102 protein-coding genes (2 of these 102 running past the window's edge) are annotated in these 115343 nt (G+C 73.4%); 41 read left to right on the top strand and 61 right to left on the bottom strand.

Annotated elements, in window-relative coordinates; genetic code table 11:
* Positions 1-55: the 5' portion of an SDR family NAD(P)-dependent oxidoreductase gene (locus tag AC0HI0_RS06300; protein ID WP_480931303.1), read on the bottom strand. Its footprint begins 12731 nt before the window's first position; 55 of the gene's 12786 nt are visible here — the first part of the coding sequence; it begins with the start codon at positions 53-55; its stop codon lies off the left edge, out of view.
* 448 nt (positions 56-503) lie between these two features.
* Here AC0HI0_RS06300 and AC0HI0_RS06295 point away from each other — a divergent pair, with 448 nt between their 5' ends.
* Entirely contained in the window at positions 504-1367 is an 864-nt protein-coding gene (locus AC0HI0_RS06295; protein ID WP_480931302.1) for an NAD(P)-dependent oxidoreductase, read from the top strand.
* Between the two features lie 293 nt (positions 1368-1660).
* Here AC0HI0_RS06295 and AC0HI0_RS06290 read toward each other — a convergent pair whose 3' ends face one another.
* From AC0HI0_RS06290 to AC0HI0_RS06270, 5 genes are all read right to left on the bottom strand, one after another.
* Positions 1661-3424: an acetyl/propionyl/methylcrotonyl-CoA carboxylase subunit alpha gene (locus tag AC0HI0_RS06290; RefSeq protein WP_480931301.1), complete on the bottom strand. Its 1764-nt coding sequence runs from the start codon at positions 3422-3424 to the stop codon at positions 1661-1663.
* An 80-nt stretch (positions 3425-3504) separates the two neighbouring features.
* Entirely contained in the window at positions 3505-3699 is a 195-nt protein-coding gene (locus AC0HI0_RS06285; protein ID WP_480931300.1) for an acyl-CoA carboxylase epsilon subunit, read from the bottom strand.
* Positions 3696-5264, bottom strand: coding sequence for an acyl-CoA carboxylase subunit beta (locus AC0HI0_RS06280; protein ID WP_480931299.1), 1569 nt, complete (start codon positions 5262-5264; stop codon positions 3696-3698). Before AC0HI0_RS06280 ends, AC0HI0_RS06285 begins: the two co-directional genes overlap by 4 nt.
* Positions 5261-7033 carry a fatty acyl-AMP ligase gene (locus AC0HI0_RS06275; RefSeq protein WP_480931298.1) on the bottom strand — a complete coding sequence of 591 codons (1773 nt, stop codon included), beginning with the start codon at positions 7031-7033 and terminating at the stop codon, positions 5261-5263. Before AC0HI0_RS06275 ends, AC0HI0_RS06280 begins: the two co-directional genes overlap by 4 nt.
* Before the next feature lie 204 nt (positions 7034-7237).
* Positions 7238-7648 (bottom strand): YybH family protein, encoded by a 411-nt coding sequence (locus tag AC0HI0_RS06270; protein WP_480931297.1) that lies wholly within the window; start codon positions 7646-7648, stop codon positions 7238-7240.
* Between the two features lie 468 nt (positions 7649-8116).
* On the opposite strand from AC0HI0_RS06270, the gene AC0HI0_RS06265 reads away from it, so the two are divergent.
* Positions 8117-10651 carry an ATP-binding protein gene (locus AC0HI0_RS06265; protein WP_480931296.1) on the top strand — a complete coding sequence of 845 codons (2535 nt, stop codon included), beginning with the start codon at positions 8117-8119 and terminating at the stop codon, positions 10649-10651.
* Here AC0HI0_RS06265 and AC0HI0_RS06260 read toward each other — a convergent pair.
* Both AC0HI0_RS06260 and AC0HI0_RS06255 read right to left on the bottom strand, forming a co-directional pair.
* On the bottom strand, positions 10632-11009 hold the full coding sequence (locus AC0HI0_RS06260; RefSeq protein WP_480931295.1) for a winged helix-turn-helix transcriptional regulator: 378 nt from the start codon (positions 11007-11009) through the stop codon (positions 10632-10634). The genes AC0HI0_RS06265 and AC0HI0_RS06260 overlap by 20 nt on opposite strands.
* A 141-nt stretch (positions 11010-11150) precedes the next feature.
* Positions 11151-12725: an aspartate aminotransferase family protein gene (locus AC0HI0_RS06255; RefSeq protein ID WP_480931294.1), complete on the bottom strand. Its 1575-nt coding sequence runs from the start codon at positions 12723-12725 to the stop codon at positions 11151-11153.
* 109 nt (positions 12726-12834) lie between these two features.
* On the opposite strand from AC0HI0_RS06255, the gene AC0HI0_RS06250 reads away from it, so the two are divergent.
* The gene (locus AC0HI0_RS06250; protein ID WP_480931293.1) at positions 12835-13347 is read left to right on the top strand and encodes a flavin reductase family protein; all 513 of its coding nucleotides are present in this window, start codon (positions 12835-12837) and stop codon (positions 13345-13347) included.
* 130 nt (positions 13348-13477) lie between these two features.
* Here AC0HI0_RS06250 and AC0HI0_RS06245 read toward each other — a convergent pair whose 3' ends face one another.
* Positions 13478-14674, bottom strand: coding sequence for an acyl-CoA dehydrogenase family protein (locus AC0HI0_RS06245; protein ID WP_480931292.1), 1197 nt, complete (start codon positions 14672-14674; stop codon positions 13478-13480).
* Between the two features lie 208 nt (positions 14675-14882).
* On the opposite strand from AC0HI0_RS06245, the gene AC0HI0_RS06240 reads away from it, so the two are divergent.
* Positions 14883-16124 (top strand): cytochrome P450 family protein, encoded by a 1242-nt coding sequence (locus AC0HI0_RS06240; RefSeq protein WP_480931291.1) that lies wholly within the window; start codon positions 14883-14885, stop codon positions 16122-16124.
* 69 nt (positions 16125-16193) lie between these two features.
* Here AC0HI0_RS06240 and AC0HI0_RS06235 read toward each other — a convergent pair whose 3' ends face one another.
* The 6 genes from AC0HI0_RS06235 to AC0HI0_RS06210 all read right to left on the bottom strand — a co-directional run bounded on the left by AC0HI0_RS06235 (position 16194) and on the right by AC0HI0_RS06210 (position 24086).
* A complete protein-coding gene (locus tag AC0HI0_RS06235) occupies positions 16194-17678 on the bottom strand; it encodes an aldehyde dehydrogenase family protein (protein WP_480931290.1) in 1485 nt (494 codons plus the stop codon).
* Positions 17679-17746: 68 nt separating this feature from the next.
* Positions 17747-19102 (bottom strand): flavin monoamine oxidase family protein, encoded by a 1356-nt coding sequence (locus AC0HI0_RS06230; protein WP_480931289.1) that lies wholly within the window; start codon positions 19100-19102, stop codon positions 17747-17749.
* 189 nt (positions 19103-19291) lie between these two features.
* A complete protein-coding gene (locus AC0HI0_RS06225) occupies positions 19292-20476 on the bottom strand; it encodes an acyl-CoA dehydrogenase family protein (protein WP_480931288.1) in 1185 nt (394 codons plus the stop codon).
* Positions 20473-20850 (bottom strand): YybH family protein, encoded by a 378-nt coding sequence (locus AC0HI0_RS06220; protein ID WP_480931287.1) that lies wholly within the window; start codon positions 20848-20850, stop codon positions 20473-20475. The genes AC0HI0_RS06225 and AC0HI0_RS06220 overlap by 4 nt, the downstream gene beginning before the upstream one ends.
* A gap of 171 nt (positions 20851-21021) precedes the next feature.
* Entirely contained in the window at positions 21022-22548 is a 1527-nt protein-coding gene (locus AC0HI0_RS06215) for a long-chain-fatty-acid--CoA ligase (protein WP_480931286.1), read from the bottom strand.
* Positions 22545-24086 carry a class I adenylate-forming enzyme family protein gene (locus AC0HI0_RS06210; RefSeq protein WP_480931285.1) on the bottom strand — a complete coding sequence of 514 codons (1542 nt, stop codon included), beginning with the start codon at positions 24084-24086 and terminating at the stop codon, positions 22545-22547. Before AC0HI0_RS06210 ends, AC0HI0_RS06215 begins: the two co-directional genes overlap by 4 nt.
* A gap of 229 nt (positions 24087-24315) precedes the next feature.
* Here AC0HI0_RS06210 and hemA point away from each other — a divergent pair, with 229 nt between their 5' ends.
* Positions 24316-25551: a 5-aminolevulinate synthase gene (hemA, locus tag AC0HI0_RS06205; RefSeq protein WP_480931284.1), complete on the top strand. Its 1236-nt coding sequence runs from the start codon at positions 24316-24318 to the stop codon at positions 25549-25551.
* Positions 25552-25620: 69 nt separating this feature from the next.
* Here the strand turns inward: hemA and AC0HI0_RS06200 are convergent, their stop codons facing one another.
* Positions 25621-26490 carry an SAM-dependent methyltransferase gene (locus AC0HI0_RS06200; RefSeq protein ID WP_480931283.1) on the bottom strand — a complete coding sequence of 290 codons (870 nt, stop codon included), beginning with the start codon at positions 26488-26490 and terminating at the stop codon, positions 25621-25623.
* Between the two features lie 611 nt (positions 26491-27101).
* Between AC0HI0_RS06200 and AC0HI0_RS06195 the strand changes: the two genes are divergently transcribed.
* Complete coding sequence (locus AC0HI0_RS06195; protein ID WP_480931282.1) at positions 27102-27710, top strand: DUF4232 domain-containing protein; 609 nt, start codon at positions 27102-27104, stop codon at positions 27708-27710.
* Positions 27711-27761: 51 nt separating this feature from the next.
* Here AC0HI0_RS06195 and AC0HI0_RS06190 read toward each other — a convergent pair whose 3' ends face one another.
* Positions 27762-27995, bottom strand: coding sequence for a hypothetical protein (locus tag AC0HI0_RS06190; RefSeq protein WP_480931281.1), 234 nt, complete (start codon positions 27993-27995; stop codon positions 27762-27764).
* A 180-nt stretch (positions 27996-28175) separates the two neighbouring features.
* The gene (locus AC0HI0_RS06185; RefSeq protein ID WP_480931280.1) at positions 28176-28595 is read right to left on the bottom strand and encodes a tetratricopeptide repeat protein; all 420 of its coding nucleotides are present in this window, start codon (positions 28593-28595) and stop codon (positions 28176-28178) included.
* Positions 28596-28641: 46 nt separating this feature from the next.
* Here AC0HI0_RS06185 and AC0HI0_RS06180 point away from each other — a divergent pair, with 46 nt between their 5' ends.
* Both AC0HI0_RS06180 and AC0HI0_RS06175 read left to right on the top strand, forming a co-directional pair.
* Positions 28642-28839: a hypothetical protein gene (locus tag AC0HI0_RS06180; RefSeq protein WP_480931279.1), complete on the top strand. Its 198-nt coding sequence runs from the start codon at positions 28642-28644 to the stop codon at positions 28837-28839.
* Positions 28840-29214: 375 nt separating this feature from the next.
* The gene (locus AC0HI0_RS06175; protein WP_480931278.1) at positions 29215-29481 is read left to right on the top strand and encodes a hypothetical protein; all 267 of its coding nucleotides are present in this window, start codon (positions 29215-29217) and stop codon (positions 29479-29481) included.
* A gap of 101 nt (positions 29482-29582) precedes the next feature.
* On the opposite strand, the gene AC0HI0_RS06170 is transcribed toward AC0HI0_RS06175, so the two are convergent.
* Complete coding sequence (locus AC0HI0_RS06170) at positions 29583-30542, bottom strand: AfsR/SARP family transcriptional regulator (RefSeq protein WP_480931277.1); 960 nt, start codon at positions 30540-30542, stop codon at positions 29583-29585.
* 305 nt (positions 30543-30847) lie between these two features.
* Here AC0HI0_RS06170 and AC0HI0_RS06165 point away from each other — a divergent pair, with 305 nt between their 5' ends.
* Positions 30848-31297, top strand: a complete 450-nt coding sequence (locus AC0HI0_RS06165) for an RICIN domain-containing protein (RefSeq protein ID WP_480931276.1) — start codon at positions 30848-30850, stop codon at positions 31295-31297.
* Positions 31298-31415: 118 nt separating this feature from the next.
* On the opposite strand, the gene AC0HI0_RS06160 is transcribed toward AC0HI0_RS06165, so the two are convergent.
* On the bottom strand, positions 31416-32171 hold the full coding sequence (locus AC0HI0_RS06160; RefSeq protein ID WP_480931275.1) for a GbsR/MarR family transcriptional regulator: 756 nt from the start codon (positions 32169-32171) through the stop codon (positions 31416-31418).
* 223 nt (positions 32172-32394) lie between these two features.
* Between AC0HI0_RS06160 and AC0HI0_RS06155 the strand changes: the two genes are divergently transcribed.
* The 3 genes from AC0HI0_RS06155 to AC0HI0_RS06145 all read left to right on the top strand — a co-directional run bounded on the left by AC0HI0_RS06155 (position 32395) and on the right by AC0HI0_RS06145 (position 38395).
* Positions 32395-33060, top strand: coding sequence for a DUF4097 family beta strand repeat-containing protein (locus AC0HI0_RS06155; protein WP_480931274.1), 666 nt, complete (start codon positions 32395-32397; stop codon positions 33058-33060).
* Positions 33061-33119: 59 nt separating this feature from the next.
* Positions 33120-35396, top strand: a complete 2277-nt coding sequence (locus tag AC0HI0_RS06150; protein WP_480931273.1) for a S9 family peptidase — start codon at positions 33120-33122, stop codon at positions 35394-35396.
* A gap of 158 nt (positions 35397-35554) precedes the next feature.
* Positions 35555-38395, top strand: a complete 2841-nt coding sequence (locus AC0HI0_RS06145; RefSeq protein WP_480931272.1) for an NACHT domain-containing protein — start codon at positions 35555-35557, stop codon at positions 38393-38395.
* Between the two features lie 6 nt (positions 38396-38401).
* On the opposite strand, the gene AC0HI0_RS06140 is transcribed toward AC0HI0_RS06145, so the two are convergent.
* Complete coding sequence (locus tag AC0HI0_RS06140; protein WP_480931271.1) at positions 38402-39256, bottom strand: SDR family NAD(P)-dependent oxidoreductase; 855 nt, start codon at positions 39254-39256, stop codon at positions 38402-38404.
* A gap of 97 nt (positions 39257-39353) precedes the next feature.
* Between AC0HI0_RS06140 and AC0HI0_RS06135 the strand changes: the two genes are divergently transcribed.
* Together AC0HI0_RS06135 and AC0HI0_RS06130 are read left to right on the top strand one after the other, a co-directional pair.
* Positions 39354-39914: a TetR/AcrR family transcriptional regulator gene (locus tag AC0HI0_RS06135; protein WP_480931270.1), complete on the top strand. Its 561-nt coding sequence runs from the start codon at positions 39354-39356 to the stop codon at positions 39912-39914.
* A 304-nt stretch (positions 39915-40218) separates the two neighbouring features.
* Positions 40219-41502 carry a M14 family zinc carboxypeptidase gene (locus AC0HI0_RS06130; protein ID WP_480931269.1) on the top strand — a complete coding sequence of 428 codons (1284 nt, stop codon included), beginning with the start codon at positions 40219-40221 and terminating at the stop codon, positions 41500-41502.
* Positions 41503-41574: 72 nt separating this feature from the next.
* On the opposite strand, the gene AC0HI0_RS06125 is transcribed toward AC0HI0_RS06130, so the two are convergent.
* From AC0HI0_RS06125 to AC0HI0_RS06115, 3 genes are all read right to left on the bottom strand, one after another.
* Complete coding sequence (locus AC0HI0_RS06125; RefSeq protein ID WP_480931268.1) at positions 41575-42582, bottom strand: helix-turn-helix transcriptional regulator; 1008 nt, start codon at positions 42580-42582, stop codon at positions 41575-41577.
* A 99-nt stretch (positions 42583-42681) separates the two neighbouring features.
* Positions 42682-43515, bottom strand: coding sequence for a DUF4097 family beta strand repeat-containing protein (locus AC0HI0_RS06120; protein WP_480931267.1), 834 nt, complete (start codon positions 43513-43515; stop codon positions 42682-42684).
* An 80-nt stretch (positions 43516-43595) separates the two neighbouring features.
* Positions 43596-44207: a TetR/AcrR family transcriptional regulator gene (locus AC0HI0_RS06115; protein WP_480931266.1), complete on the bottom strand. Its 612-nt coding sequence runs from the start codon at positions 44205-44207 to the stop codon at positions 43596-43598.
* 56 nt (positions 44208-44263) lie between these two features.
* On the opposite strand from AC0HI0_RS06115, the gene AC0HI0_RS06110 reads away from it, so the two are divergent.
* Complete coding sequence (locus AC0HI0_RS06110; protein WP_480931265.1) at positions 44264-44914, top strand: pentapeptide repeat-containing protein; 651 nt, start codon at positions 44264-44266, stop codon at positions 44912-44914.
* Positions 44915-44921: 7 nt separating this feature from the next.
* Here AC0HI0_RS06110 and AC0HI0_RS06105 read toward each other — a convergent pair whose 3' ends face one another.
* Entirely contained in the window at positions 44922-46814 is a 1893-nt protein-coding gene (locus AC0HI0_RS06105) for an Hsp70 family protein (protein ID WP_480931264.1), read from the bottom strand.
* 282 nt (positions 46815-47096) lie between these two features.
* Between AC0HI0_RS06105 and AC0HI0_RS06100 the strand changes: the two genes are divergently transcribed.
* From AC0HI0_RS06100 to AC0HI0_RS06085, 4 genes are all read left to right on the top strand, one after another.
* On the top strand, positions 47097-48257 hold the full coding sequence (locus AC0HI0_RS06100; RefSeq protein ID WP_480931263.1) for an IniB N-terminal domain-containing protein: 1161 nt from the start codon (positions 47097-47099) through the stop codon (positions 48255-48257).
* 67 nt (positions 48258-48324) lie between these two features.
* Complete coding sequence (locus AC0HI0_RS06095; RefSeq protein WP_480931262.1) at positions 48325-50124, top strand: dynamin family protein; 1800 nt, start codon at positions 48325-48327, stop codon at positions 50122-50124.
* Positions 50121-51644, top strand: a complete 1524-nt coding sequence (locus tag AC0HI0_RS06090; RefSeq protein WP_480931261.1) for a dynamin family protein — start codon at positions 50121-50123, stop codon at positions 51642-51644. Before AC0HI0_RS06095 ends, AC0HI0_RS06090 begins: the two co-directional genes overlap by 4 nt.
* Positions 51645-51652: 8 nt before the next feature.
* Positions 51653-52519 (top strand): GNAT family N-acetyltransferase, encoded by an 867-nt coding sequence (locus AC0HI0_RS06085; RefSeq protein WP_480931260.1) that lies wholly within the window; start codon positions 51653-51655, stop codon positions 52517-52519.
* A gap of 82 nt (positions 52520-52601) precedes the next feature.
* Here AC0HI0_RS06085 and AC0HI0_RS06080 read toward each other — a convergent pair whose 3' ends face one another.
* The gene (locus tag AC0HI0_RS06080; protein ID WP_480931259.1) at positions 52602-55010 is read right to left on the bottom strand and encodes a LuxR C-terminal-related transcriptional regulator; all 2409 of its coding nucleotides are present in this window, start codon (positions 55008-55010) and stop codon (positions 52602-52604) included.
* 263 nt (positions 55011-55273) lie between these two features.
* Positions 55274-55642: a VOC family protein gene (locus AC0HI0_RS06075; RefSeq protein WP_480931258.1), complete on the bottom strand. Its 369-nt coding sequence runs from the start codon at positions 55640-55642 to the stop codon at positions 55274-55276.
* A 62-nt stretch (positions 55643-55704) separates the two neighbouring features.
* On the opposite strand from AC0HI0_RS06075, the gene AC0HI0_RS06070 reads away from it, so the two are divergent.
* Complete coding sequence (locus AC0HI0_RS06070; RefSeq protein WP_480931257.1) at positions 55705-56157, top strand: MarR family winged helix-turn-helix transcriptional regulator; 453 nt, start codon at positions 55705-55707, stop codon at positions 56155-56157.
* Between the two features lie 51 nt (positions 56158-56208).
* On the opposite strand, the gene AC0HI0_RS06065 is transcribed toward AC0HI0_RS06070, so the two are convergent.
* A complete protein-coding gene (locus AC0HI0_RS06065) occupies positions 56209-57078 on the bottom strand; it encodes an AraC family transcriptional regulator (protein ID WP_480931256.1) in 870 nt (289 codons plus the stop codon).
* Between the two features lie 209 nt (positions 57079-57287).
* Here AC0HI0_RS06065 and AC0HI0_RS06060 point away from each other — a divergent pair, with 209 nt between their 5' ends.
* Positions 57288-57659: a hypothetical protein gene (locus tag AC0HI0_RS06060; protein WP_480931255.1), complete on the top strand. Its 372-nt coding sequence runs from the start codon at positions 57288-57290 to the stop codon at positions 57657-57659.
* A 123-nt stretch (positions 57660-57782) separates the two neighbouring features.
* Complete coding sequence (locus AC0HI0_RS06055; protein WP_480931254.1) at positions 57783-57947, top strand: hypothetical protein; 165 nt, start codon at positions 57783-57785, stop codon at positions 57945-57947.
* 78 nt (positions 57948-58025) lie between these two features.
* Here AC0HI0_RS06055 and AC0HI0_RS06050 read toward each other — a convergent pair whose 3' ends face one another.
* The 4 genes from AC0HI0_RS06050 to AC0HI0_RS06035 form a co-directional block, all read right to left on the bottom strand.
* On the bottom strand, positions 58026-58652 hold the full coding sequence (locus AC0HI0_RS06050) for a DUF1062 domain-containing protein (protein WP_480931253.1): 627 nt from the start codon (positions 58650-58652) through the stop codon (positions 58026-58028).
* A gap of 364 nt (positions 58653-59016) precedes the next feature.
* Positions 59017-59373 (bottom strand): VOC family protein, encoded by a 357-nt coding sequence (locus AC0HI0_RS06045; protein WP_480931252.1) that lies wholly within the window; start codon positions 59371-59373, stop codon positions 59017-59019.
* Positions 59374-59454: 81 nt separating this feature from the next.
* On the bottom strand, positions 59455-60270 hold the full coding sequence (locus AC0HI0_RS06040) for a DUF6597 domain-containing transcriptional factor (protein ID WP_480931251.1): 816 nt from the start codon (positions 60268-60270) through the stop codon (positions 59455-59457).
* 128 nt (positions 60271-60398) lie between these two features.
* Complete coding sequence (locus AC0HI0_RS06035; RefSeq protein ID WP_480931250.1) at positions 60399-61526, bottom strand: carboxylate-amine ligase; 1128 nt, start codon at positions 61524-61526, stop codon at positions 60399-60401.
* 223 nt (positions 61527-61749) lie between these two features.
* Here AC0HI0_RS06035 and AC0HI0_RS06030 point away from each other — a divergent pair, with 223 nt between their 5' ends.
* The 4 genes from AC0HI0_RS06030 (at position 61750) to AC0HI0_RS06015 (ending at position 65642) form a co-directional block, all read left to right on the top strand.
* The gene (locus AC0HI0_RS06030) at positions 61750-63420 is read left to right on the top strand and encodes a hypothetical protein (RefSeq protein ID WP_480931249.1); all 1671 of its coding nucleotides are present in this window, start codon (positions 61750-61752) and stop codon (positions 63418-63420) included.
* A gap of 26 nt (positions 63421-63446) precedes the next feature.
* Positions 63447-63761: a hypothetical protein gene (locus AC0HI0_RS06025; RefSeq protein WP_480931248.1), complete on the top strand. Its 315-nt coding sequence runs from the start codon at positions 63447-63449 to the stop codon at positions 63759-63761.
* 118 nt (positions 63762-63879) lie between these two features.
* Complete coding sequence (locus AC0HI0_RS06020; RefSeq protein WP_480931247.1) at positions 63880-64968, top strand: sensor histidine kinase; 1089 nt, start codon at positions 63880-63882, stop codon at positions 64966-64968.
* The gene (locus tag AC0HI0_RS06015; protein WP_480931246.1) at positions 64965-65642 is read left to right on the top strand and encodes a response regulator; all 678 of its coding nucleotides are present in this window, start codon (positions 64965-64967) and stop codon (positions 65640-65642) included. Before AC0HI0_RS06020 ends, AC0HI0_RS06015 begins: the two co-directional genes overlap by 4 nt.
* Before the next feature lie 9 nt (positions 65643-65651).
* Here the strand turns inward: AC0HI0_RS06015 and AC0HI0_RS06010 are convergent, their stop codons facing one another.
* Together AC0HI0_RS06010 and AC0HI0_RS06005 are read right to left on the bottom strand one after the other, a co-directional pair.
* Positions 65652-67214 carry a multicopper oxidase family protein gene (locus AC0HI0_RS06010; protein WP_480931245.1) on the bottom strand — a complete coding sequence of 521 codons (1563 nt, stop codon included), beginning with the start codon at positions 67212-67214 and terminating at the stop codon, positions 65652-65654.
* Complete coding sequence (locus AC0HI0_RS06005; RefSeq protein WP_480931244.1) at positions 67211-67621, bottom strand: hypothetical protein; 411 nt, start codon at positions 67619-67621, stop codon at positions 67211-67213. The genes AC0HI0_RS06010 and AC0HI0_RS06005 overlap by 4 nt, the downstream gene beginning before the upstream one ends.
* 127 nt (positions 67622-67748) lie before the next feature.
* Between AC0HI0_RS06005 and AC0HI0_RS06000 the strand changes: the two genes are divergently transcribed.
* Positions 67749-68627, top strand: coding sequence for a LysR family transcriptional regulator (locus AC0HI0_RS06000; RefSeq protein WP_480931243.1), 879 nt, complete (start codon positions 67749-67751; stop codon positions 68625-68627).
* Positions 68628-68801: 174 nt separating this feature from the next.
* On the top strand, positions 68802-70730 hold the full coding sequence (locus AC0HI0_RS05995) for a pentapeptide repeat-containing protein (protein ID WP_480931242.1): 1929 nt from the start codon (positions 68802-68804) through the stop codon (positions 70728-70730).
* A gap of 108 nt (positions 70731-70838) precedes the next feature.
* On the opposite strand, the gene AC0HI0_RS05990 is transcribed toward AC0HI0_RS05995, so the two are convergent.
* Positions 70839-71117, bottom strand: a complete 279-nt coding sequence (locus tag AC0HI0_RS05990; RefSeq protein ID WP_480931241.1) for a helix-turn-helix transcriptional regulator — start codon at positions 71115-71117, stop codon at positions 70839-70841.
* A complete protein-coding gene (locus AC0HI0_RS05985; RefSeq protein WP_480931240.1) occupies positions 71090-71293 on the bottom strand; it encodes a hypothetical protein in 204 nt (67 codons plus the stop codon). The genes AC0HI0_RS05990 and AC0HI0_RS05985 overlap by 28 nt, the downstream gene beginning before the upstream one ends.
* 724 nt (positions 71294-72017) lie before the next feature.
* Here AC0HI0_RS05985 and AC0HI0_RS05980 point away from each other — a divergent pair.
* From AC0HI0_RS05980 to AC0HI0_RS05970, 3 genes are all read left to right on the top strand, one after another.
* Entirely contained in the window at positions 72018-72527 is a 510-nt protein-coding gene (locus tag AC0HI0_RS05980; protein WP_480931239.1) for a hypothetical protein, read from the top strand.
* Between the two features lie 159 nt (positions 72528-72686).
* Positions 72687-73994: a glycoside hydrolase family 18 protein gene (locus AC0HI0_RS05975; protein WP_480931238.1), complete on the top strand. Its 1308-nt coding sequence runs from the start codon at positions 72687-72689 to the stop codon at positions 73992-73994.
* Positions 73995-74140: 146 nt separating this feature from the next.
* Positions 74141-74425: a hypothetical protein gene (locus AC0HI0_RS05970; protein ID WP_480931237.1), complete on the top strand. Its 285-nt coding sequence runs from the start codon at positions 74141-74143 to the stop codon at positions 74423-74425.
* 297 nt (positions 74426-74722) lie between these two features.
* Here the strand turns inward: AC0HI0_RS05970 and AC0HI0_RS05965 are convergent, their stop codons facing one another.
* The 5 genes from AC0HI0_RS05965 to AC0HI0_RS05945 all read right to left on the bottom strand — a co-directional run bounded on the left by AC0HI0_RS05965 (position 74723) and on the right by AC0HI0_RS05945 (position 78368).
* Complete coding sequence (locus AC0HI0_RS05965) at positions 74723-75640, bottom strand: SAM-dependent methyltransferase (protein WP_480931236.1); 918 nt, start codon at positions 75638-75640, stop codon at positions 74723-74725.
* Positions 75637-76245 carry a cysteine hydrolase family protein gene (locus tag AC0HI0_RS05960; protein WP_480931235.1) on the bottom strand — a complete coding sequence of 203 codons (609 nt, stop codon included), beginning with the start codon at positions 76243-76245 and terminating at the stop codon, positions 75637-75639. The genes AC0HI0_RS05965 and AC0HI0_RS05960 overlap by 4 nt, the downstream gene beginning before the upstream one ends.
* A gap of 11 nt (positions 76246-76256) precedes the next feature.
* A complete protein-coding gene (locus AC0HI0_RS05955; protein WP_480931234.1) occupies positions 76257-77324 on the bottom strand; it encodes an isocitrate/isopropylmalate family dehydrogenase in 1068 nt (355 codons plus the stop codon).
* 1 nt (position 77325) lies between these two features.
* Positions 77326-77859: an EF-hand domain-containing protein gene (locus tag AC0HI0_RS05950; RefSeq protein WP_480931233.1), complete on the bottom strand. Its 534-nt coding sequence runs from the start codon at positions 77857-77859 to the stop codon at positions 77326-77328.
* An 89-nt stretch (positions 77860-77948) separates the two neighbouring features.
* Positions 77949-78368, bottom strand: a complete 420-nt coding sequence (locus AC0HI0_RS05945) for a winged helix-turn-helix transcriptional regulator (RefSeq protein WP_480934262.1) — start codon at positions 78366-78368, stop codon at positions 77949-77951.
* A gap of 121 nt (positions 78369-78489) precedes the next feature.
* Between AC0HI0_RS05945 and AC0HI0_RS05940 the strand changes: the two genes are divergently transcribed.
* Positions 78490-79389 carry an alpha/beta fold hydrolase gene (locus tag AC0HI0_RS05940; protein ID WP_480931232.1) on the top strand — a complete coding sequence of 300 codons (900 nt, stop codon included), beginning with the start codon at positions 78490-78492 and terminating at the stop codon, positions 79387-79389.
* Here AC0HI0_RS05940 and AC0HI0_RS05935 read toward each other — a convergent pair whose 3' ends face one another.
* Positions 79390-79869 (bottom strand): DUF4184 family protein, encoded by a 480-nt coding sequence (locus AC0HI0_RS05935; protein ID WP_480931231.1) that lies wholly within the window; start codon positions 79867-79869, stop codon positions 79390-79392. It abuts the gene before it with no gap.
* A gap of 220 nt (positions 79870-80089) precedes the next feature.
* On the opposite strand from AC0HI0_RS05935, the gene AC0HI0_RS05930 reads away from it, so the two are divergent.
* Complete coding sequence (locus tag AC0HI0_RS05930) at positions 80090-80761, top strand: DNA alkylation repair protein (RefSeq protein ID WP_480931230.1); 672 nt, start codon at positions 80090-80092, stop codon at positions 80759-80761.
* 533 nt (positions 80762-81294) lie between these two features.
* Here AC0HI0_RS05930 and AC0HI0_RS05925 read toward each other — a convergent pair.
* Complete coding sequence (locus AC0HI0_RS05925; protein ID WP_480931229.1) at positions 81295-81645, bottom strand: hypothetical protein; 351 nt, start codon at positions 81643-81645, stop codon at positions 81295-81297.
* A 462-nt stretch (positions 81646-82107) separates the two neighbouring features.
* Here AC0HI0_RS05925 and AC0HI0_RS05920 point away from each other — a divergent pair, with 462 nt between their 5' ends.
* From AC0HI0_RS05920 to AC0HI0_RS05910, 3 genes are all read left to right on the top strand, one after another.
* Entirely contained in the window at positions 82108-82884 is a 777-nt protein-coding gene (locus AC0HI0_RS05920; protein ID WP_480931228.1) for a DUF6313 family protein, read from the top strand.
* A complete protein-coding gene (locus AC0HI0_RS05915) occupies positions 82871-84655 on the top strand; it encodes a substrate-binding domain-containing protein (protein WP_480931227.1) in 1785 nt (594 codons plus the stop codon). The genes AC0HI0_RS05920 and AC0HI0_RS05915 overlap by 14 nt, the downstream gene beginning before the upstream one ends.
* Positions 84656-84875: 220 nt before the next feature.
* Positions 84876-85184, top strand: coding sequence for a hypothetical protein (locus AC0HI0_RS05910; protein ID WP_480931226.1), 309 nt, complete (start codon positions 84876-84878; stop codon positions 85182-85184).
* A gap of 28 nt (positions 85185-85212) precedes the next feature.
* Here the strand turns inward: AC0HI0_RS05910 and AC0HI0_RS05905 are convergent, their stop codons facing one another.
* From AC0HI0_RS05905 to AC0HI0_RS05865, 9 genes are all read right to left on the bottom strand, one after another.
* Positions 85213-85632 carry a GerMN domain-containing protein gene (locus AC0HI0_RS05905; RefSeq protein ID WP_480931225.1) on the bottom strand — a complete coding sequence of 140 codons (420 nt, stop codon included), beginning with the start codon at positions 85630-85632 and terminating at the stop codon, positions 85213-85215.
* Entirely contained in the window at positions 85629-86930 is a 1302-nt protein-coding gene (locus AC0HI0_RS05900) for an ATP-binding protein (protein ID WP_480931224.1), read from the bottom strand. Before AC0HI0_RS05900 ends, AC0HI0_RS05905 begins: the two co-directional genes overlap by 4 nt.
* Positions 86927-87601, bottom strand: coding sequence for a response regulator (locus tag AC0HI0_RS05895; RefSeq protein WP_480931223.1), 675 nt, complete (start codon positions 87599-87601; stop codon positions 86927-86929). Before AC0HI0_RS05895 ends, AC0HI0_RS05900 begins: the two co-directional genes overlap by 4 nt.
* 575 nt (positions 87602-88176) lie before the next feature.
* A complete protein-coding gene (locus AC0HI0_RS05890; RefSeq protein WP_480931222.1) occupies positions 88177-88803 on the bottom strand; it encodes a VOC family protein in 627 nt (208 codons plus the stop codon).
* Between the two features lie 169 nt (positions 88804-88972).
* Complete coding sequence (locus tag AC0HI0_RS05885; RefSeq protein WP_480931221.1) at positions 88973-90397, bottom strand: hypothetical protein; 1425 nt, start codon at positions 90395-90397, stop codon at positions 88973-88975.
* Positions 90397-91227 (bottom strand): ATP-binding cassette domain-containing protein, encoded by an 831-nt coding sequence (locus tag AC0HI0_RS05880; RefSeq protein ID WP_480931220.1) that lies wholly within the window; start codon positions 91225-91227, stop codon positions 90397-90399. Before AC0HI0_RS05880 ends, AC0HI0_RS05885 begins: the two co-directional genes overlap by 1 nt.
* A 2521-nt stretch (positions 91228-93748) precedes the next feature.
* A complete protein-coding gene (locus AC0HI0_RS05875) occupies positions 93749-95221 on the bottom strand; it encodes an alpha/beta hydrolase (RefSeq protein ID WP_480931219.1) in 1473 nt (490 codons plus the stop codon).
* Entirely contained in the window at positions 95212-96033 is an 822-nt protein-coding gene (locus tag AC0HI0_RS05870; protein WP_480931218.1) for a zf-HC2 domain-containing protein, read from the bottom strand. The genes AC0HI0_RS05875 and AC0HI0_RS05870 overlap by 10 nt, the downstream gene beginning before the upstream one ends.
* Positions 96030-96599 (bottom strand): RNA polymerase sigma factor, encoded by a 570-nt coding sequence (locus tag AC0HI0_RS05865; protein ID WP_480931217.1) that lies wholly within the window; start codon positions 96597-96599, stop codon positions 96030-96032. Before AC0HI0_RS05865 ends, AC0HI0_RS05870 begins: the two co-directional genes overlap by 4 nt.
* Before the next feature lie 188 nt (positions 96600-96787).
* Here AC0HI0_RS05865 and AC0HI0_RS05860 point away from each other — a divergent pair, with 188 nt between their 5' ends.
* On the top strand, positions 96788-97252 hold the full coding sequence (locus AC0HI0_RS05860) for a cupin domain-containing protein (RefSeq protein WP_015100898.1): 465 nt from the start codon (positions 96788-96790) through the stop codon (positions 97250-97252).
* A gap of 183 nt (positions 97253-97435) precedes the next feature.
* On the opposite strand, the gene AC0HI0_RS05855 is transcribed toward AC0HI0_RS05860, so the two are convergent.
* The 5 genes from AC0HI0_RS05855 to AC0HI0_RS05835 are packed head-to-tail and all read right to left on the bottom strand — an operon-like array spanning position 97436 to position 105559.
* Entirely contained in the window at positions 97436-98419 is a 984-nt protein-coding gene (locus AC0HI0_RS05855) for an aldo/keto reductase (RefSeq protein ID WP_480931216.1), read from the bottom strand.
* Positions 98419-100146, bottom strand: a complete 1728-nt coding sequence (locus AC0HI0_RS05850) for a CocE/NonD family hydrolase (protein WP_480931215.1) — start codon at positions 100144-100146, stop codon at positions 98419-98421. Before AC0HI0_RS05850 ends, AC0HI0_RS05855 begins: the two co-directional genes overlap by 1 nt.
* Complete coding sequence (locus tag AC0HI0_RS05845) at positions 100139-102709, bottom strand: N,N-dimethylformamidase beta subunit family domain-containing protein (protein ID WP_480931214.1); 2571 nt, start codon at positions 102707-102709, stop codon at positions 100139-100141. Before AC0HI0_RS05845 ends, AC0HI0_RS05850 begins: the two co-directional genes overlap by 8 nt.
* Before the next feature lie 40 nt (positions 102710-102749).
* Complete coding sequence (locus tag AC0HI0_RS05840) at positions 102750-103664, bottom strand: helix-turn-helix domain-containing protein (protein ID WP_480931213.1); 915 nt, start codon at positions 103662-103664, stop codon at positions 102750-102752.
* Positions 103665-103678: 14 nt separating this feature from the next.
* Positions 103679-105559, bottom strand: a complete 1881-nt coding sequence (locus tag AC0HI0_RS05835) for an ABC transporter ATP-binding protein (protein WP_480931212.1) — start codon at positions 105557-105559, stop codon at positions 103679-103681.
* A gap of 246 nt (positions 105560-105805) precedes the next feature.
* Between AC0HI0_RS05835 and AC0HI0_RS05830 the strand changes: the two genes are divergently transcribed.
* Genes AC0HI0_RS05830 through AC0HI0_RS05815 form a run of 4 tightly spaced genes read left to right on the top strand, consistent with a single transcriptional unit; the run spans position 105806 to position 110455 of the window.
* A complete protein-coding gene (locus AC0HI0_RS05830) occupies positions 105806-107398 on the top strand; it encodes an ABC transporter substrate-binding protein (RefSeq protein ID WP_480931211.1) in 1593 nt (530 codons plus the stop codon).
* A 6-nt stretch (positions 107399-107404) separates the two neighbouring features.
* A complete protein-coding gene (locus tag AC0HI0_RS05825; RefSeq protein WP_480931210.1) occupies positions 107405-108349 on the top strand; it encodes an ABC transporter permease in 945 nt (314 codons plus the stop codon).
* Positions 108346-109206 carry an ABC transporter permease gene (locus AC0HI0_RS05820; RefSeq protein WP_480931209.1) on the top strand — a complete coding sequence of 287 codons (861 nt, stop codon included), beginning with the start codon at positions 108346-108348 and terminating at the stop codon, positions 109204-109206. The genes AC0HI0_RS05825 and AC0HI0_RS05820 overlap by 4 nt, the downstream gene beginning before the upstream one ends.
* Before the next feature lie 22 nt (positions 109207-109228).
* On the top strand, positions 109229-110455 hold the full coding sequence (locus AC0HI0_RS05815) for a multidrug effflux MFS transporter (RefSeq protein ID WP_480931208.1): 1227 nt from the start codon (positions 109229-109231) through the stop codon (positions 110453-110455).
* Between the two features lie 22 nt (positions 110456-110477).
* Here the strand turns inward: AC0HI0_RS05815 and AC0HI0_RS05810 are convergent, their stop codons facing one another.
* From AC0HI0_RS05810 to alr, 4 genes are all read right to left on the bottom strand, one after another.
* A complete protein-coding gene (locus AC0HI0_RS05810; protein ID WP_480934261.1) occupies positions 110478-113615 on the bottom strand; it encodes a caspase, EACC1-associated type in 3138 nt (1045 codons plus the stop codon).
* Positions 113616-113635: 20 nt separating this feature from the next.
* Positions 113636-114007: a hypothetical protein gene (locus AC0HI0_RS05805; RefSeq protein WP_480931207.1), complete on the bottom strand. Its 372-nt coding sequence runs from the start codon at positions 114005-114007 to the stop codon at positions 113636-113638.
* A gap of 83 nt (positions 114008-114090) precedes the next feature.
* On the bottom strand, positions 114091-115059 hold the full coding sequence (locus tag AC0HI0_RS05800; RefSeq protein WP_480931206.1) for a D-alanine--D-alanine ligase family protein: 969 nt from the start codon (positions 115057-115059) through the stop codon (positions 114091-114093).
* Positions 115052-115343, bottom strand: the end of a protein-coding gene (gene alr, locus AC0HI0_RS05795) for an alanine racemase (RefSeq protein WP_480931205.1). It continues 878 nt past the right edge of the window; 292 of the gene's 1170 nt are visible here — the last part of the coding sequence; its start codon lies off the right edge, out of view; its stop codon occupies positions 115052-115054. The genes AC0HI0_RS05800 and alr overlap by 8 nt, the downstream gene beginning before the upstream one ends.

The following is a 115343-nucleotide window of genomic DNA, read 5'->3' as shown; positions in this document are numbered from 1 at the left end:
CCCCCTCCGCCATCGGCAAACGGCACGCGACACCGACAACAGCGATTTCAGCCACCGGTCTACCCCTTTTAGCGTTCCCGAAAAAGAATTCGGTCCCCAAGCCCGCGACCCGGATCGTCGTCGACCAGTATCACCAGGTGGGGACAACCGCCGGTCATGTCGCGGTAACCGCTCGCGCCGGCCGCCGCCGACCACCCCGCCGGCACCGCCGCCGACCGGTCGGAACACCTGGCCGGACACCGGGATTCGCGGCCGATTACCCGACCGCCGGCGGATTCGCCCCCGGACGGGTGACACCGGGCGCGGCCGCCCCGCCGGCGATACCGGCGATTAACGCACTTTGGAGTAAGTACTTGAGGAATCCCGGCGCACGCCGATAAAGTGGGCGCGACGGAAACAATGAGCCGACCCGGGTCCGACGCCGGGTGGCGTAATTCCGTTCCGCCATTTCCGTGCAGTCCGAAGGAGTTGTTATTGTGGTGACCGAGGCAAGTCCTGCGCCCGTGTCCGTGATCGGTCTGGGGCTGATGGGCGCAGCGCTGGCCGGCGCCTACCTCAAGGCGGGGCACCAGACCACCGTGTGGAACCGCTCGGCCGGCAAGGCGGACGCGCTGGTGGCGCAGGGCGCGACCAACGCCGCCGACATCGCCGAGGCGGTGGCGGCCAGTGACGTCCTGGTGGTGTGCGTGGTCGACTACGCGGCCCTCTACGCCATCCTCGACCCGGTGAAGGACGCCCTCAAGGGCAAGGTGATCGTCAACCTCACCTCCGGCCTGCCCGACGACGCGCGCGGCGCGGCCGAGTGGGCGAGCGGCACCGGGGCCGAGTACCTCGACGGCTACATCATGTCCGTCCCGCCCGGCGTCGGCCTGCCGCAGACGCTGCTGTTCTACGGCGGCGACGCGGACGTGTTCGCCAAGCACGAGCCCACGCTGAAGGTGTTGGGCGGCAACAGCATCCACCTCGGCACCGACGCCGGCGTGGCCGCGCTCTACGACCTCGGCCTGCTGGCCATCCTGTGGTCGTCGCTGGCGGGTGCGCTGCACGCCTACGCGCTGGTCGCCAGCGAGAAGATCCCGGCCGCCGCGCTGGCCCCGTTCGCCGAGCAGTGGATCACGCACGTCGTGCTGCCCAGCGTGAAGGGCGCGGCGGCGGCGGTCGACTCCGGCCAGTACGCCACCACCGTGTCCACCACCGCGCTCAACGCGGTCGGCCTGGGCAAGATGGTCGAGGCGAGCAAGGCCGCGGGCATCCGCCCCGACCTGATGGTGCCCATCAAGGCGTACCTGGAGAAGCGGGTCGCCGACGGCCACGGCGACGAGGCCCTGGCCGGCATGTTCGAGGTCATCCGCTCGCCGGAGCAGTAGGCCCGAGCGGCAGGACGGCCGTCCGCGCGCGACACCCCCCAGTCTTCGCGCGGACGTGGCCACCCGGCGACGGCGCTGGTGCCGACCGGGGTCACCTGGCCCGCACCCCTCCCCGGGTGCGGGCCGGGTGCTGTCCGCCGTCCTGCGGCGGATCCGCGTGGTGCGGACCGCCGGCACTCCCCCAGCCGGAGACCCGCACCACGCGGAACCCGCCGCACCGGAACACCGGCGCGGCGGGTTCTCCCGTTTCCGGGCCCCGTTTCCGGGCCCCATTTCCGGGCCCCGTTTCCGGGTCAGTCCACGATCTCGCACAGGGCGGCACCGGCCGCGACCGGCGAGCCGACCCGCACCGCCAGGCCCTTCACCGTGCCGGAGCGGTGCGCGGCGACCCGCTGCTCCATCTTCATCGCCTCCAGCACCGCCACCGGCTCGCCCGCCTCGACCCGGTCGCCGTCGGACACCAGCACCTTCACGATCGTGCCGAGCATCGGCGCGGTGAGCGTGTCGCCGCGCACCACCGCGACACCGCCCACCGGGCCGCGCCGGCGCGGCGGTTCCGGCCGGGCGGCCGGACCGGACGGCACCGCCAGCGACGCGGGCACGGTGATCTCGATCCGCTTGCCGCCGACCTCGACCACCACGCTGGCCCGCCCGCCGGGCGCCGAGCCCGCCGCGGACCCGCCCTCGTACGGCGGCAGGTCGTTGTGGAAACCGGTTTCGATCCACCGCGTGTGGACGGTGAACGGCTCGGCGGACCCGGTCAGCTCCGGCGCGAACGCCGGGTCGGCGACCACCGCGCGGTGGAACGGCAGCGCGGTCGCCAGACCGTCCACCCGGAACTCGGCGAGCGCGCGGGCGGCCCGGCGCAGCGCCTGCTCCCGGGTCGCGCCGGTGACGATCAGCTTGGCCAGCAACGAATCCCACTCCGGGCCGACCACCGTGCCGGCGACCACCCCGGAATCCACCCGCACGCCCGGCCCGGCGGGTGGCTCGAACACCTCGACGGTGCCCGGCGCGGGCAGGAAGCCCCGGCCGGGGTCCTCGCAGTTGACCCGGAACTCCAGCGCGTGCCCGCGCACGGGCGGGTCGTCGTAGCCGAGCGGTTCGCCGGCCGCGATCCGCAGCATCTCGCCCACCAGGTCGATGCCGGTGACCTCCTCGGTGACCGGGTGCTCGACCTGGAGCCGGGTGTTGACCTCCAGGAACGAGATCGTGCCGTCCCCGGCCACCAGGAACTCGCAGGTACCCGCGCCCACGTACCCGGCGCGCGCCAGGATCTCCTTGGACGCCCGGTAGAGTTCGGCGTTCTGCTCCTCGGTGAGGAACGGCGCGGGCGCCTCCTCGACCAGCTTCTGGTGCCGCCGCTGGAGCGAGCAGTCCCTTGTGGACACGACCACGACCGTCCCGTACCGGTCCGCCAGGCACTGCGTCTCCACGTGCCGAGGCCGGTCCAGGTACCGTTCCACGAAGCACTCGCCCCGCCCGAACGCCGCCGTCGCCTCCCGCACCGCGCTGTCGAACAACTCCGGGATCTCCTCCAGGGTGCGGGCGACCCGCATCCCGCGCCCGCCGCCGCCGAACGCGGCCTTGATCGCCACCGGCAGGCCGTGCCGCCGCGCGAACTCCACCACCTCCCCGGCCGAGGCGACCGGGTCCGGCGTGCCGGGCACCAGCGGCGCGCCGACCAGTTCGGCGACCCGCCGGGCGGCGACCTTGTCGCCCAGGGCCCGGATCGCGTCCGGCGGCGGCCCGATCCAGGTGAGCCCGGCGTCCACCACCGCCTGGGCGAACCCGGGGTTCTCGGACAGGAACCCGTAGCCGGGGTGCACCGCGTCCGCACCCGCCGCCCGAGCCGCCGCCAACACCTTGCCCACGTCGAGATAACTCGTCGCGGGCGTGTCACCGCCCAACGCGAACGCCTCGTCCGCCAGCCGCACGTGCGGCGCGTCCCGGTCCGGGTCGGCGTAGACCGCCGCACAGGCGATGCCCGCGTCCCGGCAGGCACGGGCGATCCGGACCGCGATCTCCCCTCTGTTGGCGATCAGCACCTTGCGCACGATGACTCTCCTCGGATCGGCGTAGTCCAGTGGTTCGGGGAACGGCGGTTCACGTCACGGCGAGCGCGGACGAGCGGGCGCTAGAGGCGCGCACCACGCCCCCAGGGGCCGCGCACCAACGGCCCCCGCAGCCCGCGCGGGCGGGATCGCGGGGGTGCCCCGGGCTCGTCCCGGGCGGCCCGCGCGGCGGCGAGCGCCCGGACGACCACCAGGGCGACGGCGAGTTCCTCCGGCGTCGGGTTGCCCGCGACGGCCAGCACCTCCGGCGGCGTCACAGCGGGATGTTCCCGTGCTTGCGGGGCAACCGGTCCGCCCTCTTGTCGCGCAGCGCCAGCAGCGCGTCGGCGACGTACCGGCGGGTCTCGCTGGGCAGGATCACCGCGTCCACGTAGCCGCGATCGGCGGCCACGTACGGGTTGCACAGCCGCTGCTCGTACTCGGCGCGCAGGCGCTCCCGCTCGGCCTCCGGGTCCTCGGCGGCGGCGAGTTCGCGGCGGTGCAGCAGGGTCACCGCGCTGTCCCCGCCCATCACCGCGATCTCGGCCGTCGGCCAGGCGAGGTTCACGTCCGTGCCCAGGTGCTTGGAGCCCATCACGCCGTAGCCGCCGCCGTACGCCTTGCGGGTCACCACCGTCACCATCGGCACGGTCGCCTCCGCGTAGGCGTAGATCAGCTTCGCGCCGCGCCGGATGATGCCCAACCGCTCCTGCTCCAGGCTGGGCAGGAACCCCGGCACGTCCACGAAGGTCAGCACCGGGACGTGGAAGGCGTCGCACAGCCGGATGAACCGCGCGGCCTTCTCGCTGGCGTCGATGTCGAGCACGCCGGCCAGGAACGCGGGCTGGTTGGCGACCACGCCGACGCTGCGCCCGTCGACCCGGCCGAACCCGCACACGATGTTGCGGGCGAACAGCGGCTGCACCTCCAGCAGCTCGCCGCCGTCGAGCACCGCGCGCACCACCTCGGTCATGTCGTAGGGCTGGTTGCGGCCGTCCGGGATCAACGCGTCCAGCGCCAGGTCCGCCGGGCGGGGACCGGTGTCCTCGGTGGCCGCGTAGACCGGCGGGTCGGCGGTGTTGTTCGACGGCAGGTAGCCCAGCAGCAGCCGCACGTACTCGAACGCGTCCTTCTCGTCGCGCGCCAGGTAGTGGGTGTTGCCCGACACCGCGCTGTTGCGCAACGCGCCGCCCAGCTCCTCCGGGTCGACGTCCTCCCCGGTGACCGTGCGCATCACGTCCGCGCCGGTCACGTGCATGTGCGAGATGCCGTCCACCATCACGACGAAGTCGGTGATCGCGGGCCCGTACACCGCGCCGCCCGCGCACGGCCCGACCATCAGCGAGATCTGCGGGACCACCCCGGACGCGTCGACGTGCTTGCGGATCAGCTCGCCGTAGCGGGCCAGCGACACCACGCCCTCCTGGACCCGCGCACCGCCGGAGTCGTTGATGCCGACGACCGGCGCGCCGGCGCGCAGCGCGAAGTCCAGCAGCTTGACGATCTTGCCGCCGTTGACCTCGCCGAGCGAGCCGCCCAGCACGGTGAAGTCGTAGGCGTACAGGCACACCCGGCGGCCGTCGATCGTGCCGTGCCCCACCACCACGCCGTCGCCGGCGGGCCGGTCGCGCGCGTAGTCCTCGGCCCGGGGCCGGGCCAGCGCGTCCAGCTCGGTGAACGAACCGGGGTCCAGCAGGGCGTCGATCCGCTCCCGGGCGGTGAGCTTGCCCTTGTCCCGCTGCCGCCGCACGGCCCGCTCGTCCTGCTGGGCGAGCAGCTTCGCGCGGCGGTCGACCAGGTCGTCCAGGCGTTGGCGGGTGGTGCCCGCGCCGTGCCCGGTCACGCCCGCTCCCCGGCGGCGACCGGCCGGGACGCCGTGACGTCGACCAGGTCGCCGGACTCGTAGAGGGCGCGGGCGGCGCGGCGCTGGATCTTGCCGCTGGAGGTCTTGGGCAGCACGCCCCGGCGCAGCACCAGGACGTCGTCGGCGACCAGGCCGTGGTTCTCGGTCACCACGTCGCGCACCAGGGCGCGCAGCCCGTCCGGGCCGACCGCCCGCAGCACCCGGCCGTCCGCCTCGACCGCGACCACCAGCCGCTCCTCCACCCCGTCGTCCAGGGAGAACGCGGCGGCGCAGTTGGGGTGCAGGCCGGCCACGACCGACTCCGCCGACAGCTCGATGTCCTGCGGGTAGAAGTTGCGGCCCTTGCGGATGATGACGTCCTTGAGCCGGCCCGCCACGAACAGCTCGCCGCGGTGCAGGAACCCGAGGTCCCCGGTGCGCAGGAACGTCCGGGCGTCGCCGGGCGCGTCGGCGAGCCTGGCCCGGAAGGTCTCCTCGCTCAGCCTCGGCCGCCCGTGGTAGCCGGCCGCCACGCACGGCCCGCTGATCCAGATCTCCCCGACCTCGCCGGGTGCGCGCCGGGTCGACGTGGCCGGGTCGACGATCTCGATGGTGGTGCCCATGACCGCGACGCCCGCGCCGACCAGCACGGTCGCGCCGTCGGCGGCGGGCACCTGCTCCACCCGGCCGCGGCTCAGGGCGGCGGTCGACACCCACAGCGCGCTCGGCTCGCGGTACGGGTCGCTGCCGGTGGCCTTGAGCGTGTTCTCGGCCAGGCCGTAGCCGGCCGACATCGCGCGCGGGTCGAACCCGTTGGGCGCGAACGCGTCGAGGAACGCCCGGACGGTCGCCCAGCGCACGGGTTCCGCGCCGTTGGCGGCGACCCGCCAGCGGGACAGGTCGCCGACGTCGGCGGTGCCGCCCTCCTCGTGGGCCCGCACGCACAGGTCGTAGGCGAAGCTGGGCGCGGCGGCGTGCGTGCCGCCGAACCGGGACATCGCCTCCAGCCAGCGGGCCGGGCGGCGGATGAACGCGTCGGGGGCCATCAGGTAGGCGGGCCGCCCGGTCCACAGCGGGATCACGATCCCGAACAGCATCCCCATGTCGTGGAACAGCGGCAGCCACGACACGAACACCGCCCCGTCCCGGCACTGCCACAGGGCGTCGGTCTCCACCGCGTTCTCGATGAAGTTGCGGTGGGTGACCATCACGCCCTTGGGGTCGCCGGTCGACCCCGAGGTGTACTGGAGCATCGCCACGTCGTCCGGGGACGGCCCGTCGCCGGGCCCCGGGGCGGTCGGCGCGTCGGGCAGCGCGTCGGTGGCGACGAACGTCAGGCCCGCCAGCTCCGGCAGGTCGCCGAACCGCTCGACCAGGTCCCGTTCGACGGCGGCGGTGGTGAGCACGGTGGTGGTGCCGGCGTCGTCGGCGATGCGGCGCAGCCGGGCCACGCCCTGCCGGCGGCGCGGCACCTGGGCGGGCGCGCCGGCCACCCGGGCGCACATCGTGCCGAGCAGGGTGCGCACGAACTCCAGGCCGGACGGGTAGAGCAGGACCGCCGTGCCGCCCGCGAGGCCGGCGGCGGTGAACGCGGCGGCCCTGGCCCGCGCGTCGGCGTGCAGCCCGGCGTAGGTGGTCGACTCCGCCGGGACCTCGCCGTCGCGCAGGAAGACGTAGGCGACCTCGTCCGGCTGCCGGGCCGCGCGCTCGGCCAGCACGTCGGGCAGGGTCGACGCCGGTCCGCTGCGGAGGTCGGGAGTGCTGGCCATGTCAGGTGTTCTCCTTGCCGTGGGCGTTGCGGGGAAGCGCCGGACCCACTCCGGTGGGGAGCGCCCCGGCGACTGCGCCGGGCGGTTCGGACGCTAGGCGCGGCCGGTGCTCCGGCCTCCAACTCGCAGTCACGCGGCGGTAACACGCGGTGGCCGGGGTCCCGGCCCCGGGTGCCCGAGCGGCGGTCCGGGGCCGGGACGCGGCTAACCCGCGTGCGCGCTCGCGGTGTCGGTCGGCACCGGCCGGTCGATGGCCAGCCGCCACTCGCCGTCGGCGTTGCGCACCAGGACGTCGGTGCACACCCCGTGCACGCTGACCATCTGGCCGTCGTCACCGGGGACGTCCAGGTGGTAGTCCACGAACAGCAGCGAGGTGTCGCCCGTGGTGAATGCCCCCACGACCTTGGAGTCGATCTTCGGGCCGCCCGCCAGGAAATCCTTGAAGAACCGGGTGCGCTCGTCCCCGGTCAGCGGCCCCCCGGAGATATTGGAGATGCCGTCGGGGGTGTACATCGAATCGTAGAGGCTGCCGTCGCCGTGGTTGAAAAGTCGGACGAACAGATCATTCTGCTCGTGCGGGTCGTCCGGGATATCGAATCCGATGCCGGAATTCATGGGATGCCGTCACCTTCGCTGGACCGGGCCCGCCCGTGCCGGACAGGCCGAGGGAAAGGGCTCCACCAGCGTAATTTCGGACCGCCCACGCACCGGTAACACGGGCGGTAACCGGTCGACCTCCCCGGGTTACCGCCCGGTGAGCCCGACCGACCACCGTGGGCGGTGCCCGGGGATCGCCCGCCGGTCGATCAATACGGCTTTCCCCTTGACCGGCACCGCGAGGTACTTACGTTTTGGTAAGCGCCAGTGCCGGAGATAGCTCTTGCCAACCATGCCCGCTGATGTATGATGAATTAGCGAATATTCTGCCATTCGGGGGACACGTGGTGCGGAGTCGCCAGCACAATGGAGTGTACGGCCCGTCGCATGGTTTTGAGGTCTCCTCACTGCCCAGTCGATGCCCGGGTCCGCCGACCGAGGACGGAACCCGGTCCGCCAGCCACTTCATCTAGGGGAGCAGGACACATGGGGGAACTCATCCGGTTTCGGCTGCTGGGGCCGCTGGAGGTGCAGGGCAAGCGACAACGCGAGGGCCTGGGTGGGACCAAGCAGAAGGCGACCCTGGCCTACCTCCTGCTGCACGCCAACCGGGTCGTCTCGATCAGCCAACTCCTCAACGCGCTGTGGCCCGCCGACAGCGCGCCGCTGTCGGCCCGCAAGATCCTCCAGAACTCCGTGTCCAGCCTCCGCCGGGGCCCGGTGCCGGGCGACCGGGTCGACGGGACGCCCGCGCTGGTCACCCAGGCGCCCGGCTACAAGCTGTGCGTCGAGCGCGACGACATCGACCTGCACGTGTTCCACGACCGGGTGGCCGAGGGCAGGCGGCGGCTGGCCGACAACCAGCCCGAGCCCGCCGCGCGGGTTTTGCGCGAGGCGCTGGCGCTGTGGCGCGGCCCGGTGCTGGCCGACCTGACCGAGGCCGGCATCAGCTGGCTGGAGCTGGCCGTGCTGCAGAACGCCCGCTGGGACGCCATGGAGGACCACTTCGAGGCGGAGCTGGCCTGCGGGCGGCACCTCGCGGTGCTCAGCGAGCTGGAGGGGATGGTCGAGACCAACCCGGTGCGCGAGCGCGCCGCCGGTCAGCTGATGCTCGCCCTGTACCGCAGCGGCAGACAGGCCGACGCGCTCAACACCTACAGCCGGGTGCGGGTGGCGCTGGTCGAGGAGCTGGGCCTGGAGCCCGGCCGCGAGCTGCGCGCGCTCCAGCAGTCGATCCTGGCCCACGACCCGTTGCTGCTCACGCCGCGCGGCTCCGCGCCGGTACCGCTGCGCGGCCACACCGGGACGCCGGTCGACCTGGGGATGGCCTCGCGGGCGTCGGACCCGAACCGGTTCGGCAACGGCGCGACGGTCCGGCTGCCGGCCGCGCCGGCGCTGTCGTCACCGATCGCGCCGGCACCGCAGGTGGTGCTCGACCCGTGGCCCGCGCCGCCGGCGCGGTCGGCGGAGTCCGCGCCGGCCGCGCCCGGCAACGGCCGGCCGCTGCCCGAACCCGGTGCGCCCCGGCCGGCCGACGAGGTGCCGCCCGCGCGCGAGGAGCGCAAGACGGTCAGCGTGCTGCTGGTGCGCACGGTGATCGACGACGGGCAGGACGGCGCGAACACGCCGGGCGTCGACCGGATGCTGGCCGAGATCGCGCAGCTGGTGCGGGTCAACGCCGAGCACTTCGCCGGCATCGTCAGCGCCACCATCGGCTCGGTGTCGCTGACCGTGTTCGAGCCCAGCTCGGACTGGGTGGACGCGGCGAAGCGGGCGGTGCTGGCGGCCCTGGCCATCGGCGAGGACCTGCGGCCCGACGCGGACTCCGGGACGGCGCCCCTGGTCTCGTTCCACGCGGCCGTGGTCACCGGGGAGGTGATGGTGCGCCACCCGGCGGGCGGGTGGGGACCCGTCACGCTGACCGGCACGCTGCTCGACCGCTGCCACACCCTGCTGCTGCGCACCGGGGTGAGCGAGATCCGGGTCTGCGAGACCACCCGGGAGGCCACCGAGCCGCTCGCGGTCTACCAGCAGGGCGACGTGCACGACTACCGGTTGCAGGGCATCCGCAAGGACTTCGTGGGCGCGGCGCCGGGGCTGGCCGCGGAGCGGGAGTTCGAGATCGGCCTGCTGCTGGGCATGCTGGAACGCACCCGGCTGCGGTCGGCGGCGCACCTGGTGACCCTGCTCGGCGACCCGGGCACCGGCAAGACCCGGCTGCTGGACGAGTTCGAGACCCGCGCCCACGGCCAGGCGCACATCGCCCGGTTCCAGGTGTCCCGGCGGCCCGCCGGCGCGACCGGCGTGGACATCGACGCGATCCACGACCTCCAGCGCGAGCTGATCCACACCATCTGCGCCATCGGACCCGACGACGACCCGGGCACCGCGCTGACCAAGGCCGCCACCGTGATCACCCGGCTGATCGACGACCCGGTGCGGGTGGAGGCGATGCTCACCTGCATCGCGCCCTACCTCGACCCGGACCTGGCGTTCGTGATGAACGACCCGGTGCAGGAACTGCGGGCGTGGCAGCGGTTCCTGGCGATGACCGAGTTCAGCCGGCCGTTCGTGCTGATCGTGGACGACCTCCAGCGGGCGGACGAGAGCCTGCTGGACTTCGTCGGCGAACTGGCCGACGCGGCGTCCGGGCCGCTGCTGGTGGTCGCGTCGGCGCGCTCGGAGCTGCTGGGCCGCCGCCCGACCTGGGGCGGCGGCAAGCGGCACGTCACCACCATCACGCTGGAAGCCCTCGGCGACGCGGCCGTGGACGAGATGGTCGAGCACCTGGTGTCCTCGGCCGAGGACACCAGGACGCGCGAACCCGCCCGGTTCTCCCCCGCCCGCCCCGACGACGACTCGCTGCCCCGGCAGCCGGGGTGGCGGCGCTACTTCCGCAGCCTGCTCGACATCGGGACCCCGCAGCGGGCCCCGAGGCCGCCCGTGGTGGAGCCCGACGTCGAAACCGTGGCCCGGCTGCGGTCCTGCGGGTCGGCGGAGGTCAGCCCGGTCCGCGCTTGACCGACGCCGCGAGCACCTGGTCGCCGTCCCGCGAGGTGGGGACCAGGTGCTCGCGGCCCCAGGCGCCCAGCGGGCGCAACGCCTCGAACAGCTCCCGGCCCATCGCCGTCAGCGAGTACTCCACGCGCGGCGGCGACACCGCGTCGTCCAGCTCGCGCCACACCACCCGGTCGGCCTCCAGCTGGCGCAACTGCTCGACCAGCACCTTGTCACTGACCCCTGGCACGCTCTTGCGCAGCTCGCCGAACCGCCGGTCGCCGTCGTGCAACTCCCACAGGATGAGCACCTTCCACTTGCCGCTGATCACCTCCATGGCCGCGTCGAGCCCGCAGTGCCTCGGTCGTGTCCGGACCGTCATCGCCACTCGTCCCCCATCCGCCGTGCCGCCGTCCCAGAGCCGGCGCAGGTCCCCGTGCCCGACCCGACAGCGGGCGCACCGTGACGGTGCGCCGCTGACAGGCTACGGCACGCGACCGTTGGACGGGTGTGCGCTTGTGGGTCAGACGGCGGTGAACGCTTGCTCGTCCTGGGCGCGCAGCACTGCGGCCAGTGCGCGCAGCGCAACGTCCAAACGGGTGATCTCTTCGTCCGAAAGCAGTACGGAAGGCTCGAAGCGCAACGTCGTCGTCGCGCTGGCCGTCGGGAATGTCCGGATCCGATGCACCCGGAACAGGTAGCCCGCCACCGCGTAGCCGAAGGTGTCGGTTCGGGCGGACTGCGCGATCGACGGCGCGGCCGAGCCGGTCTGGTCGTGGAACTCCAGCCCGAGCATGAGCCCCTTGCCCCGGACCTCCTTGACCACGTCCGGGTAGTCCGCGCGCAGCGCGGTGAACAGCGCGGTCAGCCGGTCGCCCAGTTCGGCCGCCCGGCGGTAGACCGCGCCGCCGTCGGCCTCCAGCAGCTGCACGGTCTTGAGCGCGAGCGTGCTGGAGAAGGTGTCCTTGGCGAAGGTGGAGCTGTGCAGCAGCTCGAACTCCGGCCGGTAGCGCCCGCCGCGCACCAGCGTGACGGCGGACTTCGCGATGCCGCCGCCGAGGCTCTTGGCCAGCGTCACGTAGTCCGGGACCAGGCCGACCAGCGAACCGGCGAAGAACGCCCCGGTGCGGCCCATGCCGCTCTGGATCTCGTCCACCACGATCGGGCAGTCCACGGCGTCGCACGCGGCCCGGATCCGCTCCGCCGCCGCCCGGTCCACCACCCGGATGCCGCCCTCGCCCTGCACGACCTCCAGCACGAACGCGCTGAACACCGGGAACTCCCGCGCGACGACGGTCACCGCGCCCGCCTCCACCACCACGTCCGGCACGGTGGCGCGCTCCGCGGCGATCACCTCGTCCAGCACGTCCAGCCGGTCCAGCGGCACGAACTGCGCCTGCGGCGCCATGGTGGCGAACGGCGTGCGGAACGCCGGGTTGTGGGTGATCTGGATGCTGCCCACCAGCTTGCCGTGGAACCCGCGTTCGAGGGCGAGGAACAGCGACGGGCGACCGGCCAGCGCGGCCAGCCGGCCGCCGATCTCCGCCGCCACCGCCTCGAACCCGCTGCCGGGGGCCAGGCCCAGCGCCGTGGCGGTCCGCTCGGGCAGCACCGCCGCGCCCGACGCCAGCGCGCTGCCGGCGGCCTCCAGGTGCGCGGTGATCTCGTCGGCGAGCGCCTTGACCTTGAGCACCCGGTCGAACTCGGCGTGCTTGAGCGCCACCTCGACCGACTCCGCGCCGCTGTTGGCGAACACCGCGAAGTACGGCTCCTCGACGTCGAACTCCCGGTGCAGCACGGAGTTCAGCGCCGCGGCGAGCCGGCTCGCGGCGGGCTGGCGGGCCGCCTGGGCGAGCACCGGCGTGCCCGCGTCGAGGAACTCCCGGGCCGCGCCGACGATCGCCGGGTGGTTGTGGCCCAGGATCAGCGAGCCGTAGCCGCCGGCGTAGTCCAGGACCGGCACCTCGACGCCGTCCGGGCCGACGAAGTAGAGGGTGTTGCCCTCGCCGCGGACGAACTCGACGTCGACGCCGAGCGCGGTGAGCCACTGGAGCATCAGGGGTTCGGCGAGTTCGTACTCGGCCGTTGCGGTGGACATGCCTCGACGGTATGACCCGTCGGTCACACAGCGGTAAGACCTCGGCCGGTGTACCGGGCGTGACCGGTCGATGGGTGGTGCCGCCGCCCCCTGCGGAAGAGTCACGGCCATGTCGACCACCGGAGGAGCCCGCGCGGCGATCGCCCCGGATTCGTTGCGCCACACCATGGCCCGGTTAGCCACGGGCGTAGTCGTGATCACCGTCGGCGGCCGTCACGCGCACGGCATGACGGCCAACGCGTTCACCTCGCTGTCCCTCGACCCGCCACTGGTGCTGTGCTGCGTCGCGCACACCGCGCGCACCCACGCGGCGCTCACCGCCGAACGCCGGTTCGCGGTGTCCGTGCTCGGTGCCGAGCAGGAGCCGGTGGCCCGCTACTTCGCCGACAAGTCCCGACCGCCGGGCGCGGCCCAGTTCCGGGGCGTGGACTGGGAACCCGGCCCGCGCACGGGCGCGCCGGTCGTGGTGAACGCCGCGGCGTGGCTGGAGTGCGCGCTCGTGGACGCGCACGACGCCGGCGACCACACGATCTTCATCGGCGAGGTCCTGGCCACCGGCCACGGCCCCGACGACACCGCGCTGCTCTACCACCGCAGCCGCTTCCGCCACCTGTCCGCCTGAACGACCGGTCCCGCCGCAGTCGCGCCGGATTCCGACCTCCACGACCAACATCGGCACCACCGACGACACCGCACACCACTGAGGACCGGCGACGGCAGGGCTGCCGTCGCCGGTCCTCAGTGGTCTTCGGTCACAGCATCTCGGTGCCGGGGTCGAGCCCGAGCAGGTGCCGGCCGTAGACCTCCATGTTGGTGGCGAACACGATCCACCCGTGCAGCGACAAACCCTCGATGTCGCGGCGGAACCGCTGGAGCGGCTGGTCGCGGCGGATCGCGGTGGCGCCGGCCGCCTCGTACAGCTCCTCCACCGCCTGCTTGAGCAGCTGCACGGCGAACGCGCTGTGGCCCCGGATCTCCACCCGCTCGTCGAGCGTGGGTTCCTCGCCCGCGTCGGCCCGGTCCTGCTGGAGCCGGTACATCCGCTCGGCCAGCGCCTCGGCCGCCGCGATCCGGCTCGCCGCCACGCCGACCTTCACCTGGACGACGGGGTGCTCGCGCTGGTCGGTCCACGACGTGTAGCTGATCCCCCGGCCCGGCAGGCGTTCGGTGAACAGCTCGTACGCGCCGCGCGCCAACCCGATGAACGTCGACACCGCCTGGGAGAACAGGAACGGGTAGAGGCTGTAGGCGCGGCCCGGCGGCAGTGCGGCCAGCAGCTCGGGGTGCTCGGCCAGCTCGGCCGCCGCCTCCGCCGGGATCACCACCCGGTGGGCGGGCACGAACACGTCCTCGGCGATGGTCGTGCAGCTGCCGGTCGCGGCGAGCGCGGCGGCGTGCCAGTCGTCCACGATGGTGAACTCCGACATCGGCACCATGGCGACCGCCTCGTCGACCCGGCCGTCGGGCCGTTCGAGGAGGGTGATCATCATGTTCCAGTCGGCGTCCTGGCAGCCGGAGTTGAACCGCCAGGTGCCGTTGAGCCGGTAGCCGCCCTCGACCGGGACCAGCGTGCCGGTGGGCAGGAAGCCGCCGGAGACGCGCGGCGCGGGCGTCGTGAAGATCTCCCGCTGGAGTTCCTCCGGGTACAGCGAGGAGATCCACGCGCTGGACAGCCACACCATCGCCACCCAGCTGGTGGAGCCGCAGCCCCGGGCGACCTCGGCGAGCACCTTCGCCTGGTCGGCCAAGGAGAAGTCCAGCCCGCCGTAGTGGCGCGGGGTGGCGATGCGGAACACGCCGGCCGCGTCGAGCAGCTCCAGGTTCTCCGCCGGCACCCGCCGGGCGTTCTCGGCGGCTTGGCCGTTGGCCCGCAGGCGGGGTACGGCCGCGCGCACGGCGGCCACCACCGCGTCGACGTCGGTGTCGGTGTCGGTTTCCACGCTGACCATGGGGAACTCCCTGGAACTCGGATGTGGACGAGGGGGTCGACAGCCCCATCGACACCCCGGCCCGAGCCTGTCAGCCGGCGCGGGAGGCCCGGTCACGCCCCGGTAACCGGCGGCGAAGTGCGCGGTGCGCGCCCGGTTACGCCGCCTGCCTACGGTGGGAGCGCCGCCGGCCGTGCGGCTCTCGGGTCCACCGGAGGAGAGGCCAGTCATGACCCAGACCAGCCCGCACGTGCTCGACACCACCGGCCGCGACATCCAGGGCGAGGTGGCCGCGCTGCGGGCGCACGGCCCGGCGGCCAGGGTGGAGCTGCCCGGCGGCGTCGTCGCCTGGTTGGTGACCGACACCGCGCTGATCAAGCGGCTGCTGACCGACCCGAGGGTGTCCCGCGACGCCTACAAGCACTGGCCCGCCTGGGAGAACGGCGAGGGCGAGCTGGCCCGGACGTGGCCGCTGGCGATGTGGGTCGCCGACCGCAACATGATCACCTCCTACGGCGAGGAGCACCGCCGGCTGCGCAAGCTGGTGGCGGGCGCGTTCACCGCGCGCCGCACCCGCGACCTGCGGCCCCGGGTGGAGGCGATCGTGGCGGCGCTGCTGGACGACCTCGCCGTGCACGGCCCGGACCGGCCGGTGGACCTGCGCGCCGAGTTCGCGCAGGCGCTGCCCGCCGCGGTGATCTCCGAGCTGCTGGGCATCCCCGACGACGTGCGCGGCGAGCTGCTGGGCGTGATCGGGGCGTGGATGACCGCCCAGGACGAGGAAGCCGTCGCGGAGTACACCCGGCGCGGGTACGAGCTGCTGCACGGGCTGGTGGACCTCAAGCACGCGGAGCCGTCGGACGACCTGGTGAGCGCCCTGATCGCGGCCCGCGCCGAGGACGGCACCCGGCTGTCGGAGCAGGAGCTGGTGGACACCGTGCTGCTGACCTTCACGGCCGGCCACGAGACCACCACGAACCTGATCGACCAGGCGGTCTTCGCGCTGCTGACGCACCCCGCCCAGCTGGCGGCGGTCCGGTCGGGCGCGGCGGGCTGGGCGGACGTGGTGGAGGAGTCGATCCGGCTGGAAGCGCCGTTCGCGAACCTGCCGCTGCGGTTCGCGGTGTCCGACGTGGAGGTCCCCGGCGGGCCGACGATCCTCGCGGGCGAGCCGATCCTGATCTCGTTCGCCGCCGCCGGCCGCGACCCGCTGGTGCACGGCCCGGACGCGGACGCGTTCGACGTGACCCGGCCGACCCGGGCCGACCACATCGGTTTCGGGCACGGCGTGCACTTCTGCATCGGTGCTCCGCTGGCCCGCATGGAGGCCGGGATCGCGCTGCCCGCGCTGTTCGCCCGGTTCCCGGAGCTGGAACTCGCCGCCGCGCCGCGGCACCTGAGCCCACTGGAGTCCTTCGTCTCCAACGGGCACCGGGAACTCCCCGTCCTGCTGGGACGGTCGCAAGCCTGACAAGCCCTTGTGCCACAGGAGAACGGGCCGGGTCCGCGCGGACCCGGCCCGTTCTCCTGTGGCACCCGGTCAGGGCGTGCCGTGCACGACCCACACCGTCTTGGGTTCCAGGTACGCGTCGAGGTTGGCCCGGCCGAGTTCCCGGCCGATGCCGGACGCCTTCACGCCGCCCCACGGCGCGGCAGGGTCGCCGACCGCCCACGCGTTGACGTAGAACATGCCGACCTTGAGCCGGGCCGCCAGCACGTGCGCCGACGCGAGGTCACGGGTCCACACCCCGGCGGCCAGCCCGTACGGGGTGTCCTCGGCGAGCGCCACGACCTCGTCCAAGGTGTCGAACGGGGTCACCACGACCACCGGCCCGAACACCTCCTCGCGGGCGAGCGCGGCCGAGGCGGGCACGTCGGCCAGCACGACCGGCGCGACGAAGTACCCGCCTCCGGGCACCTCCGGCGGCACCGACCCGGCGACCACCCGCGCGCCCCGGCCGACCGCGTCCACCAGGTAGCCGCGCACGCGCGCGTACTGCTCGGCCGACACCAGCGGCCCGAGCACGCCCTCCGGGTCGAGCGCGGGCCCCGGCGCGATCCCGGACGCCGCCCCGGCCAGGCCGGCCAGGACCTCGTCGTAGACCGCGCGCTGCACGTACAGCCGGGCCCCGGCCACGCAGCTCTGGCCGGAGTTGAAGAACGCCGCCTCGGCCGCGCCGGCGATCGCGGCGGCCAGGTCGGCGTCGGCCAGCACGATGTTCGGGCACTTGCCGCCCAGTTCCAGGGTGACCCGCTTGACCGCCGCACCCGCCTTGGCCGCGATCTCCCGGCCGACCGCCGTCGACCCGGTGAACGCCACCTTCGCCACGTCCGGGTGGTCCACCAGGGCGGCCCCGGTGGAGCCGTCGCCGGTCAGCACGTTGACCACGCCCGGCGGGAAACCCGCCTCGGCGACCAGCCCGGCCAGCCACAGCGCGGACAGCGGGGTCTGCTCGGCGGGCTTGAGCACCACCGTGCAGCCGGCCGCCAGCGCGGGCGCGAGCTTCCAGCCCGCCATCATCAGCGGGAAGTTCCACGGGATGATCGCCGCGCACACCCCGACCGGCTCCAGCCGCGTGTAGCACAGCGTGCCGGGCAGTCCGACCGGGAGCGCCGCGCCTTCCAGCTTGGTGGGCCAGCCGCTGTAGTAGCGCAGGTGCTCGACCGCGCCGGGCACGTCCACGGCCGCCACCACCGAGCGCGGCTTGCCGCCGTCGAGGGCGTCGAGTTCGGCCAGCACGTCCGCGTCCCGCTCGACCAGGTCCGCCAGCCGCGCCAGCAGCCGCTCCCGGCCCGACGGGGGCAGCGCGCCCCACGGCCCGTCCAGGGCCGCGCGGGCCGCCGCCACGGCCGCCTCGACGTCGTCCGGTCCGGCGAACGCGACCTGCGCCAGGGTGTCGCCGGTGGACGGGTCCACGGTGTCGAACGTGCGCCCGCCGGCCGCCGGCCCGAACCGGCCGTCGACGAACAACTCCTTGTCCTGCTTGAGGAACCGCGTGACCTCCGCGCCGAGAACCCGGTCCACGGCGTGCTCCCTTCCGCTCGGGTGGGGTCCCGCCCCGGACAGCGCGCCCGGGGCGGGGCCGGTTGCCGTCAGCGCGCGAACGCCGGGGCCTGCACCACCGACGCCGCGTACCGGGCGGCGGTGGTCCCGGACTCGATCGCGCCGTCGATGTAGCCGCTCCAGCCGTTGGCCAGGTCGCTGCCCGCGAAGGCGATGCGGCCCTGCGGCTGCTGCACCTGCGTGTACGGGCCCGCGAGCTGGCCGGGCCGGCGCAACGACCAGCCGCCGAGCGCGTACGGGTCGTTCGCCCAGTTGTGCGCCTTGACCGCCTTGACCCGGGCGTTGGGCACGACGCGGCGCAGGTGGGTCTCCACCGTCGCGCGGTCGTTGAAGTTGATGTTCGGGTCGTAGCCGAACCCGAACATCACCAGGCCCTCGGGCGTGCGGGTGTGCGGGCGCACCGCGCCCAGCGCGGTGCCCTCCGGCGGCTGGGTGGCGAACGGGCCGTCGGTGTCGTCCACCAGCAGCCACAGCTTCTGCACGTTGGGCGCGCCGATCCCCTGCGTCGAGATCTGCGGGTACGCCGCCGGCAGCGCCGGGCTGAACCGGATCGTGCGCCACACGTTGACCGGCACCGCGAGCACCACCACGGGGGCGACGTGGACCTGGCCGCCGCGCGTGACGACCCGGACGCCGGTCCTGGTCTGCTCGACCGACACGACCGGCGAGTTGAGCCGCACGTCGGCGCGCGCGTCGTTGAGGATCGCCTGCAGCAGGGCCACCGTCCCGGTCTCCGGGTGGTAGGTGTTCACGCTCAGGAAGCCCTGGAAGGTGTGCCCGGACAGCGCCCACGACTGCATCAGCATGGTGTACGCGCCACGGCTGGAGTCGCCGCCCGCGAGCCCGCTGAACGACCCGCTGACCCACAGCCGGTCCGCCGCGCCGAGGCCGAGCTGGTCCAGCCGGTTGCGGAAGGACAGCGAGTCGGCGGGCACGACCAGGTCGGAGCGGTACAGCGGCTCGAAGGGGCGCGGGAACATGTCCTGCGACCCGTTGAAGAACGGGGTGAACAGCTGCGACATCCGCGGCCCGACCTCGGAGGTGGGCATCGGCGCGTAGGCGCCGAACTCCTGCGGCATGTACATGCGCTCGGCGCCCAGCGTGGTGCCCAGCGGGATGCCGTAGCGCTGGACCTCGCGCCACACGTTGGGCTGCTTCTCGTCGACGGCCTCGCCGCCCATCTCCACGGACACCCCGGCGAACCGGTCGGTCCACGTGCGACCGCCGATGCGGTTGCGGGCCTCCAGGATGCGCGGGCGCAGACCTCTGGCCCGCAGTTCGCGCGCCGCCGTGACACCCGCGAACCCGGCCCCGATGACCAGGGCGTCGCAGCCGCCGACCTCGGTGTCGGCGAGCGCCGAGCCGTACCCGGTGCCGGCGAGCACGACACCCGCGCCGAGGCCCTTTAACAGGCCGCGGCGGGACAGGGCGGGGCGGTGTGAATGCTGGTTGGACAAAGTGATCCCCCATGTAGGGCGGCGGTTGTGGTTTTGGTGCGCACACGCCGCGCGGTCGACGGGAGGAAGGCTGGTCTTCCCCTGGTCGACCGCGCAGCGGTGGGTTCTTTCCTCGGACTACAGGAAAAGCGTGTCCGGCTCGTGTCCGAGCAGGACGCGTCCCTGGAGTTCCAGGTTCGTGTTCGGCGTGAGCATCCCGTGCCGGGACAGGCCCAGGACGTCGCGGTGGAACCGCTGGAACGGCTCCTTGCGCAGCAGTGAGGACGCCCCCGCGACCTCGTGCAGCACCTCCACGGCCTCCTTGGCCGACTGGACCGCGAACCCGGACTCGCCGCGCACGCGGACGCTGTCGGCGACCGTGGGGTGCTCCCCCGCGTCCGCGCGTTCCTGCAACGCCGTGATGAAGTTGTGGGTCAGGGCTTCGGCCGCGGCGATCTTGTTCGCGGCGGTGGCGACCTTGACCTGGGTCAGCGGGTGGGCCGACAGGTCGGTCCAGTCGGTGTAGGCGATGCCCCGCCCGCGCGCGCGTTCGACGAACGTGTCGTACGCGCCGCGCGCCGCTCCGGTGAACACCGCCACGGACATCGCCATCACGTAGGTGATCAGGCCGTAGCCGCGTCCGGGCAGGCCCGCGTTCCACCGGTTCCCGGTGGTGCCGGTGACCAGTTCGGCGGCGTCCGCGACCCGGTGCGCGGGCACGAACACGTCCGTCGCGGACGCGGTGAAGCTGCCGGTGCCGGCGGCGGCGCTGACGTGCCAGTCGTCGGCGATCGTGATCTCGTCGGTCGGGACCAGCGCGTAGACCGGGGTGTACTCCCCGCCCTCGCCGGGGACGACGGCGGCCAGGAAGTCCCAGTGCGCGCCCCGGACGCCGGTGTTGAAGCCCCACGAGCCGTTGAGCAGGTAGCCGCCGTCGGTCGGGACGAGCGTGGCGGTCGGCGCGAGGCCGCCGGACACGCGCACCGCGCCCTCGCCGAACACCTCCTCCTGCACGGCGTCGGGGAACAGGCTCGCCACCCACGCGCCCTGCACCCAGGCGCTGGCCACCCAGCCGGTGGACGCGCAGCCCCGGGAGATCTCCGAGACCACCGAGACCTGGTCGAGCAGCGGCACGTCCAAGCCGCCGAACCGGGTCGGCACGGCCAGCCGGAACACGCCCGCCTTGTCCAGCAGGTCGATGTTGTCCTGCGGGATCCAGCGGTTGTCCTCGGCCTCCCGCCCGTTCTCGCGCAGGGTCGGGACCAGCGCGGTGACCGCCTCGCGCACCTCCGCCGCCGGGCCGGCGGCCGGACCGGCGCTCACTGCTCGCCGTAGGGGTTGTCGACGGCGAACAGCCACTTGCCGCCGCGTCGCCGCAGCACGTCCAGGCCGACCCCGCTCAACCGCTCGGTGCCCACCTCGATCGTCCAGTCCACGACGAGCAGCGCGGTGTCCGCGGTGACGTGGGACTCGCGCAGGCCGGCGGTCATCTTCGGCTTCTGCGCGATGAACTCGCGCAGCGCGTCCTTGCGCGCCTGGCCGGTCAGCGGGGAGCCGGGCTCCCACACCGAGATGGCGTCCTCGGTGTACATGGTGTCCAACGTGGCGATGTCGCCCGCGTTGAACGCCGCCACGTAGCGGTGCCCGTGCTCCTCGGCCTCGCGGACGAGGTCGACGGTGTCGACTGTGCTGCTCATGACAGTGGTTCCCCAATCCCTGTGCGCTCTGGGCGGTCATGGGCGAGGCGGCAAGCCAACCGCACACCGCCCATCGGGCGTCCACTCGCGACACCGGGGGACCGGTGCCGGCGGTGGGCCCGCGATTGCCCGGCGATTACCGCCGGGCCGCTGTCGTGCCGCGATGCCCGGTCACCCCGCATAGCGGGCGACCAGTTCGCGCTTGAGGACCTTCCCGCTGGGACCCAGCGGGAAGGTGTCGACGAACTCGAAGCGGCGCGGGTACTTGTAGGCCGCGAGCCGCTCCCTGGACCACGCCGCCAGCTCGGCGGCCAGCTCGGCGCAGCCGCGCACGCCGGACCGCAGGGCGACCACGGCGCACACCTCCTCGCCGTGCCGCTCGTCGGGCACGCCGATCACCGCGACCCGGTCGATCTTCGGGTGCCGCACCAGCACCTCCTCGACCTCGCGCGGGTAGACGTTGAACCCGCCGCGCACGACCAGGTCCTTCTTGCGGTCGACCAGCCGCAGGTAGCCGTCGGCGTCGAGCACGCCCAGGTCGCCGGACCGGAACCAGCCGTCCACCAGCACCTCGGCGGTGGCCTCCGGGCGGTCGAGGTAGCCGGCCATCACGTTGTGCCCGCTGATCACCACCTCGCCGACCTCGCCCGGTGGGAGCAGTTCGACGCGGGCGTCGAGGTCGGCGCGGGCGATCGCGACCCGCACGCCCCAGACCGGTTTGCCGACGGTGCCGGGGCGGCGCGGCCACGCCTTCTGGTTGTAGGCCACCACCGGCGAGGTCTCGGTCAGGCCGTAGCCCTCGTACACCGGGCAGCCGAACACCCGCTCCACGTCCTCCAGCACCCGCACCGGCAGCGCGGAGCCGCCGGAGTAGGCGCGGTGCAGCCGGGGCGTGCGCGGTGCGGTCCCGGCGGCGGCCAGCAGGTCGTGGTACATCGTCGGCACACCCATGAACACCGTGCAGCCGTGCTCGGCCATCAGGTCGAGGGCGGGCGCGGCGGCGAACCGGGACGCCAGGACCATCGTCGCGCCGGCCGCGAAGCAGGTGAGCATCCCGCAGATCTGGCCGAAGGTGTGGAACAGCGGCAGGCAGCCGAACAGCACGTCGTCGGGCCCCATGTCGAACGGGGACCGCATGGTGGTGCCGACGTTGAGCACGACGTTGAGGTGCGTCAGCATCGCGCCCTTGGGCCGCCCGGTGGTGCCGGAGGTGTAGAGCACCAGCGCCAGGTCGTCGGGGGCGCGCAGCACGTGCTCGGCGATCGGCTCGGCGTCGCGCGCCAGCCGGTCCAGCGCGTCGGGCGCGTCGGCCAGCACCCGCAGCAGCGGGGTGCCGGCGCGCTCGGCGGCGGGCTCGCCGACGCCCAGCAGCGAACCGGCGCACACCACGTGCCCCGCGCCGGAGTCGGCCAGCACGAACTCGACCTCGTCGGCGGTCAGCAGCACGTTCACCGGCACGGCGACCGCGCCCAGCGCCAGCACCGCGAAGTAGACCTCGCAGAAGACCGGGTGGTTGGGCACCAGCAGGGCGACCCGGTCACCGGGGCCCACGCCGCGCCCGCGCAGCACGGCGGCGTGCGCGCGGGCCCGGTGCCACAGCCCGGCGTAGTCGACGCGCTCGCCCTCGTGCAGCACGGCGGTGTGGTGCGGCCGGCGGGCGGCGGCCTCGGCGAGCACCGACGCGACCGAGACGCTCACCGCCGGTCACCCGCCGCGGCCCGCAGCGCGGCCCGGTCGGGTTTGCCGGCGGGGTTGAGCGGCAGCTCGGCGCAGAACCGGATGGTCACCGGGGCGTGGTTGGCCGACAGGACGCCGCCCACGTGGCCGCGCAGGTCCTCCGGGTCGGGCGACGCGCCGGGCCGGGGCACGACGGCGGCGTGCACGTGCTCCACCCGGTCCGCGTCCAGGACCCCGAACACCGCCGCGCCCAGCACGTCCGGGTGGCCGGTCAGCACGTGCTCCACGGCCACCGGGTGCACCTTGACGCCCCGGCTCTTGATCACGTCCGAGATGCGGCCGTGCAGCCGCAGGTAGCCCCGCTCGTCGAAGCGGCCCAGGTCGCCGGTGCGGTGCCAGCCCTCGGCGTCGCGCACGGAGTCGGCGGCGGCCGGGTCGGGCCAGTAGCCGAGCATCGCGAACGGCGTGCGCACCCACACCTCGCCGGTCCGCCCCGGCGGCAGCTCCCGCAGGTCCGCATCGCGCACGACGACCTCGGTGAAGGTCGGGCGGCCCGCGCTGTCCAGCAGCGCGGGGTCGTGGTGGTCGGCCGGGCCCAGCTCGGTGACCGGGCCCAGCTCGGTCGTGCCGTAGGTCTGGTTGAGCACGTCGCCGAACACCTCGACCGCCTCCGCCAGGCGGGTCGGCGAGGCCGGGCAGCCCGCGTAGGTCAGGGTCCGCAGCGACGACAGGTCGACCGCGCGGACCGACGGGTGGTCCAGCAGCGCGTACAGCTGCGGCGGGGACACCGTCATCCGGGCCACCCGGTGCCGTTCGACCGCCGCGAGCGCCTCGCCCGCGTCGAACTCGGGGTGCAGCACCACCGAACCGCCCGCCACGAGCGTCATGTCCGCGACCGCGCCGCTGGTGTGGCTCAACGGGAGCGTGGACAGGTAGACGGTGCCGGGGTCGGCGGCCAGGCCGCGCACGGCCGCGCGGCGCACCCCGAACGACACCGCGACCCCCTTGGGGCGCCCGGAACTGCCGCTGGTGTAGGTGACGGTCGCGGCGGCGTCGGGGTCCACCCGCGACCCGGTGTGGCCGGCCGGTCCGGCGGACAGGTCGACCACGTCGTCGGCCCGCAGCCCCGGTCCGGCCAGCGCGGGCGTGGAGGCGAGGGCGTCGCGCAGCGCGCGACCGGCCTCCAGGTGTTCGGCGTCCACGGCGAGCACGTCGACGCGGGCGATGTCCAGTTGGCCGCGCAGCCAGTCGAGGTCGATGCGGTCGCGCGGGTCGACCGCGTTGGCGGTCTGCAGGTGCACGGCGGTCGCGCCCGCGAGGTTGGCCGCGTACCGCAGCACGAGCGTGTCGGGGGTGTTGGTGACGGTGAGCAGGCCGACCACGGGCGTCCCGCCGGGCCGGTCGGCGACCAGCCCGGCCAGGTCGCGCGCGGCGGCGGTGACCCGGTAGGCCAGTTCGCGCCCGGTCACGACCCCTCCGCGCCAGTGCAGCGCGGGCCGGTCCGGCGTCGCCGTGACGGCGGCCAGCAGGTCCCGCACGTAGTTCCCGTTGTCGCGCACCGGCAACCCCCTCCTCGGCATCGGTCGCTGGCCGCGACGATGGCACGAATTCCCGGGGCGAAATCCACCGGCGGCCCCAACCGCCGGTAACCGCGACCGGTGGGTTCGCGGTTACCGGGCCCGGGAACGGGCTCGATAGTTTTCCTCTCGTCGCCTTCCCCGCGACGCGGTCACCTCACGCACCGGGGTCCGCGCCGAATCCGCCGCCCCGACCATGAGAGGCGAGTCCGTGGCCCAGCACCTGGAGATTTTCGAGCGCCGGATGAGCGCGTTCGCCGAGAGCAGGCGGGAGTTCCTCGAAGTCGGTCGCATCGCCGGGCGCTACCCGGCGGCGAGTGCGCGCTTCGAGCCGGACGGCACGCTCTCGGAGATCCGCATCTGGTGCAGCAACGACTACCTCGGAATGGGGCAGCACCCCGAGGTCATGTCGGCCATGAAGGAGTCGATCGACAATTACGGAGCCGGTTCCGGCGGTTCCCGCAACATTTCCGGGACCAACCACCACCACGTCCTGCTGGAGCGGGAACTGGCCGGGCTGCACGGCAAGGAGCAGGCGCTGCTGTTCAGCTCCGGCTTCTCCGCCAACGACGGCGCGCTGACCGTGCTGGCGAGCACCCCGGACGACTGCCTGGTGTTCTCCGACGCGAAGAACCACGCGTCGATCATCGACGGCCTGCGGCACAGCGGCGCCGAGAAGAAGATCTTCCGGCACAACGACGCGGCGCACCTGCGCGAGCTGCTCGCCGAGGCCGACCCGACCCGGCCGAAGCTGATCGTGCTGGAGTCGGTGTACTCGATGAGCGGCGACATCGCCCCGCTGGCCGAGATCGCCGACCTGGCCGACGAGTACGGCGCGATCACCTACCTGGACGAGGTGCACGCGGTCGGCATGTACGGGCCGCAGGGCGCGGGCATCGCCGCCCGGCTGGGCATCGCGCACCGGTTCACCGTCGTGATGGGCACCCTGGCCAAGGGTTTCGGCACGGCGGGCGGCTACGTGGCGGGCCCGGCGGCGCTGATCGACACCGTCCGCACGTTCTCCCGGCCGTTCATCTTCACCACGTCGCTGCCGCCGGCGACGGCGGCGGGCGCGCTGGCGGCGGTGCGCCACCTGCGTGCGTCCGACGTGGAGCGCGACCGGCTGTGGGAGAACGCGACCCTGATGCACCGCCTGCTGGCCGAGCGGGGCATCCCGTTCATCTCCGACCAGACCCACATCGTGTCGGTGCTGGTGCGCGACGAGTTCAAGTGCAAGCAGGCGTCCGAACTCCTGCTGCGCGACCACGGGATCTACGTGCAGTCGATCAACGCGCCGAGCGTCCCGGCGGGCGAGGAGATCCTGCGCATCGCACCGGGCGCGACGCACACGCCCGACGACGTGCGGGCGTTCGCCAAGGCGCTGGACGACGTGTGGCAGGCCGCGGACATCCCGCGCGTCCCGGCCCCGGCCGGCAACCTCGCCTGACCCGCGCACCCCGCGGAGGGCTTGGCCGGTCCCGGCGGTCTCGCGACAGCGGGCCGCCGGGACCGGCTGTCACGCCTTGTCGGCGAACACCCAGCGGTTGGAGCCCAGGACGTCGTGCGGCTCCGGGCGCGGCCCCCGGCCGTGCAGGGCCGTGTAGCGGAACGGGGTGTGGGTGACGGCGGCCCAGCCGCGCGCGGCGAGGTCGGCGGCCGAGTCCGGGCGCGGGTCGTCGTCGAACAGGGCGAGCAGGTCCACCCCGATCTCCTGCTTGGCCCGCCGGAACAGCGCGCTGTCGCGGACCCGGGGCGCCTCGCGCTGCGTCTTGGCCTCGTAGGCGATCCGGCTGCGCGGCGCGCTGAGCCGGTCCACCTCCACGAACAGCTTCTGCTCGGCGGCGGCGGGCAGGAACAGCAGCACCCCCTCGACCAGCCACGTGGTGGGCCGCGCCGGGTCGAACCCGGCGTCGAGCAGGGCGCCCGCCCAGTCCAGGCACAGGTCGGCCACCACCGGTACCCGCGCGGGTCGCGGTCGGACGCCCAGGCCGTCCAGCACGCGGTGCTTGAACTCCAGGACCCCGCCCCGGTCCACTTCGAACACCGCGCTGCCCGGCGGCCACCCGAGCCGGTAGGCCCGCGAATCCAGCCCAGCGCCCACGATCACCACCTGCTCCGCGCCCGTGGCGGCCGACACGCTGGTGAAATCGTCCAGAACCCTGGTCCGCAGACCGAAATACCGGGCCAACCGCCCCCACAACGGGTGATCGTCCCCGTCGGGCACGTCCTGCGGACGCACCGGCCACTCCCGCGACACCTCCGCCGCCCGCACGAAGTGCTCGGCGAACCTGTCGTGCGCCAACGCATCCGGCCGCCGGTGCTCGATCGCCCGCGCCGCAGCGACCATCAACGCGGTCGCGCCGACCCCGTGCTCGATCCCGCTCACGCCCTGACGTCCCCACGCCCACTGCCGTTCACGTCGAACAGCGAGAACACCACCGACACCCGCTCGACCGCGGCTCCCCGCATTTCCCGCCCAACCTCCCGCACCCGCCCGACGACGCGGCGACCGTAGATGAACCGCGCCGCTCGCCGCGCACCCGTTCACCCGATGGAGCAGGTCGTCCGGCACCGCCCGCGAGGGCCGGAAGCCTTGTCCCGAATATGGAATCGCCACGGTCGACCCGGCGGAACGAACAGGCACAACGTCGCCGAACGGGTGACGCCGCGCGGTCCATTGATTGGGACCGGGCACGCTCGGGCCCCCGTTGCCGCCCCTCCGCAAGCGCCTCCGGGGGGCTTGATCGCGGGACGGACGATCGCGGGGAACGGCGGCCCCCAGCGGAAAGCCGGGCGACGCCACGCCCCCGCGTCGAGCGGACCCGCGCGCGCCGCACCGACCGGCGTCCCGACCCGGCGCACCCCACCCGGCCGCAACACCCCGTGACGACCGGTGCACGATCGAGTGGCCCAGGTTTGGCAGACTCCCCCACGGGAAACCGATGCGGTGTCGTGGGACACCGACGCGATGCCTGCTGTCAATCGAAAGGTTTGCGCATGCGTTCCAAGAGGGTGGTCGTCACCGGTTCGGCCGTAGCGCTGCTGTGCGTGCTCACGGCTTGCGGCTCGTCGTCGCCGAACTCGTCATCGGGCTCATCCTCCGCCCCGGCACCCACCACGACCGCCGACACCCGGTCATCGTCCACCCCGACCGCGTCGACGTCGGCGGACACGCCCGCGTCCGATTCCCTCAAGGCCGACCTGACCATGCAGGGCGCGGGCAAACCAGGTCTGGGCCTGCTGACGGTCACCAACGGAGGAACCGCGCCGATCACCCTCCAGGGCTGGCCGAAGCCGACCTTCACCAACCTCGCCGGCGCGCCGGCGAGCGTCCCGGTCGAGCAGGTGGCGGTTCCCGGCGAGGGGCCGTCGATCACCCTGCAAGCGGGTCGGACGGCCTTCGCGGGCGTCCTGCTGACCCTGGGCGACAACGGGAACGGCTCGACGATCGGCGGCATGGCCGTCGAGGTACCCGGTGCCGGCACCGCGAACGTGACCTTCATCGGCGTCGACGGCCGGCCGATCACCGACCCCGGCAAGCTCATGGTGAGCGGGGTCAAGGTCGGCACCCTGCAGCCGGCCGCGCAGGGCGTGCTGGTCTTCTAGGACCCGCGACAGCCGCCGCCGACCGGGCCGGTCGGCGGCGGCGTGCGGCGGTCAGCACTGGTCGAACGTGTAGCCCTTCCACACGTTGGTGTACAGCCGGCCGCCGTTGCTGCCCTCGTAGACGTAGATGTCCGTCCCGTCGACCATCCGCACGTACTCGAAGGTCTCCCGCACCTCGTCGGTGATGGTGCACGTGCGCGCCTGCGCCACCGCCGAACTCCCGACCACCACCCCGACGCTCATCACCGCGACGAGCACGACCCGGACAATCCGCGATGCGACCATTCCCACTCCCCGGTACCACCTCGACGAAACAGGCGAGCGCAACGTATGCGCGTCCGGTTCGACGGCACAACCGTTGGAGCACAAGGGCTTCGCAAGTCCATCCGAACGACGGGCGGGCCTCCCCTGCGCGAGGGACGGCACCCGGACGCCGCCGCGCCGGCACTTGCCTCAACTCACTTGTCAGGCGCCCGCTTCCGGGCCGAGACCCTCCAACTGCCGTTGGACGCGTTCGGTGTCGGCGTTGCGGCTCTGCCGGCGGTACCGGGTCAGCGCTTCCCGCCAGGCCGCGCGGGCCTGGTCGGGCCGGCCCAGGGCGGCGGTGGAGTGGCCGAGGTCGTCCAGGGCGTCGGGGATCGAGTCGGTGTCGCTCAGGTCGTGGAACACCGCGAGGGCTTGGCGGTAGTGGTCGACGGCCTGGTCGAACCGGTGGGTCCGGTGGTCGATGAAACCCAGGTCGCGCAGGGCGGCGGCCACCCCGGGGCGGTGCCGCGAGGCCAGGTGCAGCGCCAGGGCGGACCGGCAGTGGGCGCGGGCGGTGTCGTAGTCGCCCAGGTTGGCGGTGAACCAGCCGACGAGGTTGATCGCGGCGGCTTCCGGCACCGGCAAACTCCAGGGTGCGGTAGACGCTCAGGGCGTACTCGATGTGGTGCAGGGCCTCCCGGTAGTCGCCCCGCTGCTCGGCGGCCTCGGCGAGGTTGTCGTGGATGTAGCCGAGATGGGCGGTCTGGTCGTGCTGCTCGGCCAGGTCCAGCGCCTCGTGCAGGTGCCGGGTGGCGAGTTCGTGGCGGCCGAGCACGGAGTCGGTGAAGCCGAGGTGTCGGTGGACTTCCATGTGGGCCACTGAGTCGGGCAGGTGCACCAGGACGTCCTCTGCCGTCTGCCACATGGCCGGCGCCGGGACGCGGTGCCCCCGTCGGCGGTGGAACGCCTCCAACTCCCACGCGAACTGCCAGACGTGGTCGTACCACCCGTGGACGGTGGCGGTGTGCTGCGCGGCCAACAGGTTGGTGTGCTCGGCGTCCAGCCACGCGAACGCGCCCGCCAGGTCGGCCAACGGCAGTGGCCGGGTGCCGGGTGCGGGCGGGTCCAGGCTCAGGGGGCGGACGTGGGGTGCGATCGCGGTGTGGGCGGCGGCGGCCGTGTGCAGGTAGAAGTCCACCACGCGCCGCAGCGCGGCCCCACGTGCCGCGTCGTGCGGGGCGCAGGTGGTGGCGTAGGCGTGGACCAGGTCGTGCGTGGTGTACCGGCCGCCCGGCGTGTGGACGACCAGGGAAGCGTCGACCAGGTCGCGCAGCACCGCGCGCGTGTCGCGTGTGGACAGTCCGATGAGGTTCGCGGCGGCGTGCGGGTCGATGTCCGGGCCGGGGGCGATGCCGAGCAGGGCGAAGGTGGTGCGCTGCCGCCCGGTGAGGTGGCGCAACGACCACGACAGCACGGCGGGCAGGCCGGCCTCGGGGTCGGCGGAGTCCAGGGCGTCCAGGCGTGACGTGCGCATCTCGGCGACGATGTCACCGAGGAGGTCCGGGTGGGCGCGGATCCGCGCGGCGATCAGGCCGAGCGCGAGGGGGTAGCCGCCGCACAGGCCGATCAACGTGGTGACGGCGAGTTCGGCGGTGGCGCGGAGGCCGCCGAGCGCGGCGTCCAGCAAGCCCCGCAGGGCCTCGGCGGCGGCCATCGGCCGGTCCACCGGGCTGAACCCGCGCAGGTCCACGAACAGCCGGCCGTCGGGGAACCGGTCCAGGTGGTCGTGGCCCCAGTGCAGCGCCAACCAGGTCTTGCCCAGCCCGCCCGCCCCGGACAGCACCGCGACGGCGGCACCGCCGAGGGCTCCAGGGTTGCGGTCAACGCGGCCGACTCGTCGGCGCGGCCGGTGAACAGCGCGGCCGGCGCGGGCAACTGGCGCGGCACCGTGCGGGCCTCGTCGCCGGCTCGCGGGTCGTGCGGTGGCGGGTCCACGCCCAGGATCCGCCGGTGCAGCTCCCGCAGCGGCGGACCCGGCTCGGTGCCCAGCCCGTCCACCAGCCGGTCGCGGACCAGCCGGTAGTGCCGCAGCGCGTCGGCCGTCCGCCCGGCCTGGTGCAGGGCCGGCAGGTACTGGCCGGCCACCCGCTCGTCCACCGGGTGCGCCGCCGCCCGGGCGGACAACTCCCCGACCAGCTCCGCTCCCGCGCCGACCCGCAGCCGCGCGTCGACCAGGTCGTGCTCGGCCGCCGAGCGCTCGTGCCGCAGCCGGTCGCGCTCGGCGGCGGCCCACCGCCCGGTCAGCCCTGCCAACGGCTCGCCGCGCCACAGGTCCAGCGCCTCGGCCAGCAGCGGCACGGCGTGCTCGTCGTCCGCGCCGCGCGCCCGGGCGACGAGATCGCGGAACCGGCACAGGTCGACCGCGGACCGCTGCGCCGCGACCAGGTAGCCGCCCGACCGGCGCACGAGGTCGACGCCGGCCACGCCCGCCACCGCCTGGCGCAGCCGCGAGAGGTAGGTCAGCAGCGTCGCCCGCGCCCGGACCGGTGGGCTCCCGTCCCACACCCGCTCCACGAGCACGTCCACCGACACCACCCGTCGAGGTCCACCGCCGGCGCGGCCCAGACCAGCCGTTGCCGGGCCGGGCCCAGGTCGACACCGCGCCCGTCCGCCCGGACGGCCACCTCGCCCAACAGCCGCACCTCCGCCACCGCGCACCCCCTGCCGACGTTGATACCGCGCGGCCCGGCGGTCGACGGCGCAGCGCCGAAGGTTCACACGAACAGCCGCCTGCCACCGAGCCGGGCGTCCGGCGGGCCGTGCCAGGTCCGTGCAAGGTCCGGTGGGCACCCTGCCCCGCACAGCGCAACGGCACGACGAGGAGGAGCGGGATGAAGTTCGCACGGGCGGCGGCGGTGCTCGCGGCGGTGGTGCTGGGGCTGGTCGGGATCGTCCCCGCCGCGACGGCGCAGCGGATGGAGACGTGGCGCTTCGAGAGCGTGTGGGACACCGGCACGCTCGACCACAACAACGTCAACGGCGTGCACACGCGATCGTGGAACGGCGGCCCGCACCAGATCTGGGGCGTGACGCGGTACGGCGACGGCACCTTCCGGTTCATGAACACCGGGACGCTGAAGTGCCTGGACAACAGCGAGTACGGCGTGCGCGGCTTCGGCTGCAACGACGGGTCGTGGCAGCGGTGGCGGGTCAACTCGTGGGGCGACGGGACCTACGAACTCGTGAGCACCTGGAACAACCACTGCCTGGACAACAGCTTCGAGGGCATCCGCACGGTCGGCTGCAACGGACTGTCGTACCAGCGCTGGACGTACCGCTAGCGGCCACGTCCGAGCGGTACCCGGGTCGGCTCCCGGTTTCCGCCGGGAGCCGACGCTCCGGCGCGTCCACGGCACGACGGCCGGACCACGGCGGCACGCGCCCGCTCGGCGGCGGCCTTCAGGACGGCTGTCCGCGATCGGGCGCGGCGGTGCCGGCCGAGGTCGGGTCGACCTTCGTGTAGAGGATCTCGCGGGCCTGTTCGGCGGCGCGGGTGATGCTCTCCCCGACGAAGTCGACGAAGCGGGCGATGTTCTCCAGGCGGAGCGCGGCCGGGGTGTGCGGCCCCAGGACGCTGACGCCCTGCCGCGCGGTGTCGGCGAGTTGGTGGTTGGACCGGGCGGCGGCGATCATCGACTGGTACCAGACGTCGTCGTCCACGACGTAGCGCTCCCGGCGGCGGTCGTCGCGCTCCCGCCGCACCAGGCCCTGGTTCTCCAGGAACGTGATCGCCTTGGAGATCGACGCCGGGCTGACCTGGAGGTGCCGCACCAGTTCGGCCGCGGTGAGGCTGCCCACGTCGGTGGTGTAGAGGCAGGTCAGCACCCGGGCCATCATCTTGGGCAGGCCGGACTGCATGAGCAGGGTCGTGAACGTCTCCTCGTACTCGCGCACGGCCTCGGCGTCGCGCCCGTGGGGCTGCGGCGCGGCCTCCCCGCGCGGTGCGGCCTGACCGCGCCGGTGGGCGCGGCGCTCGGTGGCGCGGTGGGCCAGGTCGGCGCGGTAGGCCGTGGGGCCGCCGTTGCGCAGCACCTCGCGGGTGACCGTCGAGGTGGGCCGGTCGAGCCGGCGGGCGATCTCGGCGTACGCGTCGCCGTCGGCCAGCCCCAGCGCGATCTGCCGGCGTTCCTCCTGGGTGAGCCTGCCTCCCGGCATCGCGATCTCCTCCGTGCTCGGCCGATGCCCCCAGCATAGCGTTCACGTCCAAGTCATTGCAATGACCCGCCACCGCATGTTGCGTTAAATTCAGATCCATTGCAACGATTTCAAGTCTTCTAGCTGCACTAATCGTGGTTCAACGCAACGAACTTGTTGCACTGATCTGGAACGCAACGTAGCGTTTCCACTGTCAGAAACAACGAGCGCACAGGAGAGAACGATGCCGAAGTTCGAGACCCCCGCCCCGATCTCCACCATCCTCGACATCCCCGCCGGCCGGGTCCGGTTCATCGCCGCCGACCGCGCCGACACCGCCGTCGAGGTACTGCCCGCCGACGCCGCGAAGAAGCGCGACGTGAAGGTGGCGGAGCAGACCACGGTCCGGTTCGACGACGGCGTGCTGCGGATCGAGGCGTCCGCCGCGAACCAGGCGTTCGGCAACTCCGGCTCCATCGAGGTGACGGTCCAGCTGCCCGCCGGGTCCCGGGTCGAGGCCAAGGCCGCCAGTGCGGAGTTCCGAGGCGTCGGACGGCTCGGCGACGTCGCCTTCGAGGGCGCGCACGGCGAGATCAAGCTGGACGAGGCAACCAGCGTCCGGCTCACCACCCACGCCGGGGACGTCTCGGTCGGCCGGCTCACCGGCCCGGCGGAGATCAGCACCGGCAAGGGCGACATCCGGATCGCCGAGGCCGTGCGCGGCTCGGTCGTGCTGCGCACCCAGGCGGGCAACGTGACGGTCGGTGCCGCCGCCGGGGTGTCCGCCTCGCTGGACGCCGGCACCGGCCACGGCCGGATCCACAACGCGCTCAAGAACTCCGGGGGTGCCGCCGGCCTGACCATCCACGCGACCACCTCCTACGGCGACATCGACGCCCGCAGCCTCTGAAGCGACACCGCGCCGAACGGACCGCGCCCCCGAACCAGGATCACGAAGGACGAGGACGAATGAGCACCACGCAGGACTACCAAGCCGCGGAACGACTCCTCCGCCGCCCGGCGAGCCCCGGCGAACTCGTGGTCGGCGACAAGGTCCGGCCGCAGTGGCTCGACGGGGGCACCCGCTTCCGGTACTCGGTGGCCGACGGCGTCGGCCGGCGGTTCGTGCACGTCGACCCGGCGGCGGGCACCCGGGAACCGGCCTTCGACCACGCCCGGCTCGCCACCGCGCTGGCCACCGCCTCCGGGCACCCGGTCGACCCCGGTGCCCTGCCGTTCACCGCCGTCGAGGTGGCCGGGAACGCCGTGGAGTTCGCCGCGTTCGGCGAGTACTGGCGCTGCGACCTCGACCGCGACACCTGCGAGCGGGCCGTGTTCACGCCGCCGGGCAGCCCGCTGGAGGTGCCCTCGCCGGACGGGAAGGTCGCGGTGTCGCGGCGGGGCCACGACCTGTGGGCGCGTTCGCCGTCCGACGGCCGCGAGTGGGCCCTGACCACCGACGGCGCGCCCGACCACGAGTACGGCACCGGCCCGGACAGCACCGCCAACGCCACCCTGCTGCGCAAGATCGGCCTGCCGCACCTGCCGCCGGCGGTGGCCTGGTCCCCCGACTCGACCAGGGTCCTGGCGCACCGGACCGATCAGCGCGACGTCCGGCAGACCCACCTGGTGCAGGCCCGGCCCGCCGACGGCGGTCCCCCGGTGACGCACACCCAGCGCTACGCCTACGCCGGGGACGAGACCGTGCCGCGGGCCGAACTGGTCGTGCTGGACGTCGTCGCGGGCACGGTGGTCCGCGCGCAGGCGGAACCGCTGCCCATGCCCACCTTGTCGCCGATCACGGCCCAGTGGGCGTGGTGGGCCCCGGACGGCTCGGCGGTGTACTTCCTCGACCGGCCCCGCGACCCGCGCACGCTCGCCCTGCGCCGGCTGGACCCGACCACCGGCGAGGTCACCACCGTGCTCCGCGAGGCCGGCACCACCCGGGTCGAGCCCAACCAGTGGCTCTACGAGCCGCCGATCGTGCGGGTGCTGACCGACGAGGTGCTGTGGTACTCGCAGCGGGACGGCAGGGGCCACCTCTACCGGTACGACCTGCGCACCGGCGAGCTGCTCGGGCAGGTCACCTCCGGCCAGTGGGCGGTGCGGCGGATCCTGCACGTGGACGAGGCCGAGCGGGTCGTCCACTTCACCGCCTCCGGGCTGGTCGCCGAGGACCCGTACCGGCGCACGGTGTGCCGGGTCGGCCTGGACGGCTCCGGTTTCGCCAAGGTCACCGACGACGACCTGGACCACGTCGTCACCGCGGCCCCCACCGGGGCGTACTTCCTCGACTCGGCGTCCACTGTGGACAAACCGCCGGTGACGGCGGTCCGCGACTGGTCCGGGCGGGTCCTGGTCGGGCTGGAGCGCGCCGACACCACCAGGCTCTCCGCCACCGGCTGGACGCCGCCGGAGCGGTTCCGCGTCAAGGCGGCCGACGGCGTGACGGACGTCTACGGCGTGCTGTACCGGCCGCACTCCTTCGACCCCGGCCGCCGCTACCCGGTGGTGGACAACCTCTACCCCGGCCCGCAGGTCGCCCGCGTCGAGCCGGGCTTCGACCCGGGCGGCCTGGGCCTGGACGCGGAACCCCTGGCCGCGCTGGGTTTCGTCGTGGTGGCGCTGGACGGGCGCGGCACGCCGGGCCGGAGCAAGTCCTTCCACGACGCCTCCTACGGCCACCTGGCCGACGCGGGCAACCTCGCCGACCACGTCGCGGCGCTGCGGCAGCTGGCCGGGACCCGCCCGTGGATGGACCTCGACCGGGTGGGCGCGTTCGGCCACTCCGGCGGCGGTTTCGCGGCGGCGCGGGCGATGCTGGACTTCCCCGAGGTGTACCGGGTCGGCGTCGCGCTGTCCGGCCCGCACGACGCCCGCTGCTTCAACCCCGGCTTCGTGGAGACCTACGACGGCGCGGACGATCCCGGGGCCTGGGCCCGCACGTCCAATGTGGACATCGCGGACCGCTTGGCGGGCAAGCTCCTGCTCGTCCACGGCGAACTGGACGACCAGGTCCACCCGATCCACTCGCTGCGCCTGGCCGACCGGCTCGTCGCCGCCGGCAAGGACTTCGACCTGCTCGTCGTGCCGGGCGCCGAGCACACGTTCCTCGACTGCCTGTCCTACGTCCGCACCCGCTGCTGGGACTTCCTGGTGCGCGAACTGCTCGGCACGCCGCCGCCCGCGTACCGCCCCGCCCCCATCCCCCTCGGCCCCGAGCTGCTCGCCGAACTGTTCGCCTGAAACACGACACCGCAGACAAAACCCCCGCCCGCACCCGGCGCACGACGACCGGGTGCGGGCGTCCGCCCGCCCGGCGGGCGACGGTCCCGCGATCCGCACAATTGCGGTGCCGCACAGCGGTTTTCGCCCGTTGGCACGTCGTGGGTGATGATGGTGCCGTGGCAGGGATCGAAGCGGCCGTCGGCCGGGTCATCGCCAAGACCGGCGAGTCGCTGTTCGGCATCGCGAAGGCGCACCACCAACGTCAGGCGCTGCGCAAGGACGCGCGCACCTTGACGGCGGTCGCGGTCGCGGACGACCTGGTGGCCGAACTGGACGGCAAGGAGGTCGCCGGGCTGGGCGCTTATCTGCGCTCACCGGCGTTCGAGCAGCTGGTCCACCGCTACGTCCTGGAGTACGTCACGCACCAGACGCGCAGCAAGGTGTCCCCGGACGTCCGCGAGGAGTTCCGGCTCGGCCTGAGCCGGTGGGCGGGACTGCGCCCCGACCTCCTGCTCACCGCGACCGACGTGGTGATCGACGCCGTCGTCGCGGGCGCGGACTGGTGCGTGGAGAACCGCAAGACCGCCAAGCTCGACCCGGCGGGGCTGGCTGCGGTGGCGCACCGGACGGCCGTCGCGGCGGCCGGCTCCCGCCTGCTGAACCTGGTGGGCGAGCTGACCAGGATCCACGAGTTCGCCGACCAGATGCGGGCGCAGGTCGCCTCGGTCCACCGCCACATGCGACTGCCGCACCTCGGCGAGAGCCGGTCGGTGCCCTACGACCAGCTCTACGTGGCCCCGGTGCTGCGCCCGGAGCAGGACAGCTCCAAGGCCCCGGTCCTGGACGAACTGGTGTTACCCGGGCGGCGGTCGGTGGTGCTGGGCGACCCGGGAGCCGGGAAGTCCACGCTGGCCGCCAAACTCGCGCACGACATCGCCTCCGGCAAGATCGCAGTGGACGAGCGGCGCGTGCCGTTCCTCATGGTCCTGCGCAACTTCGCGACGGAGTTCCGCAAGGGCGGTCGCGGTCTCGCGTTCCACCTGGAGCAGATCTGCGCCGACCCGTACAACCTCGTCGCACCCCCGAACGCCGTGGAGTACCTGCTGCGCAACGGCCGCGCGGTGGTCCTGCTCGACGGCTTGGACGAACTGGTCAGCCCCGAGCTGCGGCGCAACGTCGTGCAGCTGGTCGACGGCTTCGTCTCCCGGTACGACCAGGTGCCGGTCATCGTCACGGCGCGGCGCATCGGCTACGGCGACGCGCCGCTGGACCGCAGCCTGTTCACCGTCGGCGTCGTCTCCCGGATGGCACCGCAGCAGGTGGCGGAGTACGCGCACCGGTGGTTCGCGCTGGACGAGGCCACCGCGACGAGCAGCCGCAAGTCCATGGCGGTGTCCTTCCTCCAGGAGAGCGAGCAGGTCGCCGAGTTGCGGGCCAACCCGCTGCTGCTCGCGCTGCTGTGCGCGATGTACTCCAGCGAGCACTACATCCCCCGCAACCTCGCCCAGGTCTACGAGCGCTGCGCGGTGATGCTGTTCGACCGCTGGGACTCGATGCGCGGCATCTCGATGCCCTTGCAGTTCCAGGGCCGGGTGCGCGGTGCCGTGCAGCACCTGGCGTGGACGCTGTTCAACGCCGAGGAGTCCGGCAAAGCCCTGCCGCGCCACCGGATCGTCCGGCTGCTGGTGGACCACCTGGTGGCCAAGAAGTTCGACGAGGACGAGGCGATCGGCACCGCCGAGCAGTTCCTGGAGTTCTGCACGGGCCGCGCGTGGATCCTGACCGACGTCGGCGCGACCAGGACCGAACCCCGTTACGGCTTCACCCACCGCACGTTCCTGGAGTACTTCGCCGCCGAGCACCTGGTGCGCACGAACCCCAGCGCCGAGCGCCTGTGGTCGGCGCTGGGCCCGCGCGTGCTGGCCGGCGAGTGGGACGTGATCGCGCAGATCGCCCTGCAACTGTTCGACCGCAACGTGGACGGCGGCGCGGAGGAGGTGCTGCGCCTGGTGCTCGACTCGGTCGACGAGCACCGGGACCAGGCCACGTGGTTGCGCGGCTTCGCCGCCCGCGCGCTCGGCTACACGCAACCCGCGCACGACGTGATCCGCGATGTCGCCTCCGTCGCCGTCCGGTCGGCCGTGGCGGGTGCCGCCGAGGACCGGTACCACTGCTGGGTCAGCGACCGCACCTTCGAGGACATGCGGGCCCGCGACGACGCCCTGCACACCGTGATGTACCGGAGCGCGCCCGGAAACCTGGAGGCGCTGCGCAAGGGCGTCACCGCCACCCTGGACTCCGAGATCCGCAAGGGCAACGACTCGGCCGTGCTGCTGCTGTTCACGCTCTCCCGGCACCTCGGCGGCGCGGATCCGCGCCGGCTGCGCGCGTGGACCGAGATCCAGGACCACCTGCTCGCGCGGTACAAGCGGGCCTTCGCCGCGTGGCGCAAGAAGAACCCGTGGTGGGGCGTCGCCGGCAACACCGACCCGGCCGACCTCGTGCGGCGCTTCGGCCCGGAGGTCCTCTACCTCGCCGACGCGGTGCTCACCGGGTCGCTGCGGGCGCTCGCCGTCCGGATGGGCGACCTGCACGCCGGTGGCCTGCCGATGGACTTCCCGGCGTTGTGCGACGCCCTCATGGCGGCGCCCCGGCCGTGGATCGGCGCGGCCCGCTGGCACGCCACCGGCAACGGGGATTTCGCCAGCGCCGTCTACCGGCAGAGCCACGGCCTGGCCGGCTCGTCGTGGAAGACCATCCCCGACGACGCCTTGGCGCTGGTGTTCCTGCCCTACGCCGAACTCCACGCGTCGGGCGTCCGCGACCTGACCTTGCCGGACGCCTCGATCCTCCAGCACCTCGCCGTGGCGCGCGCCGCCGGGGCGCCCCACTCCAAGCTCATGTACCTGATGGACGACGCCGCCATCGCCTGGCCCACAAGGGAATTCCTGGTCGGCTGGACCCAGCGGCGGATCGACGTGCTGCCGCCGGCTCCGGCCGACGCGGCCCGTCGGTAGGCTCCTTCACCGCTGCCCCAACGGATCCAGGTGCGCGGTGGTCGCGTCGTCGGCGGCCGTGGACTCGCTGAGTTCGCGCCACCGCTCGTCCTGCGCGAGCAGGGCCCGGCCGGCGGCCGTGCCGTACCGGTAGGCGTCGGGGCCGACCAGCAGCCGCAGCGGCGGCTCGTCCATCGCCACGACGTCGAGCACCAGCCGGGCGACCTTCACCGGGTCGCCGGCGGCCGTCGCCTCGCCGTCGTGCAGCGCGGCCATGCGCCCGACGGTCTCGGCGTACTCCGGGCGGACCGGGTCCACCCGCATGGACGACCCCGCCCAGTCGGTGCGCATCCCGCCCGGCTCCAGCACGGTGACCTTGATCCCCAACGGCCCGACCTCACCCGCCAGCACCGACGAGAAGCCGCCCACCGCCCACTTCGCCGTCTGGTAGGCGGCCAGGCCGGGCGTGGCCAACCGGCCGCCGACCGAGGACACCTGCACGATCCGCCCGGACCGCTGGGCCCGCAGCACCGGCAGCGCGGCGCGGGTCAGCCGCACGACGCCGAGCAGGTTGGTGTCCAGCTGCGCGCGGAAATCCGCGAAGTCGAGATCCTCGACCGCCGCGAGGTTGGCGTAGCCCGCGTTGTTGACCAGCACGTCCAGCCGCCCGAACCGCTCGACCGCCGTGCGCACCGCGGCGAGGGCGGCGGCGTCGTCGGTCACGTCCAGCGGCACGACGGCCAGGCGGTCCGAGGCGAGGTCGTCGAGCGCGGACCGGCCCCGTGCGCCGGCGACCACGGAGTGACCCGCGTCCAGCGCGGCCCGCACGATTTCCAGACCCAGACCCCGCGACGCGCCGCTGACCAGGAAGACCAGGGACATGTCCAGCTCCTAACTAACTGGTTGATTAGCTCTGTCACCAGAGTGCCCCGGACTCGACCGGCTGTCAACCAACCGGTCAGTTGATAAGCTCACACCCGTGATCAGGGATGCGGAGGCCACGCGGCAGCGCCTGCTGGAGGCCGCGCGGGACGAGTTCGCCGCCAACGGCATCGCGGGTGGCCGCGTCGACCGGATCGCGGCGGCGGCCAAGAGCAACAAGGCGCAGATCTACCACTACTTCGGCAGCAAGGACGGCCTGTTCGACGCCGTGTTCGACGCGATGGTCCGGGAGACGCTCGACGCGGTCCCGATCGACGCCGCCGACCTGCCGGAGTACGCCGGGCGCCTGTTCGACTCCTACGAGCAGCGACCGTGGGTGCAGCGCATCGCCACCTGGTACCGGCTCGAACGCGCCGCCTCGCGCGACCTGATCCCCGTGGTGGTCGCGAGCAACGAGGCGAAGGTCCGCGCGGTGGCCGCCGCCCAGGCGTCGGGCAACCTGCCCACCCGCTTCCCGCCCGAAGTCCTGCTGGGCCTGGTCGTCCACCTGTCCGGCTTCTGGAGCACCACCCTGCCCGAGTACGACACCGTCCTGGGCGAGGCGGCGGCGGACCGGCGTCAGGTCGTCGTGGACGCCGTGGCCGCGCTTCTGTCCTGACCGGAGGGCGACACCGGCCCCCGCCGGCCGCCACCGCGAAGAAGTCCACAGTGGACAATCGGGCGGTTGCGGGTCGTCGTCGTCGCGGGGCAGGTCCACCACCGGGGATCGGCGGCGCGGCCCGACCACACCGGGCACCTCGCGTCAACCTGAATCGATCGACCTTCACCCGATATGACGGTACGCATCCAGGTGACCACCGTTCGTAGGTTCTGATCACGTGTGCGGTGCTCCATACTCGCGTTCGGCGCGGCGGTCCCCTGTCCCCCTGCCTCGACCGCCGGGCTCGTCTGGAGGTCTGTCGATGAAGGCATTGGTAGGTCTTGTCACGGCCGCGTTGTTGGTGCTCGGCACCAACGCGGCGGCCTCTCCGCACGATGGAACCCCGTACTACTGGCAGGTCCCGGGAGCCGCTGAGCGCACCCTGCAAGCGGCCGGGTTCGACGTCGAGCACGGCGTCGACGGCCCGATCCAGGTCGTCGGCGACCAGCGCGTGGCCGACCGGCTGATCGCTCTCGGCTACCAGCCGAAGAAGTTCGACACCGTGTACAAGTCGGTGCCGCCCGGCCGGGCGGCCGACGTCGGCGTCCAGACCTACTACGGCGGCTACCGGACGGTGGCCGAGCACGAGAAGCACCTGACCGACGTGGCGGCGGCGTACCCGGCGCTGACGCAGGTGTACGACATCGGCGACAGCTGGCGCAAGACGCGCGGCCAGGGCGGCCACGACATCAAGGCCATCTGCATCACCAAGAAGCAGGCCGGCGACTGCGCGCTGAACCCGAACTCCGCGAAGCCCCGGTTCGCCCTGATCGCGCAGATCCACGCGCGCGAGCTGGCCACCGGCGAACTCGCGTGGCGGTGGATCGACCACGTCACCAAGGGGTACGGCACCGACGCCGAGGTCACGTCCATCCTGGACACGACCGAGCTGTGGGTGGTGCCGATCGTCAACCCCGACGGCGTGGACATCGTCGCGTCCGGCGGCAACCAGCCGCTGATGCAGCGCAAGAACGCCAACAACACCGGGGCGACGTGCTCGACCCCGAGCTACGGCGTGGACCTGAACCGCAACTCCTCGTTCAAGTGGGGCGCGGCCGGCACGAGCCGGTGCGGCGAGACCTACCAGGGCACGGCGGGCGCTTCGGAGCCGGAGACCAAGGCGCTGGAGGCGTGGTTCAAGCAGCTGTTCCCCGACCAGCGGGGCCCCGGCGACACCGACCCCGCACCGGTGACGACCAAGGGCGTGATGATCACGGTGCACAGCTACGGCAACCTGATCATGCCGCCGTGGGGCTGGACCTGGAACGCCAACCCGAACGCGTCGGGCCTGGCCGCGCTGGGCCGGAAGATGGCGGCGTTCAACGGGTACACGGTGAAGGCCGAGGGTGACACGACGGGCACGACCGACGACTTCACCTACGGCAACCTGGGCATCGCGAGCTACACGTTCGAACTCGGCTCCGCGAGCGGCAGTTGCGGCGGCTTCTTCCCGCAGTACTCGTGCGTGGACAGCCTGTTCTGGCCGAAGAACAAGGGCGCGTTCCTGACGGCGGCGAAGGCGGCGAAGGCCCCCTACGCCGGCTGACCCCGGATCTGCGGACGTGACCGTGTCGCGGTCACGTCCGCGGCCGCCACCCCTTGGTTGCGCGGCGGCGCGTCAGCCGTTCAGCGCGGCGACGAGCTGGTCGCGGCCCTGGGCACCGGTCTTGCGGAAGACGGCCTTCAGGTGGTCGTTGACGGTGTGCACGGAGAGTTCGAGTCGGCGGGCGATGTTCTTCGGGGCCGCTCCCGCGTGGAGGTGCTCGACGATCTGGCGTTCGCGGGCCGTCAGGCCGTACCAGGAGCAGAACGACGGCAGCACCTGCGCGGTCGTCGCCGCCTGGATGACGACCGCCACGTCCCCGTCGCCCAGGCGCTCGGCCTGGCAGGCGATCCACCGGCCGTAGCTCGCCGCCGGACCCAGCACCAGCACGGCGTCGGGCCGGGCGCGGGCCTGGGCGGACATCCCGGCGAAGAAGCTCGCGCCGGTCCAGGCCGGTGCGCGCAGCCGGCGCTCCAGGTGGTCCCGCCAGGCGAACGCGCCCGCCGTGGCCGCCCGGACCGCGTGGTCCGGGCCGAGCACGAGCACGCCCGGCGGCGGGCTCGGCGTGGTGGTGGTCAACGGCCCCGAGGTGACGAACCGGCGCAGGAAGGCCACCAGCGCCGGCACGATCAGCTCCGCCCTCGCCAGGTCCGCTCCGCCGAACGGCCTGGCTCCGCGCGCCCGGATCAGGCCGAGCGTCCCCCACACGCCTCGGGCGTCCCGCAGCGACACCCGCAGTTCGCCGCCGACGTCGTGGGCGCTGAACAACGGCCGCAGCGGGCTGCCCTTCGCCGCACCGACCACGACCGGTCCACGGGCGAGGTCCTCCAGCCTGAACGGTTCGTCACCGACGTAGCGGCGGTGCAGCAGCGCCTGCCCGAAGTCGGCGTCGTAGCCGTGCCAGAAGCTGAACGACGCCGGCCCGGCCCCGGCCGCCGGACCGACCCCGGCCAGGCGGAGCCCGTCGTGCGGCACCGCGCTCGCGACGACCCGCGAGACCTCCGCGCCGAGTTCTTCCCAGCTCGCACCCTGCCCGGTCGCTGCGGGCAGCTCACGCAGCAGCCGTTCCCCCGAACGGTCCACTCCGCCGAGTGTGGCCCGTCCTACCGCGAGCCGCAACGCCGTCCCCCCGTGCCGAGCGTGGACGGTGGCGCACGTCGGGCCGGACCCGGCAGCGGGGGCTCAGGACGCCGCGCGGTGGATGACGATGTCGTCGAGCCGCGTGCGGGCGTAGACGGTGACCGCGTGGCCGGCGTCGTCCTGCACGGGCAGGGAGTTGCGGACGGCCCCCTTCGTGCTGTCGGCGTCCACGTGGGCGGTGGCGCCTTCGCCGATGCCGACCTCGATGCCGCCCGAGGCGTTGGTCAGCTCCGCCCGGCCGGCGGTCATCCGGCCGATCCGGATCGGGCAGTCCGCCGCCTCGGCGACCACACCGCCGTCCGCGCGGTCGATGTCGAAGCTGCCGCCGGAACCGCTCAGGTCGACGGCGGACCGGGCGTGGCCGATCCGGATCCGCCCGGTCGACCCGGTGTACTCGACGACGCCGTCGACCTCGCCGAGCCGCAGCCCGGCCGAGCCGCCCCGCAGTTGAACGGGGCCGGCGACGTGCCCGATCGCGACCTCGCCGGCCCCGAGGTTCCCGCGCAGCGCGTCGACGTGGTCGAGCCGGACCTGCCCCGAGGCCAGGTCCAGCCGGCAGTCGCCGAGCGGGCCGGTCGCCCGCACGTCGGTCCACGCCGCGTCGAGCACCAGCCCGGAGCCGGCCGGGAGTTCGACCGTGATGACGACCGAGCCCTCCTTGGCGCCCGACTTGGTCGTCCTGATCGACAGCTCGCCGTCGGCGAACCCGACCTCGGTCTTCCCGGCCACCTTCACGTCGGACCTGTTCGCGGGGTCGACGGGCTCGACCAGCACGACCGTGTCGGACCGCTCGCCGGCGGCGATCCGGACCAGGGCACCCGCCGTGGTCACGGTGGCGGTGATCGGTTCCGGGGTGGCGAACGTGGTGCTGCTCATCGGACGTCCTTCCGTGGCGGTGTGTTGCGACCACGTTCGCCGGCGGAGCTGTCACCGGCCTGACACGCCCCGGACACCGATCACGTCCTGGGAGGCTCGTTCGTGACAGGGTGCCGCGGGGTGGCGGCGAGGGCGCGCACCAGGGTGCGGCCGAGCAGGTCGCCCGCCTCCTCGGTGGTCCGGCGTCCGGCGACGACCTCCTCGTTGGCCGCGCGGCCCAGCCCGTGGACCATCGCGTACATCCAGTCGGGTGGGAGGTCCGCGCGGAGTTCACCCCGGCCGGTGGCCTCGGTCAGCCACACCACCAGCGGCTCGCTCGCGGCCGGGTCGCGCAGCGGCGGGTCGCCGGCCGGGACCGGCGTGGTGGCCACGAAGCGGTACCGCTCGCCGACGCGCACGATCCCGTGGCCCAGGCGGCGCAGCACGTCGGCCGCCGGGGCGGGTGGTGTGGTGGCGTCCACGACGACGGCGCGCTGTTCGGCCACGACGAGGTCGGTCAGCGCCCGCAGCAGGTGATCGCGGGTCGGGAACCGCCGGTAGACGGTGGCGCGGGCCACGCCGGACTCCTCGGCGATCCGCCCCATGCCCGCCTCGGGGTCGGCGGCGAGCGTCCGGAGCGCGGCGGTGAGCACGGCGTCGCGGTTGCGGCGTGCGTCGAGTCGCAGCGGGGGTGCGGCGGTGGCGTCTTCCACCGAACAGATGATACAACGTGTCGCAATTGAGACGACATGTATCACTTGGAGGTGTGGTGTCCGAGCCGCGCGACCTGGAAGACCTCCCCTACGCCCGCCACCTCGCCGCCGCCGACGGCCCGCCGGTCCCCGGCGAGGACTACGACGTGGTGCTGTTCGAGAAGTCCGACTTCTCCGGGACGCGGGCGGGCAACGCCCGCTTCACCGAGTCCGCGTTCACCGGCGTGGTCTTCGGCGACTGCCAGTTGCGCCGCAGCCGGTTCAACGACGTGTGGGTCAACGGCTCGCAGCTGATCGACACCGACCTGGTCGGCACGCAGTGGCTGGACTCGGAGGTCGTGACCAGCGTGCTGGCCGGGACCGCCCTCTACGACTCGACGCTGACCAGGGTCTCCTTCTTCGGCTGCAAACTGGTCGGCGCGAACTTCCGCAACGCCCGGCTGCGGGACGTGTCGTTCGTGAACTGCACGCTGCGCGACGTCGACTTCGCCGAGGCGGCCCTCACCGACGTCACCTTCCCCGGCAGCACGATCACCTCGCTGTACTTCGACAACGCCAAGGCGGACGCCGTCGACTTCCGCGAAGCGTCCGAAGTGGACATCCACAGCGGGTTCGACTCGCTCAAGGGCGTGACGATCAGCGCCCTGCAGCTCATGGCGCTCGGACCGGCGTTCGCCCACGCGCTGGGCGTGGCGGTCGCCGACTGACGCCGGTTCACGTCGTCGGCGCGGGTTCCTCCGAGGTGGGCGGATCGGTGGTCACGGGGGCGGGCTCCTCCGTCGCGGGCGGCGGGTTCTCGCTCGTGGGTGCCGGATCCCCGGTCGCCGGCGGCAGGGCCTGCGTGGACGGCGGCGGAGTTTCGACCGGCGGCGGCGGGTTCTCGGTGGCGGGCGGCGGGTTCCCGGTCGTGGCCGGCGGGTTCCCGGTGGCAGGCGGCGCGGTGTAGGCCGTCGCCTGCGGGAGACCGGCCGGAGCGGCCGGGGTCTGCGTCGGCGAGCCGGCCGCGGCCGCCGCCCGGGGCTCGGGGGCGGCCGGCGGTCGGGTGCCGGCGGTCGGGCTGGACGCGGCGCGGGCCGTCGTCCCGGTCGGCGACGCCTCGGCGGTGGTGAGGCCCGCGTCGGGCAGGTTCGGGTCGGGCTTGGCCTTGCGGCCGGGCGGCGGGGTGCGGTCCTGCGCCACGGGCTGTGCCTCGATCTGCGAACCGTCCGGTGCGGACCGGTCGAACGCGGCATCGGGCAGGGCCTGGGCGACGGGCAGCGCCGGGTCGGTGTCGGGGGCCGTCGCGGCGGTGCCGGTCGCGGTCGGTTCATCGGTGGACACGGACCCGGCCACGCTCATCGCGAGCACCGCCAGAGCGGCGGCACCCACCAGCACGCGGGGCCTGAGCAGCCGCCGGCGCAGCGCCGGCTGCGGCGGCACGAACGGGATGTCGGCGACGTCCGGCCGGGTCGGCACCTCCTCCGGCACCTCCTCCGGCACCGCCGCATCGGCCAGCCCGACCACCTCACCCGGCGCGAACACGACGGCACGCGCGGGCACTGCGGACCGGGCCGCGCCACGGGCGACCACGCCCTTCGGGTCGCTGTCGACGGCGACCGGCCGCCCCAACTCCTGCGACAGCAACTGGCCGACCAGGGGGATCCGGGACGACCCGCCGACCAGCAGCACGCGGTCCACCTCGGCTTCCGCGAGGCCCGCCGAACGCACGGACGCCCGCAGCAGGGCCACGGTCTCGTCCAGCGCCGGCCGGATCATCGCCTCGAACTCGCCGCGCACCAGCCTGGTCCGGGCGTGCCCGCCGGGCAGCAGGACCGGGATGGTGACCTCGGTGTCGTCGGACAGGGCTTCCTTGGCCTCGGTGCACTCGCGGCGCAGCCGGGTCACCGCCGTCATCGCGACCGGGTCGTCGGGGGCGAGCGCGGCGAAGTCGCGGGCGAACGCGGTGCGCAGGTGGTCGAACACGGCTTCGTCGAAGTCGGCCCCGCCCAGCCGGTCCACGCCGGCGGGGTCGCCGAGCAGGTCGAACCCGCCGTCCTCGGCCTTGCGCAGCACGGCCGCGTCGAACGTGCCGCCGCCCAGGTCGTACACCGCGATGGTGGCACCGGCCTCGACGCGCTCGACGGCGCTGTAGTCGAAGGCCGCCGCCACGGGTTCCGGGAGCAGCGCCGCCCCGTCCAGCCCGGTCGCGGCCAGCGCCGAGAGCAGCAGGCCCTTCTTGTGCCCGCCCCACGCGGCCGGGTGGGTGACGGCGAGGCGGTCGGGCGCGCCGCCCTCGCGTTCGACCGCCCGGTCGACCACCCACCGGGTCAGGCGGGCGGCCAGGTCGTGCGCGGTGTGCGGCTGCCCGGACAGCAGCAGCGGGGTGCGGTCGCCGATGCGGCGCTTGAACTCCCGCGCCACCCCGCCGGGGTCCACCAGCGCGCGCCGCTCGGCGGCCTCGCCCACCAGGACGGCCGCGTCCGCGCCGATGTGCAGCACCGAGGGCACGGCGGCGGACCTGGTGCCGAGCGGCAGCACCTCGGCCGGGCCCCACTCCCCCGACTCGCGGCGGCACACCGCGGCGGCGGTGTAGGTCGTGCCCAGGTCGACACCCAAGACGTAGGACATCTGCTCGCCCCTCTACTCGTCACTGCGGTGACGCACAGTCATGCGAGCCGCCGGTGGCGCTGCGCAATCGGGCTGGCGGACCACGTTGTCCACACGGGTCATCGGTGTGCGGGCGGGCACTATTAGCCCCCGGATCCCCTAATCTGCCGATCGTGGATAACCCCTAACGGACCAGTGTCCAACCCCCAATCGGGCTAGCAGCAGCGTGGGCGCTTGTCCCGATGGCACGCCCGCCGCCGATACGTAGCGTCATCGGAACCTCCTCGACGAAAGGGTCGACCGATGACCACCAACATCAGCCTGCTCCAGTTCATCCTCAACCTGCTGGGCAGCGGCGACGCGCGGGCCGCGTTCACCGCGAACCCGCACGAGGTGCTCAAGGACAACGGGTTCGACGACCTGTGCGCCGCCGACGTCCGCGACGCCCGGCCGCTGATCGTGGACAACGTGCAGACCGCCCAGCACAACTCCTTCGACCGCGAACTGGACGGCGGCGGCAACAGCAACCACGTCCACCACGCACCGCCGCCCCCGTCGTGGCCGGCGGAGGGGTCGGCACCCGCGTCCGGTCCCGCCGCCGGCCCGGCGGCCACGCCGGCGGCGTACGGGCCGCAGGGCGGCCACCACGACGGGATGGACGGCGCGATCCGCGAGATCCACTACATCACCCAGAGCTACTCGTGGAGCGACAGCCACAACACCGTGCTGGACAACTCGGTCAACCAGAACATCTGGGCCGACGGCGACGTCCTCCAGTGGTTCGACAACGACCCGGTCGTCGCCTCGGGCGAAGGCGCGGTCGCGGCGGGCGACGACATCAGGGGCACCGTGGTCACCGGCCACCACAACGTGGCGGGCGACGACAACGAGGTCAACAACGTCGGCGAGGCCAACGCGAGCCAGGGCGGCGCGGTGTCCATCGGCGACGGCGAGGCGACCGGCGAGTACGAGGCCAACGACTACTCCACCGACGTCGACGCCCACGGCAGCGGCAACGTCGCCGTGGCCACCAACGGCAGCCACACCAACCAGATCGACTCCCACGACTGGGAGAGCAACGACTCCCACGACGTCGACAACAGCGTGGACATCGACGACTCGTACAACCACGAGACCGAGGGTTCCTACAACACCGCGACCAACACGGCCACGAACACGGCGACGAACACCGCCACCAACACGGCCACCAACACCCAGTCCAGCACAACCACGAACACCACGACCAACACCGACAACAGCGTCCACGTGGACGACTCGTTCAACGACGATCACAGCCTCGACGTGGACGACTCGTTCAACGACGACCACAGCGTGGACGACGCCTTCAACGACGACCACTCGGTCGACGTGGACGACTCGTTCAACAACACCCACACCGACATCGCGTCCCACAACGTCCTCGACGTCGACGTGGATGTGGACAACAGCATCGCGGTCGGCTGAGCCCGCCATGCCCGGCCGCGCCGCCCCGCACCGGGTCGGCGCGGCCCCTTCCCGGAAAGGAGCAGCGGTGAGCGGACGGACGCCGATCGAGGTCGTGGACCTCGCCCTGCGGGCGGTGCGCGCCCACGACCGCGAGGACCTGGCCGCGCGGCTCGCGCAGACCCGCGACCGGCTGCTGGACCCCGACGTGCGGGTGCTCGTCGTCGGCGAGTTCAAGCAGGGCAAGAGCCACCTGGTCAACGCCCTGGTCAACGCGCCGGCGTGCCCGGTGGACGACGACGTGGCCACGGCCGTGCCCACCGCCGTGCGGCACGCGGACGCCCCGCACGCGGTCCTGGTCGACCACACCGGGGCACGTGCCGCCGTGCCGGTCGAGGCGCTGGCCGAGCACGTCTCGGAAGCGGGCAACCCCGGCAACCACCGCCGGCTGCGGCACGCGGAGGTCGGCCTGCCCCGGTCCGTCCTGGCCGGCGGGCTGTGCCTGGTCGACACGCCCGGGGTCGGCGGCCTGGGCTCCGCGCACGGGGCCGCCACGATGGCCGCGCTGCCCTCCGCCGACGCCGTGCTGGTGGTGTCCGACGCGGCGCAGGAGTACACCGCCACCGAACTGGACTTCCTGCGGCACGCGGCACGGGTGTGCCCGACCGTCGTGTGCGTGCTGACCAAGATCGACCTGTACCCGGACTGGCGGCGCGTCGCCGAGCGGGACCGCGCCCACCTGGCCGCCGCCGACCTGGCCGCGGACCTGCTGCCGGTGTCGTCGGTGCTGCGCCTGCACGCCGTGCGGGCCGGTGACCAGGCGCTCAACCAGGAGTCCGGGTTCCCGGAGCTGCTGCTGCTCCTGCGCGAGCGCATCGCGGGCCGGGCGGCGGAGCTGGCCGCCGCGTCGGTCGCCCACGACGTGCGCGGGGTGGCGCACCGGCTCGCCACGGCGGTGGAGGCCGAACTGGCCGCCCACCGCGACCCCGACCGGGCCGGGGTCCTGCTCGCGGAGCTGCGCGAGGCGCGGCAGCGGGCGGACGCGCTGCGCGAGCGCTCGGCGAGGTGGCAGCAGACGCTCCACGACGGCGTGGCCGACCTGATCGCCGACGTGGAGTTCGACCTGCGCGACCGGCTGCGGCAGATCACCCGCGAGGCCGAGGCCGAGCTGGACGCCGTCGACCCGGCGCTGGTGCGGGAGCAGTTCACCGGCTGGGTGCGGCAGCGCGTCGCGGCCGAGTCGGCGGCCAACTTCGTGTGGACCCACCAGCGCGCCCGGTGGCTGGCCGGGCAGGTCGCCGAGCACTTCGCGCACGACGGCGGCGAGGTGCTGCCGGACCTGCGCGCGCACGACCCGTCCGGGCCGCTGGCGCACGCGGTCGCGCTGGAGTTCCCCGACCCGGACCGGTACGGCCTGGGCCAACGGCTGATCGTCGGGATGCGCGGCGGCTACGGCGGCACGCTCATGGTCGGCATGCTGGGCACCATCGGCGGACTCGCGCTGGTCAACCCGCTGTCGCTGGCGGCGGGCGTGCTGCTGGGCCGCAAAGTCGTCAAGGAGGAGCGCAAGCGCATGCTGGAACGGCGGCGCGGCGACGCCAAGGCGGCCGTGCGCCGGTTCGTCGACGACGTGGTCTTCCAGCTGGGCAAGGACTCCCGCGACATGCTGCGCGAGCTGCAACGCGACCTGCGCGACCACTTCACCGACCGGGCCGCCGAACTGTCCCGCTCGCTGGGCGAGTCGATCAAGTCCGCCCAGCGCGCGGTCGACGCCGACGCCGGCGAGCGCGCCGGGCGGATCACCGGGCTGACCGCCGAGCTGGGCGTGGTGGCCGACCTGGCCACCGCCGCCGACGCCCTGGCCGGACCGGTGGGGGCGCGGCGATGACCGGCACCCTGATCGGCGAGGTGCGGTCCCTGCTGCGCACCGCGATCGACGCCCACCGCGACGACCCGGCCACCGCCGCGCTGCTGCGCCGCCACCTGGACCGCCTGGACGAACCGCTGCGCGTGGCCATCTCGGGCAAGGTCAAGGCGGGCAAGTCCACCCTCCTCAACGCCTTGGTGGGCGAGGAGATCGCGCCCACCGACGCGGGCGAGTGCACCCGCGTGGTCACCTGGTACCGGCACGGCGGCACGCCGCGCGTCACCCTGCACCCGCGCGCCGGCGCACCTCGTCGGCTGCCGGTCGAGCGGGTGGACGGCGCGCTCGCCCTGGGCCTGGCCGGCATGGCCCCGGACGCCGTCGACCGGCTCACCGTGGACTGGCCGACGCGCGGCCTGTGCGACACCACGCTCATCGACACCCCCGGCATCGCGTCGGCGTCGACCGGCCTCTCCGCCGCCGCCACCCGCTTCCCGACCCCCGAGGACGAGCCGGGCGAGGCCGACGCGGTGATCTACCTGATGCGCCACCTGCACAGCGCGGACCTGCGGCTGCTGGAGTCCTTCCACGACCGCGGCGTGGCGCGGGCGACCCCCGTGCACACCATCGCCGTGCTCTCCCGCGCGGACGAGATCGGCGTCGGGCGCATCGACGCGCTGATGTCCGCCCGGCGCATCGCCCGCCGCTACCGGGCCGACCCCCGGCTGCGCGGGCTGTGCCAGACCGTCGTCCCGGTCGCCGGTCTCATCGCCCAGACCGCCCGCACGCTCCGGCACGACGAGTTCGCCGCGCTCGCCGCGCTGTCCGCCGCGCCGCGCGCGGAGGTGGAGTCGGCGATGCTCTCGGTGGACCGCTTCACCCGCGCCGGCCCCGATCACGCCCGCCTGCTGGCCCGCTTCGGGATCTTCGGGATCCGGCTGTCGCTGACCCTGATCCGGCAGGGGTTCGCCGACCCGGTCCGGCTGGCCGCCGAACTGACCCGGCGCAGCGGCCTGGACGAGCTGCGCGAGACGTTGTCGGTGCTGTTCACCGAGCGCCGCGACCTGCTCAAGGCGCGGTCGGCGCTGCTCGCGGTGGACACCGTGCTGCGCCGCGCGTCGGGCCCGGGCACCGGGCCCCTGCTGACCGCCGTCGAACGCGTGCTGGCCGACGCCCACGAACTGGCCGAGCTGCGCACGATCGGCGTCCTGCGGTCCGGTGCCGTGCGGCTGCCGCCGGGCGCGGGCGAGGAAGCGGAACGCCTGCTGGGCGGCACGGGCGCCCGGACGTGGTCCCGCCTCGCCGTGCCCGCCGACACCGATCGGCGGGCACGGCGCACGGCGGCGTGGTCGGCGTTGGAGCGGTGGCAGCGCTGGGCCGAGAGCCCGCTGTCGAGCCGGGCGTTCGTGGACGTGGCACGGGTCGTCGTGCGCAGTTGCGAGGGCATCGTGGACCGGCTGGACGAGCAGCCCCTGCCCGCCGGCGGGCCCGTTCCGGCCGGATGGCGCAATTCGGGTGCGGGTGGTTCGCGCGGTGGTGTGTGATCTGGGGCATGGCGATCGTGTTGGGCAAGCCGGGAGTCGACCTGAGCGAGGCCGTGGGCGTGCTGCGGGCGTGGCAGTCCGACGGGACCGCGATGCAGCTGCACCCGGGAGACGTGGGCTGGTTCTGGCGGTTCGGTGCGGAGGCGACGGCGGCGGCCGTCCGGACGTGGAGCCGGGACGGCCGGATCCTCGCCGTCGGGCTGCTGGACTGCCCCGACCTGCTGCGGATGACGACCGCGCCGGACGTGCGGCAGGACGAGGAGCTCAACCGCCGGCTGGTCGAGGACCTGACCGGGCCGGAGCGCGGTGTGCTGCCGGCCGGCCGGGTGAACGTCGAAGCGCCGAAGGACGCGCTCGTGCAGGACCTGCTGGCCGAAGCGGGCTGGGACGTCGACGAGCCGTGGACGCCGCTGCGCCGCGACCTGGCCGAGCCGGTGGAGGACCCGGGCGTGCGGATCGAGGTGGCCGGGCCGGAGCTGGCGCACGTGCGGACCGCCGTGCACCGGGCGTCGTTCGACGGGTCGACGTTCAGCGACCGCGATCGGCACGCGATGGCCGGCGGCCTGCAGTACGCCGACGCCCGGTGCCTGATCGCGTACGACGACGGGGGCGCGGCGGTGGCGGCGGTGACCGTGTGGTCGGCCGGTTCGGGCAGGCCGGGCCTGCTGGAGCCGATGGGCGTGCACCGCGACCACCGAGGTCGCGGTTACGGCAAGGCGATCACCGTGGCGGCCGCCGCGGCGCTGCGGGAGCTGGGTTCGTCGACCGCGCTGGTCTGCACCCCGAGTTCCAACGTCGGCGCGGTCGCCACCTACAAGTCGGCCGGCTTCCACCCGCTCCCCGAGGTCCGCGACCGGTACCGGGCCGCTCGGTGATCGGTTCGGCGCGAAGCCCTTGAGCCAGGCGAAGGTGCGTGCCGGACAGGTCCGGCAGACCGACCGCCGGCGATCCGGGGCGTCACGTTGTCGTCCCGCCCCAACGGTTGTCCCGCGCCGACAAGCGGATCCTCAGCTGTGCCACCAGGTCTGCGCGGTTGCCCGCGCCCAGGCGGCGGCGGATGCGGGCGATGTGGTGCTCGACGGTCTTGGCCGAGATGAACAGCCGCTCGCCGATCTGCTTGTGCGTCAAGCCCGCCACCACGAGTTCGGCCACCTCGACCTCGCGGTCGCTGAGGTCCGGACCGGTCCGGGCGGCCGCCTGCCCGGCGGGCGCGTCGCCGTCGTGGTCGTGCCCCCGGTCTTGGTCGCGCAGGGAACGCGCGCAGGTCAGCAGCGCGCTCATCGCCCGGCGGTCCGGGGTGCGGATCGCGGCCTGCCCGGCCAACCGGGCCGCGTCCCACACCAGCCCGGCCTCGCGCAACGCCAGCGCCGCGTGCCGCACCGCCCGCACGTCGACCTCCCCGCCCAGGAGGCGCAGCCAGCAGCGGATCGCCTCGGCGCACGCCCCCGCGAGCGCCCCGGTGTGCACCACCGCGTCGACGATCGAGGCGTGGTGCAACGCCTTCGCGGGCGATTCCGCCGCGATGGCCGCCTGCACGGCGTACCAGTGCAGCGGCACCGACCACAGCGGCGGCGTGCCCAGGCGGGCCAGCAGCGCCTCGGCCTCGGCCATGTGCGGTTCGAGCCACCCGTCCTTGCCCAGCCGCGCGGCGGCCACGGCGATCTCCCCGACCGGCTGGAGCACGTACAGGTCGACGGGGTGGCGCATGACCGCGTCCCGCGCCCGTGGCCAGGCGTTCTCCAGGTCGGCGTGCTCGCCCAGCCGGCGGGCGATCCCGACCTCGATGGCCGCGGCGAACAGCTCGTCGCGCGGGTCCTCCGCGCGGTGGCCCCCGGTGGCGTCCCGCAGCCCGTCCGCCGCGCGCGCGAAATCCCCGGCGGCCAGCGCCACCCACGCCCGCAGCAGCCGGTGGCGGACCAGGTCGGCACCGCCGTGGCGGGCGTGGTCGAGCACCGTCGTGGCCACGTCCGGCTCGCCCAGGTGCACGGCGACCAGGGCGGCCAGCGCGGCGGGCGTGTCCGGCAGCAGGCCGCCGTGCCCGGTTCGTCCGACCAGCGCTTCGGCGCGCAGCAACTGCGACAGGGCGGCCACCGGCGAACCCACGACGGACTCGATCACGCCGTGCGCGGTGAGCGAGCGGACGGTGCCGGTGATCGTGGGGCGCGCGTCCTCGGTGTCGGCCACCAGCCGCGTCGCCTCGGCCAGCCGGCCCACCCCGACCAGCGGCGGCACGGCGCTGGTCGACGGCCGCGCCCACTGGTAGAGCGAGGCGCTCTCCGCGAGCATCCCCCGGTGGGCCAACGCGGTCGCGGCGACGGTCGCGGCCAGCGCCCGCGCCTGCCCGTCCGGGCTGCCGAGCACGTCCTCGGCCAGCCGCAGCGCGGTGTCCAGGTCGCCGGACAGGGCCGCGGCCTCGGCCCGGCGCGCGCCCAGCCGCGCGGGCGGTGCCCCGGCGCTCACCGCGGCGGCGTAGTACTCGCCGGCCTCCCTCGGGTCGCTGGCCAGCAGTTCGTCGGCGGCGGCCTCCAGCACGCCCGCCGCCCGCGCGCCCCGGGCACCGGCGTCCACCAGCAGCGGCGCGGTGGCCACGGCGGACTCGCCCCGGTCGAGCAGCGCCAGGACGACCCGGGCCCGCACCGCCCGCAGGCGCACTTCCGGCACGTGCCGCCGGATCGCCGCGCCGACCAGGGCCACCATCGTCCCCGAAGCGGTGAGCAGCCCGGTCGACCAGGTGCCCTCCGCCGCCGACTCGACCTCGGCGCGGTCCACCCGCAGCACGGGGCCCAGGGTGTCCACCTCGACCGGGCACCCCAGCGCGGCCGCGAGCAGCACGTCCCGCACCGCCGCCGGCGCCCGGTCGAACTCGTGCACCGCCCGGTCGGCCGCGTGCGCCGGCACCGGCCGACCGGCCAGCTCGGCCTCGGCCACCGGCACGACCAGCGCCGGGAGGCCCCCGGACTGCGCCCACACGCGGTCCACCAGGTCGTCCGGCGGCTCGCCCGCCACCAGCGCGCCGACCCGCAGCGCCACGGCGGCGCGGTCGAGCGGCTCCAGCACGACCGGCGGCTGCGTCCACGGCAGTGACCGGGCCGCCGGCCACGGCCGGTGCGCGACCACGAGCCGCGTGCCGTCGTCGGCTTGGCGGACCAGCCGCGCCCACTCGTGCTCCGGCAGTTCGTGCGCGTCGTCGACCAGCAGGACCTCGCGCCCGCCCGACCCGGCCGTCTCGAAGATCACCGACAAGGCGGACAGCAGGGCGGTCTTCCCGAAGCCCCCCGGCCCGGAGACGGCCACGACCCGCACGCGGTGGGGATCCGCCGTCACCTCGTCGCACAGCCGCTCGGCGGCCGAACAGCCCGCGAACACGTCTCGGGTGGTGCCTGGAAGCGAGGTGGAACCGGCTGCGCCCATCGTTCTCCCCAACCCGGTGAGCAGGGTCAATCAACCCGCGTATCGGATTACCGGGGTGCCGCGTTAATTCGCCGGTGGAAAATTCCGGGATCGGCACCGCGCGTCACCGATCATTCACAGGGTGGTTCCCGGAAAGAACTCGAAAGTATTTTGCGAATCAGCGAAACGTGCCCACCTCCCTTGAGGTCCGGTCGACCCGCCCGGTGGCGTTCGGCCGGTCAGGTGCGGTCGTGGAGGGTGATCCGGTAGCCGTCGGGGTCGGCGAAGGTGAAGGTCCGCCCGAACGGGCCGTCGACCGGCGCGGAGACGATGGCGTGCCCGTCGGCGACCAGGGCGTCGTGGATGGCCTGGACGTCGGTGGCGTGCAGCCAGATCGCGGCCCCGATGCCGGGCTGGGCGACGGATGCCAGATCGGTGCCGGGAACGACGTCGCGCAGGGCGAACGCGATCGGCCTGGTCTCGAAGACGACGGCGTGCGGGGGTCCGGCCGGCGAGCGGACCAGGCCGAGGTACCGCTCGTAGAACGCCTGCGAGGCGTCGAGGTCGCGCGCTTGCAGCGAGATGAAGTCGGGTCCGGTGGCGGGCATGACGGTGCTCCTCTCCTCGTGTCAGCTTTCTGACACGCCCCAACCTATGTCAGAATGCTGACATGAGTCAAGACGGTGCCGGCGTCGACCTGGAGACGTCACTGGGCTACCTGCTGAAAGAGGCGTCGAGCGCGCTGCGCGCGGCCATGGAGGAGGTCCTGCGGCCACTGGGGATGAGCGTGACGCACTACTCCTGCCTCGAACTGCTGGCTCAGCGACCGGGCTTGTCGAACTCCGAACTCGCCCGGGGCGCGTTCGTGACCCGGCAGACGATGAACGTGCTGCTCCAAGCCCTGGAACGGGACGGCTACGTGACCAGGCCGGCGGCGGCCCCGGTCGGGAAGGTCCTGCCCACGCGGCTCACGCCGCGCGGCAGGCGGAGCCTGGAGAAGGCGACCGCGGCCGTCCGGTCCGTCGAGGTCAGGATGCTGGCCGGGATGACCGGTGCCGAGCAGGCGGAGGCGTTCCGGGTCCTGCGCGGCATGGTCCGCGCCCTGCGCGGTGGCGACGCGTAGCCACGGGCCGATCCGATCGCCGCCCGGCCGGGCGGCGATCGGACGGCTCCGTCAGGCGGGTTCGACGGGCAGCCACAGCTCGCAGGTCGCGGTGCTGAAATCGGCGGCGCGCTCCAGGACCGCGACGATCGAGGGGCCCGGCCGCAGCCGCCACGGGTTGGACGGGAACCACTCGGTCGCGGTCGTCGCCCAGGTGTTCTGGAGGGTCTCCGGGTGGGGGCCGCTGGTGTGGAAGACCGCCCACCTGCCGGCCGGCACCTCGATGGCGTCGAGGTCGTCCGGGGCGGTCGTGTCCCGCGTGACCGCGACCCCGTGCAGGTAGGTCAGCTCGCTGCCCTCGGTGCCGTCCGGGTCCACGTCGTCGCAGACCTGGAGCAGGCCCGCCGGTTCGGCGTCGCCGAGGCCCTTCAGCCTGGCGTGCGCCTCCGGCGGCAGCGCGGCGACGTGCCGCTGGATGTGCGGGTTGACGCCGCGGTGGATCAGCGGGACCCGGGCCGCGTGCCCGACCAGCCGGAACGCGGGTCGGTCGACGATTCGGGTGTCCATGGGTGTGCTCCCTTCGACGGTCAGGCGGAACCTGACCTGCGGTTGTGTCCGAAGGGGGCCTCCGTCGCGGCGCACGTCACCGGGACCGGCGCCGTGCACGGCCCGGAACGCGCGGCCGAACGCCTCGGTCGAGCCGTAGCCGTACCGGACCGCGATGCCCAGCAGGTCGTCACGGCCCCGCACGACGTCGGCGGCGGCCACGGTCATCCGCCGCCGGCGCACGTACTCCGACAGCGTCATCCCCGCCAGCGACGAGAACATCCGCCGCAGGTGGTACCCGGTCGTGCCGACCGCCCGTGCCAACCCGTCGACGTCGAGTTCCTCGCCGAGGCGCTCCTCGACCAGGTCGACCAGCCGGTTCAGTGCCGCGATCATCAGGCCCCCTTTCGACCTCAACCCTGACGGAAAGCACCCCGCCCGCACCCGACCGCCGCGAACCGGTCCGATCATCCGCCCGCAGGGCCGTGGCCGAGCCGCGCGGTCCCGGTCCGGCCACGAACAGTCGTCACGGGCAGTGACGCCGCGCGTCCCACGTAAGCTGTGCGCTTCCGACGAGTGGGTCGTGCAGCTAAGGAGCCGGGCAGGTGCGGGCAGCGACACGGACGAGCCGGTTCGGGCTCCTGTTCACGTCGCTGTCGATGCTGCTCGGAATCGCCGCCGGCATCGCGACGGGCACCGCCGTCGGCTACCCCGGAACGTACCCGGCGGCGTCGGGCGGCTGGTCGGCCACGTCCACCCCGTCGATGCACGACGACCGCCACGACTGGCTGCGGGTGTCGCTCGTGGTCCGGCACGCGCCGGCCGAGACGCAGTCGGACACCTGGTGGGCCGAGTGCCCGCGGGCGGACGGCGGCCCTCCTCGACAGCGGCGCTTCCACCTCGGCGGCCCGGCCGGTGCGGCGACCACCGCCACCGCGTCGGTCCCCTGGTCGAGTCGGGCTCCCCCTTCGGCGTGATCCGGTGCCCGCGCGCGTGAACCGCGCCGCCCATCGCGCCGGGAACCCGACCGCCACCCCGACGTCAGTCGACGGGTGACGGCGGCGTTCCGGCGCGCCCACGCCTTTCGAGGGACCCCATCCATGTCTGTTGTCGTTCTGGTGTTGATGATCGCCGCCCTCGTCGTCGCGATCGGTTTGCAGGTGGCGATGCTGGTCAAGGACAAGCCGTTCTACGGCGTGATCAGCCTCTGCCTCATGACCGGCCCGGGAGCGTTGCTGGGCCTGATCTACGCGGCCCTGTCCTAGGACCCCGACCACCGTCGCCCCACCGGACGGCCGCCCCGCGGGAGTCGAACCCCGCGGGGCGGCCGTCCGATGCGACCGTCAGGCCCGCGACGCGGGCCCGGGGACGACGAGGAAGGTGAAGTCCTCGCGGACCTTCGCGTCGACGGCCACCGGCAGCCGGACGCGCCCGGAGTCGACCATGGCCCGCACGGCGGACCGGCTCACGCCGAACCCGGCGGTGAGCAGCTTGCCGACCCGGACCGGCGCCGGGAGTTCGAAGCGGACCACGACCTCCAGCGGCATCGGGTCGCCGTGCTCCGGCTGGTAGAACGGCAGGTCGGTGTCCAGCTCCCAGGTGCCGCTCCAGTCCAGCCGGTACCCGGACCGGCCGGCCAGGGCCGCGTCGGTGACCAGGTGCCGCACCAGGGACGCGTCGTTGGCCTCGAACCGCACCAGCAGCCCGTGGTCGAGCGCCTGCACGTGGATGCGCTCGTGGACGGGGATCTTCGCCGTGCGCCCGCACAGCTCGCAGCAGATCAGCATCCAGACGTCGAGCAGCTTGCCGTTCGCGTTCACCCGGAACTTGCCGGTGGGCCGGTGGCGCGCGGACCGGCACGACACGCACGGCTTGACGACGGCGGGCAGGCCCAGCTCCCGGACCACCCACAGCGCTTTGCGGTCCGCGCCGGTCGGGTCGATGCCGGTGCGGCTGCCGCCGACGGGCACGGGGGTACCTCGGAAGTGATTCATGGTTCGGACGAACTCCAGGACGTGCGAGGGGGCCGGCGCGTTTTCGCGCACCCTGAACCGCCCCCTGGAGACAGTGGCGTTCGGCGGGCGCGCGGAACTCGGGCGCCGGCCGGCACGACGTCGGACTTCACGTCGTGTGACGGAAACCCGCACCGATCACCGGGCGCGGGTTTCGAACGGCACGTCGGGAAAGGGACGGGGAGTAGCTCGAACCCGTCGTCCCGCACGTGCGCCACTGGTTGCTAGATGTCCATGTCCGCCATGATGTTCACCCGACGTGCGGTCGGGCAACGCAATTTCCGCGACCGCCGCCGCTACCGCCGCCCCGGACGGCCGGCGCTCACCGCAGGTGGGCCAGGACGTTGACGACCGTGCCGCCGGGGTCCTCGACGAAGAAGCGGCGCACGCCCCACGGCTCGTCCCGGATCGGGTAGACCACGCGCAGGCCCTGTTCGAGCGCGGCGGCGTGCGCGGCGTCGACGGCCGCCGGGTCGCCGAGGTCGAGGCCGAAGCTCGGCGCGGGGTCCTCCGCGCCGTCCGGCAGGACGAGCACCTGCGCGGACGGGTTGACCGGCGAGGCCAACCCCAGCACGGGGTCCCGCATGACGACCTCCATCCCGAGCACCTCGGTGTAGAAAGCCTGCGACGCGGCCGGATCCGCGCCACCGGCGTACGCCACGATCCTCGTCACGGACACTGCGACCGCCTCCTCGTTTCGGTGTGCTCGCCCCACCCTGTCGGGCCACCGGCCCGGTGTCTTGGACGAATGCGAAACGCCCTACCGCGGCAGCGGCACGTGGTTGAGCTGCCCGCCCCGGCCACGCAGGTACCCGGTCGGCGAGAGCCCGCTGTGGGCGTGGAACTCGCGGACGAGGTGCGCCTGGTCGTAGTAGCCGCGCTCGACGGCGAACGCCGGCCACCCGAGCCGGCCCGCCCCGTCGATGCCGGCGAGGACCGAGCGGAAGCGCTGCAGGCGCTGGTAGCTCTTGGGGCTGAGCCCGACCTCGCTGCGGAACACCTGCTGCACGCGGCGGGTGGTGACGCCGAGCCGGTCGGCGAGTCCGCCGACGCCGGGGTGCTCCGGGTTGCGGGCCAGCCACGTCGTCGCGGCGGCGATCAACGGGTGCGCGGCCTGCTCCGAGCCCGTCAAACGCTCGCGCAGCACCGCTTCGAGCACCCGCAGCCTGCTCGCGGCGTCCGGGGCGTCGAGCATCCGCTCGCGGGCCCGCGCCGCGCCGACGCCCCACAGGTCCTCCAGCGCGACGTGGCTGTCGGCCAGCTCGCACAGCGGCACGTCGAGCAGGGCGCGCGCCCGGCCGGGCCGGAACACCACGCCGACGACGTGCGCGCGGGGGCTGGGGTCCAGCAGGTAGGCGTGCCGGTACGGCCCGGCCGCCAGCACGCCGGGGAGGCGTCGGCCGCTGCCGTCCCCGGCGGGCATCCGGAAGTCGTCCGAGGACAGGTTGACCACGAGTTCGACCGTGCCGGTCGGCAGCCGCAGTTCCGGGCCCCGTCCCGGGCCCGTGGACTCGTGCAGCCAGAGCAGGGCCACGTGCTCGCCCACCGGCCCGCCGGGCACCACTGAAGTGAACATCGTGCTCGGCACGATACCGTCCGCGAGGTCCGGGCGGGTCGCGCCGGAGCGCGTTCCCGCTGGTCGGCCTGGGTGCACCCGGTGGCGGACCGCCGGGTTCGACCCGATCGGGTGATGTCCGGCGCGGCTCAGATCCGCGCGCGGGGGCCCAGGCTGCGGTACGGCACGGCCAGCCGCCCCGCCAGGTCGTCGACGAGGGCGTGCAGGCGGTCCGCCGAGGCGTGCCGGTGGGGGTCGTGCCGGCCGGTGACCACGCGGTCGAGCAGGCGCTCGACGGTGTCGAGGTCCCCGGTGTCCTCCAGCGCGGGCCTGATCCGCCGCAGCAGGTCGCCCAGCAGGTCGGTGGCCGGCACCCGCCGGCCCGCCACGGGGTCGACACCGGTCCCGTGGATGCCGTAGCGGGCCGCCGACCACAGGGCCGCGGCGGCGGTGTGGCCGTCGAGGTCGGCGGCGGTCCGGCCGAGGTCGAGGTCCGCCAGGGCCGTCCGGACCAGCCCGCGCACGAGGCCGGCCTGCAGCAGCGCGCCGTGCAGGCTGGGCGAGACGTCGGCGGCGCGCACCTCGACCGTGGGGTACCGGGGCGAGGGGCGGGCCAGCCAGAACGTCGTGCGGGCGTCGACCAGCACCCCGCAGTCCACCAGCCGGTCTACGTGCCGGCGGTGGCCCGCGTGGTCGCCGAAGCGCGGCGGGATCCCGCCGCCGGGCAGCCGGGCCTGCTCGACCATCCGCCAGCTCGCGTGCCCGGTGTCCCGGCCGTGGTGGAAGCGCGAGTTCGCGGACAGCGCCAGCAGCGTCGGCAGCCACGGCCGCAGGTGGTCCACGACGGCCGCCGCGTGGTCGGCGTCCGGCACCCCGACGTGGACGTGGCACCCGCAGGTCTCGTAGTCGGCGATCACGCCGCGATAGGTCCGGGCGAACGCGCGGTACCGGTCTCCGCCGGACAACTGCGGCAGCCCGCCGCGCAGGACCGGCGTCCCGACCCCCACCGCCCGCAGCCCCAGCCCGCGCGCCGCCCCGTCCAGCGCGGCCCGGTTGGCCAGCAGCGACCCGGCGACCTCGGTCATCGTGGTGAGCACCGGGGTCACCGCCTCGATCTGCGAGCGGTGCAGCTCCGGCTTGAACGGCCCGGCCGCCGAGCCGTCCGAGCCCAGCGCGGCCAGCACGTCCGGCGCGCGCGGCACCGGCCGGCCCGATTCGGCGGAGAGGATCAGGAACTCCTCCTCGACTCCCACGGTCGTTCCCGCCCCACCGGTCATGGCGTCCTCCTTGGTGAGCGAGCCGGCCGCCGCCGGGACCGGCGGTGTCCGGCGCGGTTCGAGCGTGACGCCAACCCGGCGGGCCCGCAGCTCGTCCGGCAGCGGACCGGGGCGGCCCGGTCACCGTGCGTCACGGCGTGGCCGTCTCCGCTGGTCGGCCCCGCCCCGACCGGTGCGTGATAGGTTCGCTCGCCCCTCTCCCCCGATCCCCCGCTGGAACGCGATGTTCGACGCTGATGAGCTGCCGGTCTTCGTCCCGCCCCGGTTCGCGGAGGAGGACGCCGGCGACGACGCCGAGCGCCCGCCGCTGCGGGGCCGCACCGCACCGCCGCCCGGCCTGCACCGGCCCGATTGGGCCGCGCTGGAGGACGCCTACGGCACCGCCGACCTCACGCCGTGCTTCATCGAGGCGCTGACCAGCGACGACCCGGGTGACCGGGCGTTCGGCGCCTACGGCCTGTACTCGGCGACCACCCACCAGGGGTCGGTCTACAGCGCGTCCCGCGCCGCGATCCCGTTCCTGGCCGACCTGGTCCGGCGGGACAACGCCGACGCCCTGGTCTTCCTGGCCCGGATCGCGGTCGGCGAAACGCACTTCGTCACCCGCCCGGACGACGTCGAGCGCGCGACGAGCGAGTACGCGCCGGACGTCGCCGCGCACGCCGAGGACGTAGACGCCGCGTGGACCCGCACCGGCGACCAGGAGGCACTGCGCCTGCTGGTGCTGCTCGGCCGGGAGCCGTCCGGCGGGCTGCCCGCGCCGGGCGACCCCGCCGACGCCGCGACGGCCGGGATCTGCCTGGCCCACGCTTTCCTGGCCGCCCGGGACAACCGCGTCACCCCGGGATCCGCGCCGCGTTGCGGGCCGCGCACCGACCACCTGCCCGCCGTGCGGGAACTGGCCGCGACCAGCCCCTCGCTGCACGTCCGGGCCGCCGCGGCGGCGTGCGTGGTCTACTCCGGCTTCGCCGACCCGGAGTCCCTGGCGCTGCTGCACCACCTCGCCCAGGGCGAGTACCCGGTGCTCGACGCGTGGACCGGCGACCTCGCCGACCTGGCCGACGCGGCGTGGCTGTTCGGCGCGGACGACCGCGCCCTGCTGACCGCGCCGCCGGACAGCAGGCCGAACGCGCACTCCCGGCTGCTGGAGCTGATGAAGCGGCAGTTCCGCCCGAGCGGCGACGCGTACCGGCCGCTGTCGCCCGACGAGCTGACCCCGGCCCAGCGCGGCACGCTGGAGACGGCGCTGCGCTGCGCGCCCGGGACGATCACCGGCCCCGACACCGCCTACCTGTGGATCGACGTGCCCGGCACGGTCGCCGCCGCGCACCGCCTGCTCGGCGCGGCCGAGGGCGAACTGGGGCGCCGCACCTCGCTCGGGCCGCTGTGGTTCGTGCTGGAGGACCGGCTGCTGGCCGCCGGCGACACCGCGACCGCGCTCGCCGCGCTGGCCGAGGTCGACGCCTGGGCCGCGCTCGGCGAGGTGTTCGCCGCACCGCCGGACCGGGCCGCCGAATCGCTCTCCCTGACCGCGAGGAACCCGGCGGGCGACGAGGCCGCGGTCCTGGCGCTGTGCTCGGCGTTCGCCACCGCGCTGGGCGACCGGCGCTACCGCGACCGGGTCGAGGCGTTCCTGGACCACTGGCTCCCCCTGGTCGCCGAACTCGACGGCTACGACCTCGCGTCCGGCACCCCCGGCCGGCGCATCGGCACCGCCCTGGCCGCGCTCGCCCGCGCCGGTGCCCTGCCCACCCGGCACCACCCGCTGATCAGGCCGTTCCACCGCTACCCGGAGTTCTCCACGGTCCCGCTGCCGCTGCTGCGCGAACTCGCCGACGTGCTGCCGCCGCAGGTCCGGGCCGACCGGTTGGCCGAGTGGGCGCGGCCGTCCTGACCAGTGCCGGGGCTAGGCTGTCCGCCGTGGACACGGATGTGGTCGTCGCCCTGTTCGAGGAGGCGATCGAGCGGGCGGCCGGTGGTGAGCACGACGCGGTGGTCTCCTGGACCTCCCCCGAGGGCCCCTGGGTCCAGGTCCGCTGGGACGTGGTCAACCTCGCCTACCCGCACCGGCGGCCACCCGACGAGGTGCTGGCCGACGTGCCGCTGCCCGAGTACGTGGAACTCCAGGACTGGGCGGCCGACTCCCACGTGAGCTTCGAGCACGGCGCGCACGACACCGCCGTGCTCGCCGACTTCGTGGTGGCGTGCGGCCGACGCCTCTGGCCGTCCGCCTGACCGACCCGCACCCGCCACACTGTCCACAAAGGACGTTCCGGCGGGTACCCCTGCGGGGGTAGCCGGAAGTAGCCCGAGGACCGGCGACCGGAGCCCGGCCGGCCGCTAGCGTGGACCGGTGCGATCCCAGCCGATCCTGGTGGACGTGTTGCTCGCCGCGGTGTTCACGATTCTCACCGCCGCCACCCTCCTGTCGTACAACGCGCCCAGCCTGCCGACCCTGGTCGTCGGCGCGCTCATGGCCGCACCCATCGCCTTCAGGCAACGCGCGCCCATCGCCACGATGTGCGTGATCCTCGGCGCGATGCTCGTGTACGTGCTGTTCAGCGACGACCTGTTCCTCAACGCCGGCGTGGGCATGCTGGTGGCCATGTTCACCGTGGCGATGCTGCGTCCGCGCTGGGCGGCGGCCGTGATGTTCACCGCGGCCACCCTGGTGACCCTGACGGTGTACTTCCAGCTGTCGCCGGCGTTCGTGTGGTCGGACGTCGTGTACTCCGACGCGCTCCTGGTCGGCGTGTGGGCCCTCGGCGAGAGCACCCGGCGGTGGGGCGACCGCGTCGAACGGCTGGCCGAACGCGCCGCGCAGGCCGCAGCCGACGAACGGATGCGGATCGCGCGCGAGCTGCACGACGTCGTGGCCCATCACATGTCGGTGGTGTCGCTACAAGCCGGCGTGGCGCAGTACGTGCTGGACAACGATCTCGACACCGCGCGCAAGGCCATCACCACCGTCGGCGACGCCAGCCGTGAAGCGCTCACCGAGATGCGGCGGCTGCTCGACGTGCTGCGCATCGACGGCCACGGCGAACTCGGCCCCCAGCCCGGCCTCGCCGACCTCGACGGCCTGGTGGAACGCACCCGGCGGGCGGGCGTGCCGGTCGCCGTCGAGATCCGGGGCGAGGAGCGCCCGCTGCCACCCGGGCCGGACCTGTGCGCCTACCGGGTGGCCCAGGAGGCGCTGACCAACGTCCTCAAGCACGCCGGACCGGCCACCGCCCGGGTCCGCCTCGACTACGCCCACCACACCCTGGGCCTGGAGGTCGTGAACACCGGCCGGCAGCCGCCGCCGCAGCCCGGCCACACCCCGCACGGCCTCCAGAACATGCGGGAACGCGCCGAGCTGTACGGCGGGACCGTCGACGCGGGCCCCGTCGACGGCGGTTTCCGGGTCGCGCTGCGGCTGCCCACGGGGCGTGACCGATGACCACACGCGTGCTCATCGCCGACGACCAGCCGCTGATCCGCGCGGGCCTGGTCGCCCTGTTCAGCGCCGTGCCCGGGTTCACCGTCGTGGGCGAGGCGGCCAACGGAGAGGAAGCGGTGGCGATGGCCGCCGAGACCCGCCCGGACGTGATCATGATGGACATCCGGATGCCGGTGGCCGACGGCATCACCGCCACCCGCCGCATCCTCGAACGCCCGGCCGACCCGGTGCCGAGGGTCATCGTGCTCACCACGTTCGACCTGCCCGAGTACGTCTACACGGCGCTGGGCGAGGGCGCGTCGGGCTTCCTGCTCAAGGAGACCCCGCCCGACCGGATCATCTCCGCGGTGCGCGCCATCGCCGCCGGCGACATCCTGCTGGCCCCCGCCATCACCCGCCGGCTGGTCGACACCTACGCCGAGCGGCACCGCGCCACCTCCGCCACGCCGTCCCGGCTGGCGGAGCTGACCGCCCGCGAGACGGAGGTGCTGCGGCTGGTCGCGCACGGGCTGACCAACCAGGACATCGCCGGCCGGCTGTTCCTCAGCGAGGCCACGGTGAAGACCCACGTCAAGCGCCTGATGTCCAAGCTGCACCTCAACAGCCGCGCCCAGGCCGTCGTCGCGGCCTACGAATCGGGCCTGGTGACGCCGCGCGGCGACCGGGACGGGTGACCGACGGGGTCAGGTGGTCTCGAAGTTGGCCATCATGCCCATGTCCTCGTGCTCGGCGTTGTGGCAGTGGAACATGTACCGGCCCCGGTAGCCGTCGAACCGGGTGATCACCTCGACCGCCTCGCCGGGGCGCAGGTCGACGGTGTCCTTGCGGCCGACGTCGTGCGGGCCCGGTTCGCGGCCACCCCGGGAGAGCACCTGGAAGTGCACCAGGTGCAGGTGGACCGGGTGGTGCAGGTCGACCACGAACCGCCAGATCTCGACGTCCCCCAGCCGGGGCCGCACGTCGATCCGGGACGGCGAGTACGGCACGCCGCCGATGGTCCAGCCGTGCCGGCCGCCGACCATCCCGCCCCGGAACGAGAAGTCCCGGGTCACGCTCGCCTGCGCGCGGTGCAGGGGCTCGACGTCGGCCAGCCGGTCCGGGACGTGGCTGTCGTCGGCCTCCCGGCGGACCACGCGCAGCCGCATCACCAGCGCGGTGCGGCCGGTGCCCAGGCGGTTGACCAGGGTCACCTCGGTGCCGACCGGGTAGCGGCCGAAGTCGACCACCACGTCGTAGCGCTCGGCGGGGGCGATCGGCACGTGGTCGTGCACCCGGGGCGCGTCGAGCAGGCCCTGGTCCGAGCCGATCTGGGTGAACGCGCCGCCACCGGGCGGCGGCGGGTCGAGCGCCAGGTCGTAGCGGCGGGCGTTGGAGCCGTTGAGCAGGCGCAGCCGGTACCTGGTCGCGGACACCTCGGCGACCGGCCACGGCGCGCCGTTCACCAGGATCACGTCGCCGAACACGCCCGCGACGTAGGGCGGCTCGACGCCGGGCACGGTGGACAGCGTCCGGTCCAGCGACGGGTAGCGCATCGAGCCGTCCGCGGCGAAGGCCCGGTCGGCGATCATCAGCGGCAGTTCGCGGTCGCCGCGCGGCAGCGGCAGGGCGTCCTCCTCGTCGTCGCGGACCAGGTGGAAGCCCGCCAGGCCCCGGTAGACGGCCGGTCCGGTGAAGTCCATCCGGTGGTCGTGGTACCAGAGCGTGGACGCCTTCTGCCGCAACGGGTACACGTAGTCGCGTTCACCGTTCGAGACGATCGCGGCCGGGTCGTGCATGGTCACGTCGTGCGCGTGCGCCGAGCCGGTGACCGGGAGCACCAGGTCGGTGGCGTAGCCGTCGGACTCCGGCGGGGTGCGCCCGCCGTGCAGGTGGACCACGGTCGGCACCGGGAGTTCGTTGCGGTGCCGGACGATCGTCGTGCGGCCGGAGCGGGACTCGATGGTCGGCCCGGGGAAGGTCCCCTGGTAGCCCCAGATCGGCGTGCGCACGCCCGGCAGGATCTCGGCGGTGGCCTCGCGCTGCACGATCCGGTACCGGTCGGCGTCCGCGTCCCGCGCGACCGGCGCGAGCACCGCCGGGATCGGCAGCGGCACCTGGAACGGCTCGGGCAGCGGCAGTTCGCTGAAGAGCAGCTCCCCGGTCGCCCCGGCGGACCCGAACAGGCGCGGCCCGACCAGCCCGGCGGCCAGCAGCACGCCGGCCCCGCCGGACAGGCCGAGGAACCGACGCCGGGACAGCCCGCTCACCGCCGGCCCCCGGTCCGCCAGATCGACACCGCCGCGATCGAGGCCAGCGCGCCCAGCGCGACGCCCAGCGGGACGTGCACGCCCAGCGCCCCGGCCAGCCCGGCGACGTACTGCCCGGTCTCGCCGAGCACCAGCAGCACGCTCACCCAGAACGGCCACCGCGCGCCGCCGCGCCGCCAGAGCAGCGCCGTCGGCACCAGTTGCGCCAACCCGAGGTAGGACACCACGTCCGCGCCGACCGCGTGCAGCGCCAACATGTCGTAGTCGCCGGTCAGGTAGCTGCCGGCGAACACCGGCTGGCCGAAGACCGCGACGGCGTGCACGGTGACGAACCCGCGCACCACGCCCTCCAGCACCCGCCCCGGCACCCGCGACCGCACCTCGCCGGCCTCGATGGTTCCCGCCATCACACGCCTTCCCCCACCACCGCCCGCCCACCGTCCGGCAGGCCGTCGGTGATCAACGCTAGGAGCGGCGACCTATACTGTCCAAGACCTGATTCGGCATGAACTCATGACGTCGAGGCTATGAAAGATGGACCTGCTCCAGCTCCGCTACTTCCAGGCCGTCGCCCGCCGCGAGCACCTGAGCCAGGCGGCGGCCGAACTCCGCATCGCGCAGCCCTCCCTCAGCCGCGCGATCGCCCGGCTGGAGGCCGACCTCGGCGTCCCGCTGTTCGACCGGGCGGGTCGCGGCCTGCGGCTCAACCGGTTCGGCACCGCCTTCCTGCGCCGCGTCGACCGGGTGCTCAGGGAGGTGGACGACGCCCGCCGCGAACTCGCCGACGCGGCCGGCCTGGAGCACGGCCGGGTGGCCGTAGCGGCGGAAACCCTGCTCACCCTCACCGGCGTGCTCACCGGGTTCCGCGTCGAACACCCCGGCGTCGACATCCGCCTGCACCAGTCGTCCGCGCCCGCCATGGCCGAGCAGCTGCGCACCGGCGAGGTCGACCTCTGCTTCGCCTCCCAGCCGCTGCCCGGCGCGGACCTGCACACCTCCGAGCTGATGCGCGAGGAGGTGCTCGTGGGCGTGCCGCCGGATCACCGGCTCGCCGGCCGGGAACACGTGCGCCTGGCGGACATCGCCGACGAACCGCTGGTCACCACCCGGCCCGGCTACTGGCCCCGGGAGCTGTCCGACCGCCTGTTCGCCGAAGCCGGGCTGCGCCCCCTGTACACCTGCGAGAGCGACGAACCCGGTGCCACCGGCCAACTGATCGCGGCGGGCCTGGGCATCGGCCTGGTCCCCGCGATCTCCCGCACCGCCACCGAGTTCCCGGCGTCGTGCTGGCTGCGCCTGGACGTCCCCGACTGCCATCGCAGCCTGTCGCTGGTGTGGCGCACGGACACCTACTTCTCCGCAGCGGCCCAACGCCTCGCCGATTTCGCCCACGACTACTTCCGGGCGTGGTGACGACACCCACCCACGTGCACCAAGGCGTCGAGGTTCTCCTCCCACGACGTGGGCACCGGCCCGGACCTCGCACACACCTGGTGCGACCGGGTTTCCGGCCCGCCGGCCTCGCCACCGCGCCGCCGATCTCCGATTGGCCACCGCGACAGGGGTCGGCACCGACATGATGGGCCGGTGAGCACGCAGCCCCCGTCCCACCCGCTCCTCCCGTCGTCCTCGCCACCGATCGCGCCGCTGGTCCACCGGACGCCGGTCGAGCCGGCCGCCGACCTCCCGGTGCTGTCGAACCGGGCCATGGCCTGGGGAGCCGCAGCGCTGGTCGTGCTCGGGATCGGGCTGGCGGCCGGGCTGCTGGTGGCCTTCGGCGACGGCCGGCACGCCAACCAGCTCGACGCCGTCAAAACGGCCGGCACGATCGTCCTGGGCACCGGCGGCGCGGCCGCGCTGTGGCTGACCGCGCGCCGGCAGCGGATCTCGGAGCTGAGCCTCAACCAGACCCGCGCGACGCACGCCGCCACCGTCGCGGACGCCGAGGCGCGCCGGATCACCGACCTGTACGGCAAGGCGGCCGACCAGCTCGGGTCGGCGCAGGCCGCGGTCCGGCTGGCCGGCCTGTACGCGCTGGAGCGGCTCGCCCAGGACAACCCCGGCCAACGGCAGACCACCGTCGAACTGTTGTGCGCCTACCTGCGCATGCCGCACGGGCCGTCGAAGCGCGCGGAGCCGGCCCGCCGGCCGGCGGTGTCCCGCCCGCTGCTGAACAACGCGGCCCGCCGCCGGACGTCGATGCGTCCGGCACCACGCGCCGACCCCCCGACCGACCCGGTGGCGCAGGAGCAGGAGCAGCAGGTGCGGCGGACCGCGCAGGCCATCCTGTGCCGGCACCTCCGCCCCGGCCCCGGGCCGGTGGCGGTCGACACCTTCTGGCCCGCCGTCAACCTGGACCTCACCGGGGCCGTGCTCGGGCCGGCCAACCTGATCGGCTGCCGGGTCGACTCGGCCGACTTCACCGGCGTCACCTTCACCGGCGACGTGTGGTTGCGCGGCGCGCGATTCGGCTTGGGCGCGGTGTTCAGCGGAGCGCGGTTCGCGGGCGTGGCCGGTTTCAGCGGTGCGCGGTTCGACTACGACGCCCTGTTCGACGGGGCGACGTTCGACCGCTACGCCCGGTTCGACGGGGCCTCGTTCGGCGGGACCGCGACGTTCGCCCAGGCGGACTTCCACTCGGGCGCGGTGTTCACCGAGGCCGAGTTCACCGACGAGGCATGGCTCCACGAGACGCGGTTCGCCGGCCAGGCGGAGTTCGACCGGGCGCGGTTCGCCCGGCGCGGGGTGTTCGGCCGCGCGATCTTCGCCGACAACGCCTACTTCAACGACGTGGAGTTCAACGAGGGGGCCGGTTTTCACGAAGCCCGGTTCACCGGAGCGTGGACCCGCTTCTCCCGGGCCACCATCGCCGACGCGGACTACCGGGGAGTCGAGTTCGACTCGGACACCTCCTTCACCGAGGCCCGGTTCGCCGGACCCTCGTCGTTCGGGTCGGCGGTGTTCGCCGGCGGCGTGGAGTTCGCCCGGACGAGATTCGACCAGCGCGCCGATTTCGACCACACGCGGTTCACCGCGCCCACCGCTTTCGACGGCGCGGAGTTCGGCGGCGATGCCAGGTTCCACAGCACCGAATTCGGCCGGTCGCCCGAGTTCACGCAGGCCCGGTTCGCCGGGGACGTGCGGTTCGAGAACACGACGTTCGCCGACGGTGCGGGCTTCATCGAGGCGGAGTTCGGCGGCTGGGCGCGGTTCCTCGACACGACTTTCAGCGGCATCACCGGATTCCCGCGTGCGCGGTTCGCCGGGGAGACCGTCTTCGACCGGGTGCGCTTCGACGAGCCGGTCGGTTTCGTCGGCACGGACTTCGCCCGGCCACCGCGCTTCGCGAGGACGTGGGTCCGGTTGGACGACCGAAAGCCGCGCGCGCAAAGCACCTGGCCGCCAGGCATGATCGTCCAGGAGACCACCAGTCGCCCCTCCGACGTCCACGAGGGCCGTTGGGGGCTCCTGCTGCCCGCCCCGCCGGACGAACCGATCTCGGACGCGGCAGGGTGAACACCGACTGCGGTCGGCCGGGCCGAGGGCGTCGAGGCGGCCCAGCACGTCTCGATGGTGCTGGTGCTGGTGCTGGAAACGCTCGCGCCGACACGGCGGCTCTGGACGTCAGCCCGCGAACGCGGTGACCAGTTCGTCGCGGCCCGCCGCGCCGGTCTTGCGGAACATGGCCTTGAGGTGGGCGTTCACCGTGTGCACCGACAAGCCCCGGCGACGGGCGATGTTCTTGGGCGCGGCACCGTCGTAGACGTCGGCGAGCACCTGGTGTTCACGGGGCGTGAGGCCGTACCAGTCGCAGAACGCGGGCAGCAGGCGTGCGCCGGAGGCGGCTTCCGCCACGATCACCACCTCGTCGTCGGTCAGCCGTTGCCGCGCAACGCCACCCACCGGCCGTGCCCCACCGAAGGTGCCGGCACCACGGGATCGCCACGCCGGGCGAGCATCGACATGCCGGCGAGGAACGCGTCCGCGACCCATTGGGCCGCCACCCTGGCGCGCAACCGGGTCCGCCACTCCCGCACCGCTTCCGTCGCCGCGCGCACCCGGTGGTCGGGGCCGAGCACCAGCACACCGGGTGGCGGCCAGCGCCTTGCCCACCTCGGGCGGGCAGCCGTGCCGGAAGCAGAACGCGCCCGTCGCCAACTCGGCGGACGGGTTCGTGCCGGCCAGGCGAACCCCGTCGTGCGGCACCTGCGGCGCGATGGCCGCGGACCGCACCCCGCCCAGTTCCCCGGCGTCGACCCGTTGCCGCGCACCGGCCCGCAGGTCGTGCGCCAACCGTTCCCCCCAGGACGTCACGCCACCGAGTCTGGCCCGCCGCACCCACGTGCGACATCCTCCGATCGGCCCGGTCAGGGACGCGGGGTCCGCTCGTCAGGCCCTGTTCGGCCCGTGCGTCGCAGGGCCCGGGCCGGGTTCGCTGCTGCTCCTTCGAGCTGTCACCGATCGTCAGATGTCCCGGACATCCCCAAGCCTGGGAATTGCGCCGTTCCGGCCGAACGCAACCAGTCCGACCAGCCACCACGACTGTCCTTTTAGGACACTTTGCCGAGGTTCAATTATTCCGCGTCACGGAAGAAAGTTCCGCCCTGCACCCCTACTTCCCGCCCCGGCCGCCCGCGCATCCGGCGGGGATGGCAGGCTCGACCCGGTGGGGGTACTTACCGACGACCGTGCGGGGGCACGTCGTTCTCCGGTGGGACACCGGTGTTCGGCGGCTCCGAGCCGGTCAGCGCGCCGGACCGACCGGGCAGGACGCCCGACGAAGCGGTTACCGGGCAAGAGAACGTGACGGGTCCTCTGGGCGACCGGGCCGGCCCGGCCAGGAGGGTGGTGGACCGCGCGCTGCGCGGCATCACCCCGGGACGGCTCGCGGCGATCGCGCTCTGCCTGCTGCTGTTCGGGACCCTGTCGGTGGTCAGCGCCACGCGGGCGTGGCACTGGGCCGTGGACGGCGTGCCGGTCCGGGCCACCGTCGTGCAGCGCGAGCACCTGAGGGACGACACCGACCGCCTGCTGCTGAGCTATCCCGGCCCGGACGGCGAAACCCTGCCCGCGTCGGTCGAGATCGACAGCCAGGACGGCCGGCGGCCCGGTGACACCGTGGAGATCGACTACCTCCGCGACGACCCGCGCGAGGTCTCCGAGTCCGGCTACGCGGGGTGGCTGTTCCTGCTGGCCCTGGGCCTCTACGGGACGACCTGGCCGGTGCTGGCCAACTTCGGCCGGGCCGGCTTCGAGTGGGAGTCGGACCGGCCGCCCCCGGCGGACGGCGATCCGGACCACGACCGCCCCTGACCGTCGACGGCTGCGGCCGCGGAGCGACGACCGGGTTCGCCATCCCGGACCGTTCTGCGAGGTATGCGCCTGGTTGCACCATTCGGCCGTAGCTGTGGTCTAGACCTAGCTCTAGCGTGGTCCGAACCAGTCGTCGCCGCCGTCAGCGCGAGGAGAACCATGTCGAGGCAAAGATGGGGTGCCGCCGTCGTGGCCGGTGTCTTGTCGATCGGGTTGTCGGTCGTCGCGTCCCCGGCCCAGGCCCATGACCACCACGGCCGCCACGCCGTGCGCACCGTCGGGTACTACACCCAGTGGAGCGCCGCCGATCGGGGCATCCCGGTCCGCTACCTGGTCGACAACGGCACCGCGGCCAAGCTCACCCACCTGAACTACGCCTTCGGCCTGCTCGACGAGCAGGGCGGCTGCGTCAGCTCCGACCCGGCGGCCGACTACCAGCGGCTGTACCCGGCGGACAAGGCCGTGAACGGCAAGGCCGACCGGCCCGGCCAGGCGCTGGCGGGCAACCTCAACCAGATCAAGCAGCTCAAGCAGAAGTTCCCCGGGCTGCGCGTCTACATCTCGCTCGGCGGCTGGACGGGGTCCAAGTACTTCTCCAACGCCGCCCTCACCCCGCAGTCCCGCACGGCGCACGTGAAGTCCTGCATCGACCTGTGGCTCAACGGCAACCTGCCCGGGGCGCCCGCCGGCGCGGCCAAGGGCGTGTTCGACGGCATCGACCTGGACTGGGAGTGGCCGTCCACCGAGGGCAACACCGGCAACGTGGTGCGCCCCGAGGACAAGCAGAACTTCACCAAGCTCCTGCGCGAGTACCGCACCCAGCTGAACAAGCAGGGCGCGAAGGACCGCAAGGTCTACGACCTCACCGCGTTCCTGCCCGCCAACCGCGAGGCGATGGACCGGGGGTACGAACTCGCCGAGGTCTACCGGCTGCTGACCTTCGCCACCGTGCAGGGCTACGACTACCACGGCACCTGGGAGAAGACGACCAACCAGCAGTCGGCCATCCGCGTGCCCGACGGCGACCCGACCTCGCCCAAGGACAGCGGTGAGATCGTCGTCGACGCGCACATCCAGCGCGGAGCGCCCCGCGACAAGATCACGCTCGGCGTGCCGTACTACGGACGCGGCTGGACCGGCGTGCCCAACCAGAACAACGGCCTGTTCCAGCAGTCGACCGGCCCCGCCCCGGCCACCTACGAACCGGGCTACGACGAGTACCGCACGCTCAAGACCCTGCTGGCCGGCGGGAAGTACAAGCTCTACCGCGACGACGAGGCCGGGCACGCCTGGCTGTTCGACGGCAACACGTTCTGGACCTACGACGACCCGACCGAACTCAAGCGCAAGGGCAAGTTCATCCGCGACCGCAAGCTGGGCGGCGCGATGATCTGGGCGCTGGACGGCGACACGCCGCAAGGCGAGCTGATCAAGGGGCTGCACGCCGGGCTGAACCCCCGGCGCTGAGCGCAACGGGATCCGTGGGGCGGGTCTGCGGCCCGCCCCACGACCGCCGGACGTCCGTGAGACGCTTGCCGGCGCAGGTCCGCGACGTTCCTCCGGTGCCCCCATCCGGTGGACGGTGAACCCGCGCGAGCGCCACCGGAGGAGCGATGTCCCACGACCCGCAACGTTGTCGGCGCGCCGCGGAGTCGGCCCGGTCCGATCCCCGGATCTACGTCGTCACGGTGCGCGGGCACCACGTCGAATGGGCCGAATGGCTCAAGGAGATCGACGAACCGGAAGGCATCACCCACGAGGGCGGCGGCGTGGTCGTCCTCACCGCCGCCGCCGTCGCGTACATGCGGGAACTCCCGGACGACTTCGACGGCCACATCGACGCCACCGGCCGCCTCCGCCTCGACAGCGACCGCTACCCGCTGGTCGAGCGCCGCTGATCGGCCTTCCGCGACACCGGTCGGCGCGGTCCACCGGGGTTCGACCCCAGCAGAGCGGGATGACCTCGCCCATGGCGTACTCGGCCAGGGCCAGGCGGCACATCCCGGGTCCTGCGCCTTCGTCGTCGGCTCGACCTCGTGGTGGGCGGGTCGACCGCGTAGGTCGGCGTGGCGGCGCCTTGTCCCCCAGTCTCACCGCGGTTGTGCGGCATCGAGCCGCACGGTTGCGTGCGCCATCGCGCCCCCTCGCTTCCGGTGAGCCGCAACCATTGTGGCGTCGACACCGCCGAACGTCTGCTAAACGGCCGAAACCACCTTGTCGGCGAAGGTCCAGCGGTTCGCGGCGAGGGCGTCGTGGGCTTCGGGGAGCGGGCCTCGGCCGTGCAGGGCTGTGTAGTGGAACGGGGTCCGGGTGGTGGTGGACCAGCCGTGCGCGGCGAGGGTCGCGGCGGAGTCGGGGCGCGGGTCGTCGTCGAACAGGCCGAGCAGGTCCACCCCGATCTCCTGTCGTGCCAAGCGGTAGACGGGGCTGTCGCGGACGTGCGGCATCTCGCGGATGGCCTTGATCTCGTAGGCGAGGTGGCTGTTCGGCGCGCTGAGCCGGTGCACCTGGGCGATGAGTTCCCGTTCCGCCGCAGCGGGCAGGTACAGCAACAACCCTTCGGCGAGCCACGTGGTGGGGCGGGACTGGTCGAAGCCCGCTGTCAGCAACGCCCCTGTCCAGTCCGCGCGCAGATCCGCCGCGACCGGCACCCGCGCCGCTCGCGGTACCGCGCCCAAGCCGTCCAGGACGCGGTGCTTGAACTCCAAGACCCCGGGCCGGTCCACTTCGAACACCGCGCTGCCCGCAGGCCACCCGAGCCGATAGGCCCGCGAATCCAGCCCAGCGCCCAAAATCACGACCTGGTGCGCGCCCGCCGCCGCCGACACGCTCGTGAAATCGTCCAGAACCCTGGTCCGCAGACCGAAATACCGGGCGAGCCGCCCCCACACGGGGTGGGCGTCGACGTCGGGGACGTCCTGCGGACGCACCGGCCACTCCCGCGACACCTCCGCCGCCCGCACGAAGTGCTCGGCGAACCTGTCGTGCGCCAACGCATCCGGCCGCCGGTGCTCGATCGCCCGCGCCGCAGCGACCATCAACGCCGTCGTGCCGACCCCGTGCTCCACGCCGTGTTCCCTACCGCGCTTGACAACGTGCTCGACAGCGGTCACGTCCGGTTCCCTTCCACGCTGGCGGCCCAGGTGTCCAGTGGTGTGGTGTGTGCGCCGTAGACGCGGTTCATGAAGCGCAGCACCTCCGGGTAGGGCAGGTGCAGACTCGTGGTGCAGTCGGTCAACACCGTGACGTACAAGCCTTTCTGGAACGCGGTGCGCGCCGTGGAATCCACGCACACGTCGGCATACAGGCCGACGAGCACGAGACGGCGCACGCCGCGCGCGCTCAGGTGGGCCTCGAACCCGTCGGCCAGGAACGCGTCGAAGCACGCCCGTTTGGTGAACACGCGCTCGCCCGGCGCGGGTTCGACCGCGTGGAACCGCGCGCCCCACGTCCCGTCACGGCACTTGGGTCGCTTGCCCAGTGCGGCGTCCCTGGCCCGCCAGCTCGGTCCCTGGTGGACCAGGTCGCCGACGAACCGGACGAACACCACCTCGACGCCGTTGGCGCGCGCCACGTCGACCGCGCGCACGGCACGGGCCACGACCGCGGCCAAGCCCTCGGGAACGGTGCCGTGGCGGGACGCGACGACTTCAGGGGCGCAGAAGTCGTTCTGGAGGTCCATCACGGCTAAGACCCCGGGTTCGGTCCCGATCTCCATCCGGCGGGCCGTCAGGGGGTCGGAACGGCGTCGTGCCGCGACACCGCCGCGAGCGCGTCGACCACGGCGTCGACGACCGCCGCGGTCGGGTGCCGGCCGCCGCGATCGGCGGTGGCGACGCCCTCGGCGGCCACGGTCGCCAGCGCCTCCTCGACCGCCTCGACCGCGCCCGCGCAGCCGGCCCGCCGGGCGACGGCACCGGCGGCGCGGATGGTGGCGGTCGGGTTGACCACGCCCCGTCCGGCGAGGTCGTCGGCCGAGCCGTGCACCGTCTGGTACTCGACCAGTCCCGCCACGTCGGGGTGCAGGTAGACGTTCTCGGTGCAGCTGTCCTCCTGCCGCCGCGACCCGTACCGGTCCAGCAGCAGGACGTGCATGATGTCGCCCCACTCGTTGCCGGCCACGATCAGCGTGCGCGGGCCCGGACCGCGTTCCACCAGCTCGCGGTTGACGGTGTCGGGTTGGCACAGCCGGACCGCGACCCCGTGGTCCCCGGCGAACTCCCGCACCCACCGGTCGAACGCCCCGTCGAGCAGGTGGAACTTGTAGGCCGCCACGATCTCCGCCGGACCCGCCGGCCACAGCGCGCGTGCCCGGCGCACCGCGTAGGACAGCACGTCGTGGGTGATGTCGCGCCGGAACACCGTGGTCCGCTCGATCACGTCGGGCGCGTGCCCGTTGTCCCCGGTGTAGAAGCCCTGCGCCTGGTCGCGGACCACCAGCAACCGGTCGGCGTCGACCACGTCGACCTTGACCGCGCGCAGCCGTTCCCGGACCAGGTAGAGGGATTGGGCGTTGATCGCGGTGCGGAACACCACGCGCGCGCCCCGGCCCGCCAGCTCCCGGCAGAACCGCTCGTAGTGCTCGGCGTCCTGGCGCGTCCGGTCGCGCATGACCGCGACGTCCGCGCCGCCGGCCTGGTCGCGCAGCGAGAAGTACGAGTGGTAGACCCGGGGCGAGCGCTCGACGGCGACGTCCACCCCGGCCCGCGCGGCGAGCGCGCCCAACACCCGTTGGAAGACCTCGGCCAGTTCCTCCCCCGTGCCCCGTCCGACGGCCAGTCCGACGAGCACCCCCATCTCAGCGGGCCCCGTCGCCGACCAGCAGGTCGCCGGGTATGCCGGCCTCGTCCGGGGAGTAGAACTCGACGATGCTCCGCCGCCACGCCTCGACCTCGACCAGGTCCCGCGCGGTGGGGCCGAGCGCGTCGAACAGGGCGTGGATGTTGGGCACCTCGAACCCGATGGCCGTCATGAGCGCGAGGAACCTCGGCCGTTCGATCAACCCGTCGCCGTCCGGGTCGCCCAACCGGGCCAGCGCCTCGGCGAACGCGGCCACCGTGGCGTCGAACCGCTCCGGCGACAGCACGCAGGCCCGGAACTCCTCCGGGGTGACCTCGCCGTCCCCGTCCTCGTCCAGCTCGGCGACCAGGGTGGCCCAGTAGTTCCGGAACGCGTCGAGCATCGCCTGCCCGGCCGCCGCGCCCGACCCGTCGCCGGCGGCGACGACGCGCTGCGCCATCAGCTCGAAGTCCTCGGCGGTCAACCTCCCGCTGTCGTCCACGTCGAACAGGGCGAACACCACCGACGCACGCTCGACCGCAGCATCCAGCATTCCGGACCGACCTTCCGCACGAAGCCCAGGGACAGGCCCGACGCTAGGGGTTCCGCGATGCCCGTCACACCCCGTTCACTCGAAAGACGTTATCCGCCACCGGTTCGCGGTCCGCCGAACGGGGTATCGCCGGGCCCATGGGCGTCGTCGACCGCGTTGGCGCGGTCGATCTCGGCCATGTGCTCCTCGGCCCACGCGCGGACCGCCGCCAGCGGGACCTCCAGCGACAGGCCCAGCCCGGTGAGCCGGTAGTGCACGCGCGGCGGCGCGGTCGGCTCGACCCGGCGGGTGGCCAGGCCGTCGCGGACCAGGCTGTGCAGGGTCACCGACAGCATCTTCTGGGAGACGCCGGGCATCCGGCGGCGCAGGTCGGCGAACCGCACCTCCGCCGGAGCCGCCTCGGCCAGCACCTTGACCGCCATCGAGGTCCACTTCGTGCCGATGCGGTCCAGCAGCCTGCGGGTCGGGCACGTCGGGGAGAACAGGTCCCCGCGCCCGGTGGCCGTCACGCGTTCCGGCCGAGTGGTCACCCGGACCTCACCACCTGTCGACAAGGTGCCTTCTTGGCGGCACGACCTGAGTTACCTACGGTTTGATGGTAACCAAAGGTGACCACCAAGGGAGTCCGCCGTGACCCACCCGCCGCACACCACCCTGCACCGCATCGCGACCAACGGCATCCACACCACCGCGGCCGTCGCCGGCTCCGGCCCCGCGGTCGTGCTGCTGCACGGCTTCCCCCACACCTGGCAGCTGTGGCGGGAGGTCATCGGCCCGCTGGCCGAGCACCACCGGGTGATCGCCCCGGACCTGCGCGGTCTGGGCACCGGCACCCGCGCGCCGGACGGCTACGACGCCGGGACGCTGGCGGACGACGTGGCGGGCGTCCTCGACGCCCTCTGCGAACCCACGGCGGCCGTGGTCGCCATCGACGCCGGCACCCCCGTCGCGTTCCTGCTCGCCCTGCGCCGGCCGGAGCGGGTGCGGCGGCTGGTCGTGATGGAGGCCCTGCTGGGCTCGCTGCCCGGGGCCGAGGACTTCCTCGCCGCCGGTCCGCCGTGGTGGTTCGGCTTCCACTCCGTCCCCGGCCTCGCCGAGACGGTCCTGGCCGGCAACGAGGCGCGGTACGTCGACTGGTTCCTCACCTCGGGCACCCGGGGTCGCGGCGTGCCGCCGGACATCCGCGACGCGTTCGTCACCGCCTACACCGGCCCCGACGCCCTGCGCAGCGCCTTCGGCCACTACCGGGCCATGCCCGCCACCGCCCGGCAGATCGCCGACGCCGCGGCACGCGGCAGGCTCACCACGCCCACCCTGGCGATCGGCTCCCACCCGGTCGGCCGGACCCTGGAACGCCAACTGCGACCGCTGGCCGACGACCTGACCGGACACCTCGTCCCGGACTGCGGCCACATCATCCCGCTCGACCGGCCACGGGAACTCCTCACCGTCCTGGCTCCGTTCCTCGCCGCCGACCTCCCGGAACCGCCGCACCCGGTCAAGGTCCCGGACGGCGCCTCACGGCTTTGATCAAGTGCCGGCAGAGCACGTACAGAGCGAGCGCCAGGGCCGCGCCCCAGGTGCCGCCGACCAGGAACCGGCGTACCCAGTCGTAGGCGCGAGCAGCACCAGGCCGCCGAGCGACGACACGTAGCCGATCACGTTGTACAGCCGGTGCGGGCCCACTACCGACAGGCGCAGTGTGGACCAGTGCTGTACTGCCGCGCCGTCGGTGTGGGTGAAGGCGTCCCAGGCCAGATGTGTTGCCGCGCCTACGACCACCGGGCCCAGGGCGGTGAACCCGGCCCGCCGAGTGCGCAGGCGGGCGGCGAGGTTCGGCGGAGCCACGCGGGCGCGCACGCCCTCGGAGGAGTGGGTGGTGGCCGCGCCGCCGGGCACGGGCAGGTAGTAGGCGACGTCGGGGGCCAGGGAGCCCGCCGCCAAGCCGGGCAACCACAGGGATCTCCGCAACGGCAGCACGGCGGCCGGGTGGGCGAACGTGAACGGCACGCTGACGACTCCCCCGGTCTCGCGAGCTGCACGGCCACCGCGTCCGGCCGCGCGTCGCCGTGGCCGGATGGGCGAATCCCAGTCGGCCGGACGGGTGTGTCGGGGGCGTGCGGCCGGAGCCCTGGTGGCGCTGGGTGCGCCGGTCGAACGTACGATCGCGCCGAACAGCGGACATGGCCGTGCGACCGCTGGATCGCGCGTGACGGGGCAGGAGGCCGCGGTGACCGGGACCGTTGCCGAGGTGATGGCCGAGTTGGCCGCGCTCGACGATCCGAAAGCACGTGCCGTCAACGAGAAGCACGGCGACGATCACGGCGTCAACCTCGGCAGGCTGCGCGCGATCGCGAAGCGGCTCAAGACGCAGCAGGACTTGGCGCGCCTGCTGTGGAAGACCGACGACACCGCGGCGCGCCTGCTGGCGTTGTTGATCTGCCGCCCCAAGGCGTTCGAGCGTGACGAGTTGGACGTCATGTTGCGCGAGGCGCGCGCCCCCAAGGTGCACGACTGGCTCGTGAACTACGTGGTGAAGAAGAGCCCGTACGCGGAGGAGTTGCGCGTCGAGTGGTCGGCCGACGCCGATCCGGTGGTGGCGAGCGCCGGGTGGGCGCTGACCACCGAGCGCGTGGCCAAGAAGCCCGAGGGCCTGGACCTCGCCGGGCTGCTCGACGTGATCGAGGCCGGGATGAAGGACGCCCCGGACCGCTTGCAGTGGGCGATGAACCACTGCCTGGCCCAGATCGGGATCGAGCACCCGCAGCACCGCGCCCGGGCGCTCGACATCGGCGAGCGCCTGGAGGTGCTCAAGGACTACCCGACTCCGCCGAACTGCACGTCCCCGTTCGCGCCCGTCTGGATCACCGAGATGGTGCGGCGGCAGGACGAGCGGCGCTGAACCGACGCCGTGGGCACGCCGGCCGCCGATCCGCGAATGGTGACGACGGGTAATCGGCGGCACGGCATCCGGTCGGTGCGCGGTGCGGACGAACGGCCCGCCCGGTGACGGTGCCCGGGTGTGGAAATTCACCATTCCGGTGGCCCTGTCGCCACCGGTGGGGAAGTCCACCGGATACCGGCCACCACGATGAATGCGGAGTCGCCGAACACCGGCGACGTCGACTCGCCCGACCCGATCATGCGCCACCGGATGACCCGGACCCGCCGAACGGCCCGACCTCCGGTAAACCGGCACGTCGGCCCCTCGGTGAACGCCCGGCGGACGTCGGATGGCCACACCTCGGACAATTTCCGGGTCGCCGCAACGCATCGGTCGCGCCGTCCTCCGGCGGGCGGGAGACGCCCGGGTGTCCTCACCTCGGCGGGTCGGTGATGATCACCCGGACGGCCCACGATCCCGGCGGCGGCCGAGGGCGCTTGCGGGACGGAGGTTTCGAGGGCCGGCCGCGCGGTCGCGCGGCGGAGCCCTTGCTAGGCGAACGGCTTCATGCGATCGGGCATGTGGGCGCGCAGTTTCGCGGCGAACTGGCGCGCGTACCGGCCGTCCAACGGGAACTGGGCCGCGCCGTACGCCTCGTCCACCGGTGCGTCGGACTCCGCGCTCCGCTGCGTGAACATCACCGAGCCGCCTTCGCAGGCGTCCGGCCGGTGGCACAGCTCCCACCCCGCCGCACCGTGCACCGAGCACGTCCGGCTGGACTCGATCGCCTGTATCAATTGGGCCGCTTCTCCATAGCCCAGGGATATGTTGCGGCGCTGGCCGCCGATTGCCGTCAGCAGCAGCCGGAGCCCTCCTCTGGTGCGGCGTACATCGACGGACATGTGCACAGACATGGGCATCAGACCCCGTTGCTCGCGATTCCGTGATACCGAAACCGAACGTGCGGCGTCGAGACCACCAAAGACACCACCGAAACAGCTCCCGGCCATTGTCCCGCAATCGCGGGGCCGGCAGGAAACGGCCACTCGTTCGGACCTGGATGCACTCCCTTCATACCCTGCCCACCGTCCGATGGCTACTCAAAGTGACGATCTTCGACCCCCGGTCCTCGCCGGCGCGGGTGATCCGAGCGGGCGCTACCGAGCACCGCCGCCTCACGCACGGCGCGGCTGCGGGTACCGCCTGAGGACCTCGGTAACCCGGACGGGCGTCACCTGATCAAGGAAAAGGCAACTCCGGGTGCGTCCGGTCCGTGCGCCGCACCCCGGCCTGGGCTCATGACCTCCGTCACAATCCGCACGTTCACCGACACCCCCGGTCGTCGCGCACGATCGAATGTGGGAGTGATCGGCGACAACCGACGCACCGCCACCGATCTGGAGGCGTGGGGCGAGCCCGGACGGGTCGTCCGGGCCAGGCACGAATCACCCGTCGAGCGGTTCCGCAGGTGGTGGCGCAGCCGGTTCCGGTACGCCGGGCTCCAGTACTGGCTGGTCACCGAGGGCTACGTGGTCGTGCTCGTCTTCGCGGGCCTGTTCGTGGTCAACGGTTTCCTGCTGAGCTGGGAACGCGCCTACGAGATCAGCGCGCTCATCTCCTCGCCGTGGGACCCGCCGCCGTGGGACGTGCCGCCGGGCCACCCGCCGCCGGGCAAGGACGACGTCGGCCTGACCTGGATCCCGGCGCTGCTGCTGTCGATCGCGGGCTGGCTGGTCGTCACCGGCTTCGCGGGCGCGGTCGCCGGCTACATGGTGCTCAACGCGACCACCAACCGGCGCGGCCGCAAGGGCAACCGGCTCGGGCCGCTGCCCAGCGGGGCCATCCCGCGCCTGGCCGACCTCCAGTACTCCCGGCACGGCCACGACGTGCCGCCGTACTTCGCGTTGCGCTTCGCGCTGCGGCACGACAGCGACTGGCGCACCGCCCAGGACCACTGGGAGCGGATCGTGGCGCAGTTCCTGCTCACCGACGTGTTCGACCGCCGGGACGGGACCGACGGCGTCATGCGGCAGGGCGTGACCTACACGTCGTACTTCCTGCACGGCCTGTCGGGGCGGTGCCCGGAGTGCCCGAACGGGGCACGGGACGCGGAGGGGGACGGGGACCGTGCTCTCCGATGACCCGGCGGCGCTGAGCCGCCTGCGCGAGACCAGCCGGGACCTGCTGCGCAGGACCTACCCGGAGTACGACGACGAGCGGATCGAGCGCGAGGTGGAGGCGGCCGAGGAGCGCGTCCGGCTGGGCGGCGACCCCGGCGCGTTCTTCGCCGAGCCGCCGCCGCCCGAATCGCTGGTCGACCAGGCCGCGCCGCACCAGCGGGCGGCGTGGTCGACGCCCGCGCGCGGGCTGGTGGTCACGGTGGTGCTGGTCGCCGCCGTGGTGCTGATGGCGTTGTTCGTCCAGTGGACCTCGGGGGTGTGGGCGCGCGGCAGCGGCATCCTCGGCCTGGCCGTCGTGGCGGTCGCCTGCGCCGGGCTGGCCTACCTGACCCACCGGCACGCGCAGCAGGTGCGGTTGCTGTCCTGCCGGCTGCGCTTCGACGCGCCGTTCAGCGCCGACCGCGGCCGGTCGGTGCTGCTGCGCGACGAGCGGGCCCCGATCGACGACCCGAGCATCGTCGTCGCGCGGATCAAGAACACCGGCTGGCACCGCATCGAGACCGACGACTACGTGACGCCGGTGTCGCTGCACTTCCCCGGCCGCCGGATCGTCTCGGTGGACGTGGCCGAGTCCGAGCCGGAGAACCTCGCCGGTCTGGTGGCCCGGATGCCCGACTTCGACGCCACCCCGGGCCGGGACCGCATCACGCTGCCCAGGATGACCCTCAAGGAGAACTTCTCCTTCAAGATGTTCATCGTCCTGGAGGGCGCGGCGACCGGCGCGTCGAAGATCGAGGGCCGGCTGCGCGACGGGCGGATCACCACCCGGGAGACCCAGCGCCGCACCGGCCCGTACACCCCGCTGTGGACCGGTCTGGCGTCGATCTTCCTCACCGGCGCGCTCACCGCGGCCCTGCTGCCCCCGGTCGACCGGCCGCCGGGCCTGGTCTGCCGCACCGAACCGCTGGTGCTCAGCGGGTCCACGGCGTTCCTCTCGCCGGCGACGAAGCTGGCGGGCGCGTACGAGGCGTTGTGCCCGGGTGCCCGGATCGGGCTCGCCGCGCGGGGCAGCCGCAAGGGGCTGGAACTGCTCAACGGGGTCGGCCGCGCGGAGCGGGACACCACGCTCGCCCTGTCCGACGTCGCCGCGCCGCCGGAGTTCGGCGAGCTGGAACCCGTCGCGCTCGCGGTCGTCCCGTTCACCATCGTGGTCAACGCGAACCGGCGGGACGCCGACCTCGACGAGCAGCAGATCCGCGACATCTTCGAGGGCCGGACGACCTCGTGGGCCGGCATCACCGGCGAGGACGTGCCGCTGCACGTCGTCGCCCGGTCGCCCGGGTCGGGCACCCGGCAGACGCTGGAGGAGCGGTTCGGGGTGAAGCCGGACGTGCCGCCCACGGCGGAAACCTGCCCGGTGCCGCAGCGGGACGTCGCCGTCGAGCCGGCCAGGTGCGAGCGGACCACCACGGCCGACGTCGTCGCGGCGGTCGCGGAGGACGCGTACGCCATCGGGTACGTCGACGTCGCCGGCGCGAGGTCGAACAGCGGCATCAAGCCGGTGGCCATCAAGGGCGTCACCCTGAGGAACGTGGACCGGGACACCACCGCGCTGCTGCGCGACAAGTACGACTTCTGGTCGGTCGAACGGGTCTACCGCAACTCCCCGGCGGGAGGTTCGGTGGCGACGGCGTTCCTGCACTACCTCCAGTCCGACGAAGCGGCGGACAAGATCCGCGAGTCGGCGTTGCCGTGCTCCGACGAGGGAGTCGCCGAACTCTGCCGGCGCTGACCGCCGCTACCGGACCCGAGCCGGGGTCAGGGCGCGAAACCCGGCGGCGGGCGACCGTCCACACCGGACTCTCGGCCCGGCGGGTCTCGTGCGCCGGGCTCCTCGACGGGTCGGCACGTGGTCGAGGCGCCCGGCGTGCCCGGGTCGGCATGCTATCCGTTGCCTGAACCGACCGTGTGGCGTGCGGGTCCGCAGCGGTCGCCGTGTCATCGTGAGCGGCATGGACGACGTTGGTGACCAGTGCGTGCCCGGTCGGAGACCGGCGTCGGTGGCGGAGTTGGCGGCGTCGTCGCCGGACTGGCAGGTCGAGACCGACAAGTGGGGGCAGTGGCTGCTCGCCGAGCGCCGGGTCGTGCGGGGTGATCGCCGCTGGCTGATCGGGCTGACCCCGGTGCGCGACGGTGTCGCGGCCCTGGTGCTGTGGTCGGGCGACATCGTCGCCGGGCACGCGCGGGGCCCGGAGGCCGAGATGTGCGCGTGGGCCGAGCGCTGGGCGGCCGACCTGCTCAGCGGCGACCTGATGCCCTGACCGTGCCGGCGGTGCTCGGGTCCGGGGCCTAGACCGGGCAGGTGAGCGGGCCCAGACGCCGGCCGCCGCCGTCCAGGGTGGCCGGTCCGGACAGCGCCGCCGTGCAGACGAGCTGGGCGACGGCCACCGGGGACAGCGCGGTCACGTCCGTGTTCACCGTGATGGTCGTGCCGTCGAGTTCGACCGGGAGGGCGGTCGGCGGGATCGCGGTCGTGAGGCCCTGGGCCTGCTCGGGGCCGTTCGGCCCTTCGGCGAGCAGGTTGAGGGCCTGCTCGACGTTCGTCGGGTTCTTGGTGGCCCGCAGCACCGGCACGACGGTGTCGTCGCGGACCAGGTAGACGAGCGCTCCGGTGGCCTGCGAGCCGCCGATCGGATCGGTGGGCTGCACGCCGCACCCCGCCGACAGCAGGACGGCCAGCAGCGCGGCACCCGGCAGGACAGTCCTCATCGGTCGCCCCCGGTGGGCAGTCGGAGCGTGAACACGGCACCGCCGCCGGGTCGGTTGGCCGCCACCAGGCTGCCCCCGTGCAGGGCCGCGTTCTCCCACGCGATCGCCAGCCCCAGGCCGCTGCCCTCGGAACGGGCGCGGGAGGTGTCGGCCTTGTAGAAGCGGTCGAAGACGTGCGGGAGGACCGCCGGGTCCAGCCCCGGGCCCCGGTCCGCCACCTCGACGACGAGCCGGCCGGGCTCGCCGCGCAGGGTCAGCGACACCGGCGGCGAGCCGTGCTTGAGGGCGTTGCCGACGAGGTTGGCGACGATGACGTCCAGCCGGCGCGGGTCCACCCGCGCGGTGACCGGTCGCAGGTCGGTGACCAGGTCGTGCCAGCCGCGCAGGCGCAGCGTCGCGGTCACCGCAGCGGCCACGTCCACCTCGTCCAGCGCCAGGACGGCGGCACCGGAGTCGAACCGGCTGACCTCCATCAGGTCGTTGACCAGGCGGGTCAGGTTGCGGGTCTCCTGGCTGACCAGGCGGGCGGCGGTGCCGGCGTCGCCGACGAGGTGCTCCGCCTCCTCGTCCAGCACGTCGGTGACGGCGGTCATCGCGGCCAGCGGCGTGCGCAGCTCGTGCGACACGTCGGCCACGAACCGGCGGGCGTCGGCGACCTGCCGTTCCAGCGCCTCCGCCGTGGTGTTGAAGGTCGTGGCGACGGCCGCCAACTCGTCGGAGCCGCGCACCTCCACGCGGGTCGCCAAGTCGCCCTCGCCGAGCCGCTGGGCGGCTTCGCGGAGTTCGCGGACGGGACGCAGCACGCTGCGGGCGGCCAGCAGGGCCAGCAGGACGGCCAGGACCATCGAGCAGCCGGCGGCGATCCAGGCGAACAGCGCGAGTTCGCGGATGCTCTCCTGCTCGTCGCCCATCCTGCGGATCGAGTAGATCTCCACGTCGGACACCCGCATGCCCATGACCAGCTCGGCGTGCCCCTGCGCGACCACGCGCTGCCACGCCACGTCGCCGGTCGCGACCCGCGCGCGCAGTTCCGGCGGGATGTCGGAGAGCCCGAGGTCGCCCTGCACTTTGCGGCCTCTGTGGACGATCAGGCTCACCGAGTACCGGTCGTCCAGCACGTGGGCGTCCAACTCGGTCATCTGGGCCACCTTCTGGGTGAACGCCTCGACCGTGGCCACCTGGGACTCCTCCAGCAGCACCGTCCGCGCCCGGACGTAGGTAACGCCCGCCACCACGGCCGCCGTGACGCCGCACAGCGCGATGAACGCGACCAGCAGCCTGGTGCGCAGACTCCTCACAGCGGCCCGAACCGGTAGCCGAAGCCCCGGACGGTCTGGACGAACCTCGGCGCGGCCGGGTCGTTCTCGATCTTGGCCCGCAGGCGCTGCACGCAGGCGTCGACCAGCCGGGAGTCGCCCAGGTAGCCGTGCTCCCACACGGATTCGAGCAGTTGCTGCCGGCTGAACACCCGACCGGGCGACCGGGACAGTTCGAGCAGCAGGCGGAGTTCGGTCGGCGCGAGGCCCACCGGGTCCCCGCCCTTGCGGACGACCAGCCCGGCCCGGTCGATGGCCAGTTCGCCGTGCTGCTCGGCGTCGGTCTGCTTCACCGGCTCGCCACTGCGCCGCAGCACGGCCCGGATGCGCGCCTCCAGCACCCGCGGCTGGACCGGTTTGACCACGTAGTCGTCCGCGCCCGCCTCCAAGCCCGCCACCACGTCCATGTCGTCGCTGCGCGCGGTCAGCATGATGATCGGCAAGGTGCCCTCGGCACGGATCCGGCGGCACACCTCGAAACCGTCCATCCCCGGCAGCATCAGGTCCAGCACCACGACCTCGACCCCGGCCAGCTCGGCGAGCCCCCGCTCCCCCGACTCCACCGCGCGCACCGCGTGACCCTGCCTGGTCAGCGCGAGCCGCAGGCCGTCGCGGACGGCCTGGTCGTCTTCGATCAACAGCACCTGGGACATGCGACCCACGATCGCAGGGCCCGCCGGAGTCCGCCCATCCACCCCGTCGATGGTGCCGTCCCGCCGTCTCCACGCGGTGCGCGGAATGTCATGGTCGTGTCACAGCGCAGTTCGTACGGAGCTGCTGCGCGGCTCGGTCACGACGTTGATGAGTGGCCGGCGGTCGCTCGTCGGTGTCGTGACGACGCGGGTATTGGGTCGTGTCCGCGCCCGTGAGAGCGCGTGACCAGCTGAGGCTCCCGTTGGCGCGCCTTCCGCTTCCAACTGTGGCCGTCACGTCGCAACTGGACCACGGAGCCCCCGCGAGCGCGGGGAAGACGAATCCAGGATGAGCCCGTTTGCGATTATGTACGGAACACCCCCGCGTACGCGGGGAAGACAACGGCCGACAAGACGTGGTTGACGTGATCGCGGGAACACCCCCGCGTACGCGGGGAAGACACTTCCTGACCTGGGCGTTCTCACCGCCACACTCCCGTTTTCATTCGGTTCACGTCAGTGCCGAAAACCCGGGCCGACACCGGGACATCAGCCCGACCACAGTGCGGATCGCTTCGGTGCCTGACCTGGGCTGGTCAGGTCAGGTCCACTCGACCGGCCGGGGTGGCGATCACGGCTCGCAGGCCAGGCGTGGGGCCTTCCACGATCGGGAGGTCGTCGTGCAGGCCGAGTGCCGCGAGCCGCTGCCGGGCCGCCGTCACGTCCGGGTGCACCCCGTCGAACGAGAGCAGCCGCAAGCCCACGTCGACGCTGTCGGCGGGGTGCGGTGACGTACCCCAGTCGATCAGGAACGGTGCCGGCCCGCCGGACTCCAGCAGGTCCGGCGGCACGGCCAGCCGCCAGGCCAGGCGGACGCCGTCCGGGCGGACCCGGGACATGTCCACGACGGGTCCGGGGTCGACGCCGTTGGCCCGCGCCGTCCGGACCGCCGCGTCCAGGTCGTCCACCCGGGCTGCCCAGGCGACCAGCCGCGGCGCGGTGAGGTCGTCCACGCCGAACGGCCGGGCCTGGTCCGGGTCCGGCTGGTCCGGGTCGGGCCCGATCACCTCCAGGTACACGCCGTCGCCCAAGCCCGCGAGGAAGTTGCGGGTGCCGAGGCCGACGTGCTGCCCACCGGGGACCGGTGCGACACCGAACCGGTCGGTCAGGTCGGCGACGGAGGCCGCCAGGTCAGGCGTCGCGTACACGAGGTGGTCGATCACGGCGTCCCCTGTCCGGTTGCGGCGATTGGGCCCACCGTAGCGCGGTGGACGCCGGTTGCCGTTGCAGGACACCGTCTGGCCGTGGGTGCGGCTCGGCGGTCGAACGCTGAGGGCCGTCCGGTGAACCCTGCCGAGAGGCTCGAACGACGAGTCAGGCGCGTGTCGGCTCTCATCGGCAACCGCTGAGTTCCCCACGGGGCGCACTGTCCGGTGTGGACGGTTCGGTGTCCGGTGTCAGGGCGAGCAGTGGGAGGGCTTGGGCTGTGGTGGTGGTCGGGTCCATCAGCGTCGGCCAGTTGGCCCAGATGCGTTCCCGGGCTGTCGGGTCGGCCAGGAGTCGTCGGGCGTAGGCGGTTTCGGTCGGGCTGTAGGGGCGGGCGAGGACGGTGGTTTTGCGGTAGGTCACCACGCCGACCGACGTGTGCGGCAGGACGTCGACCTCCACCGGGGACGGCGGCGGGATCTCGTCTGCGGTGTGGGCGAGGAGCCAGAGCGCGATCACGGTGCGGGCCTGGCCCCGTGGGTCGCAGTCCGGGCCTGGGATCAGGCCGGTGATCCAGGCGGCGGCTCCGCCGGCCATGAACTCGCGGTAGTGCTGTTGCGCCGCGCCTCTCGGCCACCTCGCCCACGTGAGGAGGTGGCTGCCGTCGTTCGAGGCGGACGGGAGTTGGTGCACGGGAGGGATGCGCTCGCCGGCCTGTGGTGGGGCGGCGTCGGCCACCGGTCGGATCGCGTTCGCCCACAACGGGATCCACGATTCGTAGCCCGGAAGCGCGCAGTAGGTCACGGTGTCGAGGCGTTCGCAGTGGTGGGTCACGGGGACCGTGGTGGCGTCGCGTTCCCGCGTGGCGGCGTTGGGGTCGTGGGATCGGGTGACGAGCCCTGCGGTGATCGACGCGGCCAGGGCCAGGACGGTGCCGGCGAGGCGGAGTGGGCGGATCGCGTCGCGCAGCAAGGCCAAGCCCGCGACGAACACGCCGGCCGCGCACAGGTAGGCCAGGTGGAGCGCGGCCGGACGGGCGGGCCACGCCGAGCCGTGGTGCAGGACGTAGGGCAGGAACCAGTCGCCGAAGGCACCCAGGTTGCGGTTCAGCAAGGTCGCCAGGCCCAGTACGACCACCGCGATCGGGCCGGTGGCCAGGGCGGGGAACCAGCGGCCCAGCGCGGTGCCCAGGACTCCGGCCAACGCGCCCGCGCCGAGCGCACCGAGCGGTTCCAGCACGTCGAGCCGGCCCGCGACCGGGCCTTGGAGTAGGCGGATCGCGAAGAGGAGGCTGATCGGGACGGCCGCCACCAGCGCGCCCACGCTCGCGCTCGCGGCGAGCAGCGACCACGTGCGGGCTTCCGGACGGCTCGGCAGGGCGGCGAACGCCTCCTCGGTGCCGTGGCGGTGGTCGCGTGACGCCGCCAGCGCGCACGCCACCAGGACGGCGGCGGAGGCGGGCAGGGAGTGGCCCGCGATCGCCACCGATTCCACGGACAGGTCCGGTGCCCAGTTCCAGCTCGTGACCAGGTAGAGCACCAGGCCGAGACCTGCCGCGCACCACGGGAACGGGGTGCGCAGCAGGTGCCGGGTTTCGGTGCGGAACAGCATCACGCGGCCAGCCGCAGCAGGTAGCCGTCCTCGATGGACGGTTCGGCCCGGCGGCCGCCCGGCGGGCGGTGGTCCAGCACCCGGTAACGCCCCTCCGCCGTGCGCCAGAACAGGCCGCCGGTCGGCCGGTCCGAGGTGAGCCAGACGTGGCCGTCCGCCGACGCGGCCAGTTCGGCGGGCGTGCCGTGGAACGCCCGCCGGCCCCGGTTGAGGACCAGCACCCGTTCGCACAGGGCGGCCACGTCCTCGGTCTGGTGGGTGGACAGCAGGACGGTGCGACTCTCGCCGACCCGGGACACCAGCGCCCGGAACCGCAGCCGCTGCTCCGGGTCGAGGCCCACCGTGGGCTCGTCCAGGACCAGCAGGTCCGGCTCGCCCACCAGGGCCTGCGCCAGCGCCAGCCGCTGCCGCATCCCGCCGGACAGGTCGCGGACCAGGGTGGTGCAGCGATCGGTCAGGTCGACCTCCGCCAGCACCCGCCGGACCTCCCGGTGCCGGGCCCGCCGGTCGTTCAGGTCTTTCAGCAGCGCCACGTAGTCGACCAGCTCGAACGCGGTGAACCGGGGGTGGAACCCGGGCCGCTGCGGCAGGTAGCCGAGCCGGCGTCGCAGCGCGGTGCGCTCGTCCTGGCGGGCCGGGTCCAGGCCGAACGCGCGGATCGTGCCCGCGTCCGGTGCGAGGGTCGTCGCCAGGCAGCGCAGGAGCGTGGACTTGCCCGCGCCGTTCGGGCCGAGCAGTCCGGTCACGCCGGACCCGATGGCCACGTCCAGACCGTCGAGCACGCGACGGCCTCGGTAGTGCTTGGTGAGCCCGGTGGCTTGAACGGACATCACGCCTCCTCGCTCGCTGGACGTTGCGTACCGCGCTGGTGGAAGCGCACACCACGTCGTCGGACGCGGTGGGTCGGCGCGTCCGCGCGGTTCGGGCCGAGTTGGCCCATCGGGCGCGGCCCGACCGGCACATCGGGCCCGTCGAGTGCATGGCGGCTGAGGTGGTTCTTGGAGCGTGGCCCACGGGAACGACCGCCAACGCCCCGCCGCCCACCGGCCCAAGCACAGTCACCCCGGCCGTCACAGGACGGCAAACCCACACCGCCCAAGCCGAGCCGTGCCATCGGGTCGGGCCCGACCAACACACCCGGCCCAGCGACGGCATGGCGCCAGCAGCGATGCTCCGTGAAGTCCCCACGAGAACGACCTCCCACAGCCCGCCACCCGCCGACACGGACACTGCGGCCGTCACAAGTCGGCGAAACCACACCGCTCAAGCCGAACGGTGCCATCGGGTCGGACCCGACAGGCATACCGGACCCGGCGAACACACGGTGGCGGCGATGCTCCGTGAAAAGCCCACAGGAACGACCGCCCACAGCCCGCCACGCACCGACACCGAACCTCCGGCCGTCACGAGATGGCGAAACCACACTGCCCAAGACGAGCGGTGCCACCAGGCCAGACCCGACCAACACACCCGATTCGGCGAACACACGACGGCAGCGACGATTCTCCGTGAAAGGCACACCAGAACAACCACCCACAACACACCGCCCACCGACACCAACACTCCGGCCGTCACAGGATGGCGAAACCACACCGGCCAAGACGAGCGGTGCCACCAGGCCAGACCCGACCAACACACCCGATTCGGCGAACATTCGGCGGCGGTGCTTCGTGACCGGCCCACAGGAACGACCACCCACGGCCCGCCACCCACCGACACCGAAGCTCCGGCCATCACAAGACGACAAACCCACACCGCTCAAGCTGAGCCGTGCCATCAGGTCAAACCCGACAGACACACCTGACCCAGCGAACACACGACGGTGGCGGCGATGCTCCGTGAAAAGCCCACCAGAACAACCACCCACAACACACCACCCACCGACACCAACTTTCCAGCCGTCACAGGACGGCGAACTCACACCGCTCAGGCCAAGCGGTGCCGTCGGGTCGGACCCGACAGACACACCCGACTCGGCGAACACACGGCGGCGGCGATGCTCCGTGAAAGGCCCACGAGAACGACCGCTCACCGCACGCCACCCACCGACACTGCAGCCGTCACAGGACGGCAAACCCACACCGCTCAAGCTGAGCCGTGCCATCGAGTCGGACCCGGCCAACACACCCGGGCCAGCGGACACACGACGGCAACGACGATTCTCCGTGAAAGGCACACCAGAACAACCACCCACAACACACCACCCACCGACACCGACACTCCAGCCGTCACAGGACGGCGAACCCATACCGCTCAAGCTGAGCCGTGCCATCGAGTCGGACCCGACCGACACACCTGACCCGGCGAACACACGGCGGCGGTGCTTCGTGACCGGCCCACGGGAACGACCACCCACGGCCCGCCACCCACCGACACCGAAGCTCCGGCCATCGCAGGACGGGAAACCCACGCCGCTCAGGCCGAGCGGTGCCGTCGGGTCGGACCCGACAGACACTCCGGAACCGGCGAACACACGGTGGCGGCGGTGCTTCGTGAGTGGCCCACGAGAACGACCGCTCACCGCACGCCACCCACGGACACTGCGGCCGTTACAGGACGGCGAAAGCACACCGCCCAAGCCGAGCGACGCCGTCTGGTCGGATCCGACCGACATACCGGGCCCGGCGAGCACGCGGTGGCGGCGGTGGTTGGTGACTGGCCAGCGGGACCGACCGTTCATGGCCCGCCGCGAGCCGGCACCGGTACGCCGGCCGACACGGGTCGGCTGGACCGCACTGTTCCGGTCGGAGAAGTCGGTTGGGCCGTGTCCGATCGGCACGCCGGGGCCCGTGGGCAACCGGCGGCTACGGCGGCGGGCGGTGAGGGCGGAGGGCTGAGTGGACATCACGCGGGTCCGATCGCCGCGTGGTACGTGGCGCGCATCGCCGATGCGGGTGCCACGGGGCGGGGTGCCACGGGGCGGGGTGCCACGGGGCGGGGCGTCACGGGGCGGGGCGTCATGCGTCGGCGGAACCGCTTCGCTTGGGTCGGTTGGGCTTGTTGCACCGGGTTCGACGGACGTGCTCGGCTCGGCGAGCACGTGGTGTTCGCCCGCCGCGTACTGCGCGCCGGAAGAGCGCCGGACGTCAGAAGCCGGCAGGACCGCGACGCCTCGGCAGGGCAGGTCCGGCGCGCCGGGCACGAGCGAAACACCTGGGCCGACGAACGAGAAGCGGGCGCAGTGCCTCGTGACTGGTCCACGGCGGCGTCCGCCTACGCGCCGCCGTGCACCGAGATCGAGGCGTCGGGTGTCACTGGGCGGTAGGGCCGCCGCGCCGGGCCTGGGTGAAGCATCGGGGCCTGCGGGCACGTGGTGGCGGGGCTTGGCGTGGTTGGAGGGTCGAGTGGGCATCACGCCGGTCCGATCGCCGGGCAGTGCGTGCCACGGGCCGGTGGCACGCCGGTGACGAGGTACTGGTCCACGGCGGCGACCGCGCACGGGCCGCCGCGTGCGCCGAAGTAGACGCCGTGGCTCCAGCCGTCGTAGGTCAGCAGCACCGCGCCGCTCTGGCGGGCCGCCGTCTGCGCCCACTCCGACGGGGTCGAGGGGTCGACGCGGCTGTTGACCATCAGGATCGGCGGCGCGCCGCGCACCACCAGTGGGCGTTGCGGGTTGCGCACGCGGTCGGTCTGGCCCAGGCAGCGGTGCGTCACGTCCCACGCCAGTGCCGACTGGCCCATGTCGGGCGCGACGACGGACAGCAGGCGGCGGTAGGCGTCGAGTTCGGCGTGGTTGCGCACGGGCAGGGCGAGGTCCTGGCAGAGGATCGCGCCGACCGGGTCCTGCCACGTGCCGGGCGGGTCGTTCGGGCGCGGGCCGTCGTCCGGGCGGACCATCGGGTCGGGGGTCGGGGTGCCGTCCCGCAGGGCGGCCAGCGTCGCGGCCAGGCGGGGCCAGTCGGGGCGGGCGAAGCCGTTCGTCGCGTACATCCGCAGCACCTGCGAGGTGACCACGACCGGTGGGGCGGGTGGGCGTTGACCGAGCAGCTGCCCCCGGTCGGCGCGGGCCACCAGGTCGGCGAACAGCCGGCGGACGTCCGTGCCGTGCAGCGCGCACCCGGTGCTGCGCGCGCACCACGCGGCGAACTCGTCGAAGCCCTGTTCCACGGCCGCCGACTCGCTGCGCAGGAACTGCCAGGTGGAGCCGAGGCTGTGGTCCCAGTTGCCGTCCAGCACCATCCGCCGGACGCGGCCCGGGTACTTCTGCGCGTACTGCTGGCCGAGCAGCGTGCCGTAGGAGAAGCCGTAGTAGTTCAGGGGCCCCTCCCCCAGCGCTGCCCGGATCGCCTCCAGGTCGCGCACGCCGCTGAGCGTGTCGAGGAAGTCGTACACCGGACCGGTGAGCCGGCGGCAGGCGTCGCTGTACTCGCGGTTGGCGCGCACGCGGGCGTCGAAGTCCGCCTGGCCGCGCAGGTCGACCGACGCGGGCGCGGGCCACGGGCACCGGGCCGGGTTGCTGCCGCCGGTGCCGCGCGGGTCGAGGCTGACCACGTCGAACCGCTGGTGCATCGCCGCGGAGACCAGCGGTCGCGACGACTTGACCGACGCCACGCCCGAGCCGCCGGGACCGCCCGGGCCGAACACCAGCGTGCCCAGCCGGGCACCGGGTTCACCGGCCCGCCGCCGGGCCAGCGCGAGATCGATCGTGGGCCCCGCCGGGTGGGCCCAGTCGACCGGCACGGTGATCGTGCCGCAGTCCACGACGGGCGCGTCGGGGCACGGCGACCAGTCGATGCCGGACGGGCCCGCCGTGGCGGCCACCGGCGCGAGCAGGCCGGCGGTCAGGGCGGTCAGCACGACCGCGATGCGGTTTCTCACACCCATTGGGGTTCTCCTGGGTCGAGGCGGCGGCGCCGCGCGTAGAGGACGGAGCCGAGGATCGCCACCGCGGCGGCGTACCCGAGCTGGGCCGCCGGGTGGAAGAACAGGAACCGGTCGACGCCCTGGGTGGCGAGCACGGCCACCAGCCAGAGCGCGCCGAGCACCACGGCCGCGACGCGCACCGGGAACCGGGTCCCGGCGGTCAGGCAGGCCAGCGCCAGCGCCAGGCCGGGCAGCAGCCACGACGCGGTCAGGCCGAGCGGTCCGGGCAGCACCGGGGCGGTCGCCGCGGTCAGCAGGATCGCGCCCAGCAGCACGGAACTCGCCCGCACCAGCAGCACCCGGCCGCCGCCGAGCGGGGTCGCCGCCACCACCTCGTGCGCCGGGTCGACCACCGGCCCGTAGGCCAGCGCGATCCCGGCGAGCGGCAGCACCGGCGCGACCACCAGGAACACCAGCAGCACCACCGGATCGCCGTCCGAGAGGTGGGTGGCGACCAGCGCGAACGCCAGCACCAGCACCATCGCCGCCAGCCAGGCGCGGCTCAGCGCCGGGGTCGCGCCGACCAGCCGGGCGACGTGCGCCGGCACGCCGAACGCGGCCAGCAGCCGTTCCGCCGCCGACCGGCGCGGCCGGGCCACCTGGTCGAGCACCGCGTCCCAGGACGCGGCCAGCCACTGCTCGTCCACCGGGATCCGCGCGCGGCACGGCCCGCAGCGGGCCAGGTGGGCCTCCACCGACATCACCCGGGGCGGGTCGAGCCGCCCCTCCAGGTAGGCCGTGAGCTGCGCCCCCGCGACGTGCCAGGTCGTCATGTCAGCAACTCCCGCAGCTGTGCCCTGGCGCGCATGGCCCGGGTCTTGACGGTCCCCTCGGGAATGCCGAGCAGGCGGGCGGCTTCCCGGGTGGTCAGTCCGTCCAGGACGGTGGCCTCGATGACCGCGCGCAGCTCCGGCGACAGCCGCGCGATCGCGGTGCCGACGTCGCCGTGCTCCACGCCGAGCAGCACGAGGTCCTCGGTCGACGCGGTCACGCCGTCCGCCTCGCCCAGCTCCTCCTGGGCCGGTCTGCGCACCCGCAGCAGCGAGAGCAGCCGGCGGATGCCGATCGTCCAGATCCACGCGGCCACCTCCCCGCCGCCGGGGTCGAACCGCCGCGCGCCCCGCCAGACCGCGACGTAGGTGTCCTGCACCGCGTCGTCGACGAGGTCCGGGTCGGCGCAGCGCCGGCTCAGCCGCGCCCGCAGCCACGGCGCGTGCCGGCGGTGCAGCAGGCGCAGCGCGTCCACGCGGCCCGCGGCCACGGCGCTGACCAGCTCCGCGTCGGAGCTGTCGTCGTAGACCGGCGCGGGGGCCCGCCGCCGGGAGTGAAAAAGTGGCACGTACCCGTCTATCGCCTGCGGGTGCCGATCCGGTTCACGGCTCGCGGCTCCGGCGCGAGTTTCGTCCTCAATGGACTCCGGGAGGCCAGTGACAGGACCCCTGCCGTGAGTGTCTTTTTCCGCCGGCCCCCGCCGACGACCATTCGTGGTGCGGAAATGGTTGCTTGACCTGTAGGGAGCGAAGAGGCATGGGCAAGTACGATCACCTGTTTGTCGAGAACATGCTGGAGTGCGCCGACGACCTGGTCAACGAGGGGGCCGCGGCCGGTGGCGAACGCCCGGCCAACATCGGCAACCCGTTCGGGCTGATGCGCGGGATCGACGTCGACCTGAGCAAGGTCCACATGGCCTACAGCTGGATCAACCCGACCTCCGAGCAGGTCCACTGGGTGAACGACCACGAGCACAGCTACGACGAGGTGCTCATGTGGATGGGCAACGACCCGGACAACATCCACGACCTCGGCGCGGAGCTGTACCTCGACATCGAGGGCGAGCGGCACACCGTGACCACGACCGGCGCGGTGTTCATCCCCGCCGGGATCCGGCACTGCCCGCTGGGCTTCAACTGGGTGAAGCGCTCGTTCTCGTTCATCGCGCTGTCGCTGAACCCGGACTACGCCTCCGACGAGAACGTGCCGAAGCACTCCTGAGCCGGGGGTCGTCGCGAGCGCGGGCCGGGCGGTTCCTCCGCCCGGCCCGCGCTCCGGTTCCGGCGGGCGGCGGCCCCGCCGGTGGCCCGTCGGGCCGGTTGCCGGGGGCGCGTGCGGCCGGGCGCTGGGGTGTTCGGGCGCGCGTACGGGCCGGGCGGAACCTCCGCCCGGCCCGTCGGCGTGTCAGGGCACCATCGGACCGTGCCCGGCCCCGGTCGTCCGCACCGCCGACGCGATCTCGGCCAGGTCCTCCGGGTCGAGGTAGAGCGTCGTGGCGGGCAGCCACCCGTCCACCTGGGCGGGCGTGCGCGCGCCGGCGATCGCCGTCGACACCCCCGGCACCGACGTCGTCCACGCGATCGCGACCGCGCCGACCGACACGCCGTGCCGTTCGGCGATCGGGCGCAGGGCGTCCTGGAGCGCGAGGTTGCGCTCCAGCGCGGGCGGCTGGAACTCCGCGTTGCGCGAACGCCAGTCGTCGGTGGGCAGGCCGGCGGCGCGTTCGGCGGTGAACGTGCCGGTCAGCAGGCCCGCGCCCATCGGGCTGTAGACCAGCACGCCGGTGCCGTTGCGCTCGCACCACGGGATCACGTCGCCCGCGGCCTCCCGCTTGATCAGCGACAGCGGCGGCTGGAGGGTCTCCACGGGGCCGACCGCCTGGCACCGCTCCAGCAGCCCGACGTCCAGGTTGGACACCCCGGCGTGCCGGACCTTGCCCGCCGCCAGCAGTTCCAGCACGGTCCCCCAGGACTCCTCGATCGGCGGGCCGTTGGGGTCGGGGGCGTGGATCTGGTAGAGGTCGAGGTGGTCCACGCCCAGCCGGCGCAGCGACGCGTCGCACTCGCGGCGGATCGACTCGGGCGTCAGGTCCTGGTACTCGACGCCGTTGTCGTCCCACACCAGGCCGCACTTGGTGAACACCAGCGGGCGGTCGGCGGCCGGCAGCGCGGCCAGCGCGCGGCCCACCACCTCCTCCGCGTGCCCGAACCCGTACACGGGCGCGGTGTCGATCCAGTTCACGCCGCCGTCGAGGGCGCGGTGCATCGCGGCGATCGACTCGTCGTCGGACTGCGAGCCCCAGCCCATCACGCCGGGGCCGCCGGTCACCCAGCTGCCGAAGCCGACCGCGCTGATCTCCAGCCCGGTGCCGCCCAGTTCACGTGCCATCAGGATTCCGTTCGGTAGGGACGGGTCGCGTCCGGCGGGACCACCGGCAGCACGACGCGGGACAGGGCCGGACCGCCGTGGTGCACGGTCTGCAACGCGCTGACCACCTCGCCCGAGGTCCCGGGCAGCTCGCCGGTGTTCGGGTTGCGGTCGAAGTGCGGGAAGTTGCTGCTGGAGACCTCGATCCGGATGCGGTGGCCCGGCCGGAACACGGTGCTGGTCGCGCCGAGGTCGATGCGGTACTCCACCACCTCGCCCGGCGTGAGCAGTTGCGGCACCTCGCCCCGGTAGCGGGCGCGGATGATCCCGTCGCTGATGTTCTGCGCGTAGCCGCACGGCCCGACGTCGACCAGTTTCGCGGTCCAGTCGGTGTCCAGGGCGGTGGTGGCGGCGTGCAGCACGACGGTGACCGGGCCCGTCACGTCCAACGGCGCGGTCAGCGGTTCGCTGGTGTAGACGAGCACGTCCTCGCGGGCCTCGATCGGCCGCTGGTCGTACACCCCGCCCTGGGTGTGCACCGGGCTGCAGCACAGCGCGCCGCCCAACGTGGGCACCGGGTTGCGCGGGTTGTAGACGTAGCTGTCCGGCGGCTGGTCGCCCGGCGTCTCGCGGGACAGCTTCCCGTCGCCGTCGAGCGTGTTGGCCCGGCCGGCGCTGTGCAGGTACCAGTCCTGGTACTCGGTGCCCGGCAGCGGCCACGAGTCGGCCACCCGCCACTGGTTGGCTCCCATGGCGTAGAGCAGCACCGACGGGTCGTCGCCCCCCGCGCCGCGCAGCCACCGGTCGAACCACCGCAGCTGCAACCCCTCCGCGTCCAGCGCTCCCGCCGACGAACGTCCCCCGAAGTTCATCGAGCCGACCGGGTTGCTGCGGAACAGCCCCTCGTGCGGCCACGGCCCGACCAGCAGCCGCTGCCGGTCGCCGACCGGGCTCTGCGCGGTCATGCCCGCGTAGTTGGCCAGCGTGCCGCCCAGGAACGTGTCGTACCAGCCGCCCAGGTTGAACGCGGCCACCGTCATCTCCGAGTAGGACCGCGAGACGTCCAGCCGCTCCCAGTACTCGTCGTACTCGGGGTGGCGCAACCACTCCTGATAGTAGGGCGCGACCTTGTCCAGGTAAGGGTGGTCGGCCAGCGGCAGCACCCGCGCGGTGTCCGGGAACGCGTCGGAGGCGTCGATCAGCGCTTCGCGGACCGACGCCGGCACCGACGGGTCGCGGCCCGCGTTGTGCGCGGCCAGCGACAGCGTCCAGCCCAGGCTGAACCCGAGCTGGAACGCGCCGCCCCGGTACACCCAGCCGTGGTGGTAGCTCGACGCGGTCACGTTGGGCGCGATCGCCTTCAACGCGGGGTGCCCCGACATGGCCGCCTGCCACTGGGTCACGCCGTCGTAGGAGCCGCCGAACATGCCCACGTTGCCGTCGCACCAGGGCTGCGAAGCGGTCCAGTCGACCGAGTCGTACCCGTCCTCGCGTTCGAACACGAACGGCGTGAACGTGCCGTCCGACGCGCCGCGGCCACGGGTGTCCTGCATGACGACGGCGTACCCCGCGGACGCCGCGCGCAATGCGAACGTGCCGTACATGCCCAGGCCCGTGCGGTCGTAAGGGGTCCGGAAGATCAACGCGGGACAACGCTGCCCCACCGGTCGGTACACGTCGGCGCGGAGGACCGTGCCGTCCCGCATGGGGACGGCGACCGCGCGATCAACAGTCAGTGATTCAGTCATTGTCCGCCAGCCAGTGGTCGAGGACGTTGCGGGTGAGGGTGGACAGTCCGTTGTCGTAGCCGTTGGCGGACAGTCCGCTGCTGAAGGAGATCGAGCCGGTGGCGAACACCGAGCCGCCTCCGCGCGTGGTGAAGTACACGATGTCCGAGCGCACGTCGGGGTTCTCCGTGGCGCCCATCCCCGGGTGGGTGCCGCTGAGCTCCTCGACCGCGAACTGGTAGCCGTCGCCGAGCCCCTCGGAGGTGGCCAGCACGACCGCGTCCGGTGGGCTGCCCAGCGCCGGTTCGTAGCGGTCGATCTCGTTGCCGGCCGCTCCCCCGTTGTCCAGCGACACGTCGCCGAACACCTGCGGCACGTCGTCCAGCAGCGGTTTCGCCCCGTCCCGGTGGGCGTCCGGGCCGACCCGGTACCAGCCGGACGGGCCGCCGCCCTGGGCGCTGAAGCCGACCCCGAACACCTTCTGCGGCGCGCGGTTGCGCCCGGCCCACAGCCCGCCGCGCTCGCCGGTCGTGGCGTGGTGGTACTCGCCGGGCTTGGCCTGCCAGCTGCGGGTGCCGTTCTCGCCCCGGCGCAGCTCCATCACGTGCGGCAGCTCCGGGTGGAACGAGACCACCCAGTAGTAGCCGTTGCCGCCCAGGTAGGCGAGGTTGCCGCCGCCGTCCACGTACTGCTCGATCGCGTCGATCATCCGCTCGGAGGCGTACTCCGGGTGCGACCCGGTGAGCACGCCCCGGTAGCGGCGCAGCAGGTCCGCGCCCTCGGCGTGCAGGTCGTGGTCGGTGATCACGTCGAACGAGTAGCCCAGCGTGGTCAGCCAGTCGAGGATGTACAGGTCCGAGGCCAGCATGAACGGCGACAGGTGGATCCGGAACCCCGGTGCCAGGGTGAGGATCGGCCGCCGCCACGAGGTGTAGCAGACGCCGCTGCCGTCGGTGTGCCGCGCGTACGCGGAGTGCCCCAGGTCGTAGCGGTGCTCCAGGAACACCGTGCCCGGCGGCACGACCGGCACGTACCCGAGGCCGCGTTCGTTCGAGTACGCCAGGTAGGTGGCGGTGGGCAGCATCAGCGCGAGCCGACCGGTGGCCACGCCCGCCGGCGGGCGCACCACGAACGGGATGGACCGCTCGCACGAGCCGTCGACCGCTTTGACGTGCAGCGCGTACACGCCGCTGTGCAGGGCGGCGGGCACGGTGAACTCGTGGCTGGGCGTCCAGTCGGCGTCGGCCAGCGAGTCGTCGTGGAAGTGGATCGCGGCGTACCCGCGCGGGTCGACCGCGTAGTGCTCGACCCGGCCGGAGAAGTGCCGCCCGGTCACGCCGCGCACCGGCAGGTTCACCAGCCGCCCGTCCAGGCCCGGCCGGCCCACGCACGGCACCACCAGGCCCGCCGCGGTCTCCCCCGGCTCGAACGCCCAGCGCAGCGGCGCGTCGTGGTCCTCGGACACGGCGGCGACCAGCGCGGCCCGGGTCAGCGGGTGCGGCCAGAAGCCGGGGCGCTCGACCTTGCCGTTGTAGTGCCCGGAGTCCGGGGTCCGCGCCCCGAACAGCAGGTCGCCGTGGTCGGCCGGGGTGAACGCCCCGGTGACGCGCTGCTCGACCACCACCGGCCGGTCGTCCACCACGATCGGGCTCAGCCGGCTGTTCACGCTGGTCACCAGCGGTCTGGTGACCAGCACGGCGCGGCCGGTCGCCGGGTCGTAGCTCGCCGCCAGGCCGTGCCACAGGTGCAGGGCCAGCGGGGTCTCCGCGCGGATCGCGGTCTCCTGGGTGCCGTCGCCCAGCCAGAGCGTCGGCCGGCCCACCTCGTCCACGCCGAGCGCGTAGCCGCGCGCGCCGTCGTTCCAGCGGGCCAGCACGGCCTGCGGCCCGCCGGTCACGTGCGTCGGGTGGACGTAGGCGGCGATCGCGAACCCGCCGTCGCCGGTGGTCGCGCCGTGCGGGTCGCGGACCTCGACGTGCGAACCGGTCCGGGTGCGCTGGGCGTGGCCCCGGTGCCGGCCGAGCCAGGCGTCCGGCACGCGTTCGACCCGCACGCCGGGCCCGGCCGGGTCGTCCACGGTGTGCCGCAGCCGCAGCAGCTCGGTGGTGTACTCGCCGACGCCCTCGGCGCTGACCATGAACGTGATCGCCTCGCCGGGGGCGGCGCTGACCCGGTCGGCGTAGCCGAGCAGGACCGGCCCGTCCTGTCGCAGCTCCGGGCCGTCCACCGCGTCGGTCGGGGGCTCGCCCCAGCCGAACACGTCGAACAGCTCGCGCCGCAGGCAGGCCTCGCGCGCCTGGTCCTCGGCGGTGAACACGCGCCGGTCGGCGAGCCGGTAGGTCTCGCCGCGCCGGGCGGGCGGGTGGACCAGGCGCCACTGGCCGGTGCCCGTCTCGTGCACGCAGACCCGCTCGGCCGGCGGGCGGCCGTCGAGGAACCGCGCCAGGCGGCTGAGCGGTTCCTGGTGGACCGCCTGGGGATCGCGGAGCCAGGCGGTCACCAACTCTTCGGTGAGCAGCGGGCGGAGCTGCTCGGCAAGGCGCTCGGCGAACCGCGCCCGGATGGCCACAACTGAGGAGTCCATGTACCGACGCTAAGCAGCGGGCCCGCGCACGGGCAGCCCGTCAGGTCGGCGGCCGTGTCACTGAGCGGAGGTGATCCGCGCCGCTGACCCGGCGGCGGAACTCGCCGGGGCTCAGGCCGCACTCCCGCTTGAAGAAGCGGCCGAAGTAGGACGGGTTGTCGAACGACAGCCGCTCCGACACCTGGGCCACGGTGAGGTCGGTGTGCGTCAGCAGCCGCTTGGCCTCCACGGCCAGCGCCGCGCGGATGATCTCCGCCGGGCGCTTCCCGGTGGTCCGCTTCACCACGTCCGCCAGGTGCTTGGGGGTGACCCCGATGCGGCTGGCGTACCCGCGCACGGACTGCTCGTGCGGCAGTTCCTCGCTGACCAGCCGGAGGTAGCGGCGGGCCAGCGCGGTGCCCCGGTCCTCCTCCACCGCCCCGGTGCCCGCGTCGTGGTGCAGCCGGCGCATCTCCACCAGCAGGATGTGCAGGTACGCCTGGAGCACCGACACGTCCGCGCCGCCGGGCCGCCGGTACTCCCGGTCCAGCGCCGCGATCAGCGCGGTCACCGGGCCGATCTGCTCGGCGGCCAGGTGCAGGGCGTGCCCGGTGCCCAGCGGGTCCAGCGCCAGCGAGCGGCGCGGTGACACCCGGTCGCCGTACTGGGGCACCAGGAACTCCTCCTGGAACACCATCACGTGCCCTTCCAGGGGGTCGCGGCGCTCCCAGAACTGCACCTGCCCCGGCGCGATGAAGTACAGCGTCACCGGGGCCACCTGGTAGGGCACGAAGTCGATCACGTGCGTGCCCGACCCGCCGGTCACGCAGACCAGCTCGTAGAACTCGTGGCGGTGCGGGTAGGGAGCGTCCGACCAGGGCGACAGGTCGGCGAACGACCCGATGGCGAACCCCGGCGGACCGTCGGCGATCAGCGGGTCGTCGAAGCGGTGGATCGGCAGGGGAACGGCCTGCACGGGACCTCCCGATGTCACTCGTACGAGGCCGCGGGGTGCGCGACCCCGTGCGCGGCGGGTGGGGTGATGCCGGGGTTGGCGGCCAGCAGGCTGCGGGTGTACTCGTGGCGCGGCGCGGCCGCGATCTCCGCCGGCGTGGCCACCTCGATCAGCTTGCCGTCCTTCATCACGCCGACCCGGTCCGCCACCGACAGGATCAGGCTCAGGTTGTGGGTGATGAACAGGAAGCCGAGGTCGTGCTCCCGGCGCAGGTCCAGCAGCAGGTTCATCACCTGCCCCTGCACCGACACGTCCAGCGCCGAGGTGGGCTCGTCGGCCACGATCAGCCGGGGTTCCGGGGCGAGCGCGCGGGCGATGGCGACCCGCTGGCGCTGGCCGCCGGAGATCTGCGCCGGGATCCGGTCGACCACCGACTTGGGCAGCCCGACCTCGTCCAGCAGGCGTTCCACCCGGCGGCGCAGCGCCGGGCCGCGCAACGTGGTCAGCTCGCGCAGCGGTTCGGCGATGATCCGGCCGATGGTGTGCCGGGGGTCCAGCGAACTCTGCGGGTCCTGGAAGACCAGCTGCACGGTGCGGCGGAACGCGCGGGTCTCGCCTTCGAGGCCGCGCGGGGTGTGCAACTGGCCGGCGACGCTCACCGTGCCCTCGGTGGGGTGGTCCAGCGCCGCGACGATCTGGCCCAGCGTGGTCTTGCCGCTGCCGGACTCGCCGACCAGGCCGAAGAACTCGCCCGGCCGGATGCTCAGGCTCACCCCGTCCACGGCGTTCATCCGCTCGCGCCGGCGCAGGCCCAGCACACCGCCGGACCGCCCGCTGCGGGTCACGAACGTGCGCCGCACGTCCTTGACCTCCAGCAGCGGCTCGGCTGCCTCGACCGCCTCGGCGGCGGCCCCGGGCACGGCGGGCGCGGGCAGGTCGACCGGGCCCGACCCGGGGTTCCAGCACGCGACCTCGACCGGCCCGATCGCGATCGGCGGCGGTTCCTCGGTCGCGCAGCGGTCCACGGTGTGCGCGCAGCGTGGCTGGAACCGGCAGCCGGGCAGGTTCGCGCCCGCCTCCGGCACCGACCCGGTGATCGCGGGCAGCCCGTCGACGCGGCGCACCCCGACCTGCGGGACGCACTCGACGAGGGCGCGCGTGTAGCGGTGGCGGGGCGAGTTGAGCACCTCGGCCGCCGGACCCGCCTCGACCAGGCGGCCCGCGTACAGCACGGCGATCCGGTCCGCGATCTCCGCCGCCACCCCCATGTCGTGGGTGATGAACACGCACGCCATCCGGTGTTCCTGTTGCACGCTGCGGAACAGCCGCAGGATCTCCGCCTGCGTGGTCACGTCCAGCGCGGTGGTCGGCTCGTCGGCCAGCAGCAGGTCGGGCCCGGCCATCAACGCCATCGCGATCATCACGCGCTGCTGCATCCCGCCGGAGAGCTGGTGCGGGTACAGGTTCGCGACCCGCTCCGGATCGGCGAACCCGACCTCGCGCAGCAATTCCAGCGCACGGGCCAGCGCCGCGGCCCGCGCGTCGCCGCGGGCACCGGCCGGTTCGTGCGCCTCGACCAGTTGCGCGCCGATCCGCTGCGCGGGGTTCAGCGAGTCCAACGCCTCCTGGAACACCATGCCGATGCGCCTGCCGCGGAACGACCGCATCTGCGCGGCGCTCAGCGCGTTCAGGTCGACCTCGTCCAGCCGCACCTCGCCGGTGGTCCGCACCGGCGTGACGAACTCCAGCAGCCGGATGACCGACAGCACGGTCACCGTCTTGCCGCTGCCCGACTCGCCGACCACGCACAAGGTCTGCCCGGAGTCGAGGGTGAGGCTGAGTTCGTGCACCAGTTCGGTGTCCACCTCACCGGTGGGCACGGCGACCGAGAGGCGGTCGATCTCCAGTAGCGACATGGGTGTCATCCCTTCCGCCGGCCCGTTCGGCCTGAGAATCCGGTGATTCTGTACACCGATGACCTCGACGGACAAGGATTTCCGGAAACTGTGCAGCCAGAGACAAACGTCTGTCCACAGTGGCGGGTTCGTACGGGGCCAGTTCGCCTCAGTGACATAAAAGCCGACATCGGCGTCTGTGCGACCCCTGTGAGCCGGACTACGTTTCCGGCCACCGACCTGCGGAATCAGGCGCGAGGAGCCGCAATGGAGCGCACCGAATCACGTCGTCTCAGGCACAGGATCGCCGCCCTCGCAGTGGTCGGGCTGGTACTCACCGCCTGCGCCACTCCCAAGGGCAGCACCACCGGCGACGCCGGACCACCCACGCGTGGGGGGAATCTGACCGTACGGCTGGCCCAGGACCCGGGCTCGCTGGACACGGTGAAGAACTCCAACGCCGGGACCACCTACATCGGTCACGAGGTGTTCGAGCAACTGGTCACCATCGACGCGAACTACCAGCCGCAGCCCGTGCTCGCGGAATCGTACAAGAAGGCCGATGACGGGCTCGGCTTCACGTTCACCCTCCGCAAGGGGATCGTGTTCGCTGACGGAACACCCTTGCGGGCGGCAGACGCCGTGGCGTCGCTGCGCTACTGGGTCGACAACGGCAGCTACGCCGGGTCGCTCAAGCCGGTGCTCAAGGACATCACCGCGCCCGACGAGAGCACCGTCGCGGTGTCGCTGAGCGCGCCGTTCAACCTCGTGGCGCTGATGGCGACCAGCCACGGCACGGGCATCCGCAAGGAGTCCGACATCGCCGCCGCCGGGCCCACCGGCATCCCCCGGGAGAAGTCCGTCGGCACCGGGCCGTACAAGGTGAAGACCTGGACGCCGGGCCAGGAGATCGTCTTGGAGCGCAACGACAAGTACCAGGCGCCCAGTGGCAAGTCCAGCGGGTACGCCGGGGCCAAGAACGCCTACCTGGACACGATCACCTACAAGGTCGTGGCCGACTCCGACGCGGTGCTCAACGGTCTGCAGACCGGGCTGCTCGACGTCGCCGAGCCGTCGCACGACCAGTACGACCAGATCAAGCGCAGCGACACGCTCAAGATCGGGGTCGAGGGCGCGGCGAACATCCAGTACGTGGCGCTCAACCACAACTCCGGGTCGATCTTCAGCAAGCCGCAGGCCCGGGACGCGATGAACCTGATCGTCGACAAGGCGGCGGTGATGGCGTCACAGGGCGTGCCCGAACTGGTGTCGCCGAGCAACGGCGCGTTCGCCACGCAGACCAACAAGGGCATGTACTCCGAGGCCGGCAAGGCCAAGTGGGACCAGCACGACCCGGAGCGCGCCAAGCAGCTGTTCGCCGAGGCCGGGCTGCAGCCGGGGCAGACCGTCCGGATGATCACCACCGACGAGTTCCCGCAGTTCAAGGACGCGTTGGTGCTCATCCAGAGCCAGTTGCAGAAGATCGGGATCACGGCGAGCATCGACAGCTACGACTTCGCCACCCTGATCGGGCGCAAGAACAACGAGCCCAACAGCTGGGACGTGCTGGCGCTGATGGACGACGCCAACCCGCCCGTCCCGTCCTACAGCGACAACGTGCAGGGCATGGACAACATGGGCTACCCGCGCGACCAGCTCGCGCCGCTGCTGTCGAACTACAACGCGGCCGACACGCCGGAGGAGCAGAAGCAGGCGATCGACAAGATCCAGGAGTTCACCTCCCAGAACCTGCCGACGCTGACGCTCTACAACGCGAAGTCCTATGTGGCCTTCAGCTCCAAGGTGCGCGGCTACGAGGGCTGGGGCATGGAGTTCGCCGACGTCTGGCTGGCGGGGTAGGCCCCGGTGGCGGCTGTCGTCCTGCGCCGGTTGCGCGATCTGCTGGTCGTGCTGTTCGTCGTCGGCACCGTGCTGTTCTTCCTGCTGCGCTCCATCCCGGGCGACCCGGCCCAGGTGCTGCTGGGCACCAAGGCCTCGCCCGAGCAGCTCGACCGGCTGCGCCGGGAACTCGGGCTGACCGGACCGCTGCACGAGCAGTACCTGACCTGGCTGGGCAACGTGCTGACGGGCGACTTCGGCACGTCGATCAAGTACCAGCTGCCGGTGCCGCAGATGATCGTCGACCACATCGCGCCGACCTTGACCCTGGCGGTGCTCGGCACGGTGATCAGCTTCCTGCTCACCGTGCTGATCGTCACCTGGGTCACCGTCTCGCCGCACAGCCGAGCGGCCCGGTTGGTCAACCGGGCCGCGCAGTTCGGGCTCGCCCTGCCCGAGTTCTGGCTGGCGCTGGTGGCGGTCTTCCTGTTCGCGCTCACCCTCGGCTGGTTCCCGACCAGCGGGTACACCCCGCTGTTCGAGGACCCGGCGACGGCGATCACCCAGCTGGCGCTGCCGGTGGCGGTGCTGGTGGTGGGGCAGACCGCGTTCCTCACCATCACCATGGAGGAGAGCGTGCTGGGCGAGCTTTCCCAGCTCTACCTGCGCACCGCGCGGGCCAAGGGCGTGGGCGAGCGGCGGATCGTGCTGCGGCACGTGCTGCCCAACTCGATGCTGCCGGTGCTCACCACCGTGGGGTTGAACTTCGCGTCGCTGATCGGCGGCGTGGTGGTGATCGAGAGCATCTTCGTCATCCCGGGGCTCGGCACCATGCTGCTCGGCGCCGTGTACGCCCGGGACTTCCCGCTCATCCAGGGAGGGGTCATGTTCATCGCGTTCCTGTTCGTCGTGGTGAACCTGCTGGTCGACCTCGCCTACGCGCTGGTCGACCCGAAGGTGCGGGTGTCATGACGACGGTCCTGTCGACCTCCCGGGCGTTCGCCCGGCGCAACGCCACGCTGCTGATCGCGGGCGGCCTGCTGGTCGTGCTCACGCTGCTGGTGCTGGTGCTGCCGCTGTTCCTGCCCGACCCGAACGCGCCCGACCCGGTGCGGCGGCTGCTGCCGCCGTCCGGGGAGCACCCGATGGGCACCGACAAGTACGGCCGCGACCTGTTCGCCCGCTGGGCGTCGGCCGGCCGGGTGTCCATCGGGATGACGTTGCTGATCACGGTGTGCGCGGCCACGCTGGGCACGTTCATCGGGCTGGTGGCGGGCTTCTTCGCCCGCGCCGGCACGGTGGTCATGCGGGTCGTGGACGCGTGGATGGCGTTCCCGTCGATCATCCTGGCGATCGTGTTCGCGGTCGTCGTCGGACCGGGGATGCTCAGCGAGCTGCTCGCCGTGACGATCATCTTCACCCCGTACACGGCCCGGATCATCCGCAGCCGGGTGCTCGGGCTGACCACCCGCACGTACGTGAAGGCGGCGCGGGTGTCCGGGATGGGGTCGTGGAAGACGCTGGCCGTGCACGTCCTGCCCAACACGCTCCCGCTGGCGGTGGTGCAGTGCGTGCTGCTCTCGGCGGGCGCGATGCTGATCGACGGCTCGCTCAGCTTCCTCGGCCTGGGCATCTCGCCACCCACCGCCACCTGGGGGAACATGGTCTCGGACGGGCGCACCTACCTCCAGGACCACCCGACCATGGTGTTGTTCCCGGGCCTGACCATCGCGCTGTTCGTGTTCCTGCTCAACCTCGCGGGCACCAGCCTGCGGGCGTTCGTCGACCCGAGGGCGCGGATGCTGCTCGCGCAACGGCGGCGTCGGTGAGCGCACTGCCCGGCGGGTGCGCGTGAACGGCCCCCCGCGCACCCGGCGGCTCCTGCTGTTACTCGGAGCCCTGTCCACGTTCGGCCCGCTGTCGATCGACCTGTACCTGCCCGCGCTGCCCGCGCTGGCCCGCAACCTGGAGGCGACCGACGACGCCGCGCAGTGGAGCATCTCGGCGTGCATGATCGGCTTGGCCCTCGGGCAGCTGTTCATGGGGCCGTTGAGCGACAAGATCGGCCGGAAGAGGCCGTTGTTCGTCGGCGTGGCGACGTACACGGTGGCGTCGCTGCTGTGCGCCACCGCGCCGTCGATCACGGTGTTGATCGTGCTGCGGCTGGTGCAGGGGCTGGCCGGGTCGGCCGGGATGGTCGCGGTCGAGGCGATGGTCCGGGACCTGTACGAGGGTCGGCAGATGGCCCGCATCCTGTCGCTGCTGATGCTGGTGGGCGGGTGCGCGCCGATCGTCGCACCCGTGCTGGGCGGCCAGCTGCTGCACTTCACCGACTGGCGCGGGCTGTTCGTGCTGCTGGCGGTGATCTCCGCGCTGCTGCTGCTCGCGGTGATCGCCCTGCCGGAGACGCTGCGCCCGGAACTGCGGCACGCGGGCGGCATGCGCCGCGTGCGCGCCGGGTTCTCGGCGGTGGTCCGGGACCGGATGTTCGTCGGCTGCACGCTGGGCACGAGCATCGGCAGCATCGCGCTGTTCATCTACATCTCGATCAGCTCGTTCGTGCTCGAAGGCGGGTACGGCGTGAGCCCGCAGGTGTTCTCGCTGATCTTCGGGATCAACTCGGTGGGGCTGGTGCTGGGCGGCTGGCTCAACTCGCTGCTGCTGCGCCGGTTCACGCCGGAACGGCTGCTGGTCGCCGAATCGCTGGTCGCCCTCGGGGCCAGCGCGGTGGCCTTGGTGGCGGCCGTGCTGCACGCGCCGCTCGCGGTGTTCCTGCCGGTGCTGTTCTTCACGATCCTCAGCGGCGGCCTGGCTTCCCCCAACGCGACGGCGCTGGCGCTCATGCGCCACCCGGCCAACGCGGGCACGGCCGCCGCGCTGCTGGGCAGCACGGGTTTCCTGTTCGGGGCCCTGTTCGCGCCGCTCGCGTCGTTGAGCGGGGCGAGTGCGATCGCGATGACGTGCGGCATCACCATCGCCCGCATCGGTTCGTGGCTGGCCTACGCGCTGGTGGCACGCCCGCAGCGGGCCGCCCGGGAACCCGATCCGGCACCGCGCGCGCCGTGCGCGGGCGACTGAGCCGAAGGCCGCGAGGTGGCGGCTACGGCCAGGACTTCACCACGGCCGCCACCGCGTGGGGATCGGTCAGCCCGAGCTTCTGGAGCAGCGCGGAGGTATCGACCAGGACCACGGCGTGCCGCCCGGTCGCGGGAGCGGAGAGTTCGACCAGGATCGCCAGCGCGTTCGCCGCCAGGACCGCGGCGTCCTGGAAGCGGTTCTCGTCGTACCTGGCGCTGCCGAGCAGGACCAGCGCGGTGGGCAGGACGCCGATGTCCGCGCCCAGGTGGGCGACACCGGCGTCGCGCACGACCAGCACCGCCATCGCGCACGCCGTGGTCGAGTCGTCCAGCCGGCGCGCCAGGCACTGCGTGATGGCGAGTTCGGCCAGCGAGCCGACCAGGAGCCCCGGCGGGAAGTGCGGCGGGAAGTCCTGGTCGGCGCGCGCGTAGGCGGTCGCCGTCGCGACGGCGAGGTGACCGACGCGCATCGCTTCGGCCAACTGCCCGGCCCGGCGCAGCGTCGCGGCTTCCCGCAGCAACTCCAGGACGTGCCCCGGTCCGGTGCGCACGGGCGTCGACCGGGCGGGCGGGCTCGGGGGCGCGGCCGGTTCGAGCGCCGGCGCGCGTTGCACGGCCTTGCGGGGTTTGCGGGGCCGGGGCCGGTTCCCGCGCAGCGCGATGGCCGAGTGCGGACGCCGCTCCCCGCCGACCGCGCTGTGGATGCTCTCGCGGGAGACCGTCGCCGACACCGTGCGCTTGGTGCCGATCTGCCGCGCTTGCAGGTGCACGACGCCGTTGACGTCGCACTCGACGGTGATCTCGATGGACGGTTCGCCGCGCGGCGCGGGTTCCAGCGCCAACCGCAGTTCCGCGATGGCCGTGGCACCGGACGGGGTGGTGCCCGGCGCGAACTGGTGGAGGCGGACCTGCGCGGCCGGCTGGTTGGCCCGGGTGGTGGTGAACGCCTCGGCGCGCTTGGCGGGGATGGCGGTGTTCCCGCCGATCAACGTCACGACGGTGCCGTCCGCTTCGACCCCGAGCGCCAGCGGGGCCACTTCGAGCAGCGCGACCTCGGGGACGTCGCCGGTGAGCACCCCCGCCTGGAGGGCCGCGCCGAGCGCGATCGCCTGGTCCGGGTCCACCCCGCCGACCGGGTCGCGCCCGGTCAGCCGCCGGACGAGGTCGGCCACGGCGGGCATCCGGGTGGCACCGCCGACCAGCAGCACCTCGTCCAGGTCGGCGACGGCCGCGCCCGCCAGGTCCAGCACGCCCTCGATCCGCGTCCGGCAGCGGTCGAGCAGGTCGGCGGTGAACTCCTCGAACTCCTGCCGGGTCAGCGTTTCCCTCAGGTGCCGGGGCTCGCCCCCGGAGGACGACAGGTAGCTCAGGTTCACCGTCGTGCTCTCCTGCCGCGACAAGGCGATCTTCGCCTTCACGGCGGCGTCGCGGACCAGTTGCGCGACCCGGGGACCGCCCTGCACGGCGGCCCCGCAGGTCTGGGCGAACCGGGACAGCAGCCACTCGGCGATGCGCCCGTCCCAGTCGTCGCCGCCCAGGTCGTTGTCGCCCGAGGCCGCGCGCACCTCCACCGAGCCCTCGGACAGGTCCAGCACCGACACGTCGAGCGTGCCGCCGCCGAGGTCGACGACCAGGACGGTGCGCCGCCCGCCGCGCGCGGTCACGCCGTAGGCCAGCGCGGCGGCGGTGGGCTCGTTGATCAGCCGCTGCGCGTGCAGGCCCGCCATCCCGGCGGCGTGCACCAGCGCCTCGCGCTCGGCGACGCCGTAGTAGGCGGGCACGGTGATCACCGCGGCGTCCACCGTCGTGCCGAGGTGCTGTTCGGCGTCCAGGCGCAGCCGGTCGAGGATGTAGGCCGCTGCGGTCTCCGCCGTGCGGGGCAGGCCGTCGACCACCGTCACCCAGTCCGTGCCGAGCTTGCGCTTGACGGCGAACACGGTCCGCTCCGGGCGCGCGGCGGCCCACGCGCTCGCCACGACCCCGACGTCGACCCCGCCGTGCTCGGGGAACCCGACGACGCTCGGCGTCAGCACCGCTTCGTCGCGGTTCACCACGACCCGGGGGCCGTCGTCGCCGACCACCGCCACGGCGGAGTTGGTGGTGCCGAAGTCGATCCCCACGGCGTGCCGACCGGCCGGGGCGACCTCCCGGTCGCCGTCCGGGCCGGTGACCGGGAGCGGCACCCGGCTGCCGATCCGGCTCTGCCACACGGCTTTGGCCCGCGCGGCCACCTCGTCGTCGGCGTCCCGGGTCAGCGGGATCAACGCTTCCCGCGCCGCGTCGCGGATGCGCGGCGTGCCCTCGTCCAGCAGCCGTTCCAGGCCGAGCGCCGCGCCGTAGCGCTCCCACGGCTCGGCGCCGACCACGGCGCGGTGCAGCGCCACCGGGATCATCGGGGCGTGTTGGCTGCCCAGGTAGAGCGACCGGATGTTGCGGCCGATGTAGAACGAGCCGCTGAGCCGGTCGACCGACAGCTCCGGGGTCTGGTTCGGCACCTTGAGCTGCACCTCGCGGTGGATGTACCGGTAGAGGTCGTCCACGCTGATGTGCCCGTCGGCGTCGACGTCCGCCGCGCCGGTGCGCAGCCCCTCGACCACGGTCGAGGTGAAGACCGACGGCTGGCCGGGTGCCACGCTGCGCAGCGTGGACTCGTGGGCGTACTGCAGCGCCGCGCACGCGGTGATCACCGCCTTGCCCTGGCCCTCGAAGTGCTGCTCGACCTCGACCCGCGCGGACGCCTTCGCCGCGCGCGACCGCATGCCCTTGACGTAGCTGCCGCTGAAGCAGCAGTCCAGCATCAGCACCACCCGGCGGCAGCGCGACTGCTCGATCCGCTCGTTGACGAAGTGCGCGGACACCCCGGTCGCGGCGAGGTAGTCGTACTCGGTGTCCTTGGCCACGAAGTGCAGTTCACGGCTGGCGTCGGCGCGCTTGCCGTGGCAGGAGAAGTGCACCAGCAGCAGGTCGTCGCGGGCGGCGTCGCCGAAGAACCGCTCGACCTCCCGGCGCACCGTCCGGGCCGACTCCTCGGCGACCACCCGGACGTCGAACTCGCCCACGGTGTAGGAGCCCAGCACGTCGGCCAGGTCGCGCGCGTCGGCCGCCGCACCGGGCAGGTCGGTGAACCGCTCGTCGTGGTAGACCTGGTTGGCGACGATCAGGGCGCGCTTGCGCGGTGCGCTCAGCGTCCGCCGCCCGTCCGCTCGACGAAGTGGCGGACCAGCTCGTCCTGCTGCTCGGCGGTGGCGTTGGTCAGCGCCAGGCGGTGCTCGCCGATGACCACCTCGACCTCGTTGACCCCGGCGCGGCCGAACCACGTGCGCACCCGGTCGGCCAGCACCCGCACCAGCCCGGAGTCGACGATGCCCTGCACGACGACCAGGCCCGCCTCGACCAGCTCGACCCCTCGGGTGCCCTCCGGGGCCGGCCCGGCGGCGGCGCGGGTGCCCTCGACGCCGGACTCCCGGAGGTCTTCGATCAGGTCCTGCACGGCGTCGTCCAACTCCAGGGGAGTCAGCGCCTCGTCCACGACGCGCACCACGGCACTGGTCATCTCGGGAACCCCTTCTCGTCGGCGCAGTGGATATAGCCGGTGGGAGGGGCCGCGTTACGCCGGGTGCCGGGCGCGGCACCCGATCAGCGGCGCAGCGCCGTGTCCAGCAGGACGTCGAGGAGTCGGCCGTAGTCCAGGCCCGCCGCCCGCCACATCCTGGGGTACTGCGACGCCGCGGTGAACCCCGGCATCGTGTTGACCTCGTTGACCAGCGGCTCGCCGTCGCGGTCCAGCAGGAAGTCGACGCGCAGCAGCCCCCGGCAGCCCAGCGCGCGGAAGGCGCGCACGGCCAGCTCGCGCAACCGGGCCGCCAGCGGCTCGGACAGGTCCGCCGGGACGGTGAACACGGTGCCCCGGTCGACGTACTTGGCCTCGAAGTCGAAGAAGTCCCGCCCGGGTACCCCGATCTCCAGCGCCGGGCTCACCGCGAGGCTGCCGTCCGGGTGTTCGAGGACGCCCAGGTCGATCTCCCGGCCGGGCACCGCCCGTTCCACCAGCACCTTCCGGTCGGCCTCGCGCGCGGTGCGCACGGCGGCGTCGAGCCGGCCCCAGTCGTCCACTTTGGACACTCCCACGCTGGAGCCGGCCCGAGCGGGCTTCACGAACACCGGCAGGCCCAGGTCCGCCCGCTCGCGCGCGGAGACCACCACCGCCTCGCGCAGGACGATCGACTCGGCCACGCCGATCCCGTTGGCGGCCAACAACCTCTTGGTGAAGTCCTTGTCCATCCCGACCGCGCTCGCCAGGACGCCGCTGCCGACGTACCGGATCCCGTGGGACTCCAGCGCCGCCTGCACCGTGCCGTCCTCGCCGAACGGGCCGTGCAGCAGCGGGAACACCACGTCGACAGCGGTCAACGCCTCCAGCGCGGCGAAGACGCCGAGCCCGTCGCCGTCGCCGACGTGCCAGCGCCCCTCCCGCGTGATCCGCACCGGCACGACCTCGTACCGCGCCGGGTCGAGCGCGGAGAGCACGCTGTGCGCCGACCGGCACGACACGTCGTGCTCGCCGTTGCGCCCGCCGAACAGCACGGCGACCTTCACCTCAGCCACGGTTCACTCCCCCGACGTGACGGCGCGGCACCCGGCCGCCGATCCTGGTCAGCACCTCGTGCGGGTTCGTCCCGGCCCACTTCGCCCAGTCCAGGACCGTGGGCTCGCCCCGGTCGCCCGGCCCGTACAGCACGACCTCGTCCCCGATCTCGGCCCGACCGCCGGCGTCCACCACGAACTGGTCCATGGCGACCACCCCGGCGACCGGTCGGCGCTCGCCGCCCACCCACACCTCTGCGTGGTCGCCGGCCGCCCTCGGCACGCCGTCCGCGAAACCCAGCGGC

Source organism: Saccharothrix sp. NBAS 001, from assembly GCF_056640475.1.
The sequence above is the reverse complement of the archived record's forward strand: the minus strand, read 5'-3'. Positions and strand labels throughout refer to the sequence as shown.

Excerpts from the sequence above, each read along its gene's own strand:
- AC0HI0_RS06275 (WP_480931298.1), bottom strand. The coding sequence starts at position 7,033 with ATGGCCAGCACTCCCGACCTCCGCAGCGGACCGGCGTCGACCCTGCCC.
- AC0HI0_RS06270 (WP_480931297.1), bottom strand. The coding sequence starts at position 7,648 with ATGAATTCCGGCATCGGATTCGATATCCCGGACGACCCGCACGAGCAG.
- AC0HI0_RS06265 (WP_480931296.1), top strand. The coding sequence starts at position 8,117 with ATGGGGGAACTCATCCGGTTTCGGCTGCTGGGGCCGCTGGAGGTGCAG.
- AC0HI0_RS06260 (WP_480931295.1), bottom strand. The coding sequence starts at position 11,009 with ATGACGGTCCGGACACGACCGAGGCACTGCGGGCTCGACGCGGCCATG.
- AC0HI0_RS06255 (WP_480931294.1), bottom strand. The coding sequence starts at position 12,725 with ATGTCCACCGCAACGGCCGAGTACGAACTCGCCGAACCCCTGATGCTC.
- AC0HI0_RS06250 (WP_480931293.1), top strand. The coding sequence starts at position 12,835 with ATGTCGACCACCGGAGGAGCCCGCGCGGCGATCGCCCCGGATTCGTTG.
- AC0HI0_RS06245 (WP_480931292.1), bottom strand. The coding sequence starts at position 14,674 with ATGGTCAGCGTGGAAACCGACACCGACACCGACGTCGACGCGGTGGTG.
- AC0HI0_RS06240 (WP_480931291.1), top strand. The coding sequence starts at position 14,883 with ATGACCCAGACCAGCCCGCACGTGCTCGACACCACCGGCCGCGACATC.
- AC0HI0_RS06220 (WP_480931287.1), bottom strand. The coding sequence starts at position 20,850 with ATGAGCAGCACAGTCGACACCGTCGACCTCGTCCGCGAGGCCGAGGAG.
- AC0HI0_RS06195 (WP_480931282.1), top strand. The coding sequence starts at position 27,102 with ATGCGTTCCAAGAGGGTGGTCGTCACCGGTTCGGCCGTAGCGCTGCTG.
- AC0HI0_RS06190 (WP_480931281.1), bottom strand. The coding sequence starts at position 27,995 with ATGGTCGCATCGCGGATTGTCCGGGTCGTGCTCGTCGCGGTGATGAGC.
- AC0HI0_RS06165 (WP_480931276.1), top strand. The coding sequence starts at position 30,848 with ATGAAGTTCGCACGGGCGGCGGCGGTGCTCGCGGCGGTGGTGCTGGGG.
- AC0HI0_RS06160 (WP_480931275.1), bottom strand. The coding sequence starts at position 32,171 with ATGCCGGGAGGCAGGCTCACCCAGGAGGAACGCCGGCAGATCGCGCTG.
- AC0HI0_RS06155 (WP_480931274.1), top strand. The coding sequence starts at position 32,395 with ATGCCGAAGTTCGAGACCCCCGCCCCGATCTCCACCATCCTCGACATC.
- AC0HI0_RS06150 (WP_480931273.1), top strand. The coding sequence starts at position 33,120 with ATGAGCACCACGCAGGACTACCAAGCCGCGGAACGACTCCTCCGCCGC.
- AC0HI0_RS06140 (WP_480931271.1), bottom strand. The coding sequence starts at position 39,256 with ATGTCCCTGGTCTTCCTGGTCAGCGGCGCGTCGCGGGGTCTGGGTCTG.
- AC0HI0_RS06130 (WP_480931269.1), top strand. The coding sequence starts at position 40,219 with ATGAAGGCATTGGTAGGTCTTGTCACGGCCGCGTTGTTGGTGCTCGGC.
- AC0HI0_RS06120 (WP_480931267.1), bottom strand. The coding sequence starts at position 43,515 with ATGAGCAGCACCACGTTCGCCACCCCGGAACCGATCACCGCCACCGTG.
- AC0HI0_RS06105 (WP_480931264.1), bottom strand. The coding sequence starts at position 46,814 with ATGTCCTACGTCTTGGGTGTCGACCTGGGCACGACCTACACCGCCGCC.
- AC0HI0_RS06100 (WP_480931263.1), top strand. The coding sequence starts at position 47,097 with ATGACCACCAACATCAGCCTGCTCCAGTTCATCCTCAACCTGCTGGGC.
- AC0HI0_RS06090 (WP_480931261.1), top strand. The coding sequence starts at position 50,121 with ATGACCGGCACCCTGATCGGCGAGGTGCGGTCCCTGCTGCGCACCGCG.
- AC0HI0_RS06085 (WP_480931260.1), top strand. The coding sequence starts at position 51,653 with ATGGCGATCGTGTTGGGCAAGCCGGGAGTCGACCTGAGCGAGGCCGTG.
- AC0HI0_RS06075 (WP_480931258.1), bottom strand. The coding sequence starts at position 55,642 with ATGCCCGCCACCGGACCCGACTTCATCTCGCTGCAAGCGCGCGACCTC.
- AC0HI0_RS06070 (WP_480931257.1), top strand. The coding sequence starts at position 55,705 with ATGAGTCAAGACGGTGCCGGCGTCGACCTGGAGACGTCACTGGGCTAC.
- AC0HI0_RS06065 (WP_480931256.1), bottom strand. The coding sequence starts at position 57,078 with ATGATCGCGGCACTGAACCGGCTGGTCGACCTGGTCGAGGAGCGCCTC.
- AC0HI0_RS06055 (WP_480931254.1), top strand. The coding sequence starts at position 57,783 with ATGTCTGTTGTCGTTCTGGTGTTGATGATCGCCGCCCTCGTCGTCGCG.
- AC0HI0_RS06040 (WP_480931251.1), bottom strand. The coding sequence starts at position 60,270 with ATGTTCACTTCAGTGGTGCCCGGCGGGCCGGTGGGCGAGCACGTGGCC.
- AC0HI0_RS06035 (WP_480931250.1), bottom strand. The coding sequence starts at position 61,526 with ATGACCGGTGGGGCGGGAACGACCGTGGGAGTCGAGGAGGAGTTCCTG.
- AC0HI0_RS06030 (WP_480931249.1), top strand. The coding sequence starts at position 61,750 with ATGTTCGACGCTGATGAGCTGCCGGTCTTCGTCCCGCCCCGGTTCGCG.
- AC0HI0_RS06015 (WP_480931246.1), top strand. The coding sequence starts at position 64,965 with ATGACCACACGCGTGCTCATCGCCGACGACCAGCCGCTGATCCGCGCG.
- AC0HI0_RS06005 (WP_480931244.1), bottom strand. The coding sequence starts at position 67,621 with ATGGCGGGAACCATCGAGGCCGGCGAGGTGCGGTCGCGGGTGCCGGGG.
- AC0HI0_RS06000 (WP_480931243.1), top strand. The coding sequence starts at position 67,749 with ATGGACCTGCTCCAGCTCCGCTACTTCCAGGCCGTCGCCCGCCGCGAG.
- AC0HI0_RS05975 (WP_480931238.1), top strand. The coding sequence starts at position 72,687 with ATGTCGAGGCAAAGATGGGGTGCCGCCGTCGTGGCCGGTGTCTTGTCG.
- AC0HI0_RS05970 (WP_480931237.1), top strand. The coding sequence starts at position 74,141 with ATGTCCCACGACCCGCAACGTTGTCGGCGCGCCGCGGAGTCGGCCCGG.
- AC0HI0_RS05960 (WP_480931235.1), bottom strand. The coding sequence starts at position 76,245 with ATGGAGATCGGGACCGAACCCGGGGTCTTAGCCGTGATGGACCTCCAG.
- AC0HI0_RS05955 (WP_480931234.1), bottom strand. The coding sequence starts at position 77,324 with ATGGGGGTGCTCGTCGGACTGGCCGTCGGACGGGGCACGGGGGAGGAA.
- AC0HI0_RS05950 (WP_480931233.1), bottom strand. The coding sequence starts at position 77,859 with ATGCTGGATGCTGCGGTCGAGCGTGCGTCGGTGGTGTTCGCCCTGTTC.
- AC0HI0_RS05925 (WP_480931229.1), bottom strand. The coding sequence starts at position 81,645 with ATGTCCGTCGATGTACGCCGCACCAGAGGAGGGCTCCGGCTGCTGCTG.
- AC0HI0_RS05910 (WP_480931226.1), top strand. The coding sequence starts at position 84,876 with ATGGACGACGTTGGTGACCAGTGCGTGCCCGGTCGGAGACCGGCGTCG.
- AC0HI0_RS05905 (WP_480931225.1), bottom strand. The coding sequence starts at position 85,632 with ATGAGGACTGTCCTGCCGGGTGCCGCGCTGCTGGCCGTCCTGCTGTCG.
- AC0HI0_RS05895 (WP_480931223.1), bottom strand. The coding sequence starts at position 87,601 with ATGTCCCAGGTGCTGTTGATCGAAGACGACCAGGCCGTCCGCGACGGC.
- AC0HI0_RS05885 (WP_480931221.1), bottom strand. The coding sequence starts at position 90,397 with ATGCTGTTCCGCACCGAAACCCGGCACCTGCTGCGCACCCCGTTCCCG.
- AC0HI0_RS05880 (WP_480931220.1), bottom strand. The coding sequence starts at position 91,227 with ATGTCCGTTCAAGCCACCGGGCTCACCAAGCACTACCGAGGCCGTCGC.
- AC0HI0_RS05875 (WP_480931219.1), bottom strand. The coding sequence starts at position 95,221 with ATGGGTGTGAGAAACCGCATCGCGGTCGTGCTGACCGCCCTGACCGCC.
- AC0HI0_RS05870 (WP_480931218.1), bottom strand. The coding sequence starts at position 96,033 with ATGACGACCTGGCACGTCGCGGGGGCGCAGCTCACGGCCTACCTGGAG.
- AC0HI0_RS05860 (WP_015100898.1), top strand. The coding sequence starts at position 96,788 with ATGGGCAAGTACGATCACCTGTTTGTCGAGAACATGCTGGAGTGCGCC.
- AC0HI0_RS05855 (WP_480931216.1), bottom strand. The coding sequence starts at position 98,419 with ATGGCACGTGAACTGGGCGGCACCGGGCTGGAGATCAGCGCGGTCGGC.
- AC0HI0_RS05850 (WP_480931215.1), bottom strand. The coding sequence starts at position 100,146 with ATGACTGAATCACTGACTGTTGATCGCGCGGTCGCCGTCCCCATGCGG.
- AC0HI0_RS05845 (WP_480931214.1), bottom strand. The coding sequence starts at position 102,709 with ATGGACTCCTCAGTTGTGGCCATCCGGGCGCGGTTCGCCGAGCGCCTT.
- AC0HI0_RS05835 (WP_480931212.1), bottom strand. The coding sequence starts at position 105,559 with ATGTCGCTACTGGAGATCGACCGCCTCTCGGTCGCCGTGCCCACCGGT.
- AC0HI0_RS05830 (WP_480931211.1), top strand. The coding sequence starts at position 105,806 with ATGGAGCGCACCGAATCACGTCGTCTCAGGCACAGGATCGCCGCCCTC.
- AC0HI0_RS05820 (WP_480931209.1), top strand. The coding sequence starts at position 108,346 with ATGACGACGGTCCTGTCGACCTCCCGGGCGTTCGCCCGGCGCAACGCC.
- AC0HI0_RS05805 (WP_480931207.1), bottom strand. The coding sequence starts at position 114,007 with ATGACCAGTGCCGTGGTGCGCGTCGTGGACGAGGCGCTGACTCCCCTG.